Annotated in this window: 81 protein-coding genes and 1 tRNA gene (2 of these 82 cut by a window edge); 47 read left to right on the top strand and 35 right to left on the bottom strand. The window is 73.1% G+C overall.

Annotated elements, in window-relative coordinates:
- Positions 1-422, bottom strand: the 5' portion of a protein-coding gene (locus AMK24_RS06715; protein ID WP_073766052.1) for a biotin transporter BioY. It extends 172 nt beyond the left edge of the window; only the first 422 of its 594 coding nucleotides appear in the window; it begins with the start codon at positions 420-422; its stop codon lies beyond the left edge, outside the window.
- A gap of 367 nt (positions 423-789) precedes the next feature.
- On the opposite strand from AMK24_RS06715, the gene AMK24_RS06720 reads away from it, so the two are divergent.
- The 3 genes from AMK24_RS06720 (at position 790) to AMK24_RS06730 (ending at position 5,271) form a co-directional block, all read left to right on the top strand.
- Positions 790-2,241 carry an amino acid permease gene (locus AMK24_RS06720; RefSeq protein ID WP_073766054.1) on the top strand — a complete coding sequence of 484 codons (1,452 nt, stop codon included), beginning with the start codon at positions 790-792 and terminating at the stop codon, positions 2,239-2,241.
- Positions 2,242-2,513: 272 nt separating this feature from the next.
- On the top strand, positions 2,514-3,980 hold the full coding sequence (locus AMK24_RS06725) for an amino acid permease (protein WP_073766056.1): 1,467 nt from the start codon (positions 2,514-2,516) through the stop codon (positions 3,978-3,980).
- 211 nt (positions 3,981-4,191) lie between these two features.
- Positions 4,192-5,271, top strand: a complete 1,080-nt coding sequence (locus AMK24_RS06730; protein WP_073766058.1) for a glycerophosphodiester phosphodiesterase family protein — start codon at positions 4,192-4,194, stop codon at positions 5,269-5,271.
- A 273-nt stretch (positions 5,272-5,544) separates the two neighbouring features.
- Here AMK24_RS06730 and AMK24_RS06735 read toward each other — a convergent pair whose 3' ends face one another.
- Positions 5,545-6,216, bottom strand: coding sequence for a Dps family protein (locus AMK24_RS06735; RefSeq protein WP_073766060.1), 672 nt, complete (start codon positions 6,214-6,216; stop codon positions 5,545-5,547).
- A gap of 97 nt (positions 6,217-6,313) precedes the next feature.
- The gene (gene tkt, locus AMK24_RS06740) at positions 6,314-8,578 is read right to left on the bottom strand and encodes a transketolase (RefSeq protein WP_073766062.1); all 2,265 of its coding nucleotides are present in this window, start codon (positions 8,576-8,578) and stop codon (positions 6,314-6,316) included.
- A 361-nt stretch (positions 8,579-8,939) separates the two neighbouring features.
- Between tkt and AMK24_RS06745 the strand changes: the two genes are divergently transcribed.
- The 4 genes from AMK24_RS06745 to AMK24_RS06760 all read left to right on the top strand — a co-directional run bounded on the left by AMK24_RS06745 (position 8,940) and on the right by AMK24_RS06760 (position 11,845).
- On the top strand, positions 8,940-9,581 hold the full coding sequence (locus tag AMK24_RS06745) for a superoxide dismutase (protein ID WP_073766064.1): 642 nt from the start codon (positions 8,940-8,942) through the stop codon (positions 9,579-9,581).
- A gap of 158 nt (positions 9,582-9,739) precedes the next feature.
- Entirely contained in the window at positions 9,740-10,075 is a 336-nt protein-coding gene (locus AMK24_RS06750; protein ID WP_073766066.1) for a metalloregulator ArsR/SmtB family transcription factor, read from the top strand.
- Positions 10,072-10,818, top strand: a complete 747-nt coding sequence (locus AMK24_RS06755; protein WP_073766068.1) for a DUF2071 domain-containing protein — start codon at positions 10,072-10,074, stop codon at positions 10,816-10,818. The genes AMK24_RS06750 and AMK24_RS06755 overlap by 4 nt, the downstream gene beginning before the upstream one ends.
- Positions 10,819-11,170: 352 nt before the next feature.
- The gene (locus AMK24_RS06760) at positions 11,171-11,845 is read left to right on the top strand and encodes a CatB-related O-acetyltransferase (protein WP_073766070.1); all 675 of its coding nucleotides are present in this window, start codon (positions 11,171-11,173) and stop codon (positions 11,843-11,845) included.
- 52 nt (positions 11,846-11,897) lie between these two features.
- Here AMK24_RS06760 and mycP read toward each other — a convergent pair whose 3' ends face one another.
- The 4 genes from mycP to AMK24_RS06780 form a co-directional block, all read right to left on the bottom strand.
- Positions 11,898-13,118, bottom strand: coding sequence for a type VII secretion-associated serine protease mycosin (gene mycP, locus AMK24_RS06765; RefSeq protein ID WP_073766072.1), 1,221 nt, complete (start codon positions 13,116-13,118; stop codon positions 11,898-11,900).
- A 35-nt stretch (positions 13,119-13,153) separates the two neighbouring features.
- Positions 13,154-14,674: a hypothetical protein gene (locus tag AMK24_RS06770; protein WP_073766074.1), complete on the bottom strand. Its 1,521-nt coding sequence runs from the start codon at positions 14,672-14,674 to the stop codon at positions 13,154-13,156.
- Positions 14,674-15,159, bottom strand: a complete 486-nt coding sequence (locus AMK24_RS06775; protein ID WP_073766076.1) for a hypothetical protein — start codon at positions 15,157-15,159, stop codon at positions 14,674-14,676. Before AMK24_RS06775 ends, AMK24_RS06770 begins: the two co-directional genes overlap by 1 nt.
- A 256-nt stretch (positions 15,160-15,415) precedes the next feature.
- A complete protein-coding gene (locus AMK24_RS06780) occupies positions 15,416-16,036 on the bottom strand; it encodes a transcriptional regulator (RefSeq protein WP_079190445.1) in 621 nt (206 codons plus the stop codon).
- Between the two features lie 336 nt (positions 16,037-16,372).
- Between AMK24_RS06780 and AMK24_RS06785 the strand changes: the two genes are divergently transcribed.
- Positions 16,373-17,842: an NCS2 family permease gene (locus AMK24_RS06785; protein WP_073766080.1), complete on the top strand. Its 1,470-nt coding sequence runs from the start codon at positions 16,373-16,375 to the stop codon at positions 17,840-17,842.
- A gap of 59 nt (positions 17,843-17,901) precedes the next feature.
- Here AMK24_RS06785 and AMK24_RS06790 read toward each other — a convergent pair whose 3' ends face one another.
- Together AMK24_RS06790 and AMK24_RS06795 are read right to left on the bottom strand one after the other, a co-directional pair.
- On the bottom strand, positions 17,902-18,249 hold the full coding sequence (locus tag AMK24_RS06790; RefSeq protein ID WP_073766082.1) for a VOC family protein: 348 nt from the start codon (positions 18,247-18,249) through the stop codon (positions 17,902-17,904).
- 103 nt (positions 18,250-18,352) lie between these two features.
- A complete protein-coding gene (locus tag AMK24_RS06795; RefSeq protein WP_073766084.1) occupies positions 18,353-19,003 on the bottom strand; it encodes a mycothiol-dependent nitroreductase Rv2466c family protein in 651 nt (216 codons plus the stop codon).
- Positions 19,004-19,148: 145 nt separating this feature from the next.
- Between AMK24_RS06795 and pepN (AMK24_RS06800) the strand changes: the two genes are divergently transcribed.
- From pepN (AMK24_RS06800) to AMK24_RS06815, 4 genes are all read left to right on the top strand, one after another.
- The gene (gene pepN / locus AMK24_RS06800) at positions 19,149-21,749 is read left to right on the top strand and encodes an aminopeptidase N (protein WP_073766086.1); all 2,601 of its coding nucleotides are present in this window, start codon (positions 19,149-19,151) and stop codon (positions 21,747-21,749) included.
- Between the two features lie 329 nt (positions 21,750-22,078).
- Positions 22,079-23,140, top strand: coding sequence for a hypothetical protein (locus AMK24_RS06805; RefSeq protein ID WP_073766087.1), 1,062 nt, complete (start codon positions 22,079-22,081; stop codon positions 23,138-23,140).
- A 338-nt stretch (positions 23,141-23,478) separates the two neighbouring features.
- Positions 23,479-26,787, top strand: a complete 3,309-nt coding sequence (locus tag AMK24_RS06810) for a S8 family serine peptidase (RefSeq protein WP_199876382.1) — start codon at positions 23,479-23,481, stop codon at positions 26,785-26,787.
- Between the two features lie 324 nt (positions 26,788-27,111).
- Positions 27,112-28,140, top strand: a complete 1,029-nt coding sequence (locus AMK24_RS06815) for an aspartate-semialdehyde dehydrogenase (RefSeq protein ID WP_073766089.1) — start codon at positions 27,112-27,114, stop codon at positions 28,138-28,140.
- Positions 28,141-28,355: 215 nt separating this feature from the next.
- Here AMK24_RS06815 and AMK24_RS06820 read toward each other — a convergent pair whose 3' ends face one another.
- Positions 28,356-28,853 (bottom strand): DUF1203 domain-containing protein, encoded by a 498-nt coding sequence (locus AMK24_RS06820; protein ID WP_073766091.1) that lies wholly within the window; start codon positions 28,851-28,853, stop codon positions 28,356-28,358.
- Positions 28,854-28,978: 125 nt separating this feature from the next.
- Here AMK24_RS06820 and pepN (AMK24_RS06825) point away from each other — a divergent pair, with 125 nt between their 5' ends.
- Entirely contained in the window at positions 28,979-31,555 is a 2,577-nt protein-coding gene (gene pepN / locus AMK24_RS06825; RefSeq protein WP_073766093.1) for an aminopeptidase N, read from the top strand.
- Positions 31,556-31,645: 90 nt separating this feature from the next.
- On the opposite strand, the gene AMK24_RS06830 is transcribed toward pepN (AMK24_RS06825), so the two are convergent.
- From AMK24_RS06830 to AMK24_RS06855, 6 genes are all read right to left on the bottom strand, one after another.
- Positions 31,646-32,107 (bottom strand): hypothetical protein, encoded by a 462-nt coding sequence (locus AMK24_RS06830; protein ID WP_073766095.1) that lies wholly within the window; start codon positions 32,105-32,107, stop codon positions 31,646-31,648.
- Between the two features lie 264 nt (positions 32,108-32,371).
- Entirely contained in the window at positions 32,372-33,526 is a 1,155-nt protein-coding gene (gene alc, locus AMK24_RS06835) for an allantoicase (RefSeq protein ID WP_073766096.1), read from the bottom strand.
- Positions 33,527-33,590: 64 nt separating this feature from the next.
- The gene (locus AMK24_RS06840) at positions 33,591-34,499 is read right to left on the bottom strand and encodes a LysR family transcriptional regulator (protein WP_073766097.1); all 909 of its coding nucleotides are present in this window, start codon (positions 34,497-34,499) and stop codon (positions 33,591-33,593) included.
- Positions 34,500-34,648: 149 nt separating this feature from the next.
- Positions 34,649-34,879 (bottom strand): hypothetical protein, encoded by a 231-nt coding sequence (locus AMK24_RS06845; protein WP_073766098.1) that lies wholly within the window; start codon positions 34,877-34,879, stop codon positions 34,649-34,651.
- Positions 34,880-34,899: 20 nt separating this feature from the next.
- The gene (gene malQ / locus AMK24_RS06850; protein ID WP_073766099.1) at positions 34,900-37,209 is read right to left on the bottom strand and encodes a 4-alpha-glucanotransferase; all 2,310 of its coding nucleotides are present in this window, start codon (positions 37,207-37,209) and stop codon (positions 34,900-34,902) included.
- Positions 37,210-37,521 carry a hypothetical protein gene (locus AMK24_RS06855; protein ID WP_073766100.1) on the bottom strand — a complete coding sequence of 104 codons (312 nt, stop codon included), beginning with the start codon at positions 37,519-37,521 and terminating at the stop codon, positions 37,210-37,212.
- 344 nt (positions 37,522-37,865) lie between these two features.
- On the opposite strand from AMK24_RS06855, the gene AMK24_RS06860 reads away from it, so the two are divergent.
- The gene (locus tag AMK24_RS06860; RefSeq protein WP_073766102.1) at positions 37,866-40,865 is read left to right on the top strand and encodes a beta-N-acetylglucosaminidase domain-containing protein; all 3,000 of its coding nucleotides are present in this window, start codon (positions 37,866-37,868) and stop codon (positions 40,863-40,865) included.
- Between the two features lie 88 nt (positions 40,866-40,953).
- Here AMK24_RS06860 and AMK24_RS06865 read toward each other — a convergent pair whose 3' ends face one another.
- Positions 40,954-41,490 carry an HNH endonuclease gene (locus tag AMK24_RS06865; RefSeq protein WP_073766104.1) on the bottom strand — a complete coding sequence of 179 codons (537 nt, stop codon included), beginning with the start codon at positions 41,488-41,490 and terminating at the stop codon, positions 40,954-40,956.
- A gap of 314 nt (positions 41,491-41,804) precedes the next feature.
- On the opposite strand from AMK24_RS06865, the gene AMK24_RS06870 reads away from it, so the two are divergent.
- From AMK24_RS06870 to AMK24_RS06935, 14 genes are all read left to right on the top strand, one after another.
- Positions 41,805-42,872 (top strand): mechanosensitive ion channel family protein, encoded by a 1,068-nt coding sequence (locus AMK24_RS06870; protein ID WP_073766106.1) that lies wholly within the window; start codon positions 41,805-41,807, stop codon positions 42,870-42,872.
- A 222-nt stretch (positions 42,873-43,094) separates the two neighbouring features.
- The gene (locus AMK24_RS06875; protein WP_073766108.1) at positions 43,095-44,318 is read left to right on the top strand and encodes an ROK family transcriptional regulator; all 1,224 of its coding nucleotides are present in this window, start codon (positions 43,095-43,097) and stop codon (positions 44,316-44,318) included.
- 59 nt (positions 44,319-44,377) lie between these two features.
- Entirely contained in the window at positions 44,378-45,709 is a 1,332-nt protein-coding gene (locus AMK24_RS06880) for an ABC transporter substrate-binding protein (protein ID WP_073766110.1), read from the top strand.
- Between the two features lie 6 nt (positions 45,710-45,715).
- A complete protein-coding gene (locus tag AMK24_RS06885; protein ID WP_073766112.1) occupies positions 45,716-46,657 on the top strand; it encodes a carbohydrate ABC transporter permease in 942 nt (313 codons plus the stop codon).
- Positions 46,658-46,660: 3 nt separating this feature from the next.
- On the top strand, positions 46,661-47,569 hold the full coding sequence (locus AMK24_RS06890; protein WP_073766114.1) for a carbohydrate ABC transporter permease: 909 nt from the start codon (positions 46,661-46,663) through the stop codon (positions 47,567-47,569).
- A 1-nt stretch (position 47,570) separates the two neighbouring features.
- Complete coding sequence (locus tag AMK24_RS06895; protein ID WP_073766116.1) at positions 47,571-48,836, top strand: 6-phospho-beta-glucosidase; 1,266 nt, start codon at positions 47,571-47,573, stop codon at positions 48,834-48,836.
- Positions 48,827-49,828, top strand: a complete 1,002-nt coding sequence (locus AMK24_RS06900; protein ID WP_073766118.1) for an N-acetylglucosamine kinase — start codon at positions 48,827-48,829, stop codon at positions 49,826-49,828. The genes AMK24_RS06895 and AMK24_RS06900 overlap by 10 nt, the downstream gene beginning before the upstream one ends.
- A 302-nt stretch (positions 49,829-50,130) precedes the next feature.
- Entirely contained in the window at positions 50,131-51,519 is a 1,389-nt protein-coding gene (locus AMK24_RS06905) for a hypothetical protein (RefSeq protein ID WP_073766120.1), read from the top strand.
- An 11-nt stretch (positions 51,520-51,530) separates the two neighbouring features.
- Complete coding sequence (locus AMK24_RS06910) at positions 51,531-52,565, top strand: glutamate ABC transporter substrate-binding protein (RefSeq protein WP_079190447.1); 1,035 nt, start codon at positions 51,531-51,533, stop codon at positions 52,563-52,565.
- A 106-nt stretch (positions 52,566-52,671) separates the two neighbouring features.
- Entirely contained in the window at positions 52,672-54,024 is a 1,353-nt protein-coding gene (locus AMK24_RS06915) for a hypothetical protein (protein WP_073766124.1), read from the top strand.
- The gene (locus AMK24_RS06920) at positions 54,021-56,846 is read left to right on the top strand and encodes a serine/threonine-protein kinase (RefSeq protein ID WP_073766126.1); all 2,826 of its coding nucleotides are present in this window, start codon (positions 54,021-54,023) and stop codon (positions 56,844-56,846) included. Before AMK24_RS06915 ends, AMK24_RS06920 begins: the two co-directional genes overlap by 4 nt.
- Positions 56,847-56,848: 2 nt before the next feature.
- Positions 56,849-58,198 (top strand): PP2C family serine/threonine-protein phosphatase, encoded by a 1,350-nt coding sequence (locus tag AMK24_RS06925; RefSeq protein ID WP_199876383.1) that lies wholly within the window; start codon positions 56,849-56,851, stop codon positions 58,196-58,198.
- A gap of 434 nt (positions 58,199-58,632) precedes the next feature.
- Positions 58,633-60,003 (top strand): vWA domain-containing protein, encoded by a 1,371-nt coding sequence (locus AMK24_RS06930; RefSeq protein ID WP_073766130.1) that lies wholly within the window; start codon positions 58,633-58,635, stop codon positions 60,001-60,003.
- 109 nt (positions 60,004-60,112) lie between these two features.
- Entirely contained in the window at positions 60,113-61,690 is a 1,578-nt protein-coding gene (locus tag AMK24_RS06935) for an FHA domain-containing protein (RefSeq protein WP_073766132.1), read from the top strand.
- Between the two features lie 70 nt (positions 61,691-61,760).
- On the opposite strand, the gene AMK24_RS06940 is transcribed toward AMK24_RS06935, so the two are convergent.
- Complete coding sequence (locus AMK24_RS06940; protein ID WP_073766134.1) at positions 61,761-62,765, bottom strand: methyltransferase domain-containing protein; 1,005 nt, start codon at positions 62,763-62,765, stop codon at positions 61,761-61,763.
- A gap of 175 nt (positions 62,766-62,940) precedes the next feature.
- Between AMK24_RS06940 and AMK24_RS06945 the strand changes: the two genes are divergently transcribed.
- The 4 genes from AMK24_RS06945 to AMK24_RS06960 all read left to right on the top strand — a co-directional run bounded on the left by AMK24_RS06945 (position 62,941) and on the right by AMK24_RS06960 (position 70,979).
- Positions 62,941-63,345, top strand: a complete 405-nt coding sequence (locus tag AMK24_RS06945) for a globin (protein ID WP_073766136.1) — start codon at positions 62,941-62,943, stop codon at positions 63,343-63,345.
- 383 nt (positions 63,346-63,728) lie between these two features.
- Positions 63,729-67,016 carry an ABC transporter permease gene (locus AMK24_RS06950; protein ID WP_073766138.1) on the top strand — a complete coding sequence of 1,096 codons (3,288 nt, stop codon included), beginning with the start codon at positions 63,729-63,731 and terminating at the stop codon, positions 67,014-67,016.
- A 1-nt stretch (position 67,017) separates the two neighbouring features.
- Positions 67,018-69,903: a hypothetical protein gene (locus AMK24_RS06955; protein WP_073766140.1), complete on the top strand. Its 2,886-nt coding sequence runs from the start codon at positions 67,018-67,020 to the stop codon at positions 69,901-69,903.
- Complete coding sequence (locus tag AMK24_RS06960) at positions 69,900-70,979, top strand: ABC transporter ATP-binding protein (RefSeq protein WP_242434999.1); 1,080 nt, start codon at positions 69,900-69,902, stop codon at positions 70,977-70,979. The genes AMK24_RS06955 and AMK24_RS06960 overlap by 4 nt, the downstream gene beginning before the upstream one ends.
- 101 nt (positions 70,980-71,080) lie before the next feature.
- Here AMK24_RS06960 and AMK24_RS06965 read toward each other — a convergent pair whose 3' ends face one another.
- The 7 genes from AMK24_RS06965 to AMK24_RS06995 form a co-directional block, all read right to left on the bottom strand.
- Positions 71,081-71,800 (bottom strand): hypothetical protein, encoded by a 720-nt coding sequence (locus AMK24_RS06965; protein WP_073766142.1) that lies wholly within the window; start codon positions 71,798-71,800, stop codon positions 71,081-71,083.
- Positions 71,797-72,219: an acyl-CoA thioesterase gene (locus AMK24_RS06970; protein ID WP_073766144.1), complete on the bottom strand. Its 423-nt coding sequence runs from the start codon at positions 72,217-72,219 to the stop codon at positions 71,797-71,799. The genes AMK24_RS06965 and AMK24_RS06970 overlap by 4 nt, the downstream gene beginning before the upstream one ends.
- Before the next feature lie 5 nt (positions 72,220-72,224).
- A complete protein-coding gene (gene ettA / locus AMK24_RS06975; protein ID WP_073766146.1) occupies positions 72,225-73,889 on the bottom strand; it encodes an energy-dependent translational throttle protein EttA in 1,665 nt (554 codons plus the stop codon).
- Positions 73,890-74,014: 125 nt separating this feature from the next.
- The gene (locus tag AMK24_RS06980) at positions 74,015-75,508 is read right to left on the bottom strand and encodes a Cys-Gln thioester bond-forming surface protein (RefSeq protein WP_073766148.1); all 1,494 of its coding nucleotides are present in this window, start codon (positions 75,506-75,508) and stop codon (positions 74,015-74,017) included.
- A gap of 187 nt (positions 75,509-75,695) precedes the next feature.
- On the bottom strand, positions 75,696-76,157 hold the full coding sequence (locus AMK24_RS06985; protein WP_073766150.1) for a single-stranded DNA-binding protein: 462 nt from the start codon (positions 76,155-76,157) through the stop codon (positions 75,696-75,698).
- Between the two features lie 130 nt (positions 76,158-76,287).
- Positions 76,288-78,138 (bottom strand): YfjP family GTPase, encoded by a 1,851-nt coding sequence (locus AMK24_RS06990; protein ID WP_073766152.1) that lies wholly within the window; start codon positions 78,136-78,138, stop codon positions 76,288-76,290.
- A complete protein-coding gene (locus tag AMK24_RS06995; protein ID WP_073766155.1) occupies positions 78,135-79,778 on the bottom strand; it encodes an ATP-binding protein in 1,644 nt (547 codons plus the stop codon). The genes AMK24_RS06990 and AMK24_RS06995 overlap by 4 nt, the downstream gene beginning before the upstream one ends.
- Positions 79,779-80,084: 306 nt before the next feature.
- Here AMK24_RS06995 and AMK24_RS07000 point away from each other — a divergent pair.
- Positions 80,085-80,160: transfer RNA gene (locus AMK24_RS07000), tRNA-Arg, on the top strand.
- A 297-nt stretch (positions 80,161-80,457) separates the two neighbouring features.
- Here AMK24_RS07000 and AMK24_RS07005 read toward each other — a convergent pair.
- Positions 80,458-80,922 carry a MarR family transcriptional regulator gene (locus AMK24_RS07005; protein ID WP_199876384.1) on the bottom strand — a complete coding sequence of 155 codons (465 nt, stop codon included), beginning with the start codon at positions 80,920-80,922 and terminating at the stop codon, positions 80,458-80,460.
- Between the two features lie 290 nt (positions 80,923-81,212).
- On the opposite strand from AMK24_RS07005, the gene AMK24_RS07010 reads away from it, so the two are divergent.
- Both AMK24_RS07010 and AMK24_RS07015 read left to right on the top strand, forming a co-directional pair.
- Entirely contained in the window at positions 81,213-83,705 is a 2,493-nt protein-coding gene (locus tag AMK24_RS07010; protein ID WP_073766157.1) for a penicillin acylase family protein, read from the top strand.
- A 46-nt stretch (positions 83,706-83,751) separates the two neighbouring features.
- Positions 83,752-84,840: an alpha/beta hydrolase gene (locus tag AMK24_RS07015; protein WP_073766159.1), complete on the top strand. Its 1,089-nt coding sequence runs from the start codon at positions 83,752-83,754 to the stop codon at positions 84,838-84,840.
- A gap of 135 nt (positions 84,841-84,975) precedes the next feature.
- Here AMK24_RS07015 and AMK24_RS07020 read toward each other — a convergent pair whose 3' ends face one another.
- The 7 genes from AMK24_RS07020 to AMK24_RS07050 form a co-directional block, all read right to left on the bottom strand.
- Positions 84,976-86,016, bottom strand: coding sequence for a BTAD domain-containing putative transcriptional regulator (locus AMK24_RS07020; protein ID WP_073766161.1), 1,041 nt, complete (start codon positions 86,014-86,016; stop codon positions 84,976-84,978).
- 48 nt (positions 86,017-86,064) lie between these two features.
- Positions 86,065-87,528 carry a serine/threonine-protein kinase gene (locus AMK24_RS07025; RefSeq protein WP_079190462.1) on the bottom strand — a complete coding sequence of 488 codons (1,464 nt, stop codon included), beginning with the start codon at positions 87,526-87,528 and terminating at the stop codon, positions 86,065-86,067.
- Positions 87,529-87,603: 75 nt separating this feature from the next.
- Entirely contained in the window at positions 87,604-88,374 is a 771-nt protein-coding gene (locus AMK24_RS07030; RefSeq protein ID WP_199876385.1) for a serine/threonine protein kinase, read from the bottom strand.
- 125 nt (positions 88,375-88,499) lie between these two features.
- Positions 88,500-90,584, bottom strand: coding sequence for a family 43 glycosylhydrolase (locus tag AMK24_RS07035; RefSeq protein ID WP_242435005.1), 2,085 nt, complete (start codon positions 90,582-90,584; stop codon positions 88,500-88,502).
- Between the two features lie 28 nt (positions 90,585-90,612).
- Positions 90,613-92,082, bottom strand: coding sequence for a transglycosylase SLT domain-containing protein (locus AMK24_RS07040; protein WP_199876386.1), 1,470 nt, complete (start codon positions 92,080-92,082; stop codon positions 90,613-90,615).
- A gap of 11 nt (positions 92,083-92,093) precedes the next feature.
- Positions 92,094-93,653: a peptidoglycan DD-metalloendopeptidase family protein gene (locus AMK24_RS07045; protein WP_384578400.1), complete on the bottom strand. Its 1,560-nt coding sequence runs from the start codon at positions 93,651-93,653 to the stop codon at positions 92,094-92,096.
- Between the two features lie 13 nt (positions 93,654-93,666).
- Positions 93,667-94,653 (bottom strand): alpha/beta hydrolase, encoded by a 987-nt coding sequence (locus tag AMK24_RS07050; RefSeq protein WP_073766167.1) that lies wholly within the window; start codon positions 94,651-94,653, stop codon positions 93,667-93,669.
- A 588-nt stretch (positions 94,654-95,241) separates the two neighbouring features.
- Here AMK24_RS07050 and AMK24_RS34610 point away from each other — a divergent pair.
- Positions 95,242-96,828 (top strand): hypothetical protein, encoded by a 1,587-nt coding sequence (locus AMK24_RS34610; protein WP_242435013.1) that lies wholly within the window; start codon positions 95,242-95,244, stop codon positions 96,826-96,828.
- Between the two features lie 63 nt (positions 96,829-96,891).
- Here the strand turns inward: AMK24_RS34610 and AMK24_RS07060 are convergent, their stop codons facing one another.
- Entirely contained in the window at positions 96,892-100,200 is a 3,309-nt protein-coding gene (locus tag AMK24_RS07060) for a right-handed parallel beta-helix repeat-containing protein (RefSeq protein ID WP_384578402.1), read from the bottom strand.
- A gap of 199 nt (positions 100,201-100,399) precedes the next feature.
- Here AMK24_RS07060 and AMK24_RS07065 point away from each other — a divergent pair, with 199 nt between their 5' ends.
- Positions 100,400-101,728, top strand: coding sequence for a S8 family serine peptidase (locus AMK24_RS07065; RefSeq protein WP_073766171.1), 1,329 nt, complete (start codon positions 100,400-100,402; stop codon positions 101,726-101,728).
- Between the two features lie 79 nt (positions 101,729-101,807).
- On the opposite strand, the gene eccCa is transcribed toward AMK24_RS07065, so the two are convergent.
- A complete protein-coding gene (eccCa, locus tag AMK24_RS07070; protein ID WP_073766173.1) occupies positions 101,808-105,740 on the bottom strand; it encodes a type VII secretion protein EccCa in 3,933 nt (1,310 codons plus the stop codon).
- A 265-nt stretch (positions 105,741-106,005) separates the two neighbouring features.
- On the opposite strand from eccCa, the gene eccD reads away from it, so the two are divergent.
- From eccD to AMK24_RS07120, 10 genes are all read left to right on the top strand, one after another.
- The gene (gene eccD / locus AMK24_RS07075) at positions 106,006-107,388 is read left to right on the top strand and encodes a type VII secretion integral membrane protein EccD (RefSeq protein ID WP_073766175.1); all 1,383 of its coding nucleotides are present in this window, start codon (positions 106,006-106,008) and stop codon (positions 107,386-107,388) included.
- A gap of 72 nt (positions 107,389-107,460) precedes the next feature.
- Positions 107,461-108,930, top strand: coding sequence for a type VII secretion protein EccB (eccB, locus tag AMK24_RS07080; protein WP_079190449.1), 1,470 nt, complete (start codon positions 107,461-107,463; stop codon positions 108,928-108,930).
- A 232-nt stretch (positions 108,931-109,162) separates the two neighbouring features.
- Positions 109,163-109,510 carry a hypothetical protein gene (locus AMK24_RS07085; protein ID WP_073766179.1) on the top strand — a complete coding sequence of 116 codons (348 nt, stop codon included), beginning with the start codon at positions 109,163-109,165 and terminating at the stop codon, positions 109,508-109,510.
- A 53-nt stretch (positions 109,511-109,563) separates the two neighbouring features.
- Entirely contained in the window at positions 109,564-109,863 is a 300-nt protein-coding gene (locus AMK24_RS07090) for a hypothetical protein (RefSeq protein WP_073766181.1), read from the top strand.
- A gap of 32 nt (positions 109,864-109,895) precedes the next feature.
- Positions 109,896-110,273 carry a hypothetical protein gene (locus AMK24_RS07095; protein ID WP_073766183.1) on the top strand — a complete coding sequence of 126 codons (378 nt, stop codon included), beginning with the start codon at positions 109,896-109,898 and terminating at the stop codon, positions 110,271-110,273.
- A gap of 4 nt (positions 110,274-110,277) precedes the next feature.
- Positions 110,278-112,488 carry a hypothetical protein gene (locus tag AMK24_RS07100; protein ID WP_073766185.1) on the top strand — a complete coding sequence of 737 codons (2,211 nt, stop codon included), beginning with the start codon at positions 110,278-110,280 and terminating at the stop codon, positions 112,486-112,488.
- Positions 112,485-113,165 carry a type VII secretion system-associated protein gene (locus tag AMK24_RS07105; protein ID WP_079190450.1) on the top strand — a complete coding sequence of 227 codons (681 nt, stop codon included), beginning with the start codon at positions 112,485-112,487 and terminating at the stop codon, positions 113,163-113,165. Before AMK24_RS07100 ends, AMK24_RS07105 begins: the two co-directional genes overlap by 4 nt.
- Positions 113,165-113,623 carry a YbaB/EbfC family nucleoid-associated protein gene (locus tag AMK24_RS07110; protein ID WP_073766187.1) on the top strand — a complete coding sequence of 153 codons (459 nt, stop codon included), beginning with the start codon at positions 113,165-113,167 and terminating at the stop codon, positions 113,621-113,623. The genes AMK24_RS07105 and AMK24_RS07110 overlap by 1 nt, the downstream gene beginning before the upstream one ends.
- Positions 113,616-113,927, top strand: a complete 312-nt coding sequence (locus tag AMK24_RS07115; protein ID WP_073766189.1) for a hypothetical protein — start codon at positions 113,616-113,618, stop codon at positions 113,925-113,927. The genes AMK24_RS07110 and AMK24_RS07115 overlap by 8 nt, the downstream gene beginning before the upstream one ends.
- A gap of 33 nt (positions 113,928-113,960) precedes the next feature.
- Positions 113,961-115,343: the beginning of a glycosyltransferase gene (locus AMK24_RS07120; protein WP_073766191.1), read on the top strand. Its footprint extends 17,859 nt past the window's final position; 1,383 of the gene's 19,242 nt are visible here — the first part of the coding sequence; the start codon lies at positions 113,961-113,963; its stop codon lies off the right edge, out of view.

The following is a 115,343-nucleotide window of genomic DNA, read 5'->3' on the forward strand; positions in this document are numbered from 1 at the left end:
GAGCCGAGGACCATCGTGCCCGCCGTGCGCGGCACCGAGCGGTCGCCGCCGCGCCGGGCGAGGGCGCCGACGACGGTGGCGGCCAGGAGCATGCCGAAGACGTAGCCGAGGGACGGCATGCTCCAGCCGGAGGACGCCTCGGCGAACCACGGCACGCCGGCCATGCCCACGAGGGCGTACAGGGCGAGCGAGAGGAAGCCCCGGCGGGCGCCGAGGGCGGTGCCGATGAGGAGCGCGGCGAAGGTCTGGCCGGTGACCGGGACCGGGGAGCCGGGGACCGGCACGGCGATCTGGGCGGCGATGCCGGTCAGGGCGGCGCCGCCGAGGACCAGGGCCGCGTCCACGGCGTAGCGGTGGCGGGCCGCGGGCAGCAGGTCGGCGAGGACCGCTCCGGAGCGGACGGGGGCGGCAGCAGTGCTCATCGGGACTCCGCGGGTGAGGGCGGTCGGGCCTGGGCGGCCCCCGCCGTGCAGGGTGGGGTCGGGCTCCCGCCGACGTTAGCCCACGGGCCCACGCTCGATCACCATCAGCCGCCCACAAAGCGGCGGTTGATGGCTTGGTGGGATTCACACAAAGACCGCGCCGCAATCCCGTTCGCGCGTGACACGCGTCACGGAGGTGAGGGCGTTGTCGGCGCGTTTTGGCGAGGAGGGCGCCGGAAGGCGAGACTGTAGCTTCCCCATAAACGATCAGTTCGCTCTGATCGCCCCCGAACGACGGCCGCGCGGCCCCGGCCCACCGGCCGGCCGCCCTCGCACGACCCGCTGATCCGAGAGTGATCCCTCCCCCATGCCCGAGGTTCCTCCCTCCCCCACCCCTCCTCCCGTCCCGACGGCCGCCCCGCCGCCCGAGCCGCTGGCGCACGGGCTCAAGCAGCGCCATCTGACGATGCTGGGGCTCGGCGGGGTGATCGGAGCCGGCCTCTTCGTCGGCTCGGGCGCCGGCATCGCGGTGGCGGGGCCCGCGATCGTCGTGTCCTATCTGATCGCGGGGGCGCTCGCGATGCTGGTGATGCGGATGCTGGGCGAGATGTCCGCGGCGATGCCCGCCTCCGGTTCGTTCTCCGTGCACGCCGAGCGGGCGCTGGGACGGTGGGCCGGGTTCAGCGTCGGGTGGCTGTACTGGTTCCTGCTGGTGGTGGTCCTCGCGGTGGAGGCGACGGCCGCCGCGCAGATCGCCCACGGCTGGGTTCCGGCCGTCGAACCCTGGGCGTGGGTCCTGCTGTTCATGGTGGTCTTCACCGCGGCGAACCTGACGGCGGTGAAGAACTTCGGGGAGTTCGAGTTCTGGTTCGCCGCCTTGAAGGTCGGCGCGATCGTCGTCTTCCTGGTGCTCGGGCTGCTGGCGGTCCTCGGCCTGCTCCCGGACACCGATCCGGTCGGGACGGCCAACCTGACCGGCCGGGGCGGCTTCCTGCCGAACGGCTGGAGCGGGGTCGTCTCCGGCGTGCTGACCGTGGTCTTCGCCTTCGGCGGCTTGGAGGTCGTCACGATCGCCGCCGCCGAGACGGACGACCCGGCGCGCGCGGTGGGGCGTGCGGTGCGCAGCGCGGTGGTGCGCATCCTCTTCTTCTACGTCGGATCGATGCTGGTGATCGTCACCGTGCTGCCGTGGACCGCGCAGCGGGCCGGGCTGAGCCCGTACGTGAAGGTGCTGGACGCGATCGGGGTGCCGTCGGCGGGGCAGATCATGAACATCGTGGTGTTCGTGGCGCTGCTCTCCGCGCTCAACGCCAATCTGTACGGCTCCTCCCGCATGATCTTCTCCCTGGCGGAGCGCGGGGAGGCCCCGCGCGGGCTGCTGAAGGTCTCGGGCGGGAAGCGCGCGGCGGGAGGGCGTTCCCCGGGGCGGGCGGGCGGGGTGCCCCGGCGGGCGGTGCTGGCCTCGGTGGCCTTCGGTTTCGTCTCCGTCCTGCTCAACCTGCTGTGGCCGGACACGGTCTTCCTCTACCTGCTCAACTCGGTCGGTGCGGTGCTGCTGTTCGTCTGGGCGCTGATCGCCGCCTCGCAACTGCGGCTGCGCGCCCGGCTGGAGCGGGAGGCCCCCGAGGCGCTGTCCCTGCGCATGTGGTGCTTCCCCTTTCTGACCTGGCTGACGCTGGCGGGGCTGCTCGGAGTACTGGTGCTGATGCTGACCGACGACGCGGCGCGTCCGCAGGTGCTGTGGTCCACCGGGGCGACGGCGCTGGTCCTGCTGGTGGCGTTGGGGCGCGGGCGGCGGGAGCGCGGGAAGAGGGCCTGACGGCGCCGATCGGGGCGAGCACGCGAACGGCCCGCCCGCGGGCGGGCCGGGGCGGGCGGACGGGTACGGAAGGGGGAACGGCCGGGCGGATGCGGGAGGGCGGGCGGGCGCGGGGCGCGGAACGGCGTCCGCGCCGTGTTCACCGACCGGTAGGCGGGTGTGCACCTTGTGTGAGCCTGGTGACCGTATAGCGGACACTCTTTCCGTGTGAGCGGTGCGGATGCCCAGACTGTGGTTCCACTCCCGTCTCGCCTACCGAACAGAGCTTGTCCATGCCTCGGACTCCCGCGTCTCCCCCCACCGCTGACGCCGCGGCCCCCGCCGCCCCCTCGGCGGACTCCGCGCTCACCCACGGCCTCAAACAGCGGCACCTGTCGATGATCGCCCTCGGCGGGGTGATCGGCGCCGGCCTCTTCGTCGGCTCGGGGGCGGGCATCGCCGCCGCGGGGCCCTCGATCATCGTCGCGTACGCCATCTCCGGCCTGCTCGTCATGATGGTGATGCGCATGCTCGGCGAGATGTCGGCCGCCAACCCGGCGTCCGGCTCCTTCTCCGTGCACGCCGAGCGGGCGATCGGCCCCTGGGCCGGGTTCACCGCGGGCTGGTCCTTCTGGTTCCTGCTCTGCGTCGCCGTGGGCCTGGAGGGCATCGGGGCCGCGCAGATCGTCAGCGGCTGGCTGCCGGGGACCCCGGAGTGGGCCTGGGTCGCCCTCTTCATGGTGGTCTTCCTGGGGACGAACCTGGCGGCGGTCAAGAACTTCGGCGAGTTCGAGTTCTGGTTCGCCGCGCTCAAGGTCGGCGCGATCACGCTGTTCCTGGTCCTCGGCCTGCTGGCGATCCTCGGCCTGCTGCCCGACACGGACGCGCCCGGCCTGACCAACCTCTCGGGGGACGGCGGCTTCCTGCCCAAGGGGATGGACGGCTTCATCATCGGGCTCCTCGCCTCCGTCTTCGCCTACGGCGGGCTGGAGACGGTCACCATCGCGGCGGCCGAGTCCGAGAACCCGGTACGGGGCGTCGCCAAGGCGGTCCGTACGGCGATGTGGCGCATCGCCGTCTTCTACATCGGCTCCATGGCGGTCATCGTCACGCTGGTCCCCTGGGACGACCCGAAGGTCGCCGACGTCGGCCCGTTCTACGCGATGCTCGACCACCTGGGCATCGGGAGCGCCGCGCAGATCATGAACGTGGTCATCCTCATCGCCCTGCTCTCCGCGATGAACGCCAACATCTACGGCGCGTCCCGCATGGCCCGCTCGCTGGTCGCCCGCGGCCAGGGCCCGTCCGTGCTCGGCAGGATCTCCTCCGGGGTGCCGCGCAACGCCGTGATGTTCTCCTCGGTCTTCGGCTTCCTGTGCGTGCTGCTCAGCTACTGGCGGCCGGACGACGTCTTCCCCTGGCTGCTGAACATGATCGGCGCGGTGATCCTGGTCGTGTGGATCTTCATCGCCGTCTCCCAGCTGATCCTGCGCAAGCGCACCGAGCGGGAGGCGCCCGGGACGCTGGTCGTGCGGATGTGGTTCTTCCCCGTCGGCACGATCCTCGCCCTGGCGGCCATGGCGGGCATCTTCCTGCTGATGCTGCGCCAGCCGGACACCCGTGACCAGCTGCTCGCCACGGGGGCGCTGACCGTGGTGCTGATCGGCGTCGGACTCGTACGCCAGCGCCGGCGGGGTGCCGACGACGCCGACGGCACCGACGACGGGACCGGCGCCGCGGCCCCGGCGCGGCAGCGGTAGCCCGCCCCCTTCCCGCACGGCCTCCACGGACGCCGGGCTCCTCCTCGTACGATCGGGGCGGGGCCCGGCGTTTCGGCGTCCGGGGCCCCGGCGGCCGGTGGCGGCGCCGCGCGCATCCGTGGCCGACAGGACATCGCGGGGCCGGTCGCCGTACCCCGGGCCGTCACCCGTACTCGCTTCCGTGATGGCTCACCCCACCCGAGGAGCCGTCATGCCCGTTGCCCCCAGGCGCCGTTCGATCCTCCTGGCCACGGCCGCCGTGACCGCCGCGGCCACCGCCCCGGCGGTCGCCGCCCCCGCCGCGGGCCGGCGACCCCACCGCCCTTCCGGTCCCCTGGTCATCGGCCATCGCGGGGCGGCGGGCTGGCGGCCCGAGCACACCGCCGACGCGTACACCTACGCCGTCCGGGCCGGGGCCGACTGGATCGAGCCGGACCTCGTCCCGACGAAGGACCACGTCCTGGTCGTCCGGCACGAGAACGAGATCGGCGGGACGACGGACGTCGCCGACCACCCCGGGTTCACGGACCGCCGCACCACGAAGACGGTCGACGGCAAGGCGGTGACCGGCTGGTTCACCGAGGACTTCACACTGCGCGAGCTGCGGACGCTGCGCACGGTGGAGCGGCTTCCGCTGGTCCGCGACCGCAACACGGTCTTCGACGGGCGGGGCCGGGTGATGACGTTCCAGGAGGTCGTGGACCTGGCCCGGCGGCTGTCGCGGGAGTCGGGCCGGCGGATCGCGGTCTTCCCGGAGACCAAGCACCCGACGTACTTCCGTTCGATCGGGCTGCCGCTGGAGGAGGAGCTGATCCGGGTGATCCGCCGGAACCGGCTGACCGCCCGCGACTGCGTCGTCCAGTCCTTCGAGCCCACCAGCCTGCGCCGGGTGGCCGCCGCCCGCCTCGGCCTCCCGCTGTGGCAGGCGCTGGGCACGAGCGGCGGCCCGTACGGCCACGGGATCACCTACCGCGAGATGACGACCCCGGCCGGGCTGCGCGAGATCGCCTCGTACGCGGACTGGATCGGCCCGGACAAGTCCTCGCTGGTCCCGCCGAGCACGCTGCTGGCGGACGCCCACGCGGCGGGCCTGAAGGTCGGCGCGTACACCTTCCGGGCGGAGAACCAGTACCTCCCGGCCGCGTACCGCCGGGGCTCCGACCCCCACGCCTTCGGCGACGCGTTCGGGGAGTACGCCTTCCACTACGGGCAGGGCGTGGACGCGGTGGTGACGGACTTCCCGGACATCGCGGCGCAGGCCAGGGACGATCTGCGGGGGCAGGGCCTCTAGGTGTATTGATCGCGAGCGTGGTCGACGCCGGCCGGTCCTGATCACGGCGAAGGCCTCCGTGCGCGGCGGAGGCCGTCGTCGACGCGCGGGAGCACGGCCGGGAGGGGTGGAGGGCGGCCCTGCCCGGGTTCGGCTTCCCCGGCCGGCCCACCGGCTTGCCGGACGTCGGCTCCGGGAAGGCCGCCGGCCTCCGGCACGCTCCGGCGGCCCCGCTCCGTGCCTTCCGGCCGCGGGCCCCGGGCGGGTGGCCCGGGGCCCGCGGCCGGAAGTCGCTCAGCGGGTGGTGCGGCGGCTCGCCGTGGTCTTCTTGACCGCCTTCTTCGCGGTCTTCTTCGCCGGAGCGGGCAGTGCCGTCTTCTTGGCCGGGGTGCGCTTGGCGGCGGCCGCCTTCGGGGACGCGGCCTCGGCCGCCGCCTCCTCGGTGTCGGCGCCGGTGGTCGACAGCGCACCGGAGCCGGACTCCAGGTGGGCGCGGACGAACCACTGGAACTGCTCCAGGCCGCGCAGGTGCTCGATGAGCAGGTCCTCGGTGACGGGGTCGATATCGGCGGCCTTCTCGGCCGCCGCGCGGTGGTCCTCGATGATCCCGGTGTAGACGAGGTCCAGGGCGCCGAGGTGGGCGATGGCGTCGGCGCGCCCGACGCTGTAGTCGTCCCAGGTCCGTTCCCTGACCAGGGCGCCCGGGGTGCCGTTCGGCTCGCCGCCGAGGGCGGAGATGCGCTCGGCGGCGGTGTCCGCCATGTCCCGTACGGCGGCGGTCTGGGGGTCCAGCATCTCGTGGACGGCGATGAAGTGGGGGCCGACCACGTTCCAGTGGATGTGCTTGAGGGTGAGCGCGAGGTCGTTGAGGGCGTGCAGACGCGGGGTCAGCAGGTCGATGACCTGGCGGCCCTCGTCGACGCCGAGGCCGGGGACGGTGTAGCGGGGGGTGCGTGCGCGGGACATGGGGCTCCTCTTCATGGAGACGGTCGGTTCTTCGGGTGACGGCCGGTTCTTCACGGCGCCGGCCGGGCAGGGGTGGCTTCTCCGAGGGGCGGGCCGCTCAGCCGGCGTCCCCGGTGCCGCCCTCGGTGGGGGCCGATCCGGGGCGCTCGCCGCCGGGCCGGACGGGTCCGGCCGCCGCGCGGATGCTCTCCCGTGCGGCCTCGGCGACCGCGGCGGGCGTGATGCCGAACTCCTCGTACAGCCGCTCGTAGGGGGCGGACGCGCCGAAGTGCTCCAGGCTGACCATGCGGCCCGCGTCCCCCACCACGTCGCGCCAGCCCTGGGCGACGGCGGCCTCGACGCTGACCCGGGCCCGGACCCCGGGCGGCAGCACCTCGTCCTGGTACGCGTACGGCTGCTCGGCGAACCACTCGCGGCACGGCAGCGAGACCACCCGGGCGTCGTGCCCGTCGGCGGCCAGCAACTCCCGTGCTTCCAGCGCGATGTGTACCTCCGAACCGGTCGCGACGAGGATGACGTCGGGTGTGTCGCCCCGGCTGTCGGCGAGGACGTACCCGCCGCGCGCGGCTCCTTCGGCCGAGGCGTAGGCGCCGTCGCCGTCACCCCGCTCCAGGACGGGCAGCGGCTGCCGGGTCAGGGCGAGTCCGGCGGGCCGGTCGTGGTGCTCCAGGACGGTGCGCCAGCAGACGGCGGTCTCGTTCGCGTCGGCGGGCCGTACGACGTCGAGTCCGGGGATCGCGCGGAGCGCGGCCAGCTGCTCGACCGGCTGGTGGGTGGGGCCGTCCTCGCCCAGGCCGATCGAGTCGTGGGTCCAGACGTAGGCGACCGGCAGCTTCATCAGGGCGGCGAGCCGGACGGCCGGACGCATGTAGTCGCTGAAGATCAGGAACGTACCGCCGTAGGGGCGGGTGAGGCTCTGGAGGGCGATGCCGTTGAGGATCGCGCCCATGGCGTGCTCGCGGATGCCGAAGTGGAGCGTGCGGCCGTACGGGTTGCCGGGGAACTCGCCGGTCTGCCTGGACTCCGGCACGAAGGACGGCTCGCCCTCCATGGTGGTGTTGTTGCTCCCCGCCAGGTCGGCCGATCCGCCCCACAGTTCGGGCAGCACGGGGGCCAGCGCGGTGAGCACGTCGCCGGACGCCTTGCGGGTGGCGATGCCCTTGGGGTCGGGGGCGAAGACGGGGAGGCTGTCGGTCCAGCCGTCGGGAAGCCGCTGTTCCCGCAGCCGGTCGAGGAGTTCGGCGCGTTCGGGGTGGGCTGAGCGCCATTCCCGGTAGCCGGGCTCCCAGGCGCGGTGGGCCTCGGCGCCGCGCTCGCGGACCGCGCGGGCGTGCTCCAGTACGTCGTCCTCGACGGCGAAGTCGGCCTCCGGGTCGAAGCCGAGCAGCTTCTTGGTGGCGGCGACCTCGTCGTCGCCGAGCGCGGAGCCGTGGGCCTTGCCGGTGTTCTGCTTGGTGGGCGCGGGCCAGCCGATGATCGTGCGCAGCAGGATCAGGGAGGGCCGGCCGGTCTCGTCCTTGGCGGCCTCGACGGCGGCGAGCAGGGCGTCGACGTCCTCGACGTAGTCACCGGTCCGGGTGAAGTCGACCGTCTGGACGTGCCAGCCGTACGACGCGTAGCGGGCGGCGACGTCCTCGCTGAAGGAGATGTCGGTGTCGTCCTCGATGGAGATGTGGTTGGAGTCGTAGAAGACGATCAGGTTGCCCAGCTCCTGATGCCCCGCCAGGGAACTGGCCTCGGACGTCACGCCCTCCATCAGGTCGCCGTCGGAGGCGATGACGTACACGTGGTGGTCGAAGGGGCTCGTGCCGGTGGGCGCGTCCGGGTCGAGGAGGCCGCGCTCGCGCCGCCCGGCCATGGCCATGCCCACGGCGGAGGCGAGGCCCTGGCCCAGCGGTCCGGTGGTGATCTCGACGCCCCGGGTGTGGCGGTACTCGGGGTGGCCGGGGGTGGCCGACCCCCAGGTGCGCAGCGCTTCCAGGTCCGCCAGTTCCATGCCGTACCCGCTGAGGTACAGCTGGATGTAGAGGGTGAGGCTGGAGTGGCCGCAGGAGAGCACGAAGCGGTCGCGGCCGATCCACTGGTCGTCGGCCGGGTCGTGCCGCATCACCTGCTGGAACAGCAGGTACGCCAGCGGGGCCAGGCTCATCGCGGTGCCGGGGTGGCCGTGGCCCGCCTTCTGCACGGCGTCGGCGGCGAGCACCCGCGCGGTGTCGACGGCGCGGACGTCGAGCTCCCCCCACCCCGCCGCGTCCGCACGGGGCGGGGCCAGGCGCGGATCGCGGCCCCGGGCGCCGGGGTTGCTCGCTCCAGGGCCGCCCGAGGCGGCGTTCGGGCCGTTGGGCGTTTCGGGGGGTGCCATCGAGTCCTCCTGATCAGCGGGGTGGGCGGGCCGCGGGCGGCGCGCACGCGGTCCCGCCGCCGGCCGCCCGGCTGCTTGGCCGAGTCCCCCGGAACGACGGGACCAAACGCGCGCCGGCATACGCAGCACGCGAGAAGGAGCAAACCACCTTTGCACGACAAAACGGAGAAGAGGGGAAGCGACGTCGCCGGTTCCCGGGCCTGTTGTCACCCTGCCGCCCGCCGGGCGATGACGGCGGCGCGACGACGGGTCCTAGGCCGAAGGGCTGATCACCCCGGAGCACTCCTGCTGTTAGCCTGCTCCTGCATATAGGTTGCAATAACAACTGGACGGCATTCCCAGCAGTCGGAGGGCACGCATCATGGCCACGTACACGCTCCCGGAACTTCCGTACGATTACGCGGCGCTCGAACCGGTCATCAACCCGCAGATCATCGAGCTGCACCACGACAAGCACCACGCCGCGTACGTCAAGGGGGCGAACGACACCCTGGAGCAGCTGGAGGAGGCCCGGGACAAGGAGGCGTGGGGCGCGATCAACGGCCTCCAGAAGAACCTCGCGTTCCACCTCTCGGGCCACATCCTGCACTCGATCTACTGGCACAACATGACCGGCGACGGCGGCGGCGAGCCCCTGGCCGCGGACGGCGTGGGCGACCTCGCCGACGCGATCACCGAGTCCTTCGGCTCCTTCGCGGGCTTCAAGTCCCAGCTGACGAAGGCGTCGGCCACCACCCAGGGTTCCGGCTGGGGCGTGCTCGCGTACGAGCCCCTGAGCGGCAGGCTGATCGTCGAGCAGGTCTACGACCACCAGGGCAACGTCGGCCAGGGATCGGTTCCGATCCTGGTCTTCGACGCCTGGGAGCACGCCTTCTACCTGCAGTACAAGAACCAGAAGGTGGACTTCATCGAGGCGATGTGGCAGGTCGTCAACTGGCAGGACGTGGCGAAGCGCTACGCCGCCGCCAAGGAGCGGCAGGACGTGCTGCTGCTCGCCCCCTGAGGCGACGCCGGCACACCACGAACGCCCTGCCCCGTGATCGTCTTCTCAACCTTCACCCCGGCAGGCGGAACACCGGAGAGCCCCCGCGAGGACGTGACTCGCGGGGGCTCCCCCATGGGGGCTGTTTAGCTATTTAGCTCATGTGCTAAACATGCGTCATGGAATCACCCGCCGCAGACGAGGCGAGCGCCTTCCGCGCGCTCGCCGATCCCACCCGCCGCCAGATCCTGGAGGACCTGCGGGGCGGTGAGCTGGCCGCCGGGGAGATCGCGAGCCGGTTCTCGATCAGTGCCCCGTCCATCTCGCGCCACCTGGGCGTGCTCAAGGGGGCCGGGCTCGTCACCGAGCGCCGGGACGCCAACCGCATCCTCTACTCCCTCGCCGAGGAGCGGCTCGCCATGTGCGTGGGGCGCTTCCTGAGCGCCGTGTGCCCCGAACAGATCGTGCTCCGCCACACGAAGTGGCGCCCTGCCCCGGAAGGCGAAGCCTCGTGATCGGATCCCGGCTCACCAGCGTCATCGAACGCCGACTGCTGGTGAACTACCGCGTCGACCCGCACATCGCGGCGGCCCTGCTGCCGACGCCGCTGCGGCCCCACCTCGTGCGCGGCCGGGCGGTGGCGGGCATCTGCCTGTTGCGGATCGGCGGCGTCCGGCCCGGCTGGGCGCCGGCGGCGGCCGGGCTGACCAGTGAGAACGCGGCGCACCGGATCTCGGTCGAGTGGGACGGGCCGGCCGGCGTCGAACACGGCGTGTACATCCCGCGCCGCGACACCGCCTCCCGTCTGAACGCCTTCGCGGGCGGTCGGCTCTACCCGGGCGAGCACGGCCGCGCGGACTTCACGGTGCGCGAGGACGCCGACGCCGTGCGAGTGGCCTTCGCGACCCGGGACGGGGAGGTGGAGGTGGACGCCACGGTGGAGCCCGCCGACGAACTGCGCGGCAGCGAGTTGTTCACGGACCTGGCGGAGGCGTCGGAGTTCTTCCGCCTCGGCAACCGGGGGCTTTCCCCGCGCGCCGGGGGCACGCACCTGGACGTCCTCGAACTCTCCACGGACGCCTGGAAGGTGGCGGCGGGCCGGCCCCGTTCCGTACGCTCCACGTTCTTCGAGGACCTGGACCGCTTCCCGCCGGGCAGCGCGGTGCTGGACAGCGCGCTGGTGATGCGGGGCGTGCCGGCGGACTGGTCGCAGCGCGAGCCGTTCCGGCTGGGGTGCGGGGCGGGGGTGGCGGCGTAGAAGGGCGCGGCGGGCGCAGGGACGTTACGAGGAGGTGGCACGGCCGGGCTCGTACAGGGCGGGCGGGGCGTGACGGCCGCTGCGGGGAACGGGGCGGGGGAGGCGTGACGATCGTCGCGGGTGGAGGAGCGGGCGGGACGTGACGACCGTTGCGGGTGGGGGGCGGACGGGTCGGCCAGGTCACAGAGGTCGGCGGGGCGCGGCACCCGGCTCCCGTCGCCTGCTTCGATCCCGTCCGGCGCCACCGCCGCCTCGGCGTACCCCGGCGGAGCCGAAAATATCCGCGCCCCACCGCCCCCGGCTGTCACGATGGCCACCCCACGCCCCCTGCCCCCGCTCCGGAAGTGCTGCCATGACTTCTCCCTCCGCTCCCGCCCCTGCGGACCCCACCGTCCTGCACCCGATGCCCGGCCAGCCGCGCGTGGTGCAGCTGAAGCCCCTGGTCACCTCGGAGCTGGTGGAGGTGGGGGACTACTCGTACTACGACGACCCCGAGCACGCCACGGAGTTCGAGACCCGCAACGTGCTCTACCACTACGGCCCGGAACGCCTGGTCATCGGCAAGTTCTGCGCGCTCGGCACGGGGGTGCGGTTCATCATGAACGGCGCCAACCACCGGATGGACGGGCCGTCCACGTTCCCCTTCCCGACCCTCGGCGGTTCCTGGGCCGACCACTTCGACCTGTTGACGGGCCTCCCGAACCGGGGCGACACCGTGATCGGCAACGACGTCTGGATCGGGTACGAGGCGGTGATCATGCCAGGGGTCCGCATCGGGCACGGCGCGATCATCAGCTCCCAGTCCGTGGTGGTCTCGGACGTCCCGGACTACGGCATCGTCGGCGGCAACCCGGCCCGCCTGATCCGCACCCGGTACGAGGAGCCGGAGGTCGCCCGTCTGCTGGCGGTGGCCTGGTGGGACTGGCCGGCCGAGCACCTGACGCGCCATATCCGTACGGTCATGTCGGGCACGGTGGCGGAGCTGGAGGCGGCGGCGCCGGGGGCGGAGGCGGAGCGACCGGCCTGAGCCCACCGCTCCTCCTGCGACCGCTCCGGGCCCTCCCGGCCCCGGGGCGCTCTCAGGGCGTCCGGCTGCGACGCCTGCGGACCGCCCACACCGCGACGCCCGCACCGAGCAGGACGGCGGCGCCGGCCCCGATGGCGATTCCCACGGTGGCCGTGTCGCCGTCGTCGTCGCCGGACGCGGCCGGACCGGCGGCCGGCTCGGCAGAGTCCTTCGCAGCCTTCGAGGGCTGCGAAGACGAGGGCGCGGGGGCCTTCGCGGCCAGGTCGGGCAGCGGGTACTCGTCGGCCGGGCCCGGATCACCCGGTTCCGTGAGCGCGATCCGGGGGCGGACGACGCCGTAGCCGATGACGTCGTCGCGGCTCAGCCCCTTGTCGTTGCCACTGGCCGTCTGGAGCAGAACCCGGAGCACCTGGTAGTTGGTCCAGTCGGGGTGCTGCGACCAGAGGAGCGCGGCAGAGGCGGAGGCTAGGGCGGTGGCCATACTCGTACCGTCTCCCCCGCAGATCTGGCTGCTGTTCGGGCAGGCGCTGACCACATCCACGGCGGGGGCTGCCAAGTCGACCTGGGGGCCCCATTGAGAGTCCTTGTACGGCTTGGCGTGCCGGTCCACTCCGGCCACACCAACGACACCTGGGGTTGCTGCCGGATACCGTGTTTCGTTCCTGAGGTCGCCGCTGTTTCCGACTGCCGCGAAAATCAACTTCCCCTTGCCCAAAGCATAATTCACAGCAGCGGTCAGCTTTGGGTTACTCATGGGCCCGCTCATGGAAATATTGATGATCTTCGCGTCAGAGTCGGCAGCGAAACGAATGGCCAGAGCCATTTTTTCAGTGAACCCCCCCTCCTTCCCCGCACCCCTTTCCCATTCATACGGCAATCTGATGGGAAGGATCTTGGCATCTGGCGCCAGGCCGTAAGTTCCGGAGTCCTTGCCGCTCGCTCCCGTTGCAGCGATCAAAGCGGCCATCTGAGTGCCATGTTCCACCAGATCGGTGTGTTCGTCACCTTTCTGCTCGGAGTAGTCGATTCCGTCAAGGACCTGACCACGCAGATCTACCGCGTTCTTGTCGACTCCGGAGTCGAGCACGGCAACCGTGATGCCCTCTCCGGTGCTCGTCCTCCACATCTTCTCGGCATGCATCGCATCGAGATGCCACTGCTGCTCCCGAGCGGTTTCGGCGTGCGCAGGGGCCGTCGCAACACCCGTCAGCACCAGCCCCATGACGGTTGTCAGGGCAAATCGCTGCCCGGCGTACAGCCTGCTGATACGCATCTCGTTTCTACCTCTTACGGATTCGGGGGCGGACGTCACTCGACGACCGGGGGGACGATACGGCGTCCGTTCTTCCAGTTTTCCTCGTCCTCAATGAGGTAGTCGGGGCGGTCGGAGCCTCGTTTTTCACCGCGACCGGGGGGCGTGGTCGAGACCGGCCTCGCCATCGCTCCGCCTCCCACAACCGGGGGGACTCCTGGGCGGCTTGTCTGCCGTGGATTACCTGCGCCGATTCCTCCGGTCTCGTAGGCGTAGCGGCGACCCCCGCCAGACGCTCCCGGTCGCGCTCCCCCGTTTCCTGGCCCCATCGCGGGGGTATGCCCGATCGGGCCCCGGCCCCCTGCGGTTCCCTCACCGCCGACGACCAGACCACGCGGCATCCCTTTCCCCGCCCCCGTCGCGTTCGGGGGCATCGGACGACCGCCGACGATTCCGCTGTCGTGCGGCAGGCGTCCGGCGGCCCCCGGCCCCACCGGCCCTTGGACCGGCAGGGCCGGTGGCCGTCCACCGATCTGGCCGGGTCGCCCCGTGACGGGCGGCGCAGACTGCCAGGACGCCTTCGCACCGCCCGAACCCGCCACGGGAAGCGTCGGTGTGGGCTGCATGTCCAATGGAGCAGTGGCACCGACAGGGGGCGGGCTCGCCGGGGACGGACCCGAAGACGGCGGTGTGGCAGTCGGCAGCGCGGCGAGACCGTCGATCTCCATCCGCGTCAGAGGCTCCACGGGCGAGGGCTGCTCCGACGGGCCGCCGATCTCGGATCGCGGCAGGTCCGCCACCGAGCCAGAACGCACGGGACGGGTCGCGCCGGTCACGGATTCCTCACCGGTCATCGGCCTCGCGGATGCAGCCGGGCCTTCGCCGATCGCCGAACTTCCGTCCGCCGCTCTGCTCCCGCCCGGGGGCCGCCGGTACGCCTCGTTGTCATTCCACCCCGGCCCGAACGCCGCCGGCGGCGGAAACGTCGGCGGCGTCTCCGCGTTCACCTGATGGGCGGTGAACTCATACGTCTGCGCCAACTTCCGCAACCGCAGCGCCGCCTCGCCCCGCAGCGCGTCGATCCGGGCCTCCGCCGCGGCGGCGTCCGATTGAGCGGTGCGGGCCAGGCCTCGCGCGTCCGGGTCGTTGCGGTTGGCCGGGTCGGTCGCGGTGTCGTACGCCCCGTCGGCCTTCGTCAGCGCGTTCCGCGCCTGTGTGGTCTCGGAAACCGGCGGCATCGCGGCCTTCGCCTCACCGATCGCCAGGGCCACCTCTTCCATCCACCGCGACGCGCCTTTGCTGTACTCCCCCAGGCGGAGCGTCGCGCTCGCCGTCTGCCCGCCCCAGGCGCGGAACGCGTCCCCGCCCTCTCCGTGCCACGGCAGAGCCGCCACATACGCCTTCAGGTCCTCACCGATCTTCGTGATCGTGGAGGACGCCTGGGACAGCCTCGACGCCAGGTTCGACGCACCGGCCGGGTTCGCCGAGGCGATCAGGGCGGCCAGCTGTTGGTGCGTCATCGACTCGAAGTCGGTGCGTCGCGGCTGCGGCTTCCCGCCGCTTGCTCCCTCCGCCATCAGAAGCCCGCCTCCTTCTCCGCCTTCTTCTCCTTCGACGCGTCCTCGACGAACGGGTCGCGTTCCCGGTGGTAGTGCGATGTGACTTCCGCGTTGATCGCCCTCATCCGCTCCCGGATGTCCTGGTCGATGTTGGCGTATCCCACGCGGGAGGAGTGGACCGCCAGCCCCATGCCCTCGATCTGCGCCCCCAGCACCTTCGACAGCTTCTCCAGCTCGTCGTGGACGACCGTGTACGACTCGTACAGGTACTGCGCCTCACCGAACTCCGCAGCGCCCAACTGCGCGCGGGTCACCCGGCCGTCGCCCATGCGGTCCGGGGACGCCTCGGAACCGCCCAGGGCGGTGAGCAGATCGTCGACCCTCTTCTTGAAGGCCTTCATCTTCTGGGCCTCGATCGCCAGAGCCTGCTGCGGATTCACCGCGTACAGGCTGTCGAACGACTTCCCCGTGTCCGGAACAGCCCCGTCTTCCCCCTGCGCCACAGCGCCCTCCCCCGTACAGCAAAAGCTCAAAGGGCGATCCTGGCAGATCCTCGACGGGGATTCACAGGAGCAATGGAGCCAGAACGTGGTCACATTGAGTCATTTCTCCTGGGAAAAGCTCACTTCCTCCCTCCCTCCTGGACCCTGCCGGGCGCCGGAGTCGAAGAAACTTCACCGTCGCGCACGGCACGGCACGGCACGGCCCGGCCCCACACACACGACGCCATACGGGAAGGCCACGTCCCGCCCGGTCCTCTCACGAACCGCCCGGCAGCCGGGACCAGAAGTGGTCCACGATGTGCTCGATGTAGCGGCGGCCGTCCTCGCCCGACGCCGTGGTGCCGCCCGCCCGGCTCAGGGTGGCCGCCATGAGGGCCTGGTACTCCTGCTGCATGGCGGACAACGGGGCCTTCAGGTCCCGGCGGTCCATCGAGACGAGCTTGGCGATGGCGCGCACGTGGGCCTGCCAGCGGGTGGTGACGGCCTCGGCGAGGAGGCCGGACAGTTCCTCCTCCAGGCCGGTGATGGCGATGAAGTCGCGTGCGGGCAGGGCGAGGACCTCGCCGAGCCTGACCGACTGCCCTTTGTCGCCGGTCCACCGCCCGGCCTCCTCCATGACCAGGTACGCCTCGAAGGGGAGGCCGGTGGCGCGCGCGACCTCCTCGGCCGGGACGCCGCGCGCGATGCGGTGTTCGAGCAAGGTACGGGGACGCCCCATGAGTTCACTGGGCCGGCACCACAACGCCGCCGCCAGGGCGGTGAGTTCGGTCGGGTCCGGCACATGGGTTCCGCGCTCCCACGCGATCACGTGCTCGGGGCTGACGTGGGTCGTACCGAAGGACGCGCGCATGCCGTACGCCACATGCCCGGGTTCCATCCCGAGCTTCTCGCGCAAGGCACGCGCCGCCCGCGCGTTGAAGGGGAGTGGTGGGTGCACATACGGAGCGTAGGAGCGTTGTCACCGAAACTTCCATGCCCCTTGTCGGCTGCCTGCCGGTTTGGCGGCAAAGGTCGCCGTCGATTCCGTAGGAAGCCACAGGGCCGAAAAGGCATCAACTACGCGCTCTACGCGGGTAGTTGCACTCCTGCCGGTGCCGCGTATGATCCGCTCGCAAGGTGCCGCATGTGCGTTCGCACAGGGGCCTGCCACGCACATCGGGCAGCACCGGCGCCCTCCTTTCCCTTCCTCGTCCGCAGGTCCAGGAGATCAGCCATGCACTCCAGCACGACCGGTCCGCCGCCCGACGTCAAGCCCACCGGATCAGGGGGCGCCGCCGCCGGGTCAGGGGGCGCCGTCGACCGGTTCTTCCGCATCAGCGAACGCGGTTCGACCTACATACGGGAGATACGCGGCGGATTCGCCACGTTCTTCACGATGGCATACATCCTCGTGCTCAACCCGATCATCCTCGGCGGGGCCGAGGACAAGTTCGGGGAGCAGCTGGACAGCGTGCAGTTGGTCACCGCCACCGCCCTGGTCGCCGCGGTGATGACGCTGATCATGGGGGTGGGCGGCAATCTGCCGCTGGCCCTGGCGGCGGGTCTGGGGATCAACGCCGTCGTCGCCTTCCAGATCGCTCCGCTGATGAGCTGGGAAGACGCGATGGGCCTCATCGTGCTGGAGGGCCTGCTGATCTGCGTCCTGGTGGTGACGGGGCTGCGCGAGGCGATCATGCACGCCATCCCTCAGCCCCTCAAGCAGGCCATCAGCGTGGGCATCGGCCTGTTCATCGCCTTCATCGGCTTCGTGGACGCCGGGTTCGTCACCCGTATCCCCGATGCCGCGAACTCCACCGTGCCCGTCCAGCTCGGCACCGGCACCCTCACGGGCTGGCCGATGCTCGTCTTCTGCCTCGGCGTGCTCCTGACGATCGTCCTGCTCGCCCGGAAGGCGAAGGGCGCGATCCTCATCAGCATCGTCCTGATGACCGTCGTCGCGATCGTCGTCAACGAGCTCGCCGACATCAAGACCTGGGGCCTGACCTCGCCCTCGATCCCCGGCAACCCCGTCGCCGCGCCCGACTTCGGGCTGCTGGGCCGGTTCGACCTGTTCGGTTCGTTCGGTCAGGTCAGCGTGCTGACGGTCGTGCTGCTCATCTTCACCCTCATCCTCTCCGACTTCTTCGACACGATGGGCACCGTCGTGGGCGTCACGGCGGAGGCCGGCCTCCTCGACGAGCGGGGCCAGGTGCCCGGTCTCGGCCGCGTCCTGCTCATCGACGGCGCGGCGGCCGTCGCCGGTGGCGCCACGTCCGCGTCGTCGGCCACCACCTACATCGAGTCCGCCGCCGGTGTCGGCGAGGGCGCCCGTACCGGCTTCGCCAACATGGTCACCGGCGGCCTGTTCGCGCTCGCGCTCTTCCTCACGCCCGTCCTGACGATCGTGCCGATGCAGGCGGCGGCCCCGGCCCTCGTCGCGGTCGGGTTCCTGATGATGACCCAGGTCAAGCACATCGACTGGGACCGCTACGAGGTCGCCGTCCCGGCCTTCCTCACCATCGTCGTCATGCCGTTCACCTACTCCATCACCAACGGCATCGGCGCCGGCTTCGTCGCCTACGTGGTCATCAAGGCGTGCCTCGGCAAGGCGCGCGAGGTCCACTGGCTGCTGTGGGGCACCGCGGCGCTCTTCCTCGTGTACTTCCTCATCGACCCGCTGGAGCAGGTCCTCGGCCTCAAGTAGGCCGTTCCCGGTGCGGGTGGGCCCCGGGGCGACCGCCCCGGGGCCCACGGCCGCCCTCGTCAGTGGGCGCCCGCGTCGGCGAGGCAGAACTCGTTGCCCTCCGGGTCCTTGAGGACGGTCCAGGACATCCCCTGCATCGACTGCTCGCCGACGACGGCCGCCCCCAGCTTCGCCAGGCGCTCCACGTCGGCCGGGCGGTCCGGCGAGGAGAAGTCGATGTGCACCCGGTTCTTGCCGGGCCTGGGCTCGGGCACCCGCTGGAAGCCGAGGACCAGCGGGGTGGCCGCGAGGACGACGAAGGCCCCGTAGTCCTGGACGTCGTCGACTCCCAGCGCCTCCGCCCACCAGGCGGCCAGGGTCTGGGGGTCGGCGCAGTCGATCGTGATCATCTCCGGTGAGATTCGCATGCTCCTCACCGTACGATCCGCCACTGACAACGGCCCCCGGACGGCGTCCGGGGGCCGGGGGCGGCTCGCGGGGCGGTGACGCGTACGCGGTCACCCGCCGGCGTCAGTCGAAGACCGGGCCCTGCGTCCGGGTCCGCTTGATCTCGTAGAAGCCCGGGACGGAGGCGACGAGCAGCGTGCCGTCCCAGAGCTTCGCGGCCTCCTCGCCCTTGGGCGCGGGGGTGACGACCGGGCCGAAGAAGGCGATCTGCTCCCCGTCCGGGCCGGGAACGGCGATGACCGGGGTGCCGACGTCCTGGCCCACCTTCTCGATGCCCTCCCGGTGGGAGGCGCGCAGTTCGGTGTCGTACCGGTCGGAGTCGGCGTACTCCGCGAGCTCGGCGGGCAGGCCGACGTCCTTCAGCGCGGCGGCCACGGCCTCCGGGGTGGGGCCCTCGCCGTTGTTGTGGAAGCGGGTGCCGAGCGCGGTGTAGAGGGGGCCGACGACGGCGTCCCCGTGGAGCTGCTGGGCGGCGATGACGACCCGGACCGGGCCCCACGCCTGGTTCTCCAGCATGTCGCGGTACTCCTCCGGCAGCTCGTCCAGCCTGTCCTCGTTCAGGACGGCCAGGCTCATCACGTGCCAGCGGACCTCGACGTCGCGGACCTTCTCCACCTCCAGCATCCAGCGCGAGGTCATCCACGCCCAGGGGCAGAGGGGGTCGAACCAGAAGTCGACCGGGGTCGTGCCGTTCGCCGGAGTGTTCTCGGGCATGTCTCTCCTCAGAAGAACGCGGTACACCTGCGGGCGAGAACGCCTCCGGGGGGCGGGCCATTCCCCGCATGCCGCCGCTCGGGGACGCATGCAAGGATCAATGGGTTCGAACACGACACATGACGCGCGTCACGAAGGAGTGCCCGTGCCCGGTGAAAACCTGTCCCGCGACGAGGCCCGGAAGAGAGCCGAACTGCTCACCGTCGACGGATACGAGGTCGAGCTCGACCTGCGGTCCGCCGTCGGCGAGCCCGGGGGGACCGACGGGGGCGAGGAGGAGGCCGGTCCGCGGACCTTCCGCTCGCTGACCACGATCCGGTTCCGCTCGGCCCGCGCGGGCGCCTCCACCTTCGCCGACCTGGTGGCCCCGGCCGTGGACGCGGTGACCCTGAACGGGACGGCCCTCGACCCGGCCGTCGTGTTCGACGGGACGCGGGTGGCGCTGGACGGGCTCGTCGAGGGCGAGAACGTGCTCGTGGTCGACGCCCGCTGCGCGTACAGCCGGACCGGCGAGGGCATGCACCGCTTCGTCGACCCGGAGGACGGCGAGGTCTACCTCTACACGCAGTACGAGCCGGCCGACGCCCGCCGCGTCTTCGCCAATTTCGAACAGCCCGACCTCAAGGCGCCCTTCCGGTTCCAGGTCACCGCTCCCGAGGGCTGGCACGTGTGGTCCAACGGGGCCGAGGAGTCGCGCGAGGGCGAGGTCTGGCGGTTCGCCGAGACGAAACCGATCTCCACGTACATCACGGCCGTCGTCGCCGGCCCGTACCACTACGTGCGGGACTACTACAGCCGTACGTTCGACGACGGCACCACGCTGGAGATCCCGCTCGGCGCGATGTGCCGCAAGGGGCTCGCCAAGTACTTCGACGCGGACGACGTCTTCCTGGTCACCAAGCAGGGCCTGGACTTCTTCCACGACCACTTCGACTACCCGTACCCCTTCGGCAAGTACGACCAGGCGTTCGTGCCCGAGTACAACCTCGGCGCCATGGAGAACCCGGGCATGGTCACCTTCCGCGAGGAGTACATCTACCGCGGCAAGGTCACCTCGGCGGCCTACGAGCGGCGGGCCAACGTCATCCTGCACGAGATGGCGCACATGTGGTTCGGCGACCTGGTCACCATGGAGTGGTGGGACGACCTGTGGCTGAAGGAGTCCTTCGCGGACTTCATGGGCTCCTTCTCGATGGTCGAGGCGACCCGCTTCACCAACGGGTGGATCACCTTCGCCAACAACCGCAAGGCGTGGGCCTACCGCGCCGACCAGCTGCCCTCCACGCACCCGATCACGGCCGACATCCGTGACCTGGAGGACGCCAAGCTGAACTTCGACGGGATCACGTACGCCAAGGGCGCCTCGGTGCTGAAGCAGCTGGTGGCGTACGTGGGGCGCGACGCGTTCCTGGAGGGCGCCCGGCGCTACTTCAAGCAGCACGCGTACGGCAACACGCGCCTGGGCGATCTGCTGTCGGTGCTCGCCGAGACGTCGGGCCGGGACATGACCGCCTGGTCGCGCTCCTGGCTCCAGACGGCGGGCGTCAACGTGCTCACCCCCGTGCCGGCGTACGACGCGGACGGCGTGCTCACCGAGCTGGCCGTCGTCCAGGAGGCCGCCCCCTCCCACCCGGAGCTGCGCCCGCACCGGGTCGCGGTCGGCCTGTACCGGCGTACGCCGGAGGGCGAGCTGACGCGGTACGCGCGCGCCGAGGTGGACGTGGCCGGCGAGCGGACCGTGGTGGAGGAGCTGGCCGGTTCCGAGCGGCCCGACCTGATCCTGGTCAACGACGACGACCTGACGTACTGCAAGGTCCGCTTCGACGAGGGGTCGCTGGCCACGCTCCGGGACCACCTGGGTGACATCACCGACCCGCTGGCCCGCGCCCTGTGCTGGTCGGCCCTGTGGAACCTGACCCGGGACGCGGTTCTGCCGGCCCGCGACTTCGTCGCGCTGGTGCTGGCGTTCGCCGGGCGGGAGAGCGACATCGGCGTCCTGCAGATGCTGCACGCCTGGACGCAGTCCGCGCTGGTCCACTACGCGGCGCCGGAGTGGCGCGAGGAGGGCGGCCGGGCCGCTGCCGAGGGTGCGCTGCGCGAGCTGCGGGGTGCCGAGCCGGGCAGCCAGCACCAGCTGACCTGGGCCCGCTTCTTCGCGGCGGTCGCCTCGTCCGAGGAGGACTTCCGGCTGCTGGGCGGGCTGCTGGAGGGCACGGCGAAGATCGGCGGTCTCGACGTCGACCAGGAGCTGCGCTGGGCCTTCCTCTCGCCGCTCGCCTCGCACGGGGTGGCGGACGAGGCGGCGATCGACGCCGAACTGGCCCGCGACGACACGGCGTCCGGCAAGCGCCACCACGTACGGTGCCTGGCCTCGCGTCCCTCGGAGGCGGTCAAGGCGCAGGCGTGGGCGGCCGTGGTGGAGTCGGACAAGCTGTCCAACGCGCTGGTCGAGGCGACGATCAACGGCTTCGAGCAGCCTTCGCAGCGGGAGCTTCTCGCCCCGTACGCGCCGCGCTACTTCGAGGTGATCGAGCGGATCTGGGCGGAGCGGTCCATCCAGATCGGCATGCACGTGGTGAGGGGGCTGTTCCCCGGGCTCCAGGACGGTCCCGGAACGCTCGCGGCGACCGACGCCTGGCTGGAGGAGCACGCGGAGGCGGCCCCGGCGCTGCGGCGGCTGGTGCTGGAGGCCCGTGACGACCTCGCGCGGGCGCTGCGCGGCCAGGAGTGCGACCGCACGGCGTGAGCGGGCGGGGGGCCTGCGCGGGGCGTCGCCGAGGACGTCACCGCGCGGGCCGGGGCCCGCGTCACCACGCGGCGTCACCGCGCGGGGCCGCCGAGCGGCATCACCGTACGGGGGCGTGAACAGCGTGCAGGAGGAGCGCTCGGGCAGGGCGTACGCGCGGCGCGAAAGCAGCGCTCGCACATCCGTCCGTAGCGCCCCACCCCCGATTCCCGGCGCGACGGCGCATTTCGATTGCCGAACGTCCGTGCATGAGGACGGTGTTGTCCGGGATTGTCGACGGGCGTGTAACAGGGGTTAGGACCCCCTCCGGGGGCGGGAAATCAGGGGGCATGACCCAGAACACCCCGCTCTCCTCCCGCCTCCCCCTCCACCCCGAGGACGTCACGCTCCGTGTCCTGTCCGCCGCCCAGCTGCGGGCGCGCGGGGTGTCCGCCGCACAGACGTCCGCCCAGTGCCTGCCCGGCGGTCCCTGGCAGCAGATCCTGCCGGGGGTCTACCTGCTGCACCCGGGGCCGCCCACCGGCCGGGAGCGGCTGCACGGGGCGCTGCTGTACGCGGGACGCCCGCCGGCCTCCGCGCGGCGCGCGCCCGCCGGCCCGTCGGAGACGGGGTGCGGGTACGGCGAGGCGATGGTCACCGGAGTCGCCGCCCTGGCGCTGCACGGCTTCGCCGGGGCGGGGCCCCTCGGGGCGCTGCACCGGATCGACGTGCTGGTCCCGCGCACCCGGCGGCTGCGGTCCACCCGGTTCGTGGAGGTGCTGCGCACCGCCGTGATGCCGCGCGCGGTGCGGGTGGGCGAGGTGCCCGTCGCACCGGTGGAGCGGGCCCTGGCGGACGCGGTGGCGGCCACGGCGGAGGCGGCCGACGTCCGGCGGCTGCTGGTCGGGGCGGTGCGCGAGGGGCACTGCGAGCCGGGGGCCGTGGTACGGGAGCTGAGCGAGGCGAAGCTGCTGGGGCGGCCCGCCGTGGTGGGCGCGGTGGACGCGCTGCTGGCCGAGGGGCGTGCGGCGGCGGAGGCCCGGCTTTACGCGATGGTGCGGGAGCACGGGCTGCCGGATCCGGTGTGGAACGTGGAGTTGCGCCTGCCGGGCGGGCCCCGGCTCGGCGCGGTCGACGCCTACTGGCCGGATCACGCCGTCGCGGTGGAGCTGGACGCGCGGGCGCCCCGCTACGGCGTGCCGGAGCGGAGGGGCCGGGCGGAGGACGACCCGCAGTGGGCCGCGTATGCCGCGAAGCGGGAGCAACTGGAACGGCTCGGGGTCACGGTCGTCCACCTCACACCGAGGAAGCTGCGCGAGGCGGCGGACCAGCAGGCGACGGTGGTGCGGACGGCGCTGATGGCGGCGGCGGACCGGGAGCCGGCCGCGTACGTGATGGCACTGCCGCGCTGAGCAGGGCGGCGGACCGGGAGGGCGGGTCCGGCGACCGGTCCGGGAGGCGGGGCGCGGAGGGGGCCGGGCGGCGCGCGGCCCCCGGTGCCGGCGCCGCGCGCGGGTCCCGACCGGGAGCCGGCAGGTCCGGACCGAAAAGATAGGGAGCAACGCCCGCCCCGGGGGCCACCCGCGTACCGTTTGACCTCGTTCCTCCCTCGTGGCGCATCACGCACTCTGGCGGATCTCTGCCATGTCCCTGACTCGTCTCCGTCAACTCTCCACAAACCCCTGTCATTTACGACAGGCTGAGCGGTCATCCGGTACCGAATTCCGGACTCTCTCTTTCAAGTACAGGGATGCTGATGACCAAGGAATCCCCCAGCTCCATACCCGGGGCGAGACGAGCAGCTCGTATCGCGGCCGCGGCCGGCCTGGCCGCCGCGCTGGCCGCCTCCGGCGCCGCACCGGTCTTCGCCGCCGACGACCCGGCTCCGGCCCCGGTCAAACCGGCCGCCACGAGCGACCGGGGCGACAAGCTCGGCAAGGCCGACGCCGACGTCCTGGCGAAGGCCGAGGCCAAGGGCGAGAAGAACGTCACCATGATGGTCGCCACCGCCCCCGGGGCGACCGAGCAGGTCAGCAAGCAGCTGGACGCCGTCGAGGGGTCCGTGCTCGGCCAGACCTACGACAAGCTCGGCTACGTGCGCGCGACGGTCCCGACGAAGAGCGCCGAGGCCACCATCAAGGCGGCTTCGAAGCTCTCCTCCGTCCTCGGCATCGACCTCAAGCAGGAGGTCAAGCTGGACGACCCGACGCCCGCGGGCGACCGGGCGGCGGGGGCGAAGCAGCCGAAGGCCACCGGCAGTTACCCGGCGCCGGGCAAGAAGACCCCGGCGAAGAACCCGTACAACCCCTCCTTCGAGACGGGCGCGGTCGACTTCGTCGAGAAGCACCCCGAGGCGGACGGCCGCGGGATCACCATCGGCATCCTGGACTCCGGCGTCGACCTCGGTCACCCGGCCCTGAGGAAGACCACCACCGGCGAGCGCAAGATCGTCGACTGGGTGACCGCCACCGACCCGGTCAGCGACGGCGACGGTACCTGGCTGCGGATGTCCGACACCGTCACCGGCCCGACGTTCACCTCCGGCGGGAAGACCTACTCGGCCCCGGCGGGCGGCTACCGGTTCGCCACCTTCGCCGAGTCGGCCACCACCGGCGGCGACATGGCGGGCGACCTCAACCGCGACGGTGACACCACCGACACCTGGGGCGTGCTGTACGACCCGGTCACCGGCACCACGCGGGTCGACCTGAACGGCAACGCGGACTTCTCCGACGACACGGTCCTCAAGCCGTACAAGGACAAGTTCCAGGTCTCCTACTTCGGCGAGGACGACCCGCGCACGCCGGTCGTCGAGCGCATCCCGTTCGTCGTCGAGACCCGTAAGAACGTGGTCTACAACGCGGCCGGCGCGAAGGCCGACTTCGTCAACATCGGCGTCATCGAGGGCTCGCACGGCACGCACGTCGCGGGCATCACCGCGGCCAACGGGCTGTTCGGCGGCGAGATGAACGGCGCCGCCCCCGGCGCCAAGATCGTCTCCTCGCGCGCCTGCACCTGGTCCGGCGGCTGCACCAACATCGCGCTGACCGAGGGCATGATCGACCTCGTCGTCAACCGCGGCGTCGACATCGTCAACATGTCGATCGGCGGCCTGCCGCCGCTGAACGACGGCAACAACGCCCGCGCCGAGCTGTACAAGCGCCTGGTCGACATCTACGGCGTGCAGCTGGTCATCTCGGCCGGCAACAGCGGGCCGGGGCTCAACACCATCGGCGACCCGGCGCTCGCCGACCACGTGATCTCGGTCGGCGCCTCGATCTCCAAGGAGACGTGGGCGGCCAACTACGGCTCCAACGTCACCAAGAAGTACGACATGCTGCCCTTCTCCTCGCGCGGTCCGCGTGAGGACGGCGGCTTCACCCCGATCCTCTCGGCGCCGGGTGCGGCCATCAACACCACCCAGACGTGGGCTCCGGGCGGCCCGGTCAAGGAGGCGGGTTACGACCTGCCGGCCGGCTACTCCATGCTCCAGGGCACCTCGATGGCCTCCCCGCAGGCCGCGGGCGCCGCGGCGCTGCTGCTGTCGGCGGCGAAGCAGAAGGGCATCGAGCTTCCCCCGGCCGACCTGCGCACGGCGCTGACCAGCACCGCCGGCCACATCGAGGACGTGCCCGCGCACGTCCAGGGCTCCGGTCTGATCGACATCGTCAAGGCGTGGAAGCAGATCGCCAAGCAGGGCAAGCCCGCGCACGAGTTCTCGGTGAAGGCCCCGGTCGACACCGCGATCGACTTCGCGCTCAAGGACCCGGGCTTCGGCACCGGCCTCTACGACCGCGAGGGCGGCCTGAAGGCCGGCCAGAGCAAGGTCTACGACGTCGTCGTCACCCGCACCACGGGGCCGGACCGCGACGTCCAGCACAAGCTGTCGTGGAAGAACAACGACGGAACCTTCGAGCTGAGCAGCCCGCAGTACGTCTCGCTGCCGCTCGACACGCCGGTCAAGCTCAAGGTCAGGGCCAAGGCGAAGACCGCCGGGGTGCACAGCGCCATCCTCCAGGTCGACGACAAGAAGACCTCCGGCGTCGACCACCAGATCATGACCACGGTCGTCGTCGCCCAGGAGCTGCAGGCGCCCGGTTACGCCTACAAGGCGTCCGGCTCGGTCCAGCGCAACGGCACCACGTCGTACTTCGTCAACGTGCCGGAGGGCGCGAAGACCCTGGAGGTCGCCCTCAGCGCGCTGCGCTCGGGCAGCCAGACCCGGTTCGTCGCCCTGCACCCGTACGGGACGCCGGTCGACCCGACCTCCACGGTCAACTGCTACCCGAACTACGAGAACCCGGCCAACACCTGCCGTCCGGACGCGCGCTCCTACAAGGACCCGCAGCCCGGCGTCTGGGAGATCGAGGTCGAGTCGCGCCGTACGTCGCCGCTGCTGGACAACCCGTACAAGCTGGACGTCTCGCTGCTCGGCGTGGAGTTCGACCCGGCGGTGCGCACCCTCGCCGAGGCGAAGATCGGCGCGCCGGCCGCGGTCGACTGGAAGGTCACCAACAAGGCCGCCGCCCTCCAGGGCAAGCTCCAGGGCGGTTCGCTGGGCTCGGCCAAGGTGGCCAAGCCGTCGATCTCCACGGGCCAGACCCGAGAGACCACGGTGACCATCGGCGCGGGCGTCGAGAAGCTCGACTTCGCCATCGGCGGCACGTCGGACGCCAACGCCGACCTCGACCTGTACGTCTTCCGGGGCGCCACCCAGGTCGGCAGCGCCACCACCGCCGGCTCCGAGGAGGCGGTCAGCCTGGTGAAGCCCGCCGCGGGCACGTACACCGTCGTCGTCGACGGTTACTCGGTCCCGGCCGGGTCGACCACGTACGACTACCGCGACGTGTACTACGCGGCGTCGCTCGGCACGATCAAGGTCGACGCCTCCAAGGCGGTGAACCTGGCCAACGGCGCGTCCGCCCAGGTCGGCGCCGAGGTCGTGGTCGCCGGGGCGGCCCCCGAGGGCCGTCAGTTCTTCGGTGAGGTCCGGCTGGTGAACGCGCGCGGCACCGCCGCGGGCACCGGCAGCGTCGTGATCGAGAAGGTCACGCCGTAACGGACCACCGCTGTACGGCGGCGGGGCGGGCGCTCATCGCGAGCACCCGCCCCGCCGTGCGTGTTCCCGGTCACAGCACGGGTCGGCCGCCGTAAATGTTCCCCCGCGCACGCGCGGCGGACGCGGAATGTGCGGTCCTCGCGCGAAGAGTCCGCAGGTCGGACAATGGATTGGACAAGGCGGGGCAGGACATACGCATCATGGTGCGGTGAACGGGCCGTACAGCAGCACGGCCGGGTGGCCGTCCGCGGCCGGGCCGCACCGCGGCACGGGCCGGGCAGCCGCCCTCCGCGCAGAACATCCGTGCAGAACAGAGGAGTCCTCGTGAAGGTCGGAATCGTCGGCGCCACCGGTCAGGTCGGCACAGTCATGCTCAGGATCCTGGCCGACCGGGACTTCCCGGTCGACGAGCTGCGGCTGTTCGCCTCCGCCCGGTCCGCGGGTTCCACGATCGACTTCCGGGGTTCCCCCGTCACCGTCGAGGACGCCTCCGCGGCCGACTACACGGGCCTGGACATCGTGCTGTTCTCCGCCGGGGGCGCGACCTCGAAGGCGCTGGCCGAGAAGGTCGCGTCCCAGGGCGCCGTGGTGATCGACAACTCCTCCGCCTGGCGCAAGGACCCCGACGTCCCCCTCGTCGTCTCCGAGGTCAACCCGCACGCGGCCAAGGTCCGTCCCAAGGGCATCATCGCCAACCCGAACTGCACCACGATGGCCGCGATGCCCGTGCTGCGCCCGCTGCACGAGGAGGCCGGTCTCGAAGCGCTGACCGTCGCCACCTACCAGGCCGTCTCCGGCTCCGGGCTCGCCGGGGTCGCCGAGCTGCACGGCCAGGCGGCCAAGGTCGTCGCCGACGCGGAGAAGCTGGTCCACGACGGCGAGGCGGTGGACTTCCCCGAGCCCGAGGTCTACAAGCGTCCGATCGCCTTCAACGTGCTGCCGCTGGCCGGTTCGATCGTGGACGACGGGTCGTTCGAGACGGACGAAGAGCAGAAGCTCCGCAACGAGTCCCGCAAGATCCTGGAGATCCCCGGGCTGAAGGTCTCGGGCACCTGCGTCCGGGTTCCGGTCTTCTCCGGCCACTCGCTCCAGATCAACGCCCGCTTCGCCCGCCCGATCGGCGTGGAGCGCGCCTACGAGCTGCTGAAGGACGCCGAGGGCGTCGAGCTCTCCGAGATCCCGACGCCGCTCCAGGCCGCCGGGAAGGACGCCAGTTACGTCGGCCGCATCCGGGTCGACGAGACGGTGGACCACGGCCTCGCCCTGTTCGTCTCCAACGACAACCTCCGCAAGGGCGCCGCGCTGAACGCCGTGCAGATCGCGGAGCTGGTGGCGGCCGAGCTGAAGGGCTGACCGCAGCCGTATACGTACGCCGGAGGGGCGGCTGCCGGAGGGTACCGGCGGCCGCCCCTCGGGCGTCGGCCGGAGGACGGGGTCGCGGCGAGGGGCCCTGGCCGGCCCGGACTCACGTGGCCGGGGAGCCGCACCGACGCGTTGCGGCGCCCGCTGCGGTGGGCTCCCGCCCCCGACCTGCTCGCACGGGGCCGTGGAGTCCTGCGGGAGGCCGCTCACCGCCGCACCTCGAAGTGGAAGCACCCGTACTCCACGGCCCGCACGTGCGCCAGCACCACCTCCGGGTCCGCGAAAGCCTCGTCCAGGGCCGCGTCGAAGCCCTTCTCCGGGTCGGCCGGGAGCTCCAGGAGCCGGCCGCCGACGATGTGGCCGCGCGCGTCGTAGCGGCGGACCGTGCGCAGCGCGCCCGCCCGGGCGAAGGGGTACCCGGGGCGCCGCGCGTCGGGGCCCGCGCACGGCTCGGCGTGGATGAAGACGGGGCCCTGCTCGTCGTACGCCCCCGGACTCGCCCCGGTCGCGGCGGCCCAGCGGCGCAGCGGGGCGTAGGAGACCAGGGCGATGCGCTCCCCCGGCTCGTTGCCCCGCAGACAGCAGCGCAGGGGGTGGCCGCCTTCGGACGCCGTGTAGAGGCGGCAGGGGCGGCCCGCGTCGTCGGTGGCGCGGAGCTCGGCGAGGGCGGCGGGGCCGATGGGGCGGGGCTGGTGTCCGGTCATGGTCTGAGCGTGCCTGCCGAGGCCGTCCGCGTCCGGCGGAAAACGGACATCGCGCTGAGGGTGCGGTACGTGGAAGGATGGCCGGAAACGCCGCTTATCAAGTCGCACACCTAGGAGATGACCGCGTGCCTGGCACGAATCTGACCCGCGAAGAGGCACAGGAGCGGGCGCGCCTGCTGACCGTGGACGCGTACGAGATCGATCTCGACCTCTCCGGAGCACAGGAGGGCGGCACCTACCGGTCCGTGACCACCGTGCGCTTCGACTGCGCCGAGGCGGGTGCGGAGTCCTTCATCGACCTGGTCGCCCCGGCCGTCCACGACGTCGTGCTGAACGGCGAGGCCCTCGACGCGGCCGCCGCCTTCCGCGACTCCCGGATCGCGCTGCCCGGCCTGCGCGAGGGCGCCAACGAGCTGAAGGTCGTCGCGGACTGCGCGTACACCAACACCGGCGAGGGGCTGCACCGCTTCGTCGACCCGGTCGACGAGCAGGCCTACCTGTACACCCAGTTCGAGGTCCCGGACGCCCGCCGGGTGTTCGCCTCGTTCGAGCAGCCGGACCTGAAGGCGACCTTCCGGTTCACCGTGAAGGCCCCCTCCGGCTGGACCGTCATCTCGAACTCGCCGACGCCCAAGCCCGAGGGCGACGTCTGGTCGTTCGAGCCGACGCCGCGCATCTCCACGTACATCACGGCTCTCATCGCCGGCCCGTACCACGCGGTGCACAGCAGCTACGAGAAGGACGGCCAGAGCGTCCCGCTCGGCGTCTACTGCCGCCCCTCCCTCGCGGAGTACCTGGACGCGGACGAGATCTTCGCCGTGACCCGGCAGGGCTTCGAGTGGTTCCAGGAGAAGTTCGACTACGCGTACCCGTTCGCCAAGTACGACCAGCTCTTCGTCCCGGAGTTCAACGCGGGTGCGATGGAGAACGCGGGCGCGGTCACCATCCGCGACCAGTACGTCTTCCGCTCCAAGGTGACGGACGCGGCGTACGAGGTGCGGGCCGAGACGATCCTGCACGAGCTGGCCCACATGTGGTTCGGCGACCTCGTGACGATGGAGTGGTGGAACGACCTCTGGCTGAACGAGTCGTTCGCCACCTACACCTCGATCGCCTGCCAGGCCGACGCGGCGGGCTCGAAGTGGCCGCACTCGTGGACCACGTTCGCCAACTCCATGAAGACCTGGGCGTACCGGCAGGACCAGCTGCCCTCCACGCACCCGATCATGGCGGACATCAGCGACCTGGACGACGTCCTCGTCAACTTCGACGGGATCACGTACGCCAAGGGCGCCTCGGTGCTCAAGCAGCTCGTGGCGTACGTCGGCAAGGACGCCTTCTTCCAGGGCGTGCAGGCCTACTTCAAGGCGCACGCCTTCGGCAACACCCGCCTGTCCGACCTGCTGGGCGCGCTGGAGAAGACCTCCGGCCGCGACCTGAGGACCTGGTCGAAGGCGTGGCTGGAGACGGCCGGCATCAACGTCCTGCGCCCGGAGATCGAGACCGACGCGGAGGGGCGGATCACCTCCTTCACCGTGCTCCAGGAAGCCCCCGCGCTGCCCGCCGGGGCGAAGGGCGAGCCGACGCTGCGCCCGCACCGCATCGCCATCGGGGCCTACGACCTCGGCGCGGACGGCAAGCTCGTGCGCACCGACCGGATCGAGCTGGACGTCGACGGCGAGCGCACCGACGTGCCGGCCCTGGTGGGCCGGGCCCGCCCGGCCGTCCTCCTGCTCAACGACGACGACCTCTCGTACGCGAAGGTCCGCCTCGACGAGGAGTCGCTGCGGGTCGTCACCGAGCACCTGGGCGACTTCACCGAGTCGCTGCCGCGCGCCCTGTGCTGGGCCTCGGCCTGGGACATGACGCGCGACGGCGAGCTGGCGACCCGCGACTACCTCTCCCTGGTGCTCTCCGGCATCGGCAAGGAGTCGGACATCGGCGTGGTGCAGTCGCTGCACCGCCAGGTGAAGACGGCGCTCGACCTGTACGCGGCCCCGGAGACCCGTGAGGGCGCGCTCAACCAGTGGACCGACGCCACGCTGGCGCACCTGCGCGCCTCGGAGCCGGGCAGCGACCACCAGCTCGCCTGGGCCCGCGCCTTCGCGGCCACCGCCCGCAACCCGCAGCAGCTGGACCTGCTCCAGTCGCTGCTGGACGGCACCGAGTCGATCGAGGGCCTGACCGTCGACACCGAGCTGCGGTGGGCGTTCGTGCAGCGGCTGGCGGCGGCCGGGCTGCTGGACGAGGAGGAGATCGCCGCCGAGTACGAGCGGGACAGGACGGCGGCGGGCGAACGCCACGCGGCCTCCGCGCGGGCGGCGCAGCCGTCGGAGGAGGCCAAGGCGGAGGCGTGGGCCTCGGTCGTGGAGTCCGACAAGCTGCCGAACTCGCTCCAGGAAGCGGTCATCGGCGGCTTCGTCCAGACGGACCAGCGCGAGCTGCTGGCCCCGTACACGGAGAAGTTCTTCGCCGCGGTGAAGGACGTCTGGGACTCGCGCAGCCACGAGATGGCCCAGCAGATCGCGGTGGGCCTCTACCCGGCCCTCCAGGTCTCGCAGGAGACGCTGGACGCCACGGACGCCTGGCTGGCCTCGGCGGAGCCGAGCGCGGCCCTGCGCCGGCTGGTGTCGGAGTCGCGCTCCGGTGTGGAGCGCGCGCTGAAGGCCCAGGCGGCGGACGCTGCGGCGGCAACCGCGTAGCGGTCCGTACGGCCCCGGGGCGCCCTCTCCGCATCGGCGGAGGGGGCGCCCCTCGCGTGGTGCGGGGGCCGGGGCCGGGCGAGGACGGGATCAGCCGCCCGGCGGAGCCAGGACGAGCGGCCATTCCTCCCCGGAGCGGACCAGCGCCACGGCTTCCTCGGCGGAGGCGCCGGCCGGCACCGTGAGGAGCAGGGTCTCCTCCGGGGCCCGCGCGTACGCGGCGGGGTCGACCCGGGCCTCCACCCGCAACAGTCGCAGCACATGGGGGGCGTACGAGGAGCGGGCGGTGAACTTCGCCCGGTCCACCTCCAGCCCCCTGAGCAGCGCGGGGTGGGCGACGATGTCCACGGTCAGCAGGTCGCCGTCCAGCCGTCGTTCGGCCCAGCCGTCCGTCTGCACCAGGTAGAAGCACCCATCGCCCTCGTAGCCGCACGTCGCCAGGCGGGCCGCGGCGCGCTCGTGGTGGTCCGGCGCCTCCGCGACGACCACGACGACCGTCTCGGCGTCCGGGTCATCGGGGTCCAGGCCGGTGCACAGCAGAATCCCTGCCATCCGGTGCCTCCCGGGGCGTGGTAGCGGGTCCGAGGGTCCGCAGACTAGTGGACGGTCCGCGGCCCTTCGGCTCCGCCCTCTCCCGTCCGGTCGGCCGACCGGGCTCGGATGCCCGGCACCGCCGCCGTCCCGGTCGCGGCGCCTCTGTGCGCGGGTCCGCCGGCGGGCCGGTTGGAAGCCGCCCGGCGGACGGGCGGCTTCCGCGCAGCCGTCCGCCGGGCGGAGTCGGGGACCGTCGGGGCTGACCCGAGGGCGGTACGGGGTCTACGCGCCGGACTCCTCGTAGCGGCGGGCCAGCTCGGCCGCGCCGGACTCGGTGAGCGAGCCGTGCAGCCGCATCCGGGCCACGCCGCCGTCGGGGAAGGCGTCGAGGCGGACGTGGGTGACGACGGCCTGGGCGCGCAGCACGAAGCGGTGGAGGGTGTCGGGCTGGAGGCGGGTGCGCGGGATGATCTCGAACCACTCGCCGGTGTCGCCGTTGCGGCCGTGGAGAGCGATCCAGCCGGCGGAATTGCCCTTGAGGTAGGCGGTGTCGATCTCGACCGCGCGGACCGCGCCCTGGGCGGCGAGGCGGAAGCGGACCCAGTCGTTGGTGTCGCGGACCCGGCGGCGGCGGTTCTCCCAGCCGTCGTCCATCTTGCGGGAGGTGCCCGGCAGGATGATCTGGGTGGGCGAGGAGTAGAAGCGGTCGGAAGCGTCCTCGTAACGGCCTCCGTTGAGGACCGAGACCAGGTCGACGGTGCCGAGCACGGCGAGCCAGGCCGGGTCCGGGACGACCTCGCCGTGCACGCGGAGGCGGGCGATGCCGCCGTCGGGGTGCTGGCAGAGGCGCAGGTGGGTGTAGCGGCGGCCGCCGGTGATCTCGAAGGCGTTGGCGGCGTGACCGCGCACGGGCGTGGGGGGCAGGATCTCCTCCCACTTCACGTCGTCGGCGAGCAGTTGCTCGGGGCTCGGGGCGCCTTCGACGGAGGTGGCCTGCACCGATACGCGCTGCGGGTAGTTGCCGCGGAAATGGGCGGTGTCCACGATCAGACCGCGGACGATGCCGGGGGCGCCGAGGCGGACGATGGCCCAGTCGTGGTCCTCGGGGGCCGGGAAGGGGTGGCCCGCGTCCGCGCCGCGACGGCGGCGGGTCTCCCAGCCGTCCATGACCTTGCCCTTGTGTCCGAAGCGCTCGGGGTCGAAGACGGCCCGTTCGCGGATCAGCAGGTTCTCGCGCTCGGCGAAGAACTCGTCGTTGGCGGCGATCACGCCCGCCCCGAGGCGGCGGTCCGCGAGGTCGACCAGGTCGGTGAAGGGGAGGTCACCGGCCTCCCGGTAGTCGGCGTAGGGGTCGCCGCCGCCGTAGGGCGCGGCGTCGTTGGCGTGGGGGTCGGCGTCGGGTTCCTGGTAGGCGGTCTCGCTCGCGTCGAAGGTCATGGCCCTACCCTGACGTCCTGTGACTCATCGGGTCCATCGAAAGTTTCCGCACGTACTGTTCAGTTCAGCTGAACGATCGGGCGGTCTCGGTGAGCGCCGTGAGGACGCGGGCCACGGCGGGACCGCTCTCCGCCCCGTGGCGTACGGCCGCGACCACGTGGCGGCGCGGCCGGTCCGCCTCCAGCACCCGCATCACGACGTCCTCGCGGCGCTCGCGGGCGGCCATCCGGGGCACCAGCGCGACCCCCATGCCGGCCTCGACGAGGGCGAGGATCGCGGTCCACCCGGCGGCGCTGTGGGCCTGCTCGGGGACGAAGCCCGCCGCCTCGCAGGCAGCGGTGGTGATCTCGGACCAGGGGCCCGAACCGCCGAAGATCCAGCGGTCGGCGGCCAGGTCCGCCAGGCGCAGCGCGGGCGCGCCGGCCAGCGGGTGGCCGACGGGGAGCGCCACGTCCAGCGGGTCCGCGAGCAGGGGGAAGAGGCTGAAGCGGGGGTCGCGGGCGGTCGGCGCGTGGGCCGCCAGCGACAGCGCCACGTCCACCTCGCCCGCCGTGAGCAGGTCGTACGCCTGGGCGGCCTCGGCCTCCCGGACGCGGACGTCGGGCCCCGGGCGGCCTTGGGCGCGCAGCAGCCGGACGGCGGGAACGAGGAGGGCGGGCACGGCGGTGGAGAACGCGGCGACCCTGACCTCGCCCGCCTCGCCGCGCAGATAGCCGGTCAGCTCGGCGTCCGCCCGCTCCAGCTGGGCGAAGACCGCTTCGGCGTGGCGCAGGACGAGGTGGGCGGCGTCGGTGAGGCGGACCCGGCGGCCCTGCGCTTCCAGGAGGTCCACGCCGAGCTGTCTGGCCAGGTTGGTGAGCTGCTGGGAGACGGCGGAGGGGGTCATCAGCAGCGCTTCGGCGGTGGCCGTCACCGTGCCCCGGTCGCGCAGGGTGCGCAGGATGCGGAGCTTCTTGACGTCCCACTCGGTCATGGGCGGCAACCTACCGGCCCCCGCCTCGCGGGGGCGTGCGCGGACCGGGCGCGGACCTCCGGGGCGTGCGCGTGGGGCCGCACGCGCGGGTGCGCCGCCGGTGGTCCCCACCGGCGGCGCACCCTACGGGCATGTCGTGCCGGTGCGGGTCAGACCTGCTTCTTGGACTTGTCCAGGACCATGACCAGGGCCGTGATCACCACGAACAGGCCGATGGGCGCGACCACGTAGAGACCGAGGGTCTCCATCACGCTCAGGCGCGGAGCCGGGTCGTCACCGTCGTCGGGCGTGAGCGCGAGCGCCGGGTTCGACATGAGCAGCATCATCAGCGTCGTCCCGGCCGCAACGACGCCGGCGCGCATAGCGTTCTTCTTGTCCACGGTGCCAACGTAGCGAACGCCTAGGGGCGACGCTCGCCCGGGGGTGCCGTATGAGGCTTTCGGGGCCCCATGACCTCCATCAGCGCGTGCAGCCGGGGGGAGGCGGTGATCTCCTCCAGGGTGGCCGGGCGCCCCTCGGCGTCCGCGATCGGGAGCCGCCAGTTCGGGTACTGGTCCCAGGTGCCGGGCAGGTTCTGCGGGCGGCGGTCGCCCACGGTGTCGGGGAGCCAGACGCCGGTCATCAGCGCGGGGGTGCGCAGCAGGAAGCGGTGGACGGCCCGGACGGCGGCCTCCTCGTCCCCGTCGCCCTCGGGGAGCATCCGCAGCCGGGCGAGGAGGCCCAGCCACTCGGCGGTGTCGGTGACGTCCTCGGTCAGCTCCTCCTCCAGGGAGCGGGTGAGCAGGCCGAGGCGGTGGCGCAGCGTCACGTGGTCGCCGGTCAGCCGGGCGGCGGTGGAGGGCAGATCGTGGGTGGTCGCGGTGGCCAGGCAGGCGCGACGCCACTTCTCCGGCGCGATCGGCCGCCCGTCGCCCTCCCAGTCCCGCTCGAACCAGAGCACCGAGGTGCCGAGCACCCCGCGCCGGGCCAGGGCCTCGCGGACCCCTGGCTCGACGGTGCCCAGGTCTTCCCCGACGACGGCGGCGCCGGCCCGGTGGGCCTCCAGGACGAGGACGGCGAGCATCGCCTCGGCGTCGTACGCGACATAGGCGCCGTCCGTGGGCGGGCGGCCTTCGGGCACCCACCAGAGCCGGAAGAGGCCCATGACGTGGTCGATGCGCAGGGCCCCGGCGTGGGCGAGCTGCGCGCGGAGCAGGCCCCGGTAGGCGGCGTAGCCGGTGGCGGCGAGGGTGTCGGGCCGCCAGGGCGGCAGCCCCCAGTCCTGGCCGCGCGCGTTGAAGGCGTCGGGCGGTGCGCCCACGGACATGCCGCGGGCGAAGGCGTCCTGCTGGGCCCAGGTGTCGGCGCCGGACGGGTGCACGCCGACGGCCAGGTCGTGGATGACGCCGACGTCCATTCCGGCGTCCTCGGCGGCCCGTTGGGCGTCGGCGAGCTGGCCGGCGGTCAGCCAGGCGAGGCGGCAGTGGAAGTCGACCCGGTCCAGCAGGCCGGTCCGGGCCCGGGCGGCGCCCGGGGACCGGGGGTCGCGCAGCTCCTCGGGCCATGTGCGCCAGTCGGGGCCGTGCACCTCCGCGAGGGCGCACCACAGGGCGTGGTCCTCCAGCGCCTGCCCCTGCTCGGCCAAAAAGTCGCAGTAGTCGGCCCGGCGGCCGGGGCTCAGGGGCACCTGGACGACCAGCTCCAGGGCCTGGCGTTTCAGCTCCCAGACGGCATCCCGGTCGATCAGCGCGCCCTTGTTCAGCACGGCTTCGCCGAGGGCGGCGGCGTCCTGCCGGAGGTCGTCCAGGGTGGCCCGGTCGCGGACGTGCCCGTACTCCGGGATCGACTCGACGCGCAGGTGCACCGGGTCGGGGAAGCGGCGGGAGGAGGGGCGGTACGGGGAGGGGTCGGTGGGGCGGCCCGGAACGGCCGCGTGCAAGGGGTTGACCTGGATGAACCCGCAGCCCAGGGTGCGCCCCGCCCAGGCGGCGAGGTCCGCCAGGTCGCCGAGGTCGCCCATACCCCAGGAGCGGGCGGAGAGCAGGGAGTAGAGCTGGACGAGAAAGCCGTGGGTGCGCTCGGCCGGCTGGGGGACGCGGGCGGGCGCGGCGATGAGGGTGGCGGAGCCCCGGCGGTGGTCCGGCGTACGGACGTGGATGCGGTGGACGCCGTACGGCGGCGGGATCCACCAGGCGGGGGTGGCGCCTCCCGCCGGTGCGGAGCCATTCGCCGCCGCTCTCTCTGCCGCGGGCGCGGGAGCGTCCGGCCCGTCCGGCGGGGGCGCCACGGGATGGGCTCGCGCCGCCGCGGCGGGGGCCGGGGGCGTGGTGGAGGGGTCCGGCGCCGCCGGTGCCGGGGGCGTCGTGGAGGCAGCCGGGGCGGGGGCCGCCACCCGGGAGCGCATGTTCAGCGGGGCGGGCCGACGAGCCGGGGGGCGCCCCGGGGGGCCGACCGCCTCCGGCTCGACCGTGACGGTCGAGCCGGGGGGCAGGCCGGCCAGAGCGGCCGGCAGGGGCTCGCCGGCCCACGCCACCAGGGTCGGCGGCAGCAGGCGCGGGTCGGACTCCGCGGCGGCGAGGCTCCTCCGTACGTCCTCCGGAGTGCCGGCGTCGACGCCCAGCGCGGCGAGCACGGCGATGACCGTGTCGTCGGGGACGGACACCGTGACATCCGGCGACGGGGAGTAGGAGGTGGCGACACCGTGCAGTGCGGCGAGCCGGGACAAGCCCATTCAGACTCCTGGGAACTCCAAGCCCCCTGCGGTGCCGGGTGCGGTCGGCTCGCTGGTCAGAGGGGCGACGGCGGCGAGCGGAGGCTCGCTCGTGAGAGGGGTGGCGTCGGCGAGCGGGGGCTCGCTGGTCAGGGGCGCGGAATCGGAGAACGAGGGTGCGCCGAGCAGGAGGGAGACGTCGGCGAGCGGCGGGCCGCTGATCAGGTGCCGGACGTCGGACAGGGGGAGTTCACTGGTCAGCGGGGCGGGATCGGACGGGGCGGGTACCTGTTTGGAGAGGGCGGAGAGCAGGAGCTGCGCGGCGGCGGGCATGGTGGCCTCCTGGCCATGGAGAACAGGACACAGCAAGCCCTACCCAAGCCACGCCGTGGCAGACGTGGACGTGATGTAGGCGTTACGACCAACGAGCCCAACGTGCTCCAGGTCACATTCCGTTCCCCTGGACGGCAGGTATGGGCCGTTTTCAGCCAGTCCCGCCCGCCTCTTCCGCCCCGGGAGACCCGAAGTCACCGCCATTCCCGGCAAAAAACGCAGAACGGCCATGCTCATTGACACCCTCGCGCCCGGGTGGTGGGCTCGGAGCCCTCCCGGCGTCGATCGGCGGGGGCACCTACGAACGTCGACCGGCAGTGGATACGTACGAAGGGGAGCGCGACGTGCGGTTCGGGCGCAGAAGGCAGGCGACGGCTGTCGCCGCCGCCGTGATCGGCGGCCTCCTCGGTTCCGTCTCGATCGCCCCGGCCGCGACGGCGGCGCCCGCCGCCCCGGCGGAGCCGGCCAGGTCCTCCGCCGACGGGGCCGGCCGCGCCGACCACGCCCCGCCGCCGGCCGTGTGGCCCCGCCCGCAGAGCATGAGGACCACCGGACCCGCCGTGAGGCTGGGCTCCGAGGCCACCCTCGTCGCCGCACCCGACGCCGACCCGTACGCCGTGGAGCAGGCCCGCACGCTGCTGCGCGGGGCGGGGGCGCGGACCCTGCACGAGAGCCTGCCGGGCGGCGGCCCCGTCGTCCGGCTCGGCGGCGCGGGGGCCGGTGCGGCGTTGCGGGCGCTGCGCGCCCCCGACCGGGGCGACCTGCCCTCCGGCGGCTACCGGATCGCGGTCGGCGAGATCGCCGGGCGGGCCACCGTGGCACTGGACGGGCACGGCGCGGACGGCCTCTTCCACGCCGTCCAGACCCTGCGTCAACTGGTCTCCGGGGGCGCGGTGGCGGGCGTGACGGTCCGGGACTGGCCGGGAACCGCCGTACGCGGCATGGCCGAGGGCTTCTACGGGCAGCCGTGGACGCGTGAGGAGCGGCTCGACCAGATCTCCTTCATGGGGCGCACCAAGCAGAACCGCTACCTCTACGCGGCGGGCGACGACCCCTACCGGCTGGCGCGCTGGCGCGAGCCCTACCCGGCCCGCGAGCGGGCCGGTTTCCGGGCGCTGGCGGAGCGGGCGCGCGCCGAGCACGTCACGCTGGGCTGGGCCGTCTCCCCCGGTCAGGCGATGTGCATGGCCTCCGACCGGGACATGGGGGCCCTGACGGAGAAGATCGACGCGATGTGGGCGCTGGGCGTCCGGGTCTTCCAGCTCCAGTTCCAGGACGTCAGCTACAGCGAGTGGCACTGCGACCGGGACGCGGAGACCTTCGGCGACGGCCCGAAGGCCGCCGCCCGCGCGCAGGCCCGGGTCGCGGGGGCCCTCTCCCGGCATCTGGAGGAGCGGTACCCGGGGGCGGCCCCGCTGTCGGTGCTGCCGACGGAGTTCTACCAGGACGGGACCACGGACTACCGCACCGCGCTGGCGGCCGAGCTGGACGACCGGGTCCAGGTGGCCTGGACCGGGGTCGGGGTGGTGCCCGAGAAGATCACCGGGAGCGAGCTGGCCGGGGCCCGCGCCGCGTTCCGCCACCCGCTGGTGACGATGGACAACTACCCGGTCAACGACTACGCCCAGGACCGCGTCTTCCTCGGCCCGTACACCGGCCGGGAACCGGCGGTGGCGAGCGGTTCGGCGGCGCTGCTGGCCAACGCGATGGAGCAGGCGGCCGCCTCCCGGATCCCTCTGTTCACGGCCGCCGACTTCGCCTGGAACCCGAGGGCGTACGACCCCGACGCTTCCTGGCGGGCGGCCGTCGACGACCTGGCGGGCGGGGACGCCGCCGCCCGGGACGCGCTGCTGGCCCTGGCCGGGAACAGCGCGGGCTCGGTGCTCGGCGCGCAGGAGTCCGCCTACCTCCGGCCCCTGTTCGACGCGTTCTGGGGCTCCCGCGCCGCCGCCTCCCGCCGCGACCGGGCGGCGGCGGACCTGCGTGCGGCGTTCTCCGTGATGCGAGGGGCCCCGGGTCGGCTGAAGGCCCCCGCCGAGGGCCGGCTCGCCGACGAGGTGCGCCCCTGGACGGAGCAGTTGGCCCGTTACGGCCGGGCGGGCGAGCTGGCCGTCGACCTCCTCCAGGCGCAGGCCGCCGGGGACGGGGCCGCCGCCTGGCGCCTCCAGCTGGCCCTGGAACCGCTGCGCGAGGAGATCGAGGCGGCCCGGGCCACGGTCGGCAAGGGCGTGCTGGACCCGTTCCTGGACCGGGTGGCGAAGGCGGCCGCCGGGTGGAACGGCGCCGACCGCGCCTCGGGCCGGGTCGTCGAGGACGCCCACAGCCATACGGTCCTGCTGGACGCCCCCCGCCCGGTGGAGGCCGTCACGGCGCTCGCCGAGCCCGGGGCCTCCCTGGCGGACGCCGTCGTGGAGGCCCGGGTGCCCGGCGAGGGGTGGCGGACCCTCGGGAAGCTCTCGCCCAGCGGCTTCACCCAGACCGCCGCGAAGGGGTTGCGGGCGGACGCCGTACGGGTGTCGGCGCCCCGGGCCCCCCGCGCCGCCCGGCCTCCGTACCTGAGCCCGGACCTGCCCGCCGCCCCCGCCGTCGTCCCGGACACCCCGCGGGTGCGCGCCCTGGTGCCGTGGTTCGGGGACGAACCGGCCGCCACTCTCGACCTGAAGCACGGCGAGACGGATGCGGAGATCGGCGGCGGCCCCCAGCGGGTGGCGGCGCGGCTGGCCGGCCGGCGCCCGGCCGAGGTCAAGGGCAAACTCACCGCGAAGGCGCCGAAGGGCATCGAGGTGCGGGTTCCGAAGCAGACGACCGTGCCGCGCGGCTCCCGTACGGAGGTGCCCGTGGACATCACCGTCCCGGCGGACACCCCGGTGGGCGAGTACGAGGTGCCGCTGGCCTTCGGCGGGCAGCGGTCCACGCTGACCGTGCGGGCCTTCCCCCGTACGGGCGGCCCGGATCTGGTGCGTACCGCCAAGGCGTCCTCGTCCGGCGACGAGACCCCGGACTTCCCCGCGTCGGCGGCCGCCGACGGCGACCCGGAGACCCGGTGGTCCTCGCCGGTGGAGGACGGCGCGTGGTGGCAGGCGGAGCTGCCGGAGCCGGTGCGCCTGGGCCAGGTGGTGCTGGGCTGGCAGGACGCGTACGCGGCGCGCTACCGCGTCCAGGTCTCCGCCGACGGCCGTACCTGGCGCACCGCGGCGACCGTGGCGGAGGGCGGGGGCGGGCGCGAAGCGGTCCGGATGGACGAGAAGGACACCCGGTACATCCGGGTGCGGGGCGAGAGCCGGGCGACGCGGTACGGCTACTCGCTCTGGTCGGTGGAGGCGTACGCCGTCGCGGACGACTGAGCCGCAGGACGCGCGCCGGGCCGGGGCAGCACGCCGGACGGCGGGAGCCCGGGACCGGCGGGGCCCCGGGAGCGGGAGAGGCCCGGTCTCAGGCGGAAACGCCGTCGATCCGGGCCACCGCGTCGTCCGCGCCGAACGGTTGCAGGTACGGCAGCCAGCGCGGGTCGCGGTGTCCGGTCCCGATGATCCGCCAGGCCAGGCCGGTCGGCGGGGCGGGCTGATGGCGCAGTCGCCAGCCCAGCTCGGGCAGGTGGCGGTCGGCCTTGACGTGGTTGCAGCGGCGGCAGGCCGCCACCACGTTGTCCCAGGCGTGCTGTCCGCCCCGGCTGCGCGGGATGACGTGGTCGACGCTGGTGGCGGCGGCCCCGCAGTACATGCAGCGTCCGCCGTCCCGGGCGAACAGCGCCCGCCGCGTCAGGGGCACCGGACCCCGGTAGGGGATGCGGACGAAGCGCTTGAGGCGGACCACGCTGGGGGCGGGCACGGCCCGGGTGGCACTGTGCAGGAAGGAGCCGGACTCCTCCAGGCAGATGGCCTTGTTCTCCAGGACGAGGACGAGTGCGCGGCGGAGCGGTACGACGCCGAGGGGCTCGTACGACGCGTTGAGAACCAGGACGTGCGGCACGGTGGATGCCTCCTTGTACGCCGGCGGCGCGTGGCTCGCGCCGGGACGATCCGATCTCAGTCTCTCCTCATGCCTGGTCGGAGCGCCACCACGTACGGGTAACGGGCCGGGAGGATTTTTCTCACTCCGGGCCCCGCGCACCGTCCGTCGGCGCCGAGCAGGTGCTTCACCTGGGCGGCCGTCCGCGATGTGCGATCGGCCACAGCGGGGGTGTTCCCGGTGAGACCCGTCTCTCCTCTCCGTACGGCAACGATCCACTCCCCCGGCTTCGTTACTGTTACTGACCAGCCGTCTTCCCCCTGGAGGTCCCCGTCGTGTCCTTGTCCGCCCTCTTGGCCGCAGCCCCGTCTCCCGAGCCGGTCGGCTCGTTGGGCGAAGCCGCCGAACAGGCCGGGAACGCCGCGGGCTGGGTCGAGGAGAACTGGTCCACCTGGCTGAGCACCGGTCTGCGCATCCTGCTGATCGTCGCGGTCGCGATCACGCTGCGCTATCTGATCCGCCGCGCCCTGACCAACCTCATCGACCGGATGAACCGCAGCGCCCAGGCCGTGGAGGGCACGGCGCTCGGCGGGCTGCTGGTGAACGCGGAACGCAGACGCCAGCGCTCGGAGGCCATCGGCTCCGTCCTGCGCTCGGTGGCCTCGTTCCTGATCATGGGCACGGCCGCCCTGATGGTCCTGGGCGCCTTCAAGATCAACCTGGCTCCGCTGCTCGCCTCGGCCGGCGTCGCCGGTGTGGCCCTCGGCTTCGGCGCCCGCAACCTGGTCACCGACTTCCTCTCCGGCGTCTTCATGATCCTGGAGGACCAGTACGGGGTGGGCGACACGGTCGACGCGGGGGTGGCCTCCGGCGAGGTCATCGAGGTGGGGCTGCGCGTCACCAAGCTGCGCGGCGACAACGGCGAGATCTGGTACGTCCGCAACGGCGAGGTGAAGCGGATCGGCAACCTCAGCCAGGGCTGGTCCACGGCCGGGGTCGACGTCACGGTGCGCCCGACCGAGGACCTGGAGCGGGTCCGCGAGGCGATCACCACCGCCGCCGACGCGATGTCCAAGGAAGAGCCCTGGTCGGAGCGGCTGTGGGGCCCGGTGGAGGTGCTGGGTCTGGACGCGGTCCTGCTGGACTCGATGACGGTCCGGGTGACCGCGAAGACGATGCCGGGCAAGTCGGTCGGCGTGGAGCGCGAGCTGCGCTGGCGGATCAAGCGGGCGCTGGACGAGGCGGGCATCCGGATGATCGGCCCGGCCCCGCTCCCCGTGGACGGCGAGTCCACGGCGGACCCGACGGCGGCGATGGCGGCCCCCTCCGCGTACGCCTCGGCGACCTCCCCGCAGTCCCTGGCGACCACCCCGATACCGCCGTCGACGAACCTGAACAAGTAGCGGCCGGCGTCGAAGGGGCGCTCCACCGGGTCCGGTGGAGCGCCCCTTCGACGTCGGGGCGCGACGGTCGCCCCTGCTCGCCCTCAGTAACACTTTGGTGGTCCGACAGCCGTCCCCATTGACGCCCCGGTGGCCTGCGCTCTAACGTCCTCTCAACCAAACAGGAAACTTTCCTAACAGAGTCGCGGGCGTACCTGCCCGGCAGAGGGCGGTGCATCCACGATGGCGGGAAACCTTCCCGGCCCACCCCACACCCCGGGCACCCCCCGGGTGCTGCGGGCCATGAACGACCGCGCCGCCCTCGACCTGCTGCTGGAGCACGGTCCGCTCTCCCGGACCCGGATCGGGAAGCTGACCGGGCTCTCCAAGCCCACCGCCTCCCAGCTGCTGGCCCGGCTGGAGGCGGCCGGGCTCGTCGTCGCCACCGGGACCAGCGAGGGGCGCCCCGGGCCCAACGCCCAGCTCTACACGGTGAACGCGCGGGCCGCCCACGTCGCCGGGCTCGATGTGAACGGACGGCGCATCGCCGCCGCCGTCGCGGACGTGACCGGGCGGACGGTCGGAGAGTTCGAGCTGGCCACCCCGGGGCGGCGCGCCGACAGCGTGGTGCGCCAGGTCGCCGAAGCGCTGGACGGGGCGGTGAAGGACGCGGGGCTCACCCGCGCGGACGTCCACCGGATCGTCATCGGCACCCCGGGGGCGTTCGACCCGGGCACCGGGCGGCTGCGGTACGCCTCGCACCTGCCCGGCTGGCACTCCCCCACCCTGCTGGACGAACTGGCCGCGTCCCTGCCGATGCCGGTGGAGTACGAGAACGACGTCAACCTGGTCGCCGTCGCCGAGCAGCGCCTCGGCGCGGCCCGCGGCCACGAGGACTTCGTCCTGCTGTGGAACGAGGAGGGCCTGGGCGCCGCCCTCGTCATCAACGGCCGGCTGCACCGGGGCTTCACCGGCGGGGCGGGCGAGGTCGGTTTCCTGCCGGTGCCGGGCACCCCGCTCGTACGCCAGGTCGTCAAAGCCAACAGCGGCGGCTTCCAGGAGCTGGCGGGCGCCCAGTCGGTGCCCCGGCTCGCCAGGTCGCTGGGCATCGACACCCCGCAGCAGCCGTACGCGCGGGTCGCCGCCGGCCTGCTGGCGCGGGCGGCCGCGGCGCACGAGGAGGACGAGGCGCTCGCCGAGCTGCTGCACCAGTACGCCCAGCGGCTGGCCACCGGGCTCGCCTCCGTCACCGCCGTCCTGGACCCCGGGCTGATCGTGCTCGCCGGCGGGGCGGTCGCGGCGGGCGGCGAGGTCCTGCGCTCCCTGATCCAGTCCGAGCTGGCCGAACTCGCCGCCTCCCGGCCCCGCCTGGTGGTCGGCGAGATCGACCGCACCCCCGTCCTGCGCGGCGCCCTGGAGAGGGCGCTCGCCGACACCCGCGACGAAGTGTTCGACACCTCGCGCTGAACCACGCCCCTTCCCCGTCCCGCCGTCTGATTCTCTTCCCCGTCCCTGGGAGTTCCGTCATGCGCACCAGCCGTCTCACCACCACCGCCGTCGCCGTGGCCGCGATATCGGTGCTCGCCACCGCGTGCACCGGCCAGTCCGAGGCCGGCGCCTCCGACGACCCGAACGCGAAGACCACGATCAACTTCTGGCACGGCTGGAGCGCGCCCGCCGAGGTGAAGGCGGTCCAGGACAACATCGACCGGTTCGAGAAGGCCCACCCGAACATCACGGTGAAGGTCTCCGGCAACATCAACGACGACAAGCTGAACCAGGCGCTGCGCGCGGGCGGTTCGAACGGACCCGACGTGGTCTCCTCGTTCACCACCTCCAACGTCGGCAAGTTCTGCTCGTCCGGCGCCTTCGCGGACCTGAAGCCGTTCATCGAGAAGTCGAAGCTCGACCTGGAGAAGACCTTCCCGAAGGTCCTCCTGGACTACACCCAGTTCGAGGGCAAGCGCTGCGCCCTGCCGCTGCTCACCGACGCCTACGGCCTCTACTACAACAAGGACGCCTTCGAGAAGGCCGGGATCACCGCCCCGCCGAAGACGATGTCGGAGCTGGCGAGCGTCGCGAAGAAGCTCACGGTCGAGAAGGGCGACAGCTACCAGCAGCTCGGGTTCATGCCGACCTTCCACGGCTACGAGACCGTCGCCGACCACTACATGTCCTCGTGGGACCACGCGTACTTCGACGAGAACGGCAAGTCCAACGTCGCCAAGGACCCGGCGTTCGCGGAGATGTTCACCTACCAGAAGAAGCTCGTCGAGGACCTCGGCGGCTACGCCAAACTGGAGAAGTACCGGGGCACCTTCGGTGACGAGTGGGGCGCCAAGCACCCGTTCCACACCGGGCAGGTCGCCATGCAGCTGGACGGCGAGTGGCGGCTCGGGATGGCCGAGGACGCCGGGGTCGGCTTCGAGATCGGCGTGGCGCCGATGCCGGTCGCCGACGACGAGGCCGACAGCTACGGCAAGGGCTTCCTCTCCGGCACGATCGTGGGCATCGCCCCGGCCAGCAAGAAGCAGAACGCGGCCTGGGAGCTGGTCAAGTACATGACCAGTGACACCAAGGCGGTGGTGGAGTTCGCCAACGGCATCCGCAACGTGCCCTCCACGTTCGAGGCGCTGAAGTCGCCGGACCTGAAGTTCGACCCGCGCTTCAAGACCTTCCTGGACATCGCCCAGCACCCGAAGTCCAACACGCCCGACGGGGCCGTCAACGGCTCCACGTACCAGCTGACCCTCCAGGACTTCGGCTACCAGTACGAGAAGGGCGCGGTGAAGGACCTCCAGGCCGGTCTGGAGAGGACCGCGAAGCAGATCGACACCGACATCGCCAAGGCCAAGTAGCCCCCGATGACGACGCACACGCTCCGCTCGAAGCGCCGCAGGTCGGCGCTGCGCACGGCGGCCTTCATGTCGCCGTGGCTGATCGGGTTCTCGGTCTTCTTCGCGTATCCGATGGTCTCGACGATCTACTTCTCGTTCATGGAGTACGACGGGTTCGGGGCGCCGGTCTTCAACGGACTGGCGAACTGGACGTACGTCTTCCAGGACTACCCGATGTTCTGGCCCTCGCTGCGCAACACCCTGTGGCTGGTACTCGTCATGGTCACCTGCCGGGTCGTCTTCGGCCTCGGCATCGGGATGCTGATCACGAGGATCAAGACGGGGACCGGGGTCTTCCGGACCCTGTTCTACCTGCCCTACCTGGCCCCGCCGGTCGCCGCGACGCTCGCCTTCGTCTTCCTGCTGAACCCGGGCACCGGTCCGGTCAACTCGGTCCTCGGGGAACTGGGGCTGCCGACGCCCGGCTGGTTCAACGACGCCTCCTGGTCCAAGCCGGCGCTCACCATGCTCGCGGTGTGGGGCATCGGGGACCTGATGGTGATCTTCATGGCCGCGCTGCTGGACGTACCCACCGAGCAGTACGAGGCAGCGGAGCTGGACGGCGCGTCCGCCTGGCAGAAGTTCCGCTTCGTGACCCTGCCGAACATCTCGCCCATCGTGCTGTTCGCGGTGGTGACGGGCGTCATCCAGGCGATGCAGTACTACACGCAGCCCCTGGTCGCCGGGAAGGTCGCCTCCGGCGTCATCGGCGGCTCCGGACAGTCCTTCGAACCCGGCTATCCCGACAAGTCGACACTGACGCTCCCGCAGCTCGTCTACAACCTGGGCTTCCAGCGCTTCGACTACGGCGCCGCCTGTGCCGTCGCCCTCGTCCTGTTCGCCCTGGCCATGGCCTTCACCGCACTGCTGATGCGGGGCCGCAACAACCTGATCTCGGCCGGTGACTGAGCCATGACCCATCTCGTCGAAAAGACCGCGGCCCCCGCCTCCGCCCCGGCCCCCGCGCCCCGGACGCCGGCCTCCCGCACCGCCCGCCGCAAGGCGCTGCTGCACTGGATCGCCGTGCACTCCCTCGGGGTCGCCGCCGCGCTCTTCTTCGTGCTGCCGTTCGTCTTCGTGGTGCTGACCTCGCTGATGAGCGACCAGCAGGCGCTCACCCGCGACCTCACCCCGAACACCTGGGAGTGGGACAACTACACGCGGGTCTTCCACACCGACGGCTTCCTGGTCTGGTGGCGCAACACCCTGCTGTACGCGGGCGTGGGCACCGTCCTCACCGTGGTGTCGTCGATCCCGGTGGCGTACGCGCTGGCGAAGTTCCGCTTCCGGGGCCGCAGGCTGTCGCTGATGCTCGTCATCTCGATGATGATGCTGCCGCCGCAGGTCGTCATCATCCCGATGTACCTGTTCTGGGCCAAGCAGATGGACCTCTCCGGCACCCTGTGGCCGCTGATCATCCCGATGGCCTTCGGCGACGCGTTCTCCATCTTCCTGCTGCGGCAGTTCCTGCTGACCATCCCGAACGAGTACCTGGACGCGGCGAAGGTCGACGGCTGCGGCGAGTTCCGCACGCTGGTCAAGGTCGTCCTCCCGATGGCCAGGCCGGGCATCGCGGCCATCGCCCTCTTCCAGTTCTTCGCCGCCTGGAACGACTACTTCGGACCACAGATCTACGCCTCGGAGAACCCGGCCGCCTGGACGCTCAGTTACGGCCTGGAATCCTTCAAGGGCGCGCACCACACCGACTGGAACCTGACCATGGCCGCGACCGTCCTGGTCATGGCCCCCGTGATCGCCGTCTTCTTCTTCGCCCAGAAGGCATTCGTCGAGGGCGTCACACTGACCGGAGTAAAGGGCTGACATGAAGCTCGCAGTAGTGGGTGGCGGGTCCACCTACACCCCTGAACTGATCGACGGATTCGCCCGGCTGCGGGACACGCTGCCGATCGAGGAGCTGGTGCTCGTCGATCCGGCGGCCGACCGCCTGGAGCTCGTCGGCGGCCTCGCCCGGCGGATCTTCGCCAAGCAGGACCACGCGGGGAGGATCACGACCACGACCGACGTGGACGCGGGCGTGGCCGACGCCGACGCGGTCCTGCTCCAACTGCGCGTCGGCGGGCAGGCCGCGCGCGAACGGGACGAGACCTGGCCGCTGGAGTGCGGCTGCGTCGGCCAGGAGACCACCGGCGCCGGCGGCCTCGCCAAGGCGCTGCGCACCGTGCCCGTCGTCCTGGACATCGCCGAGCGGGTCCGCCGCGCCAACCCGGACGCCTGGATCATCGACTTCACCAACCCGGTCGGCATCGTCACCCGCGCCCTCCTGCAGGCCGGGCACAAGGCGGTCGGCCTGTGCAACGTGGCGATCGGCTTCCAGCGCAAGTTCGCCCGGCTGCTGGACGTGAACCCCTCCGAGGTGCACCTCGACCACGTCGGCCTCAACCACCTGACGTGGGAGCTGGGGGTGCGGCTCGGCGGCCCGGACGGCGAGGACGTCCTGCCCCGGCTGCTCGCGGAGCACGGCGACGCCGTCGCCGCCGACCTCCGCATGGACCGGCGGATCGTGGACCGGCTCGGCGTCGTCCCCTCGTACTACCTGCGCTACTTCTACGCCCACGACGAGGTGGTGAAGGAGTTGGGCTCCAAGCCGTCGCGGGCCGCCGAGGTCGCGGCGATGGAGAAGGAACTCCTCGCGATGTACGGCGACCCGTCGCTGGACGAGAAGCCCGAACTGCTGGCCAAGCGGGGCGGCGCGTTCTACTCCGAGGCGGCCGTGGACCTGGCGGCCTCCCTCCTGGGCGACGGCGGATCGCCGGTCCAGGTGGTCAACACGTACAACCGGGGCACCCTGCCGTTCCTCCCGGACGACGCGGTGATCGAGGTCCAGGCCCGGGTCGGGCGCGACGGCGCGGTCCCCCTGGCAGTCCCGGCACTGGACCCGCTGTACGCCGGTCTCATCGCCAACGTGACGGCGTACGAGGACCTCGCCCTGGACGCCGCGCTGCGCGGTGGCCGGGACCGGGTCTTCAAGGCGCTGCTCGCCCACCCGCTGATCGGCCAGTTCGATCACGCCGAGGGCCTCACCGACCGCCTGATCGCCCACAACCGGGAGCACCTGGCGTGGGCGTGAACGTGTCGGTCGTCGCCATCGACGCGGGCAACAGCAAGACCGACGTGGCACTGATCGGTGAGGACGGCACGGTGCTGTCCACGGCGCGCGGCGGCGGTTTCCAGCCGCCCGTGGTCGGGGTGGAGACCGCGATCGACGTGCTGGCCGAGACGCTGGGGCGAGCGGTCGCGGAGCTGCCGGGAGGCGGCGGGCCGCACGCCCCGCTCGCCCCGCCGGGCTCCTCGGTACACGTCTCCGCGTGCCTGGCCAACGCCGATCTGCCGGTCGAGGAGGCCGAGTTGGCGGCGGCCCTGGAGGCCCGCGGCTGGGGCTCCTCGGTGGAGGTGCGCAACGACACCTTCGCGATCCTGCGCGCCGGGGTGGACGAGCCCCGGGGCGTCGCGGTGGTGTGCGGGGCCGGGATCAACTGCGTGGGCATGACCCCGGACGGGCGGTCCGCCCGCTTCCCCGCCATCGGACGGATATCCGGTGACTGGGGCGGCGGTTCGGGGCTCGCCGAGGAGGCGCTGTGGTTCGCCGCGCGCGCCGAGGACGGGCGCGGCGAGGCGTCCGAGCTGGCCCGGGCGCTGCCGGCCCACTTCGGGCTCGACTCGATGTACGCGCTGATCGAGGCGCTGCACCGGGGCTCCGTTCCGATGGTGCGGCGGCACGAGTTGACGCCGGTGCTGTTCGCCACGGCCGCGGCCGGGGACGCGGTGGCCCTGGCGCTGGTGGAGCGGCTGGCCGACGAGGTGGTGGCGATGGCCTCGGTCGCGCTGTCCCGGCTCGACCTGCTGGAGGAGGAGGTCCCGGTGCTGCTGGGCGGCAGCGTGCTGGCCGCCCGTCACCCGCAGCTCGACGACCGCATCGCCGTGCTCCTGGCGGCCCGCGCCCCGAAGGCGGAGGTGCGCGTGGTCTCCGAACCGCCGGTGCTGGGCGCGGCGTTGCTGGGCCTGGACCGCACGGGGGCGGGGCCGGAGGTCCACCGGCGGCTGCGCGGGCAGTACGTCTGAGGTTCCGGGCCGGGCGGGGCCCGGCGGGACGTCCCCCCACGCGGTGCGCGTGGGGGGACGCTCCGTGTGCGCTCCCCGTACGGGTGAACGCCCGGCGTACGGGGGGGCGGGAGGGAACCGATCGGGCCCGTGGAACGTGTACCTGATGGGAAGTCCGTTCGCTTATGGGGATGTATCCGGGCGCGTTGCGCCGCTTGCCTTGATCGGCTGCGCCCGCCCTGGTCGAATGCGGGGACGGGCGACGGGGAGCGGACAACGGGACGGGGACGGCGCCCGTCGTCGGCGACCGAGGGGGAGGGCGAGTGACACACCCGCCGAGCGGCGGCTCGCAGACGTTGCGCGCACCGGACCCGGTGCCCGCGCCCACCGCCGTGCCCGCCCGGCCCCGCGCCGCTCGGACCGTCCAGGTGGAACGGCTGCGCGCGGCGGCGACGACCGAGCCCGGCCGGCTCCGGATCATCGGGGCCGTCCTGGCGCTGCTGGTCGTGGCGTTCGGCGCGGTGACCACCCTGGAGATCTCGCAGCGGGCCGCCGCCGCGGACGACGTGGCCGGCCGCAGCCAGCCGCTCAGCGCCGACGCGGCGGACGTCTACCGCTCCCTGGCGGACGCCGACACCACGGCGGCCGGCGGGTTCCTCGCCGGAGCGCAGGAGCCCGAAGCCGTGCGGGAGCGGTACCGCGAGGACATCGAGGAGGCGGCCCGGCTGCTGGTGAAGGCATCGGGGAACACCGAGCCGGGCAGCGCCTCCAGCCGTGAGATAGCCGCCCTCAACAAGCTGCTGCCGGTCTACACGGGCCTGATCGAGCGTGCCCGCGCCAACAACCGCCAGGGCCTGCCGCTGGGCGGCGCCTATCTCCGGTACGCGAACCGGAAGATGGCCGGCGAGATGCTGCCGGCCGCCGAGCGGCTGTACGCGGCGGAGACGGGCCGACTGGAGGCGGACTCCGCCGACGCCCGGCGCCTGCCCCTGCTGTCGGTCGGCGCGGGGATCGTGGTGCTCGGCGCCCTGGTGTGGATGCAGCGGCGCACCTACCGCCGGACCAACCGGGTGCTGAACCGCGGGCTGCTGGCGGCGACGGCCGCCGCCTCGGTGGTGGTGCTCTGGGCGGTCGCGGGGCACACGGTGGCCCGTGCGGAGCTGCGCGCGGCGATGGTGCACGGCCAGGCGTCCCTGGACGTGCTCAACGACGCCCGGATCAGCTCCCTCAAGGCGCGTGCCAACGAGAACCTCACCCTGGTGGCGCGCGGCGCGGTGCTGACCCCCGACGGCTCCGCCGACCAGTACGAGGCGGACTACGGCACGGGGATGAGGACGCTGGAGGACCGGCTGGGGAAAGCCGGGCGGCTCGCGGACGACGCGGGCGGGAAGGCCCCCGTGGCCGACGCGGCCGAGGCCGTGGCCCAGTGGCAAACCCGCCACCGCGAGGCCCGTGCCACGGACGACCGGGGCGACTACGACGGCGCTCTGGAGCGGGTCATCGGGACCGGGAAGTCCACCGGGCAGTCCTTCCGGCAGGTGGACACCGCGTTGGAGAAGGCGCTGGCCCATGAGGAGGGCGAGTTCGCGTCGGCGGCGAAGGACGGGCGCGGGGCTCTGCGGGGTCTGCCCACGGGGGCCGTCGTGCTGGCGGTCCTGGGGGCCGCCGCGGTGATCGCCGGGGTCAACCGCAGGCTCGCGGAGTACCGGTGAGAGGGGCAGCGATGAGCAGGTCGAAGGGCCGGCCCGCGCGCCGTCTGCGCGGCTGGGGCGGCGTGACGGGGATGGCGGCGGCGTGCGCGTTCACCGCCGCGGTCACCTTGCTGCCGCTGGCGAACCACGGCGGCGGGGCGGCCGGGGCGGGCCTCCCGGGCGGCGGGGTGGTGACCGCCGAGGGGGCGCGCGCGCAGGCGTGCACCGAGCCGGAGGCGAGCCTGCGCCCGTCCGGCGGCGACGGGCCGAACATCGACCGGATCAAGCGGCGCGGCAAGCTGATCGCGGGCGTCGACCAGAACAGCTTCCGCTGGGGTTACCGCAACCCGGAGAGCCGGCAGCTCGAAGGGTTCGACATCGATCTGGTGCGGGCCATCGCCGGGGACGTGCTGGGCGATCCGGACGCGGTGGTCTTCCGCGCGATCCCCACCAACCAGCGCATCGCCGCCCTGGAGCACGGCCGGGTCGACGTGGTGGTGCGGACGATGACGATCAACTGCAAGCGGCTCGAACAGGTCTCCTTCTCCACCGCCTACTTCCGGACCGGGCAGCAGGTGCTCGCCCCGAAGGAGTCGGCGATCACCGGGTACGACGCCTCGCTCCAGGGCAAGCGGGTCTGTTCGGCGGAGGGCTCCACGGCGTACGAGGCGTTGGAGAAGCAGTCGTTCGGGGCGCTCTACAAGGACGCCTACGACGGCACCGAGCGCGATCCGGACCTGCTGACCGTGCCCAACCAGCTGGACTGCCTGGTGCGGCTCCAGCTGGGCGAGGTCGACGCGGTGGTCACGGACAACGCCCTGGCGGCCGGTCAGGCGGCGCAGGACCCGGCGGTGGAGCTCAAGGGGAAGGCCCCGTTCACCACCGAGTACTACGGCGTCGCGGTGAAGAAGGGCGCCGACGACCTGGTGGCCCGGGTGAACAAGGTCCTCGTCGACTTCCGGGCGGGCGGCGACGACAGCGCGTGGATGACGTCCTACCGGCGGTGGCTGGCGGCCGGGCTGCCCGGGATATCCGGGCCGCCCGCCCCCGCGTACCGCGGCGACTGACCCGGAGCTCCTCCGGGCGGGCCGGGGCGAGCGGGCCGGAGCCGGACCCAAGCAGACCGATCCCGCCGGGCCCACCGGCCCGGCGGGGAGAGCGGAGAGGTGATCGATGGGCGTCGCGGGATCCTTCCCCGGCTTCACGGGGAGTCCCCCCGGACCGGTCCTGGACCGGGAGGAGGCGGACCGTGCGCTGGCCCGGCTCGGCGCGGAGCACGAGGCGATCGAGACCTCGCTCCTCGCGCTCCAGGACCATGCCGGCCGCCGGCTGCTGGAGGGGGCCGAGCTGACCGGCGTCACCCGGGAGCGCTGGGCCACGACCGAGCGGTCGATCACCCTGCTGTGGGCGTACTTCGACGCGTACGCGGGGGCGCTGGCCGAGGCCCGGGAGATCCGTGCGCGCCGCCGGCACCCGAACCGGGAGGACCTTCTGGCGTTGACGGAGTTGCTGCGCGGCGAGGCGGTCACCGTCGCCAACGCGGGCGCGGTGCCGCCGCCCCCGGCCGCGGGCCCGGCCCGGCTCTCCGAGCGGTTCTCGCTCCAGGAGCTGGTGGCCCGGATGAACGAGCTGTACGCCAGGTCGCTGGACATGGTCGTCGCCTCCGACGCGGTCTGGTCGGCGCTGCCCGCCCGGATCGACCTGCTCGCGGCCGAACTGCACCGGACGCGTTCGCTGGCGCACTCGGTGGGGGTGCGGCCCGGTGAGCATCCGGCCGGGGACGACCTGGTGGCGATCACCGAGGAGCTGACCACGCTGCGGGCGCAGGTGGTCTCCGACCCCCTGGCGTTCTGGCTGCCGGGCCCCGGCAGCGCCGCGCCGGGCGGCGGCCGCCCCGACACCTCGCGCTACGACCGGGCGGCCCGCGCCCTGGAGGACGTACGGCGGGAGATCGAGGCGGTCCTCTCGGTGCGCCAGGACGCGGAGGCGCGCCTGGCGCGGTTGCGGGACGTGCTCTCGCGGGCCGACCGGACCCTGAGCGAGGCGCGGGCGGCGCGGGGCGAGGTGCTGGCCAAGATCGCCGCCTCCGAGGTGCCGGCGGTCAGCGGGCCGCCGACCGCCCTCCAGGAGCGGCTGGCGGCGGCGTCGGACCACCGCAGGCGTGCCCGGTGGCACCGGTTGTCGCCGCTGCTGGAGGCGCTGGAGCAGGAGGCCGAGGAGGAACTGCTGCGTGCCCGCGAGTCGTTGACGTCGGTGACCGCTCCGCTGGCGGTCCGTGCGGAGTTGCGCGGCCGGCTGGACGCGTACAAGGCGAAGGCGGCCCGGCACGGTCTGGCGGAGGACCTGGTGCTGATCGAGCGGTACGACGCGGCCCGCCGCATGCTGTGGAGCGCTCCGTGCGATCTGCGCGCCGCCGAGCAGGCCGTCCTGCGCTACCAGCACGCGGTCGCGGACGCGCTGACGCCCCACCGGTCCGAGGAGCCCGAGGACCGGTGGGGCGCGGGCGGACAGGGGGAGAGACGATGAGTACGCGGTGCCAGCGGCCCTCCTGCGAGGGGGCCTACGAGGACATGGGCGGCGGTGAGCTGTACTGCGACACCTGCGGTCTGGCGCCGGTCGTCTCGCCGACGGGCATGGTCTCCTCGCCGCCCACCGGGATCGCCGGGGGCGGGCGGCCCGGCGGGCCGGACAGTTCCTCGCAGCGGTCGGGCTCCCGCGCCTCCGCCCGGTCCTCGTCCCGTTCGTCGTCCTCGCGCCGTTCGGTCTCCGGCCGGCTGTCGCGCTCGCTGCCCGGGGCGTCCGCCTCCCGGTCGGTCTCGGTGCGCTCCTCCGGCTCGACCTCGGCCGCCTCGGCGCGGGGGCGGCTGGGCGCCGGACTGGTCCAGGTGCCGGACGTGCCCCGGCACGATCCGCGCACGGCGGTGATGGAGCACGCGGAGGTGCCGGAGCGGAAGCGGTTCTGCTCCCGTTCGGACTGCGGCGCTCCGGTGGGGCGGGCGCGCGGTGGGCGGCCGGGGCGCACCGAGGGGTTCTGCACCAAGTGCGGGCACCCCTACTCCTTCGTGCCGAAGCTGAACAGCGGTGACGTCGTGCACGGCCAGTACGAGGTCGTGGGCTGCCTGGCGCACGGCGGGCTCGGCTGGGTGTATCTGGCGGTGGACCGGGCCGTGTCGGACCGCTGGGTGGTCCTCAAGGGCCTGCTGGACACCGGCGACCAGGACGCGATGGCCGCCGCGATCTCCGAGCGCCGCTTCCTCGCCGAGATCGAGCACGCCAACATCGTGCGGATCTACAACTTCGTCGAGCACCTGGACCAGCGGACGGGTTCGCTGGACGGCTACATCGTGATGGAGTACGTCGGCGGCAAGTCGCTCAAGGAGATCGCCAACGAGCGCCGCACCCCGGCCGGGAAGCGCGACCCGCTGCCGGTGGAGCAGGCGTGCGCGTACGGGATCGAGGCGCTGGAGGCGCTGGGCCACCTGCACAGCCGCAACCTCCTGTACTGCGACTTCAAGGTCGACAACGCGATCCAGACCGAAGACCAGCTCAAGCTGATCGACATGGGCGCGGTGCGCCGGATGGACGACGACGAGTCGGCGATCTACGGCACGGTGGGCTACCAGGCCCCGGAGGTCGCGGAGCTGGGCCCCTCGGTCGCCTCCGACCTGTACACGGTGGCCCGGACGCTGGCGGTCCTCACCTTCGACTTCCAGGGGTACACGAACGTCTACATCGACGCCCTCCCCGACCCGGACACGATCGAGGTGTTCCGCGCCTACGAGTCGTTCTACCGGCTGCTGGTGCGGGCCACCGATCCGGACCCGGGCCGCCGTTTCGCCTCGGCGGCGGAGATGGCCGAGCAGTTGACGGGGGTGCTGCGGGAGGTGGTGGCGCTGCAGACCGGCCGGCCGCGTCCGGCGCTGTCGACGCTGTTCGGCGCGGAACTGCGCGTGGTCGACACGGAGCTGTTCGCCCCGCAGACCGACGACGTCTCGCTGCTGGGCGGCCGGGACACCGGCGCGGCGCGCGGGCCGGGGGGCCGGCGCGGGGGCCGCGGGCGTCCGGTCCCCGGCGTTCCGGCGCGGGGCTCCGCCGGGCAGGCGCAGCCGGTCGCTCCGGGGGCCGTGGCCTCGGCGGTGGCCGGGGCGATGCCGGTGGGCGCGCAGCCGCACGGCCCGGCGGGGGGCGGCGCGCCCGGGCCGGGGGCCGCTCCGCTGGCCGTGGAGCCGACCCACGTCCGGGGTTCCGCGCCGGGCGGCGGGGCTCCGCTCCCGTACCCCCCCTCGGCGCACGCCCCTGTACCGGGGCCCCGGGCGGCCGAGCCCGTCCCGGACCCGCCCGCCGGACCGTACGTCGTGCCGGCCGGCCCGTACGGTTCCTCCGGGGGCGCCCGGCTCGCCCCGTTCGACACCCGGGGCGCCTCGTTGGCGCTGCCGGTCCCCCGGGTCGACGCGACGGACCCGAACGCCGGTTTCCTGGCCGGGCTCATGGCCTCCGCCCCGGCCGAGCTGATCACCGCCCTGCACACGGTTCCGGCCCCTTCGCTGGAGACCCGGCTGCGGGAGCTGCGGGCCCGTCTGGAGATGCGGGACCTGGACTCGGCCGCCCGCGCGCTGTCCACTCTGGAGGGTGAACACCCCGACGACTGGCGGGTGGTCTGGTACCGCGGGATCGCCTCGCTGGTGACCGGCGACCACGAGTCGGCGGCGCTCTCCTTCGACGCGGTCTACGACGCGTTCCCCGGTGAGACCGCGCCCAAGCTGGCGCTGGGGATCTGTGCGGAGGTGCTGGGCCAGCTGGACAACGCCGCCGAGTACTACCGCCTGGTGTGGGCGACCGACCCGGGGTTCGTCAGCGCCGCGTTCGGCCTGGCCCGGGTGCGGATGGCGGCCGGTGAGCGGGGGGCGGCGGTGGCCGCCCTGGAGTCGGTGCCGGAGGCGTCGATCCACTACACGGCGGCGCGGGTGGCCGCCGTCCGGGCGCGGTTGCGCGAGCGCTCGCACCACGAGCCGCTGCGGGCCGATCTGACGGCCGCCGGGGACCAGGTGACGGCGCTGGCGGCCTTCGGTCTGGACCCGGTGCGCCACGAGCAGTTGTCGACCGAGGTACTGGGCAAGGCGCTGGACTGGGTACTCTCCGGTAGTCCCGGTGTCCAGGGGTCGGGCGGACCGGCCGCCGGTGCGCCGGGCGGTGCACGGAAGCTGCTCGGCGCCGAACTGGACGAACGGGGACTGCGGTTCGGGCTCGAACGCTCGTACCGCATGCTCGCCCGGCTCGCGCAGCGGGGCGACGAGAGGATCGAACTGGTGGAGCGGGCCAACCGTTTCCGCCCCCGGACGTGGGTGTGAAGATGTCACAGAGCCACCAGCAGCCCGCCCTGGCGAGGTGCCCCGGCTGCGAGGAGCCGCTGGATACGGGCGACCGCTTCTGCGGAGCGTGCGGCTACGACCTCTCGGCCGTGCCGACGCGCCCCGGCGACCGGCCCACGATGGCCCTCACCGTGCCCCCGGCCGGGCCGGACGGGGCGCCGGACCACGAGGCCGAGGCCGTCCGCGTACGCCACGACCACCGAGGGGCCCCGGGCGGAGCGGCGGCTGCGGACGCTGCGGCGGCCGCGGGGGGCGTCGCGCCCCCGGCCGGTGCGGCCGACCCGCACGGTGCGGCCGACCCGCACGGTGCGGCGGACTCCGGTGACTTCCCGTTGGCCGCGCCCGACCCCCGTACGGCGGAACACGCCCCGGCCGCCCCCGCCGTCCCCGCCTCCGGGGCGAAGGTCTGTGTGGCGTGCCGCTCCGGCCGGGTGGACCCCGACGGCTACTGCGAGAACTGCGGGCACGCCCAGCCCCGCGAGCGCGACCACATGGAGCAGGAGCTCGACGCGGTGGCCGCCGTCAGCGACCGGGGGCTGCGCCACCACCGCAACGAGGACTCCTTCGCGGTCTCCTCGACCGCGTTGCCGGACGGTTCGCCGGCCATCGTCGCGATCGTCTGCGACGGAGTCTCCTCGGCGAGCCGCCCGGACGAGGCGTCGGCCGCCGCCGCGAGCGCCGCCAACGAGGCGCTGCTGGAGTCCCTGCCGCGCGGTACGCACCCGCAGCAGGCGATGCACGAGGCGATCGTCGCCGCGTCCGAAGCGGTCAACGCCCTGGCACAGGAGCCGGCCGGGGCGATGGAGCACGACACGCACCGCCATCAGAACGCCCCGGCCTGCACCCTGGTCGGCGCGGTCGTGGCGGATGACCTGCTGATCATCGGCTGGGTCGGCGACAGCCGCGCCTACTGGGTGCCTCAGGACCGGTCCCGGCCCACCGCCCGGCTCACCGAGGACGACTCCTGGGCCGCGCAGATGGTGGCGGCGGGCCTGATGAACGAGGCGGAGGCCTACGCGGACGACCGCGCCCACGCCATCACCGGCTGGCTCGGCGCCGACGCGTACGAACTGGAGCCGCACACCGCCGCGTTCAAACCGGACCGGCCGGGCCTGGTGGTGGTGTGCACGGACGGCCTGTGGAACTACGCGGAGTCCGCCGAGGAGATGGCCGCCGTCGTCCCGGACGACGCCCAGGAGCGTCCGCTGCACGCCGCCCGGGTGCTCGTGGGACACGCGCTCGACGGCGGGGGCCACGACAACGTAACAGTGGCGCTGCTGCCGTTCGCCGTACGCCCGCAAGGGGCAGGATCGGCCCGCGAAGCCGTTTGAGCCCCACCGGCCCTCCGCTCGGATCGGGCCGGACCCGGGGCGGGGCCCGGAGCGTGCGGGTGCGAGACGGAGGAGGGGCCCGGCCGGGGCCTCCCCGCTGGAACGGGATCGAGGGGCCGGGGAAGGGAGCACGGGCGACTGACGACAACGCCGCAGGGGCCCTCCCCCTGCTCGCGCGAAGCCGAGAAGCCCGGGGAGCGCGTGCCGGCCCCCCGCGAGCCCGGCCCGATCCGAACGAGAGGCCCTAGGACGTGTTTCGAAAGTCCCGCCTGTTCGGCGACGCCCGGCACGCACGCTCGCCGCGTTGTCGGGACCGCCCCGATACATCCGGTATCGGGGCGGCTCTCCGCCTTGCGATCGCACGCACCGGACGCCGCCGAACCCGCCCTCCGGGCGGACGGCGCTACTTCCGAAACACGCCCTAGGAGCCGACCATGGCCAACTTCTCCAAGTCGAACGTGCCGCAGTTCTCCGTCGAGGTCTACCAGAACGCGTTCCTGCCCGAGGGCGGACGCGAGGTCAACGCCGTCGTGACCGTCACATCGACCGGCGGGGGCACCACCGGCGGGATACCCCTGGCGGGCTCGGGGCCCGCGCACGGGGCGAGGCGGGGGCCGGGCGCCGCCGTCGTGCTGATGGTCGACTGCTCGGGCTCGATGGACTACCCGCCGACGAAGATGCGCCACGCGCGCGACGCGACGGCCGCGGCCGTCGACACCCTGCGCGATGGCACCCTGTTCGCGGTGGTCGCCGGGACGCACGTGGCCAAGGACGTCTACCCGGGCGACGGCCGGCTCGCGGTCGCCGACGCGCACACGAAGGCCGCGGCCAAGGAGGCTCTGCGCAGGCTCCGCGCGGGCGGCGGCACCGCCATCGGCACCTGGCTGCAGCTGGCCGACCGGCTGCTGGGCTCGGCCGACGCGGACATCCGGCACGGCATCCTGCTGACCGACGGCCGCAACGAGCACGAGGCGCCCGAGGACCTGCGGGCGGCTCTGGAAACCTGTGCGGGCCGGTTCACCTGCGACGCCCGCGGGGTGGGCACCGACTGGGAGGTGAAGGAGGTCGCCGGCGTCGCCGCCGCCCTCCTCGGCACGGCCGACATCGTCGCCGACCCCTCGGGCCTGGCCGCGGACTTCAGGCGGATGATGGAGAACGCCATGGGCAAGGAGGTCGCGGACGTGGCGCTGCGGCTCTGGACGCCCGTGGGGGTGGAGATCCGATTCGTGAAGCAGGTCGCGCCGACCGTGGCGGACCTGACCGGGCGGCGCACCGGGACGGGCCCCCGGACCGGGGACTACCCGACCGGTTCGTGGGGGGACGAGTCACGGGACTACCACGTGTGCGTGCGGGTTCCGGAGGCCGGGATCGGCCAGGAGATGCTGGCGGCCCGGGTCTCGCTGGTCCTGCCCGACCCCGCGGGCGCTCCGCGGCCCCTGGCTCAGGGGCTCGTACGGGCCGTGTGGACGGACGACATGGCGGCGTCCACCTCGATCAATCCGCAGGTCGCGCACTACACGGGCCAGGCGGAGCTGGCCCAGGTCATCCAGCAGGGCCTGGAAGCACGCAAGTCGGGTGATTTCGACGGCGCGACGGCCCAGCTGGGGCGTGCGGTGCAGCTGGCGTCGGCCTCCGGGAACCAGGAGACCGCACGGCTGCTCTCGAAGGTGGTCGACGTCGTCGATGCCGCGACCGGTACTGTGCGACTGAAGGCGAAGGTCGCGGAAGCGGACGAGATGACTCTCGAAACGCGCTCGACCAAGACCGTTCGCGTCAAGAAGCAACACGGCCCGGTCATCCGATGACCACAGGCCGTGAGAACCGAACAGCCCGACGTATTCGCTGAGCGACGATGCCGCGATCGACAGCAAGGACGGCCCCCGGGGCCGGAAGAGGAGAGGGGGAAGCGCCGACATGCCGACCTGCCCGAACGGACACCAGTCGGGTTCCGAGGACTGGTGCGAGGTCTGCGGACACCGCATGACCCCGGGCGGTGCGCCCGCGGGCGCCGTGCCCCCGCCGCCCCCTCCGCCGCCCGCGCCCGGTTACGGCTACCCGCAGCCGGATTCCGGTACCGGTGGCGGCCCGCCCACGATGCAGGCGGAGCTGTGTCCGCAGTGCCGCACGCCGCGTGAGGCGATGGCGCCGTTCTGCGAGGAGTGCCGCTGGAACTTCCTCACCAACAAGGCGACCTCCTACACCCCGCTCGCCCCGCAGCACGGCACGCCCGACGGCCCGCCGCCCGGCCTCCATCTGCCGCCCGGCTTCCAGGCGCAGAGTCAGGGCGGACAGGGCGGACAGCACGGGCCCGGTGGGCACGGTGGCCCCGGTGGGCAGCCCGGCCCCGGCGCACAGGGCGGCCCCGGCGCGCCCCAGGCGCACGATCCGTTCGACTACCAGGGCTCGCGCCCTTCGCAGATGAACCGTCCCGCCGAGCCGCTCGCCCCCGAGCGGAACGGCCCGCACGGGGACGGGACCCCCGGGGGGAACGGCGGACCGCACGGGAACGGCGGCCAGGGCGGTCCTCCTCCGCAGGCGTTCCGGCAGGGCCCCCCGCCCCCCTCGTTCCAGCAGCAGGGCAGCCCTCCGCGGCAGCAGCCGGCCCCCGCGCCGTTCGAGCCGCAGCAGCAGTCGGCTCCCTCGCCGTTCGAGCCGCAGCAGCGGTCCGCGCCCCCGGCCCCCTCGCCGTTCGAGCCCCAGCAGTCCTCGCCCTTCGCCCCGCCGCAGCAGCACTCGGGACCGCCCGCGCCGCCGCGCTCCTCGGGGCGCCCGGCCGGTGAGGACGACTGGATGCTGCCGCCGCCCTCCCAGGCGCAGCCTCCGCAGCCGCCCCAGCACTTCCAGCAGCCGGGTTCCCACCAGGGCCCGGACCAGGGCGTGGGACAGGACCAGAGCCCTCGGGGCCCCGGTGGCCAGGACCAGGGGTATGCGGGTCACGGCCGGAGCGGCCAGGACCAGGGATACGAACAGGGATACGACCAGGGCGGTCAGGGTCAGGGGTACGACCAAGGCGGCCAGGACCAGGGGTACGACCAGGGCGGCCGGCAGCACACCGGGGAGCCCGGCCGGGGCGGCCCGCAGCAGCCCGCCTCCTGGACGGCCGTGATCGCTCCGGACCGCGAGTACTTCCTGGCGATGATGCAGCGCAGCGGCCCCGAGGCCAGCGGGCTCAACCTGCCCGCGTACTCCCCGGAGCAGCGCCTTCCGCTCACCGGCGGCCAGATCACCATCGGGCGTCGGCGGCAGAGCACCGGCGAGTCCCCCGACGTCGACCTCTCGGTGCCTCCGGAGGACCCGGGCGTCTCGCACCAGCACGCGGTGCTGGTGCAGCAGCCGGACGGCGGCTGGGCGGTCGTCGACCAGAACTCCACCAACGGCACCACGCTGAACGGCTCCGAGGACCCGATCCAGCCCTACGTCCCCGTACCGCTCCAGGACGGCGACCGGGTGCACGTCGGGGCGTGGACGACGATCACGGTCCGCCGGGACTGAGCGGCGCCCCCGCTCCGCCGGGACCGACGACGGCGCCCGTCCTGCCCTCCGGGGCCGGGCGGGCGCCGTCTCATGCGGCGGGGAGCGGCCAGGTGTACGGGCCCTGCGGGTCGTCGAGCCACGCCCACTGCCGCCCCCGGGCGACCGTGATGCCGTACCTCTCCCGCTGCGGGCGCCCCTCGCGTTCCCAGAGGGAGAGGACCTCGTGCGGATCGAGCGCGCCCGCCGTCAGGGTCAGCAGGAACCGGAACAGGTCGTCCCCCGCCACCCGGCCCGGCAGCCCGCCGGGGCGCGGAAGGGGACCGGCGTCCGGGTGCGCCCCGCGCAGGGGCACGAAATACGCCGGGGTGTGAAGGAAGTGCCCCTCCGCGAGCGGGCCGTGCGCCGTCGCGCGGACCCGGAGCGAGACCAGCCCCGTGGCGAGCGGTGCGATGATCCGCGCCCCCGGACGGCACTGTTCCGGCCAGCTCGACGGCAGGGACGGCAGGGTGCAGGTCGCGATGATCCGGTCGTACGGAGCGTGTGCCGGGCAGCCCCGCGCGCCGTCGCCGGTGACCACTGCGGGGTGGAAGCCGGCCGCGGCGAGGTGGCCGCGTGCCGCGTCCGTGATCTCCGGGTCCAGATCGACGGTGGTCACCGCCTGTTCGCCGAGCCGGTGGGAGAGCAGGCCCGCGTTGTAGCCGGGGCCGGTTCCGATCTCCAGGACGGTGTGTCCGTCCGCCACGTCGAGGGCGTCGAGCATCAGGGCCATCAGGGACGGCTGGCTGGAGGACGAGACGAGTTCGCCGTCCTTGAGGCGGGTGGCCAGCGCCCCGTCCGCGTACACCCCGCGCAGCCAGCGGGAGCGGCGTTCGGGGTCGGGGTCCTCGCCCCAGAGGCGTTCGTAACCCCGGATCCCGTGCACGTAGAAGAACGGCACGAACAGATGGCGGGGGACCTCCGCGAAGGCGGTGCGCCAGGCGGGGTCGGTGAACGCGCCCTGTGCGGCGATCTCCCGTACCAGGGCCGCCCGCGCCGCGTCGGCCTCGGCGTCGCCGGAGGGGGGCGGGGTGGATCCGTACCGGTGTGCGCCCATACCTCCACTGTCCTGCGCCGGAGCCGTGCGGGCGAGCGGTGCGCGGCGGACGGCGAACAGCGCGGCGAGCGCGGACCGGACCGGTGTCCGCGGACCGGGCCGGTGCCCGCCCGGTCCGCCCGCCCTTGGTCCTAGGACCCCCGTCCTCGGCCGGGACGTCTGCGACCATGGACGGGTGACTGAGATTCCGCGCGACACGCTTCAGGAGCAGACCTTCTACGAGCAGGTCGGCGGCGAGGCGACCTTCCGGCGCCTGGTCCACCGCTTCTACCAGGGCGTGGCGGGCGACGAGCTGCTGCGGCCGATGTACCCGGAGGAGGACCTGGGCCCGGCCGAGGAGCGGTTCGCGCTGTTCCTGATGCAGTACTGGGGCGGTCCGCGCACCTACAGCGACCACCGGGGCCACCCCCGGCTGCGGATGCGACACGCGCCGTTCCGGGTGGACCGGGCGGCCCATGACGCCTGGCTCACCCACATGCGGGCGGCGCTGGACGAGTTGGAGCTCGCGCCGGAGCACGAGCGGCAGTTGTGGGACTACATGACGTACGCCGCCGCCTCGATGATCAACACTGCCGACTGAGCGGCGCCGCCGACCGCCCGCCGGCCCCTCGGCACCGCTGACCGGCCGCCGCCGACGGATGCGCCGCGCCCCGATCGACCGGACCGGACGGCGCCGCCCTGCGGCCGCCCGGACCGGGCGACGGTGCGCCGCGGTCAGTCCGTCCCGGCGTCGATGCCGGCCGATCACGCTCCGGCCCCTCCGCCCCACCTGAGCGTGACGGGAGAACGATCCGTGACCGGGCGGCTCCGGGCGGCTGCGGAATCCGGCGTTCCGTCTCCGCATAACGATCACGATCGCATCAAGGTGTACCGGCAAGCGGTTACCGAACCCCGGTCGCCTCTGAAAGCATCACCGGTACGCCGGGGGGCGTGCGCATGCGGTGTTTCGGGGCTGGGGGGCAAGTGACGGGTTTCGTCCTTCTGCGGGTGCGGGCTCATCGCCTGCTGCTCTCCGCGGCCCTCCTCGCCGTCCTGCTGACCACGTCCGTCCTGGCCGCGCTCACCGCGTTCTCCGGTTCCGTGGGCGACGCGGCCCTGCGCCACACGCTCACCCACGGCTCGGCCGCCTCCGCCTCCCTCGTGGTGACCGCCTCCGTGGGCCACGAGCGGCGCGCCGAGGCCGACGAGACCGTCCGCGCGGTCTCCCGGAACGCCTTCGACGGACTGCCCGTGACGGTGGGGAAGCTGGAGAGTTCGGGGTCGTACGCCCTGCCGCGCACCCTCCAGGACCCGGCCGCCCGGCGCGGCGAGCCGGACCTGACCCAGTTCGCCGCCCTCGACCGCACCCGGGTGCGGATCACCGAGGGCAGGGCTCCCGAGGCCGCCCCCGGAGACGGCGGGCCCGTCCGGGTCGCCCTGCCCGTCGTCGCCGCCGAGGCGCTGAAGCTGAAGCCGGGCGAGCGGTTCACCGTCACCGACCGGCTGCGCGACGAGAAGCGGCAGGTCCTGGTCACCGGCGTCTACGAGGCCGCCGACCAGTCCGATCCGTACTGGCAGCTCGATCCGCTCGGCGGACGCGGGGTGCGGAAGCTGGCGTTCACCACGTACGGCCCGCTGCTCACCGACCCCTCGGTCCTCGCCTCCGGCGCCCTCAGCGGCGGGAACACGGCGTGGCTGGCCACCGCCGACTTCGCCGGGCTGACCACCGGCTCCATGGAGGGGCTGCGCGAGGCGTCGGCCGCCGCCCCCGGGGCGCTGACCGCCGCACCGGTCTTCTCCTCCGGCGTCACCGCGCGTACGGCGCTGCCGACCGTGCTCGACCAGCTCGACCGGGCCCTGCTGGTCTCCCGTTCCACCTTGATGATCGTGGCGGTGCAGTTGGTGCTGCTCGCCGCGTACGCCCTGCTGCTGGTGGCACGGCTGCTGAACAGCGAGCGCGACGGCGAACGCGAACTGCTGCGGGCCCGGGGCGGTTCCCGCGGCCGGATCACCTCGTTCGCCGCGCTGGAGGCGCTGCTGCTCGCCGTGCCCGCCGCCGTGGTCGCGCCGCTGCTGGCGGGGCCGTTGACCGGGCTGCTGGCCGACCGCAGCGCCCTGTCCCGGATCGGACTGCGGGTCGGCGAGTCCTCGGCCTCCACCGTCTGGCTGGTCTCCGCGGGCGTCGCGCTGGCCTGCGCGCTGGCCGTGGTGGCCCCGTCGCTGGCGGCCGGGGCGGGCGGGCGCAGGACCCGGGCCGCTTCGCTGCCCGGCCCGGTGCGGGCGGGCGCGGACGTCGGGCTCCTCCTGATCGCGGCGGTTGCGTACTGGCAGCTCGACCGGCAGGCCGGCGGCGGGGCGCTCACCGGCGACCGGGACGGCGACCTCGGGGTGGACCCCCTGCTGGTGGCCGCCCCGGCCCTGGCGCTGCTCGCCGGAACGGTCCTGACCCTGCGTCTGCTGCCGCCCGCCGCGAAGCTCGCCGAGCGGTGGGCGGCCAGGGGCCGGGGGCTGCCGGCGGCCCTGGCGGGCTGGCAGTTCAGCCGCCGCCCGCTGCGCGGCGCGGGCCCGGTGCTGCTGCTGGTCCTGTCGGTGGCGATGGGCATGCTGGCGATCGGGCAGAGCGCCTCGTGGAACCGTTCGCAGTCCGACCAGGCCGACTTCGCCTCCGGCGCCTCGGTGCGGATGGTGAGCGGGCCCGGGGGCGGACCGGCGACGGCCGGCGCCTACACCGCCCTGCCCGGGGTGCGGCAGGCCGCTCCCGCCTTCCGGACCGACGTGGAGGTCTCCGGCGGGCGCACGGCCGAGGTCCTCGCCCTGGACACGGCCCACGCGGACGAGCGGATGCTGATGCGCTCCGACCTCTCCGAGGAGAGCCCCCGCCGGCTGTTCGAGACCATCGCCCCCGGGCCCGCCCCGCGCCCCGGGCTCGTCCTGCCCAAGGACGGCACCCGGCTGAAGCTGGACCTGCGGATCACCGCGGTGGCGCCGAAGGGGGCCGCGCCGGGACCGGACGAGGAGCCGCCGGTGGCCACCCTGCTCCTGGAGGACCGCTACGGCCTCCCCTACCGCGCCCTCGCCGGTCCGGTGCCCGTGGACGGCGGTCCGGTCGCGGTGTCCGTACCGGTGTCGGCGGCGGGCGGCCTGGCCCTGACCGGCGTCGAGGTGGACGGACAGCCGCCGGGGGACCGCGCACGGCGGCAGCGGGTCTCCCTGAGCGACGTGCGGGTGGTCACCGCGTCCGGCACCGAACGCCCGGTCACCGCGTCCGCTCCGGTGCGCTGGGAGGGGTCCATGGCGTTCACCGAGGGGGGCGAGGTCCGGCGCGGCGAAGCGCCGGTGCGCAACGGGGCGTCGGACCTGCCGGACTTCACGTACGGCACCGGGGCGGGCGACGAGGAGTCCTGGGAGCCGGTCACCAGCACCCTGCGGATCACCGCCGCCCGGCCGAAGGCCACGTCCGTCAAGGCGGTGGCGACGGACGCCTACCTGAAGAGCACCAACGCGAAGCTGGGCGACGGGATCGACGTCACCCTGGCCGGGAACACCGTCCGGGTGGAGCTGGCCGCCTCCGTGCGGCGGCTGCCCACCACGGAGGCGGTGGAGCCGTCCGGGGCCGAGGACCCGGTGAGCGGCGGCGGTGCGCTGCTGATGGACCTCAAGGCCGTCACCCAGGTCCTGGCCCTCCGGCCGACCGCGACGATCGAGGCGTCCGAGTGGTGGCTGAGCGCCGCCCCCGGCGGCGCCGCGAAGACGGCCGCCGCCCTGCGCGCCCTGCCGGACACCGACCCGGCGCAGGTCCTGGTCCGCGCGGAGGCCGCCCAGCGGCTGGTGGACGACCCGCTGGGGGCCGGGCCGCAGTCGGCGCTGTCGGCCGTCGCGGTGGTCGCCGCCGCGCTGGCGGCGGTCGGCTTCGCGGTCAGCGCCTCGGGCTCCCGACGCGAACGGTCGGCCGAGCTGGGCGTGTTGCGGGCACTGGGCGCCCCGCGCCGCCGGCTGGCCCGCATGGTCGCCGCCGAGCAGGGTGTGCTGATCGTCCTCGCCCTGCTGATCGGGCTCGGCATCGGCACGGTGCTGACCCGGGCCGTCGTCCCGCTCATCGTGTTGACCGGACAGGCCGGGCGGCCCGTTCCACCGGTGCTGGTCGAGCTGCCCGCCGGGCAGATCGCGGCACTGCTGGCGGGGGTCGCCGCCCTGCCGCTCGTGATCGTCGCGGCGATGGCGCTGCGCCGCGGGAACCCGGCGGTCACGCTGCGCCACCAGGGGGACCACTGATATGAGCGACGACAAGCGGGCCGCCGAGGCCCCCTGGATCCGTACCCGGCTGCGGACCGCGCCCGGTGCGGCGTCGGCCCTGGCGGTGCTGGTGCTGGTGACGGCGTTCCTCGCCGCGGCGTTCCCGCGCGCCGTGGACGCGTACGAGACGGAGGGGCTGCGCCACGACATCCTGACGGCCGCCGCGAGCCGCAGCGTCGTGGAGGTGTCCCGTCCGCAGCCCGGTCTCGAACTGCCGCAGGGGCAGCGGGAAGCCGAGACGCGGAGCCCCGTGCTGGCGCGGATCGGGGCGGGGCTCCTGAAGGCGCTGCCGGCGCCGCTGCGCGCCGACACCGCGTCGGTCGCGTACGGGGTGCGCACCACGAAGCCGACCGTCGCGGACGAGCCCTGGCTGCCCAGGCCGGAGGCGTTGCCGCCGCGGCTCATGTACGCGGCGCAGTCGGGTCTGAAGGAGCACGCCACCCTGACCTCGGGCGCCTGGCCGACGACTCCCCGGCAGGTGACCTCGGCCACCCGTGCGGTGCAGGGCGCGGTCACCGAGGAGACGGCGGCCGAGCTGAAGGTGAAGGTCGGCGCGACCGTCACGCTGCTCACCGCGGCCCAGGAACCCATCACCGTGACGATCACCGGCATCGTGGCTCCGCGCGACCCGCGGGGAAGCTACTGGTCCGCCGATCCGCTGCTGCGCACCCCGTCCCTGGTCATGGACCCCGCGAGCCCCTTCCCGCAGCACTACTGGACCGGCGCCGTCCTGCTGGCCGAGGACGCCGGTCCCGCGCTCCTGAGCACGGCCGCCGAGCCCGTCCTCTACTGGCGCATCCCGCCCGACCCGGCCGGGCTGACCGGCCCCGACGGCGCGCGGCTGACGTCCGCCATCGCCTCGCTGGAGAGCGGCCCCGGGCTGCTGAAGGTGCGCGAGATCGCCGGCGGCACCGCGGTGGTCTCCACCGGCCTCGGCCACATCGTGGAGGCCAACGGGCGGATGCGCGACGCGATCAGCCCCGTCATCGCGGTCGCCGCCCTCGGGATCGGCTCGGTGGCCGCCGTCGTCCTGCTGATGACGGGCGCCCTGATCGCCGGCCGCCGCCGCGCCGAACTGGCGCTGATGCGCTCGCGCGGCGGCTCGCTGCGCGGCATCGGCGGCCGGCTGCTCGCGGAGACCGCGGTGACCGTCCTGCCCGCGAGCGCGCTCGGTCTGCTGCTCGCGACGCTGCTCGTGGGCGAGGGCCGGTGGTGGCCGGGGGCGCTGGCCGCGGCCGGGGTCGGGCTGCTGGTGTGCGTCGCCCTGCCGCTGCGCACGACGCTCCAGCACATCCGGCCCGTCCTGGGCACACCGCGCGAGGACATGGTGAGTGCGCGGCCGTCGCGCCGCCGCACCGTCGTCGAACTGACCCTGGTCGTGCTGGCCGCCGGCGCGGTGACGGCGCTGCGCCGACGGGGTACGGCCGCCGAGGGCGGCGCCGACCTGCTGGTCAGCGCCGCGCCCGTGCTGGTCGCGCTGATCGCGGCGCTGGTGCTGGTGCGGCTCCACCCGCTGCCCCTGCGGCTCGCCGCCCGCCCCGTGGCCCGGCTGCGGGGGGCGATCGGCTTCCTCTCGCTGGCCCGCGCCGGGCGGTCCTCGGCCGGTGGGGCGCTGCCGCTGCTCGCCCTGCTGCTGGCGCTGGCCACGGCGGCGTTCGGCGGTTCGGTGATCGCCGGTATCGGGGACGCGCGGGACGACGCGGCGCTGGCGGCGGTCGGGGCGGACGCCCGGGTCAGCGGCCGGAGCGAGCGCACGACGCTCCCCGACGAGGTGGTCCGCACGGTGAGCCGGCTGGAGGGCGTACGGGACGCGGCGCCGGTACGGATCGAGTACGGCGTGGTCCTGCCCGAGGCGGCTCCCGGCGGGACCGGGGCCGGGGCCACCGACGAGAGCGACGACGACGGTACGGAGGCGGGCGCCGGTGCGGTTTCCGGTACGGACACGGGGGCGGCCACCGACTCCAGGACGGCGACCCTGGTGGGCGTCGATCCCCTCTCGTACGCGCGGGCGGCCCGCGTCGCGGGGCTCCCGGACCTCCCGGCCGACCGGCTGAGGTTCACCGGCGCCACGGCCCGCCCGGTCGAGGAGGGCGAGGGCGGGCCCGAACAGGTCCTGCCGGTCATCGCCTCCCCGGGGGTGGCGGCCCGGCTGGGCAAGGAGCCGCGCGCGATCAGGACGCTGTCCGGCAACTTCGCGGTACGGGTCGTGGGGACCACGCAGCGCGCCGCGGCCGTCCCCTCCACCGACTTCCTGATCGTGAACTCCGCCTCCCTGGAGCAGGGCGCGCCCACCACGCTGCTCCTCGCCGGGACGCCGGAGGCCGGAAAGCTGCGTGCGGCGGTCGCGGAGAGCGGCGAGGAGTACGCCGTGAAGCTGCGTTCCGAGGAGCGCGCCAGGTATGTGGACACCCCGATGCAGGCGGGGGCCGAGCGGATCTACCTCGCGGCCGTCGCGGCGGGCGCCGGGTACGCACTGCTGGCCGTCCTGCTGTCGCTGCTCCAGACCGCGCCGGAGCGCAAGACCCTGCTGGCACGGCTGCGCACGATGGGGCTCACCACCGCGCAGGGGAGGCGGCTGCTGGCCTTCGAGGCGACACCGCAGGCGCTGCTGGCGGCGGGCGGCGGCCTGTTCACCGGCTGGGCGACCATAGCCCTGCTCTCCCCCGGCATCGACCTGGTGCCGCTGGCGCTCGCGGGCGTCGCCGGATCGGAGACGGGCCCCGTCGCACTGCGCGCCGACCTCTGGTCGCTGGGACTGCCCGCCGCCGGGGTGGTGGCGCTCGCCGCGGCGGTCGCGGGTGTGCAGGCCTGGTGGGCGAGCCGCCGCGGATCGATCACCGAACTCAGGGCAGGAGACTCCCGATGACCTCGTCCACCGAGACGGCGGGCACGGCCGGAACGGCCAAAGCAGCCGGAGCAGCCGGAGCAGCCGGAGCAGCCGGAACGACGCTGGCGGAGCTGGAGCGGCGGGCGGCGGCCCGCCGGGACCGCCCCTCCTACGGGCACGACGCGCTGATCGCCTGCGACCGCGTGGTGCGGATCTTCACCACGGACGGCGTGGAGGTGCAGGCGCTCCAGGGCCTCGACCTGCTGGTCCAGGAGGGCGAGTTGATGGCCCTGGTGGGGGCGTCGGGCAGCGGGAAGTCGACGCTGATGAACATCCTGGCGGGCCTGGACGTGCCGACCGCCGGTTCGGCGAAGGTCGCGGGATGCGACCTGCTGTCGATGGGCCCGAAGGAGCGGCTGCGCTACCGCCGGGACGTGGTCGGGTTCGTCTGGCAGCAGACCGCCCGCAACCTGCTCCCCTACCTCACCGCGATCCAGAACATCACCCTGCCCATGCAGTTGCGCGGCGGGATCGGCAAGCGCGAACGGGCGGCCCGCGCCGAGTCGCTGCTCACCATGCTCGACATCGAGCAGTGCCGCGACCGGCGCCCCCAGCAGCTGTCCGGCGGCCAGCAGCAGCGGGTGGCCATCGCGGTGGCGCTGGCCAACACCCCGTCCGTGCTGCTGGCGGACGAGCCGACCGGGGAACTGGACTCGGCCACCGGGGAGCAGGTCTTCGCCGCGTTCCGCCGGGCCAACGAGGAGTTGGGGACCTCGATCGTGATCGTCACCCACGATCAGGCGGTCGCGAACGAGGTGCGGCGTACGGTCGCCATCCGCGACGGCCGTACGTCCTCCGAGGTGCTGCGCCGCACGGAGGTGGACGCGGCGACGGGCCAGGAGTCGCAGGTGGCCCGGGAGTACGCGATGCTCGACCGGGCGGGGCGGCTCCAACTGCCCGCGGACCACACGCGGGCGCTGGGCATGGAGCACCGGGTGCTGCTGGAGCTGGAGCAGGACCACATCGGCGTCTGGCCGGACGCGCACGGAACGCGGGAGAAGACGGACGGGCCCGCACAGGACGGGCCCGCGCAGGAGGCTTCGGCCGAGGAGTGACGGGGCCGACTGCCCCGGGCACGCCCGGCTGCCTCGGCCGCCGCGCCCGACCGCCTCGGCCGGGTCCGCCTCCCGGACGCGCACGGCCGTCCGGTCTGCCCTCAGCCGCGTCCGACCGAGAGGCCGAGCCCGCCGGGACCGCCCAGGCCGCCGACCGGGTCGCGGCGCAGGGCGATCGAGCCGAACGGCGTCCGCAGCCGCAGCCAGCCGCCCGCCGAGAGCAGCGAGACGGGGAAGTCCGGGTCGGGGCGGAGGAAGCCGAGGGACTGCGCGGCGTGCACGGCGCGCAGGGGCAGCCCGGTCGCGCCGACCTGTCGCGACCAGATCTCGCGGCCCATGCGGTCCCGTTCGGCGCGGGTGCGCAGTTCGTCGGGGAGCGCCTCGTCCCGGGTGCGGAATTCGGCGACGGCCAGGCCGAGCGCGGTGCGCAGGGCATCGGGTCCGGGCAGCCCGGCCTCCTCCCGCCAGGGCCCCCGGGGCGGCAGGACGCCGGTCCAGGGCGGCCCGGTGACAGGAGCGGGCAGCGCACCGCCCGTACCGCTGGCGTCCTCCGTACCGGGGGCGGGGGCGTCGAGGGATTCCAGCAGCTCGCCGGCCGACACCGTGACGTCGAGCGTCGCGGGGCCGGCCAGGCGGGCCGTACGGATGGCGAGGACCTCGAAGGAGGGCGGGCGGCCGAACACGGCGAGCGCGTCGCCGCCGCCCGCCTGCAACCGGACCGCCGCGGCCCGGTCGTAGTGGAGCAGCCGGCCGAGGAAGGCGGCGAGATCCGCCGCCTCCCTCGCGTCGGCGAACCGCAGCGACTGCACGGGCACGGTCATGCCGCGGCGGGCTCTTCTGCCAGGTACTGCTGGAGGAAGAACTTCTCCTCCGGGGTGATCCGCCGGGGCCGCCCGGCCGCGAGGTCGTAGGGCACGACGACGGTCGAGGCGCGTACGTACACCTGGTCGGGGTCCTTGACCTCGTAGGCGATCGTCAGCGACGCGGCACCGATCTTGGTGACCCAGGACTCGACGGTCACCGGCTCGTGCCGGTGGACCAGCGGCCGTACGTAGTCGATCTCGTGACGGGCCACGACGGACCCGCCCGAGAACGACGGCGAACCGTCCCCGGGCGCCAGCCGGAACATGAAGTCGATGCGCGCCTCCTCCAGGTAGCGGAGGAAGACCACGTTGTTGACGTGGCCGAAGGCGTCCATGTCCGACCAGCGCAGGGGGCAGCTGTAGAGGTGACGGGCCAAGACGATCAGCCTCGCGTGAGCTTCTTGTACGTGGCGCGGTGCGGACGGGCCGCGTCCGCGCCGAGCCGCTCGACCTTGTTCTTCTCGTACGACTCGAAGTTGCCCTCGAACCAGTACCACTTGGAGTCGCCCTCGTAGGCGAGGATGTGCGTGGCCACCCGGTCCAGGAACCAGCGGTCGTGGGAGATGACCACCGCCGCGCCCGGGAACTCCAGGAGGGCGTTCTCCAGCGAGGACAGGGTCTCGACGTCGAGGTCGTTGGTGGGCTCGTCGAGGAGCAGCAGGTTGCCGCCCTCCTTGAGCGTCAGCGCCAGGTTGAGGCGGTTGCGCTCACCACCGGAGAGGACTCCGGCCGGCTTCTGCTGGTCCGGGCCCTTGAAGCCGAACGCGGAGACGTAGGCGCGGGACGGCATCTCGACCTGGCCGACGTTGATGTAGTCCAGCTCGTCCGAGACGACGGCCCAGAGGGTCTTCTTCGGGTCGATGTTGGCGCGGGACTGGTCGACGTAGGAGATCTTGACCGTGTCGCCGATCTTGACCGAGCCGCTGTCCGGCGTCTCCAGGCCCTGGATCATCTTGAACAGCGTGGTCTTGCCCGCGCCGTTCGGACCGATGACGCCGACGATGCCGTTACGGGGCAGCGTGAACGACAGGTCGTCGATGAGGACCTTGTCGCCGAAGGCCTTCGAGAGGTGCTCGACCTCGACGACGATGGAACCGAGGCGCGGGCCCGGCGGGATCTGGATCTCCTCGAAGTCCAGCTTCCGCATCTTGTCGGCCTCGGCCGCCATCTCCTCGTACCGGGCGAGACGGGCCTTGGACTTGGTCTGGCGCCCCTTGGCGTTCGACCGCACCCACTCCAGCTCCTCCTTGAGGCGCTTCTGGCGCTTCTCGTCCTTGCGGCCCTCGACCTTGAGGCGGGCGGCCTTCTTGTCGAGGTAGGTGGAGTAGTTGCCCTCGTAGGGGATCGCGCGGCCGCGGTCGAGCTCCAGGATCCACTCGGCGACGTTGTTCAGGAAGTACCGGTCGTGGGTGACCGCGACGACGGCGCCCGCGTACTTCGAGAGGTGCTGCTCCAGCCAGTTCACCGACTCGGCGTCGAGGTGGTTGGTGGGCTCGTCGAGGAGGAGCAGGTCCGGGGCCTCGATGAGGAGCTTGCAGAGCGCCACGCGGCGCTTCTCGCCACCGGAGAGGTTGGTGACCGGCCAGTCGCCGGGCGGGCAGCCCAGGGCGTCCATGGCCTGCTCCAGCTGGGCGTCCAGGTCCCACGCGTTCGCGTGGTCCAGGTCCTCCTGGAGCTTGCCCATCTCCTCCATCAGCGCGTCGGAGTAGTCGGTCGCCATCAGCTCGGCGACCTCGTTGAAGCGCTTGAGCTTGCCCATGATCTCGGCGGCGCCGTCCTGGACGTTCTCCAGGACGGTCTTCGACTCGTCGAGCTTCGGCTCCTGCATGAGGATGCCGACGGTGAAGCCGGGCGACAGGAACGCGTCGCCGTTGGACGGCTGCTCCAGGCCCGCCATGATCTTCAGCACCGTGGACTTGCCGGCGCCGTTGGGGCCCACGACACCGATCTTCGCACCGGGCAGGAAGTTCAGATTGACGTCATCGAGAATCACCTTGTCGCCGTGCGCTTTGCGCGTCTTGCGCATGGTGTAGATGTACTCAGCCAAGAGAAACCGTCCGGCAGCAATAGAGGTGTGGGCAGATACATCCATCTTGCCTGACACCGGCCCCCGGACGGAAACCCGTCCGGGGGCCGGTGTCAGGGCGGCGGCGGGCGGCCGGGCCCGGACGCTCACTCACCGTCGGTGTGCGGCTGCTTCCTGCGGAGGAGGAAGACCGCGCCGCCGCCCACGACGAGCAGGCCGATGGCGACGGCCGCGACCATCGAGGTGGCACTGGAACCGCCGGTCGCGGCGAGGTCGCCCTCCAGCCCCGCCGTGCCGGAGCCGGTGGTGGCGGGGACGGACCGCTGGGCGCTTTGAGTACCGACGTCGTTGCCCGCGCCGGCCGTCTCCTCGCCCTCCTCCTCCAGGACGCTGCCGCTGGTGGCGCAGTCCAGCACCCCGGTGAAGGTACGGCTGAACCCGGCGGCCCCGGTGATGGTGACGTCGTACGCCTGGTCCTCGGCGACCGGGACCGTCACCGTGCGGGTCTCCCCGGCGGCGACGGTGTGCTCGGCCCCGGCCAGCTCGAAGGTGAACGGCTCGTCGCCCCGGTTGGCGGCCGTGACGTCCACCCCGCCCTCGGCGCAGTTCTTCCGGGCGGTCAGCGCGGGAGCGGCGCCGGTCTCGGCCCAGGTGGCGGTGGCGCGGGCGGAGACAGTGGATTCGCTGGACCCGGCCAGGATCTGGGTCTGGGTGCGGCCGGCCCCGGCGAAGGCCCGGCCGACCGGCACGGAGGTGGTGGCCTGGACGCCCAGGGAGGCGGTGCCGTCGCCGGCGCCCTTCGGCACGTCGAAGTAGAGGCGGTCCCCGTCCGTCGCGTCGGTGACGGGGGCGCCCTTCTCGTCGGTGATCCGGACTCCGCCGGCCGCCGCGCCGGCGGGGGGCGCCACCGAGACCTGGTCCGCGTCGGTGCGTACGGTCACGGGGCCGAGCCGCTCGCCGGCCCGGCCCGAGACGGCGGCCGGTTCCAGGGTCAGCGAGGGCCGGGGCTCCTTCACCGTGCGCGCGCTGCGGTGCAGCCAGTCGGCGAGCTTCTCCGCCTGCTTGTCCGCCGCGGTGACGTCGGCGCCGTCCGAGTAGCGCCAGATGGCGACCTGGGTCCCGGCGGCGGCGGTCCGCTCGGTCAGCGGACCGGTGCCCGCCGCCTTCGCGAGCGCGGCCAGGTCGTCGACCCGCGGGTAGGAGTGCTGGAGGATCCAGCGGATCTTCCCCGCGTCCCGGTTGCTGTTGAGCGAGGTCTCGGCCCAGGGGGTCTCCAGGTACTTCGCCTGGTCCTGGGTGGGGTTGTGGAGGTCGATGCAGTAGGTCTTGAGCTTGCCGCCGCCGTCCACCGTCATCTCGAAGAGCCCGGCGGGGACCTCCTGGGTCCGGTCGGGTGCGCCGTTCCTCCCCTTGACGCGGAGCACGGCGCTGTCGAAGGTCTTCAGCCCGTCGAGCACCGCGGCCGCGCCGCCGTGGTGGCGGCCCGGGTCGTCCGCCGCCGCCGGCCCCGCGCCCACGAGCACGGTCGCCGCGACGAGGCCGGAGAGCAGCAGCGCGGCGGCCGGGCGGCGGATTCCGCGTCCGGGGGACGCCCCCGTCGTGCCGGACGGCGCAGCGGACCCTGAAGACGCAGAAAACACAGAATTCCCCTCCGGGCGAGGCCCTGGCGCGTGGTGCGCGTGTGGGGAATGCCTCGCCAGCAGACCCAAGTGACCCGTGAGCAGTGGAATCCTAAAGAACGGGCGAAGGTGCGTCCCCCGTACCGCCCTCCACCAACCATTCCGAATCGGAATCGTTATCCCCGGACACCCTCCCGGAACAGCCTTTTCAAGACACCGCGGCCGGGGCGGCGGCGTGTTCCAGCTGTTTCGACGCACCTTTCGCGTCGCCCTCCGTGACTCGCTCCGGACGCACCGTCAGATCGCTTTCCGGTCGGGCCGTCCGGCGGAAGGCGGTCGTGCCCCGGCTCAGGTCGTGGCCGACGGCGATGGCCTCGACGTCGACGAACGTACGCCGCTGACCGGCCTGTTCCTCCTCGCGCACCTTCAACCGGCCGTGCACCAGCAGAGGTTCCCCCACCGAAACGGAAGCGGCGAGATGGGCGGCGAGCGCCCGCCAGGACCAGACGGTGTAGAAGCTGGTGCGACCGTCCGCCCAGAGTTGTTTCTCGCGATCCCAGCGCCGCGGAGTCACCGCGAAACGGAATCGCGCCATTCCTCCGGTGGCCGTCTCCCGGAACTCCACCGCCGTCGCGGCGTTACCCACCAGGGTCACCAAGGTCTCGTTCATTTCCCGCCCCCGCTTTCCTTGTCGCACGGCTTCCCACGGCGTCGTACCGCTTCGCACGGCGTCGGGCGGCGCCGTGCCGCGTGGGACTCCATGGTGGACGCCGGACGGGAATCGCGTCGGAGCCTGTGGACTACCGGCCGGTTGTGGAGAACTCCGTCACCGTCACGTACCGCTCGCGCACTTCCCGGTACCGGGCCAGCTCGGCCGAGACCGGGTCCAGCACCCTGGCCCGGCCGCATCCGGCCGCCGCCTCGCGCAGCCGCCGTTCGGCGTCCTGCCCGTACCGCCTGGCCGGCCCCCGGATCGCGGCGGCGCAGGCCCACTCCACCAGCGGGCCGCCGACGACTCCGGCCAGCATGACGAGGGCGGGGACGACGAGCCCCGGCTCCAGGACCCCGACGATCTGGCCGACCAGCCACAGGCCGCCGAAGATCTGCAGGAGCGTCATCGACGCCTGGGCCAGCACGGCGGCCGGCCACCACGCGGGCCGGGGCGGCTTGGCCGGCCGCCCGCCGGGCAGAGCGCCGCCGGCCGTGTTCCGCCCCGTCTCCGTCCCCCCGCCCCGCTTGCCGGCTCCGGGGGCCCCGGCCTTGACCGCCAGATCGTCCAGCGCCTCGGACAGCCCCTGCGCCCCGGTGAACGCGGCCTCGCGCACCGCCTGCGCCCAGGGGCCGGGCAGCCCGCCCGCCGCGTCGTCCGCGACGATCCGCACCGCCTGCTCGACCCGCTGCCGGGCCGTCGGCTCCTCCTCGGGCGGGGTGAGCGCCTGGCCCATCCGGTCCAGGCTGCCGGGCAGGCCCCGGTTCTCGTACCAGCGCCAGAGCCTCAGCCACGGCGTCCCGCAGGCCCGGCTCGCGTTCCTGCGCCACTCGCGCTCGGCGGCCTGTCCGGCGGCGGTCGCGCCGACCGCCTCGGCCAGCCGGTCGGTGAACTCCTCGCGCGCCGACTCCCCGAGACCGGGACGGCCCTCCGCCACGTACACCGGGCGCAGCCGTCCCGCCGCCGCGTCGATGTCGGCGGAGAGGCGGCGGGCGGCGGCGGTGCGGTCCTGGACGAAGCGGCCGATCAGCTCGCGGAGCTCGGGCACCCCGTCGCCGGTGAGCGCGGACAGGGACATGACGGTGGCGCCGGGTTCGCCGTGCTCGCCGAGGGCGATGCCGTCCTCGTCGAGGAGGCGGCGCAGGTCGTCGAGGACGAGGTCGGCCGCCTCCCCGGGCAGCCGGTCGGTCTGGTTGAGGACGACGAAGGTGACCTCCGCATAGCCGGCGAGCGGGCGCAGGTAGCGCTCGTGGAGCGCCGCGTCGGCGTACTTCTCCGGGTCGACGACCCAGATCACCGCGTCGACCAGGGCCAGGACCCGGTCCACCTGTTCGCGGTGCTCGGTGGCGGCCGAGTCGTGGTCGGGCAGGTCGACCAGGACGAGCCCCTGCAACGCCTCGTCAAAGGCGGCGGGGCCGGGGTGGGGCCGGCGGCGCAGCCGGCCGGGGACGGCCAGGCGGTCCAGCAGCCCGGCGGCCCCGTCGGTCCAACTGCACGCGATGGGCTGGGAGGTGGTGGGGCGGCGCAGCCCGGTGTCGGAGATCGGCGCCCCGGCGAGCGCGTTGAACAGGGTCGACTTTCCGCTGCCGGTGGCGCCCGCGACGGCGATGACCGTGTGCCGGGAGGAGAGCCGCTGCCGGGCGGCGGCCTCGTCGAGCACGCGTCCCGCCTCGGCGAGGGTCTCCCGGTCGAGCCGGGCGCGGGAGAGGCCGACGAGTTCGCGCAGGGCGTCGAGCCGGGTGGGCAGCGGCCCCCCGGCGGGGGCGTACGCCTCGACCTGGAGGTCCGCCTCGTCGTCGTCGGGTGTGCGGGGGGCGGGGTCGGCGGCCCGGCGGGTCCTGGCCGCCGCCGCGCGACGGGCGATGAGCCCGTCGTCCCAGCGCCCGTCGCGCTTGCGCGTGCCGCTGCCCTTGCTCTGGTCCTCGTCCGTGACGGCAGTCATCGCTGCCACCTCTCCTTCTGCAGTACGGAAAGCGCGGCGATCAGTTCGGCCTGGGGCTCGGGGGCGACGTCGAGCGCGTCGAGCGGGGCGAGGCGGCGGTCGCGTTCGCCGCCGAGGACCTGGTCGAGGTAGGTCGTCAGCAGCTCGCCCCCCTTGTCGCGCAGGCGCAGCGCGCCCTGGACGCCGATGCGTTCGGCGAGCTGCTCCCCCGCCGCGCGGGCGCGCCGCCCTCCGAGGAGGGCGGCGGCGAGCAGGGCGGCGACGTTCTCGGGGGCGGGAGCGACGCTGCGGTCGAGCCGGCGCACCTCCTCCTCGGCCAGCTCCTCCAGGACCCGTCGCCACCGGCGTACGGCGACGGCGATCCGCCCTTCGACGTCCTCGGCGGGGCCCCAGCCCCCGGCCTCCCGCCCGGCGTCCTCGAAGCGGAAGCGGCTCCCGGCGGGTTCGCGGCGCCACTGGGTCCGGATCTGTTCGTCGGCGGCGGAGACCGAGCACTGGAGCAGGGCCGCCAGGCTGTCGACCAGGGCGTCGAGGAGTTCCTCGGGCGAGCTGTAGAGCGGGAAGCCGCGCCAGCGGGTCCGCGCGCCGCCGGAGAGGACCGCGCCGTTCTTGAGCCGCCGGCGGATGCGGGCGGCCTCCTTGCCGTACGCCTCCTCGACCACGCCGGTCAGCCGTACGGAGGCGGCGTACTGGGCGGCGACGGCGGAGGCCAGGGCGGGCACCCGCACGGTGAGCGACTCGATGACGCCGGAGGCGGTGCGCCCCACGGCCTGCTGCCGGGCGGCGGGGTCCTGGGCCCGGTGGGCGAGCCAGGCGCGCAGCGGGGCGACGGCGCTGGCGGGGAGGAGCCCGCTGCCGCCGCCGGTGGACTCGGGCAGTTCGGGGATGGTGAACCGGGGCACCTCCCCGAGTCCGGCCCGGGTCAGCAGCGCGGCGTACTGCCGGGAGACCTCGGCGATCACCTGGTGGGGCACCCGGTCGAGGACGGTGACGAGGGCGGCGTCGTACTCCTTCGCGGTACGCAGCAGGTGCCAGGGCACCGCGTCGGCGTAGCGGGAGGCGGTGGTGACCATCACCCAGACGTCGGCGGCGCAGAGGAGTTCGGCGGCGAGGACGCGGTTGCGCACGACGAGGGAGTCGATGTCGGGGGCGTCCAGGAGCGCGAGTCCCCGGGGCAGGCTGACCGCGGTCTCCACCCGCAGGGCGTCCTCCCCGTCCCCGCCCCGCGCGGCGAGGTCGTCCAGCCCGTCCGGGTCGGCCGTCTGCCCCGGGGGCAGCCAGATCCGGGTGAGCTGCGGCAGCACGCGCGCCCCGGCGAACCAGTGGTGGTCGTCCGGGTGGCAGACCAGCACCGGGGTCCGGGTGGTGGGCCGCAGCACCCCGGCCTCGCTGACCCGGCATCCCACCAGGGAATTGACCAGGGTGGACTTCCCGGCCCCGGTGGATCCGCCGATCACGGCGAGCAGCGGCGCCTCGGGGTCCTTGAGGCGCGGCAGGAGGTAGTCGTCGAGCTGGGCGAGGAGTTCGGCCCGGGTCTGCCGGGCGCGTTCGGCCCCCGGCAGGGGCAGGGGGAGGCGCACGGCGGCGACACGGTCGCGCAGGGCGGAAAGTGCGTCGATGAGCTGAGGCCGTACGTCCATGGTCACCACATGTGAAGAATGCCCAATTTTGAAGCCTTTTTGAAGCGTATGGGCCTCTCTGCGCGGCGGTTCCACCCTCTTGACAGAGGCCGGACAGAGGGGGCGGGCGGGGCGGAGGCATAACGAGTGCACAACACCCGGCGCGAGGGGAGCGAAAACCGGTGCAGGAATCGCACCTACCTGCGATTATCGGTTCGCTTCACCGAACCTCCACATCGTGCCACGCAGGTGAAGCAACCGGGTCCAGACGATCGGAGCTCTATCCTTGTCCCGGCACGGCCAGGGAACCACCGATCAGGACACCCGGCCCCCGTAGCTCAGTGGATAGAGCAGGCGCCTTCTAAGCGCTTGGCCGCAGGTTCGAGTCCTGCCGGGGGCGCCACCGACGTCGCACCAGACAGGCGACGTCTTCGCAGGTCGGACTATGCCTGTTCGGCCTTCGAGATGAATCGGGCCTTCGCGCTCCGCCGGCGCGGGAGTCCGGCCGACACCGGCGTAAGCCGGCTTCCCACCGGCGTCCGCCCCTCCATGTGCCCCCCAGAACCAGGCTTTCCGGGGAGCCGCTCCAGCCCCTCCCGAGCACAGGGAAGCGGCCCCGGAACCCCCTCTTCACAGCGTTCCGGGGCCGCCCTTCACGCCTCCGCCTTCGTTCCGCACCGGCGCTGTCGGCGCGGAACGGTCAGGCGGGCAGATCGCCGTCGCCGCCGAGGTTGGCGACCATGCGCCGAAGGACGTTGACCGTGGTCACGAAGTCGGCCGTGTCGACGCCTTCGTGTATCCGCCGGTGCATGTGCGCGTTGCGCTCCGCGGCCCGGATGCGCCCCGCCTCTCCCGCCTCGGTCAGCGTCATGCCTTGTGCGTCCTCGGTCAGCCAGCCACGGTCGGCCAGATCGTCGAAGACGCCGTCGAAGTCGATCCCGAGGTCGTCCCATTCCGCCAGCCGCTCCGTCAGCGCCGCACGGGTCCACCTGCCCGGCTTTCCCGCCACGTGGTTCAGCGTCCACCAATGGGGCTGGGTGAGACCCTCCACCGCCAACTGCTCGCGCAGAGCGCCGACCACCAGCCGACACGCCACGCCCGTCCACGCCCCGATGGGCTGCGCGGCCAACTCCCGCTGCGAGTACTCCTTGAGCACCACGTTCACGTTCCCCTCCTCGTGATCGACGGAACACGAGCAACGTAGAACCTCAAGAACAGTTGAGGTCAAGGCGGACCCGTCGGCTCCTGAGCGGCTCCCGCGGGAACGGGACGGCCCGCCACGCGACGGCGGTGTCCCCCGAGAGCCTCCAGCACCTGCCGCAGCCCCTCGGCGGTGCTCGCGGCCAGGTCGCGGTCCGCGGCGGTGGGCCACGCGCCGATCATCGAGATTTCATCGCTCCTCCTTAGCGTGAATCCGTTCGGAACGACGGGCTGCACCCGAGGGGGAGGACGGCGATGCCGCACAGGAGATACCGGGCGAGACTGCCACGGGTGGTCGTGGCCGCGCTGGTGGTGATGAGCACTCTGGCGGCCACCGCTTCGACGGCGCAGGGGAGGACCGCCGCGGGGACCGGGCCGGAAAAGCCGACCATCCGCTACACCGAGTACGGCATTCCGCACATCATCGCCTCGGACTGGGAGGGACTGGGGACGGGCTACGGGTACGCGTCGGCCAAGGACAACATCTGCACCCTCGCCGACACCTATCTGATGGTCGACGCCCGGCGGTCACGCCACCTGGGCCCCGACGGCAGGGCGAGTCCCGGCCAGAACCAGAACACCACCACCAATCTCCACAGCGACCTGTACTTCCAGCGGCTCAAGGACGACCGCGTGGTGGAGCGGCTCCTCGAACAGCCCGCCCCCGACGGGCCGGCGCCGGAAGTCCGACAAGCCATCCGGGGCTACGTCCAGGGGTACAACAGGTACCTGGCGGAGACCGGTGCGGACGGCATCTCCGACCCCGCCTGCCGCGGCGCGGCCTGGGTGCGGCCGATCACGGAACTGGACGTCTACCGGCACGCGCACGCCGAGATCATCATGGGCACCGCCGACGCGCTCCTGGACGGCATGGTGACCGCCGCGCCTCCGGGAGCCTCGGCGGCCGCCCGGCCCGCCGCGCCCTCGAAGGACGCGGCGAAGGCCGCGAAGAAGTCCGCCGCGAGGACCGCGGAGAAGATCCGCGAGGCGATGGCGGTGAGCCGTCAGCAGAGCATGGGAAGCAACGCGCTGGCCGTCGGTTCGCAGGGGGTCTCGGGCGGTAGGAGCATGCTGCTGGCCAACCCGCACTTCCCGTGGCAGGGCAAGAACCGCATGTGGCAGAGCCAGCTGACGATTCCGGGCGAGGTCAACGTCTCCGGGGCCGGCCTGCTCGGATTCCCGGCGGTGAACATCGGCTACAACGAGAACGTGGCCTGGAGCCACACGGTCGCCACGGTCGCCCCGTTCGGGCTGTTCGACGTGCAGGTGGATCCGCTGAACCCCACCTCGTACCTCGTGGACGGCGTGTGGGAGCGGATGACCTCGCAGCAGGTCGGGGTCGACGTGCTCAAGCCGGACGGCTCGCTCTCCAGGGTCACCCGGACCCTGTGGTCCACCCGCTACGGCCCCATCACCACCTCGGTCCACGGCCAGGCGCTGCCCTGGGTGGTGAGCGCGCACGCGGTACGCGATGTGAACATGCACAACCTGCGGGCGCTGAACACCTGGTTCCGCCTCGACCAGGCCACGGACGTGCACGACGTGGTGGACATCCTGGAGACCACCCAGGGCATCCCGTTCTTCAACACCGTCGCCTCCGACCGCAAGGGCGACGCCCTGTACGCGGACATCCAGGCCACCCCGAACATCACCGACGAGCTGGCGGAGTCGTGCCTCACGCTCACCGGCCGACTGCTGTTCCACCAGACGCTGCGGCTGCCGAACGTGCCGCCGGTCTCCATCCTCGACGGAAAGCGCAGCGCGTGCGACTGGCCCGACGACCCGGACGCGGCCGCTCCCGGACTGCTGGCCCCGCACAGGCAACCCCGCCTGATCCGTTCCGACTTCGCGGGCAACGCCAACGACAGCGCCTGGCTGGCCAACCCCGAGGAGCCGCTCGCCTTCCCCCGCGTGATGGGCGACACCTCGGCGCCGCGGTCGCTGCGCACGCAGGAGCTCATCCTCACCGCGCAGAAGCGGATCAACGGCACCGACGGCCTGTCGGGCAGGGGCTTCACACCGGAGACCATGGGGAAGCTGCTGTTCTCCGACAACAGCAGGGCTGCCGACCTGGCCCTCAACGCGACCGTGACCATGTGCCGGAACGCCCCCTTCGGGCACATCCTGGTGGACGGGGTCCTCGTCAACGTCAGCGAGGCGTGCCCGATCCTGGCCGCCTGGACCAGCCACGACTACTCGGCGGACAGCCGGGGCTCCTGGCTCTTCGCCAACTACTGGGCCTACCTGCTCAACGGGCGGGGCGTGGAGAAACTGCCGTGGCGGGTCCCCTTCGACCCCAAGAACCCGGTCCACACGCCGAATTCGCTGGACGCCGGCCACTCCGACGTCAGCGCCGCGTTCGCCCGGGCGGTGCTCGCCCTGCGCAAGGCGGGCATTCCCCTGGGCGCCCCGCTCTCGGACGTCCAGAAGATCACCCGGAACGGGGAACGGATCCCGATCCACGGTGCGCTCGGCCAGCTGGGCGTGCTCAACGTGATCACCCCCGGCCAGGTCGACGGAAAATTCGACGTCGTCTTCGGATCCAGCTTCGTCCAGCAGGTGCGGTTCACCGCGGAGGGCCCCCCGGAGGCGTACTCCGTCATGGCCTACTCCCAGTCGGCCGATCCGACCTCCGAGCACTACGCCGACCAGACCAGATTGTTCTCGGCCGGAACGTGGGTGACGGAGCGGTTCACGGAGGAACAGATCGCGGCTTCCCCGAAGCTGCGGACCAAGGTCCTGGAATGAGCACGCGGAAGCCTCGGAAGCGGAAGCCTCGAAAAGGGAGAACGCAGTGAAGAGAACAGTTCCTCGGTGGCGGCTCGCACTGGTGTGGACGCTCGCCGCCGTGGCGACCGTGGTCGCACCGGCAAGTCCGGCCGGCGCCTCCGGCCCGGCCACCGCGCCCCCGACGATGCCGGACGGCTTCGGCCTGACCCAGGTCGGCGCGGCGGTCGGCGACGCCCACGACTTCTACCTCACGGTGAACACGCCCCAGGTCAAGGGCGAGCAGCACATCAAGATCATCCTGCCGAGCGGCTACTACGACGATCCGGACCGGCGCTATCCGGTGATGTACTTCCTGCACGGCTCGCCCGACGACCCGGTCGGCCAGACGTATCCGGCCCTGAAGACGTCGGACCGGATGATCACCGTGATCCCGGACGGCGGCCCGCGGGGCTGGTACGCCAACTGGCTGAACCAGAAGACCGCGGCCGGCGCCCAGAACTGGGAGACCTTCCACCTCGACCAGGTGATCCCGTTCATCGACGCCAACCTGCGGACCGTCCCCACCAAGAAGGGCAGGGCCATCGCCGGCGTCTCCATGGGCGGGTTCGGCGCCTTCCACTACGCCCAGGCCCGTCCCGACCTGTTCCGCCACACGGCGTCCCTCTCCGGGGACATCGACCTGTCGGCCCGGTCCATGGACCTCCGGATGGCGGTGGTCGCCACGCTCATCGACGCGCAGGGCGTCGCCTGCGCCTCGGCGTCCGGGGTCTGCGACCCCGCCGACTCCCCCTACAAGCCGGGGGTGGACAGTGACGCCGCGTTCGGTTCCCCCTACCCGGTGTTCAACGCCGACTGGCGGTGGAACCAGGTCGATCCGTCCCAGCACATGGCCAAGCTGGCCAAGGGCGGGGTCGGAGTCTCCATCTACGTGGGCGAGGGCAACGGCACGATCTTCGACCTGGAGTTCTGGGTCGCGGGCGCGGCCAAGAACGTCAAGGCGGCCATGGACGCGCTGGGCATGTCCTACTACTACGTCAACTACGGCGACGGAGCCGGCTGGGGCACCCGGTGCGACGGCGGCCACAACGGCGGCTGCTGGGAGGAGGACCTGCGCGACCTGATCCCCCGGCTGGAGAAGGAGTTCGCCTCCTGAGAACGGCCGCCCTCCGTCGCCCGCCGCCGCGGGCGGCGGAGGGCGCGGTCCGTTCCCGGCCGCCGGGCTCCATCCGGCGTGGAATGCCGGGCGGCTCCACCCGCTCGGGGCAGGGGCGCGCCGTCGTCGGTGCGGTCAGGAGCGGGCGCGCAGTACCGTGCGCTGGGCCCGTCGCAGCACCGGTCCCGGAGCGACCCCCAGATCGTCGGCGAGGCGGCGGCGGGCACGCTCGAACACCGTCAGGGCCTCGGCCTGGCGCCCGTTCCGGTGCAGTGCCCGGATCAGCAGGGCCGCCAGCGGCTCGTGGAGGGGGTACGCCGCCGTGAGCGCGAACAACTCGGCCGTGGCCTCCGCGTGCTGACCGAGCCGCAGCTGTGCCTCCAGCTTCCCCTGCGTGAGGGCGATCCTGCGCTCGGTGAGCCGCAGCCGCTCTCCTTCGGCGAACGGCCCGGGGAGCCCGGCCAGCGGCTCCCCCCGGAAGAGCCCCAGTGCCTGGGCGCACAGGCTCACCACCGCACGGGGTTCGCCCGCCCGCTCCGCCTGTGCGACGGCGGCGGACAGCTGCTCGAACCGTGCCACGTCCACGTCGACCGCCTCGGAGGCCAGCCGGTAGCCGCGGGCGCCGTGCTCGATGACCGGGTCCGGCCCACCGGCGGTGCACAGGGCCTTCCGCAGCCGGTAGACGTAGACGGGCACCACGTTCCCGGTCGGCGGCTCCGCGCCCCACACCCCGTCGAGCAGTTCCCGCCGGCTGAAGGACCGCCCGGCGCCCAGCGCCAGGACCGCCAGGACCGCTTGCTGACGCAGATGCCCCGCGTCCAGTCGCCGCCCTTCCTGCCGGACCCGCAGGGGACCGAGCAGCGAGACCCGGAGCCGGCCGGCCGCCGTCGGCGGAGCCGGGGCCTGCGGGGGCGGCCTGTGGGCGGGGGTGCGGACGCCGCGTCCGGGGACGACCAGTCCGCAGTCGAAGGCGTGCACGATGGCGGCGTCCCGGTCACGGAGACCGAGCTTCACCAGGACGCCCGCGAGGTGCTCGGCGACGCTCTCCTCGGAGAGGGCGAGGGCGGTCGCGATCTCGTCGTCCCGCAGGCCGCAGCCGACCGCCGCGAGCACCCGGCGCTCCGGGGGCGAAAGCCGGGTGGCGGCGGGGTGGCCGGTGACGGCGGTCGTCGGCATCCCTGTACCCCCGGGCTCCGTTCGGACGGCTCTCTTGCGGTGCGGTGGTCAGGCTAGGGAGGGGCCGCCGGGCCGGGTATCCGGAACGATCCGGAGTGACAGGCTTCCGGAGGCCGCACCGGACGCCCCGGGCCCGGCGCCCCGCACCGGGGGCGCCGCCGGCCCGTCCGCCCCGGTGGGCGGGGGCGCCGCCGTTCGGCCGGGGCCTTCCGAGGGGCCGGTGCACCAGGGGAGGGCCGGGTGGTCCTTCGTGCGGACGGCGGGGAGCCAGGCCGTGGAGTGCCCGTGCTCGCCGGGAAGGCGGATCCGGAACCAGAGGGTGGAGTGCAGGTCCGCCTCGTCGATGATGGGCCAGCCGTCGCGCAGCCGGCAGTCCGTTTCGAGGACGTCCCCGTGCCACACCCGCGTCGGCACCACGTTCTCGGCCGTGTAGGGCCGGTGCGGATCGATCGCGAGGCCCAGACTGCACGCCGGGTGGCGGCCCTCGCGGTCCTGGCAGCCCCGCTCGGCGTTGAACACCCGGATGCGCACGGGAGGACGTCCGGCGTCCTCTCCGCCCCACATCCACCAGAGCCCGCCGGTGAGCGTCCCCGCGCACGCGACGAGGGCGGCGAGGACGCCGAACCGGGAGGGGAACCGGGGGCGCGGCGACCGGCGGCCGGGACTCGGCGCGGCGGCCATGATCCGTTCGAGCAGGCTCTCGGCGGTGTGCGCGGCACGGGCCTCGTGCGTGGGGGCGAGGCAGTCGGCTGCCAGAGTGCGCCAGAACTCCGGTACGGCGTGGTCCATCCGCAAGGCCGCCCGGCCCTCGCCGTACTCCTGCACGGCGGCTCCTCGCGTGATGGGGGTGGCGCCGGGAAACGGCGAGACCCCCGCGGCGAACACCTCGTGGATCACGATCCCGAGAGCCCAGATGTCGGCCGTGGGCCGGACCTGGACGCCGCGCTCCCCCAGTGGCTGCCGCCACCGCTCGGGGGGCAGGTAGTCCGGGGTGCCCACGGGGGCCGCGTAGCCGTGGGTTCCGCTGAGTTCGATGGCGAAGCCGAAGTCCGAGAGCCGCACCCCGCCGTCCCGGTGGACGAGGATGTTCTCGGGTTTGAGGTCGGTGTGCACCCAGCCGCTGCGGTGGAGGTGGGCCAGGCCCTCGCAGACGCCGGTGATGATCCGGCCGCCCTCCTCCTCGGTGATCCCGGCGGCGAGCAGTTCGCGCAGGCTGCACCTGGCCCGCTCCATGACCAGGACGATCGCCCCGTCGAGCGCGGGCCGGTCCGGGGCGTCCAGTACGAGGGTGTCGAGGAGCCTGATGAGTCTCGGGTGGGGCGCCCGCCGGCCGAGTTCGACCTCGCGGCTCGCCGCTTCGGCCACGTCGCGGGCCTGGCGGGGCGCCAGTCCGGCGGTGGGCATGACCTTGAGGGCGACTTCGGGGCCGTCCGGCCGGTCCGCCGGCCGTGCGGCGTAGACGGTGGCCCAGCCTCCGGAACCGATCTGCTCGGTGACGGTCCACTCGCCCACGCGGTACCCGGGGGGCAGGATTCCGGACCGGTCGCCGCTTTCGGACGCGGCCCGGTGCTGCGGGGGCACCGCGGCCTACCGCCCGGTCGGGGGCTGGACTCTGCGCGGCAGGAGCGCGAGGTGCTGCTCCCCCACGATGCCGAATCTCAGAGCGATCGCCACCACGGCCTCGCGCTTGCCGTTCCGGCGCTCCGTCCGCCCGGCGCCGTCGGCCGCGGGGACGTCCACCCTCAGCTTCTCGTCCGCCAGGTAGTCGATGTGCGAACTGACCGCACGCGCCGTCAGTCTGGCGCACGCCGGGTGGCCCCGGAGCCGTTCGACGACCTGGGGGGTGGTGGGGACCGCGACGGGCCAGGCGTCCCGCAGCCACGGTTCGCACAGTGCGACGAGCACCAGGAAGTAGGTGGAGGTCTCGTCCAGCGAGTACGCCGTCAGGGTGCGGCTCTCCCCCGATCCGTCCGTGAACCGCGGATCGAGGTAGACGTGGTCGGGGGCGAACACCTGGAAGCTGACCGGGGTGTCGCTGCGGGAGGGCAGCACCACCCGGGAGAACTCGAAGGGGATCGAGGCCCCGAGGCGGCGCGGCGGAACCCGGAGGTACTCCCCCGCCCCTTCCGGGTTCTCCACGAGATAGCTGTGGGTGCTGCTGAGATTGCTCAACTGCCAGTGGTCGTCGGTCGCCCGGATCTCCCCGGCGAGGCGGGACACGGTGGACTCGGCCAGGCGGAGTTCGACCGGCGTGGTGGCCGAGCCGCGGCCGAAGCGCGCGCTCTCTCCGGGGCCGAGCCGGAGCGTCACGGGAGCGCTCTCGGCCCCGCCCGGCAGATGCACGACAATCCCGCTCAACGCTCCCCCGTCCCCCACGGTTTCCCAACGGCATGGGGCACGCTACCGCCTGTGAGCACCGTCCTACCGAGTGGTATCAGTCACGTTTAGGACAGCTGCGGGGAGGCGGACGGGCAGTCGGCCCGTCAGGGGGCGGGGGCTCCCGAACGCAGCGGAGCCACGGCGCGGTCGCCGAAGGGGGCCCAGGGCTGCCAGCCGCCGCCCGGCCGGGCCTGCACGCGGGTACGCACCCGGCCCTCGGTGGAGACCGTGAAGACGTGGATCCGCCCGGTCGCGTCCATGGCGGCGGCGGGGGCGGCGGCGAGGAGGCCGCCGGGCTCGCCGAACTCGCCTCCGGGATCCCAGCCCCCGCCGGGCGCGTACTGCCACCGGTGATCGAGCCGATCGCCCCCCGGTGACAGCGCGAAGGCCTCCAGCCGGCCGTCGGCGCCGGGCAGGAGCAGCGGAGTCCCGGCCGACCAGCCGAACAGGGGCAGCCAGTCGTCCCACCCTCCGCTCGGTGCGGACTGGCGGCGGTGGAACGCCCCCGCACCGGACGGTCCGAGGGCGGAGACGGTGAGCCGCCCGCTGCCGTCGCGCGCCACGCGCGGGGCCGCGCCGGCCGCGGTGCCGAAGCGGGCCCACGAGGACCAGGAGCCGCCCGGCGACAGCTGCCACCGGTGGCGGATCTCCGCGCCTCCGGGCTGGAGGCTGAACACCTCCAACCGCCCGTCGGTATGGGCGGCGACGACGGGCGGGGCTCCCGCCGGGCCGCCGAATCCGGGCTCCCACGCGTCCCACGTGAGGGCCCCGGGCGACCCCTGCCGACGCCGGGAGACCACGGCGCCGCCGGGGCTCAGGGCGAAGACCTCCAAGCGGCCGGCGGCGTCGCGCGCGACGGCGGGGGCGGCGCCGGCCGGTCCGCCGAACTCCTCCCAGTCGTACCAGCCTCCGTCCGGCCGCTGGACCCGGTGGTGCAGGTGGGCGCCGCCGGGGGCGAGGGAGAAGACCTCCAGCCTGCCGTTGGTGTTGCGGCCGAGGGTGGGGACCGCGCCGGCCGGCCCGCCGAACTCCTCCCACGCCGACCAGGTGTCGGTGTCCGGGTCGAGCTGGACGCGCCGCAGCATCGAGCGGTCCGCGTCGTCGAGGGCGAAGACGTTCAGGCGGCCCTGGGCGTCCTGGGCGGCGACCGGATTGTCCGGGCTCTGCCAGAAGGGCGGCGTGTCCTGCCAGTGCAGCGGGGCCAGGTACAGGCCGCGCCCGAACCAGCCGGCGGCGCTCGCGTACCAGCGGTCCCCGTCGGCCACCGGCTCGACGGCGTGCCCGGCCACATGTCCGGCGTAGCCGTCCAGGCCGAAGCGGAAGGGGTCGCGGGAGACGAGGACGTCGGTGCCGGTGTATCCGCCGCGGGGCCCGATGAACAGGTAGTACCAGCCGTCCTTCGCGGTCACGAAGGGCGATTCGGTGACGGAGACCCCGGAGGCGGCGGTGCTGGGGTCGGCGTAGGCGATGCCCGGCTCGCCCCAGTGGAGCAGGTCGTCGGAGCGGCGGTAGCAGACCAGGTGGCGGCCGTCGGAGGCGGCCAGCTCGGTGTAGTACATGACCCACTCGGCGCCGATCCGCACCACCATGGGGTCGCGCGCGGCGCGCCCCCGGAAGAGGGGACCCGAGGGGATGCGGGTCCAGGTGAAGAGGTCCGGGGAGGTGGCGAGGTTGATCGCGGCCCCGGCGGCGCCTCCCGCGGCGTAGAACATCCAGTACCGGCCATCGGCCTCGATGACGTGCGGGGCCCACAGGTGCTGTTCGCCGTGGTAGGCCGGGGCGACGGTCAGCGCGTCGGCATGGCTGGTCCAGGGCCCGTACGGGTGGGGGGCAGAGGCGTGGACGAAGGAGGTCTCGGCGGAGCTGTCCGGTACCTGACCGGGGGCGACGCTGTCCCCGACGATGCCGAAGAGGTGCCATCGGCCGTTCGCCCTGATCAGGGTGTGGTCGTTGAGGTAGCGGCGGCGGCCGGGGGTGGAGGGGTCGTAGACATGGGTGAAGGAGCCGGCGCCCACCCACTGCGCCTGGAGAGCGGTCGCGGCGGTCGCGGCGGTCGCGGCGGTCGCGGCGGTCGCGGCGGTCGCGGCGGTCGCGGCGGTCGCGGCGGTCGCGGCACGGGCCGTGAGCGGAAGCATGAGGGCTCCCGCTCCGGCCGCGCGCAGCAGGCGCCGCCTGCTGATCGATTGCACGGGACACTCCAGGGGGTGCGGCGGGCCGTCAGTCGATTCCGGGTCCGGCGGTGTCCCTGAGCCAGCCCCACTGGGACCAGCTGGAGAACCCGGTCTGCCAGCGGTGGTGGACTCCGGCGGGGCTGGTGCCGAACACTTCGATCCGGCCGTCCGCGTTGGCCACCGCGGTGATCTCCGTGCCCCCGGTGCCGAAGGACTCCCACGGCCCGTAAGCGGCGTTCACCCCGGTCTGCCACATGTGCTGGGCCGCGTCACCGTTGATCGCGAAGACCTCGACCCGGCCGTCCACCGTCCGCTGAGTCGTCAGCTGCGCGTTCGCGAGCCCTCCGGTCTCCTCCCAGCCCGACCAGCCGGAAGGACCCGTCTGATACCGGTGGAACACCCCCACCGGCCCCGAAGCGAACACCTCCAGACGACCGTCCTGGTTCTGGTCCACCGTCAGGTCATGACCGCCCTCGCCGAACTTCTCCCAAGCCGACCAACCGCCGCTGACGGCCTTCTGGTACTGGTGCTCGAAGACCTCGCCGTTCAGCGCGAACACCTCAAGGCGGCCGTCCGGCGCCTTCCCCATCTCGATCCGGCTGCTGCCCGGACCACCACCGGTCCCCTCCCAACCGGACCAACCACCGTTCGGCGCCGTCTGATACCGGTGGAACACATCCTCCGGACCCGACGCGAACACCTCCAAGCGGCCATCCCCGTTGGAGCCCACCGCGAGATCCCGGCCACCCTCACCGAACTTCTCCCAGCCCGACCAACCACCCGACGGCCGACTCTGATACCGGTGCTGCAAAACCTCACCGTTCAACGCGAACACCTCAAGACGACCGTCCGCGTTGGACCCGATCGCCAACTCCGCACCACCCGGCCCCGCGACGGACTCCCACGCCGACCAACCACCGTTGACCGACTCCTGCCACGCGTGATGCACACCGTTCGCACCGGCCGCGAACACCTCGAGACGCCCGTCCGCCGACCGCGCCGACACCACCCGACCCGACTCCGCCGGATACACCAACGGCACGGGACCGGGGCCCGGATGTCCGAGACGGTCCACCGCGGCGCGCGCGGTGTCCCAGTGCCGCCGGTGGTGGCCCTGGTTGTAGGTGGACCAGGGGCTCCAGTCGGTGCCCGCGGAGGAGATCCGGAAGGCTTCGTTCGCGTTGCACTGCGCGTCGTAGGCGCAGGCGTCGCTGACCTCGGCATGCCAGTAGTCGTTGATCTGCCACAGGCCGCGGTCGGTGGACGGGGGCGTGTTGTTCGTGACGTTGTACGCCTGCGGATTGCAGCTGGACTCCGCGAGGGCGACGGCGACGGCGGTCACCAGGCTGTCGCCCCGGAACCCCGCCTTGTATCCGACGTCCGCGCACAGGTCGCTGGCGGCGGCGAAGGCCGGCTGTGCGGTGCCGACGAGGATGCCCGCCGCCACAGACAGGGAGACGAGTACGGACAGAACAATGCGGTACGGCGCTCCACAAGCGCGCTGGACGGCTCTCACCTGCTGTCTCCTCAGTCGATTCCGGGTCCGGCGGTGTCCCTGAGCCAGCCCCACGGGGACCAGCTCGAAAATCCGGTCTGCCAGCGGTGGTGGACTCCGGCGGGGCTGGTGCCGAACACTTCGATCCGGCCGTCCGCGTTGGCCACCGCAGTGATCTCCGTACCACCCGTACCGAAGGACTCCCACGTCCCGTAAGCGGCGTTCACCCCGGTCTGCCACATGTGCTGGGCCGCGTCACCGTTGATCGCGAAGACCTCGACCCGGCCGTCCACCGTCCGCTGGCTGGTCAGCTGCGCGTTCGCCAGGCCTCCGGTCTCCTCCCAGCCCGACCAGCCGGAAGGACCCGTCTGATACCGGTGGAACACCCCCACCGGTCCCGAAGCGAACACCTCCAGGCGCCCGTCGGCGTTGTGGTCCACGGTCAGGTCGTGGCCACCCTCCCCGAAGTGCTCCCAGCCGGCCCAGCCGCCGTTGGGAGAGAGCTGGTACGTGTGCTCGAAGACGGAACCGCTGAGGGCGAACACCTCAAGGCGGCCGTCCGGCGCCTTCCCCATCTCGATCCGGCTGCTGCCCGGACCACCACCGGTCCCCTCCCAACCGGACCAACCACCGTTCGGCGCCGTCTGATACCGGTGGAACACATCCTCCGGACCCGACGCGAACACCTCCAAGCGGCCATCCCCGTTGGAGCCCACCGCGAGATCCCGGCCACCCTCACCGAACTTCTCCCAGCCCGACCAACCACCCGACGGCCGACTCTGATACCGGTGCTGCAAAACCTCACCGTTCAACGCGAACACCTCAAGACGACCGTCCGCGTTGGACCCGATCGCCAACTCCGCACCACCCGGCCCCGCGACGGACTCCCACGCCGACCAACCACCGTTGACCGACTCCTGCCACGCGTGATGCACACCGTTCGCACCGGCCGCGAACACCTCGAGACGCCCGTCCGCCGACCGCGCCGACACCACCCGACCCGACTCCGCCGGATACACCAACAGCGCGGGACCGGGCCCACTGCCGGGTGTGCAGGGCATGTCGACGCCGCGCTCCGCCAGGTAGGGGATCGGATCGACCCGCACGGACGCACCCGCGTTCCCCCAGACCCGGAGGTGGAGATGCGGGCCGCTGGACTGGCCCTCGCTGCCCATCAGCGCGATTTGCTGCCCGGCCCTGACCCGGTCGCTCACCCGGACGTCCCGCTGGTACATGTGGCCGTACTCGGTGATGGTGCCGTCGGGGTGCAGGATGCGGATCCACTGCCCGTAGCCGGGTTCGTACCCCGAGATGGTCACCTCGCCGTCACCCACGGCGTGGATCGGGGTGCCGTAGTCGTTGGCGACGTCGATGCCGTTGTGCTCCCAGCTGTAGTACTGGGAGATGTAGCCGGCGGCCGGGCAGGCGGCGGCGAAGCCGGCGGCCCGGGGCGGGGCGGAAGCGGTCTCCGGCCCGGCCGGTGAGGCGACGGCCGGGCCCGGCGCGAGGAGGAGCACGGCGAGGGCGAGCAGGAGCCCGAGCACCCGTCCGGGCAGGGGCCCGGGTCGGCTTCGGGAAGGGGTGGGTATCACGCGATGCCTTCCGTCATGCCTTGCGCAGGCGGGCGATCACGCCGTTGATGTCGCGCTCCAGCAGGTCCCGGCGGACCCAGTGTCCGCCGTCCACCTCATGCGGTTCGTAGCCGATGCCGGCGCGGTCGAGGTGCCACTTGAACTCCCGCTGGGTGTTGAGCACCGTGACCTCGTTGGCGTATCCCTGGATGTCCTGGGGGCTGGTGCCGGCGACCAGGAAGACCCGCTTGTGCCGGTAGCTCTCGATGCGCTCGCACGGGTTGTCCGCGCTGACCCGCGCCTGGTCCCAGAAGGGCGCGCCGTAGACGGTTCCGCCGTTCAGTTCCACGGCGGCGGAGGAGGCGTTGGCCCAGTGGGTCACCAGGTCGCCGTTGCCTCCGCGCAGGTTGGCCGGGCCGGAGTGGGCGCTGACCGAGGCGAAGTGGCCGTAGTACTTGGCCGCGTACTTCAGGGCGCCGAAGCCGCCCATGGAGAAGCCGGAGACGGCTCGGCCGTCGTACTCGGCGTAGGTACGGAAGTTGGCGTCGATCCACGGGATCAGCTGGGCGATGTGGAAGTGCTCCCAGTTGCGAGCTCCGATGTTGGAGCTCACCGGGTTCGAGTACCAGCCGGCGCGACCGCCGTCGGGCATCACGACGATGAGGTTCTTCCAGGCGGTCAGTCCCCGGATGTCGTGATGCGCGTCGAAGGTGATGAAGTCCTCCAGGCCCCCGTGGAGGAGGTACAGGACGGGGTAGCGGCGCCCGCTGGTGTGGTAGCCGTCGGGGAGCAGCACGTTGACGGCCGGGGTCCAGCCGCCGATGGCGGAGGTCTGGAACCGGTAGTACCACATCCGGTGGTCGTGCTCGCCGCGTTCCGTGATGCGCAGTCCGAAGCCGTCGCCGACCGCCGCGGCCGGGGAGGCCGAGGCGAGAACACCTCCGGCGCCCAGGGCCGCCGCGGCGGTGAGTCCGCCGACGGACTTGAGGATGTTCCTGCGGGTGGGGTTCTGCGCGGTCAAGGCGACCTCCTGTGGGCGAGCGGGCACGGCCGGGGGCCCGGCCTCCGTTCCGGCGGGCCCGGCGGTTCGGAAGGTAGCGACGCCCACCCCGAAGAGGCACCCGGAACCTTACGGACTGACAGTGGGGGGCCGTGTCCTCTAGGGCGGGTTTCGCCAGAGGCCGCGACGGCCCCCGGGGGGATGGGGCCCGGCGATGGCTCCGGCGCGGGCGGCGGGCGGCCGGAACACCGCGGGCGTCGGCGGAAACGGCCGCGGGCGTCAGTCCGTAAGGTTCCGGATTCCACCGCCCCGGCGCCCCGTGTAGACCTGGCGTTCCCCCATCGCCACGGCTGCTCCCCCCTCGGGGCGGCCCGACCGGGCGGCGTCCGCCGGAGGCCGGCCGCAGGATGCCGACCGGCGACGGCCACCGGTCACGCCCGCCGGGGTGCGACCGGACGTACGCGCGCCCCCTCCGGGCGTTCCGCTTGTCCGTACCACCGGACCCGCCGGTCCGGGCCCGGCCCGCCCGCGTCGCCCGACCCCTGGCGCACCGCGCGGCGGGGGCACTTCCCGCAGGCCCGTCGTACCTCTATCCGTCAGGAGCCCGAGTTGCGCGCACAGCATCCGACCCGCAGAGGCGTACTCAAGTCGATCGGCGGGATGTCCGCCGCCGCGGCACTCGCCGGCGCGGGGGTCCTCACGGCGGGTTCCCCGGCCGCCGCCGGACAACGCTCGGTCCAGCGCGTCCAGTCGGACGTGGGCGGCCCGATCACCCGCGACGAGATCCTCCTGCGCGCCCAGCACTGGGTGGATCTGAACGTCTACTACAACCAGAACGACGTGCATCCGGACCTGGGCGGCAAGCTGTACCGCACGGACTGTTCCGGCTTCGTCTCGATGGCACTGCACCTGAGCTACTCCCCCAGCACCGTGTACCTCGGCGACCACCTGGACCGGATCGGCTGGGAGGACCTGCGGCCCGGCGACGCCGTCGGCACCCTCGGTCCGGGCACCGGCGGCGACGCGGGGCACGTCGTGCTGTTCACCGGCTGGGCCAACCACCAGCACACGCGCTTCTTCACCATGGAGGAGATGGGCGGGAGGGGGTCCGTCAGGTACGAGCGGCCCATCAACTACACGACGGACGGGGGCCGGTTCACCGCCGCGCCGTACCGCTACAAGAAGGTCCTCGACGCCCCCGCCCGCCGCGCCGTGCACCCGTCCGAGTCGGGCCGCGTGGTGTCGGCGCGGTCGGCCGACGGGCGGCTGGAGACCTTCGCGGCCGGCGCCGGGGGCGTGTTCCACGCCTGGCAGACGGAGGCGAACGGACGCTGGTCGGCCTGGCAGCCGATGGGCGGCCCGGGGAACGCGCAGATGGCCATCGCGCCCAACGCCGACGGCAGACTGGAGCTCGTCGCCATCAACGGCGACGTCGCCCAGCACATCTACCAGACCGCGCCCTCCGGCGGCTGGTCCGGCTGGGAGGCGTTCGGCACCGGGGGGCGCCATGTCGCCGCCGGAACGAACGCCGACGGCCGGATCGAGGTGTTCGCCTCCGGCCCGAAGGGGATGTTCCACAAGTACCAGACCGCGCCCAACGCCGGCTGGTCGGGCTGGGAGGGCACCGGTGGCGGTCCCGTCGAAGCCCGCCTGGAGATGGAGAAGTCCCCCGACGGCCGCCTTGAGGTGTTCGCCCTCAACGGTTCCGTCTTCGAGCACACGTACCAGCTCTCCCCCAACGGCGGCTGGGCCGGCTGGGAGCACTTCGGGGAGGGCGGCCACGACCTGACCGTGGACCACAACGCCGACGGGCGCCTGGAGGTGTTCGCTTCGGGTCCGGTGGGGGTGTTCCACAAGTACCAGGAGAGCCCGACCTCCTGGTCGGGCTGGGTGGGGACCGGCGGGCCGGCCGACGCGAAGCTCACCAGCGAACGCAACCCGGACGGGCGGGTGGAGATCTTCGCGATCAACGGCGAGACCGCCGCCCACATCTGGCAGACCGGTATCAACGCCCCCTTCGGCGACTGGGCCGCCCTCGGCACCGGCGGCACCGCGATCACCGCGACCGCCAACGCCGACGGCCGCATCGAGGTCTTCGGAACCAGTCACATGGGCGTCTACCACACCTGGCAGACCGGCTTCGCCTCGTGGGCGCCGTGGGAATGGCTCAACGGCTCCGGTCCCGCGATCGACTGACCGGGGCGGGGCGGGCGGCGGGGCCGGAGCCGGTGGGCCGCGCCGCCCGCCCCGGCGGGCCGCTCAGCGCGGGGCGAGGTCCTCCGGGTGGAGGAGGCGCAGGTCGTCCAGGCTCGGTTCCGCGACCGTGCTCAGTCGGCGCGCCTGGTGCGTCATCATCCGCTCCAGCGTCTGGCGGGCCAGGCGGGCGTTGCCGAACGACGCTCCCCGGGGGACGGCGTCGAAGTGGGCCCGCAGCGCTTCCGCCGTGCCGGGGCCGCACTCGTAGCCGTTGTCGGCCGCGTGCGCGGAGACGATCGTGACCAGTTCGTCCGAGGAGTAGTCGGGGAACTCGACCCGGCGCGGGAAGCGGGAGTCCAGGCCCGGGTTGGAGTTCAGGAACCGGTCCATCTCCGCGGTGTACCCGGCCGCGATCACCACCACCTCGTCGCGGTGGTCCTCCATCAGCTTCAGCAGCGTCTCCACCGCCTCCTGGCCGTAGTCCGCGGAGCCGCCGGCCCCCTGCGGCGTCAGGGTGTACGCCTCGTCGACGAACAGGACGCCGCCCAGCGCCCGTTCGAACGCCTCCCGGGTCAACTGCGCGGTGTGCCCGACGTAACGGCCCACCAGGTCGGCGCGGGAGACCTCGACGAGCTGGCCGCGCGGCAGCACGCCCAGGGAGGCCAGCAGTTCGCCGTAGAGCCGGGCCACGGTCGTCTTGCCGGTGCCGGGCGGGCCCGCGAAGATCAGGTGGTTGCTGGTGCGGGGCGCGGGCAGGCCGGCCGCCCTGCGGCGGCTCGCGGCGGCGAGCAGATGGACCAGGTCGCCCACCTCGCGCTTGACGGACGCGAGCCCCACCAGGCTGTTCAGCCGCAGCAGCGGGTCCTCCGCCGCCTCGTCCTCCGGCACGCCGCCCGCCGGGACGTCCACGTCCTCCGCGGTCAGCAGGACGAGCTGCCGCTCGTCCGCGTCCGCCAGCGCGGCCAGCCGGGACGCCTGCCGGTCCACCATCTCCTCGAAGACCTTGCGGGCGGTGCGGCCGTTGCCGAAGCCCGCGTCGCGGGGGATGCGGTCGAAGCGGGTGACGAGAGCGGTGCGCGCCGCCGGGTCCAGCTCGTAGCGGTGGCCGGTGCACATCCGCTCCACGATCGTGACCAGTTCCCGGGAGGTGTAGTCGCTGAACTCGACGTTGCGGGTGAACCGCGAGGCGAGGCCCGGGTTGGACGCCAGGAACTCGGTCATCTCCTTCGGGTAGCCGGCCGCCACGACCACCACGTCGTCGCGGTGGTCCTCCATCAGCTTCACCAGGGTGTCGATCGCCTCGCGCCCGAAGTCGGCGCCGTTGCCGCCGCCGTCGGAGAGCAGGGTGTACGCCTCGTCGATGAACAGCACCCCGCCCAGCGCCCTGGTGAAGGTCTCGGTGGTCTTGATCGCCGTGCCGCCGATGATCTGCGCGACCAGGTCCGCCCGCGAGACCTCCACCAGGTGGCCGGAGCGCAGCACGCCGAGCGAGGCGAGGATCGAGCCGTACAGCCGGGCGACGGTGGTCTTGCCGGTGCCGGGCGGTCCCGCGAAGACCAGGTGGCGGCTCATGGGCGGGGCGGGCATCCCCATGCTGGCCCTGCGCTGCGCCATCCGGTTGAGGTTGATCAGCGTCAGCACCTGCTGCTTGACCTCGTCGAGGCCGATCAGCGACTCCAGCTCCGCCACCGGGCCCGTACCGGGCGGGGGTTCGGCCACCGGGGCGGCGCCACCGGGCAGTCGCCCGTCCCCCGCGGCCCGCGCCTGCTCCGCGGTGCCCCAGGCGTCCGGCGCGCCGTTCTCCGCGCTGACCAGCCCCTCGACGGCGAGGCGGTCGCCGGCCACCGTCTGGCGCACACCGCTGCCCCCGTTGGCACGGACGGTGCAGCCGGTCAGCGTCACGGCGTCGGGGCCCTCCACGCGTACGCCGTCGGCGCCCGAACCCGTCACCTCGCAGCCGTTGAGGGAGGCGCGGGCCCCGGCGGACACCCGGACGCCGCACTCGGCGGCGCCGGTCACCACGGCGCGTACGGCCGCCAGGTCGCCCTCGGCCTCGATGTGGACGCCGGTTCCGCCGGAGTCCTCCACCGCGGTGTCCCGCAGGGTGAGCGTGCCGAGCGGCCCGATGTGGACGCCCGTGCCGGTGGAGGAGCGCAGCCGGCCCTTGCCCACGAACACGTTGCCGTGGCCCGAGACGTGGACCGCCGACTCCCCCGACCGCTCGACGACGCACTCCTCCAGCCGCCCTCGGCCGTCCTTGAGGACCTGGACGCCGTGCGCGCCCGCCCCGGTGACGGTGGCCCGTTGCAGCAGCGGGTTGGCGCCGCTGCGGATCACGATGCCGCTGCCGCCGCTGCCGTGCACTTCGAGGCGGTCGAACTCGGCCGACGAGTCCTCGTCGAGCAGGACGCCGGTCCCCTCGGCGTCCCGGACGACCGTGTCCGACAGCACCGGCGAGGAGAAGCCGGTGATCCGCACGGCGGGTTCCCCGGCGGTCGCGAACGTACAGCCCGTGAAAGTGCCGCGACTGCGCTCGGCCACCAACAGGCCGTGGCCGCCCGTGCGTTCGGTGGCGCAGCGGGTCAGGGAGGGGGAGCTTCCGCCGCCCAGGACGAATCCGTGGCCGGTGGTGTCGCTGACCGCCACGTCCTCCAGGACGACCGCTCCCGTGGTGTTCACGAACACGCCGACGACGGCCTTGCGGACCGTGCCGCGGACCATCCGGACCGAACTCTCCTCCTCGACGGCGACGCCCGGCTTCCCGGTCGCCGACACGGCGCACTCCTCCAGGAGGACGCGGGCCTGCCCGTTGGTGAGGACGCCGTTGCCCCGGGTGTCCCTCAGTTCGCTGGACCGGACGGTGATCCTGCCCCGTTCGCCGGCCACCAGGGCGGAGGTTCCCAGGTGTTCGACGACGCACTTCTCCAGGAAGCTCTCGGCCGTGGAGGTGGAGACCACGCCCGCGCCCGCCGGGTTGCTGATCCGGCACTGCCGCAGCCCCAGCGATCCGCCCTCCCGCGCGTAGAGCGCCGCCCAGGCGGAGCCGTGGACGTCGCACCGGTCCATCGCCAGCTCTCCGCGCGGGGCGTCGACCACGGGGAGTTCGTCGTCGTGTCCGCGCAGCACGAGGTCCCGGACCATCACCGCGTCGCCGGTGAGCGTCAGCGCCGTCCCCCGCCGGGGCGCCAACTCGGCCGTCCCCGGGCCCTCGGAGGCGATCAGGGTGATCGCCGCGGAGACCGTCACGCACTCCTCGTACCGTCCCGGGGCGATGCTGACGACCGCCCCGGCGCGGGCCCTGGCGACGGCGTCCCCGACGGTGCGGTGGTCGCCCGTCCCGTCGGCGGCGACGATGAGCATCTGGCGTGACACGTTCGACCTCCCGGGCCCCCTGCGCCGTGGACACGGGCGGAGACGCGCGACATGTAGGGCGAGGGAAACTGCTGTTCCCATCATGCCTGTCATCGCAGGTCGGCCGCCATCTCGGTCGGGGTCCGGGGGCGCGGAGCACCGGTTCGCCGGTTTCGGAAGCGTGTTCCGGCCATGGGCGGAACGTCGTTACCATCGGCGCATGCGATCTTCGAGGTCCTCGGCGTCCCGCGCACTGGGACCGGCGGTTCTGGCGGCCCTGCTCCTGATACCCGCCGCCGCGGCCCCCGCGGGCGCGGCACCGGGGAAGCCGGGGAGGTCGGGGTACCCGGGGAATCTTGTGAACGAGGACAGCCCCTCGCTGCCGGGCATCCGCGCCACCCTCGCCGACGGCCGCCCGTGCACCGCGAAGTCCGCCAAGAGGTCGGCGCGGACCCCCTGGGCGCAGAGCTTCCTCGGGGTGGACCGGGCCTGGGAGTTGAGCCGGGGCGCCGGGGTGAAGGTCGCCGTCGTCAGCACCGGGGCGGACACGCGCCGGGCGCCCGCGCTGGACGGCCGGGTCGCCGGCGGCCGGGACGTGGTGGCCGGCGGGACCGTGCGGGACGACTGCGTGGGGTACGGGACGTTCCTCGCCGGCCTCGTCGCGGGCGGGCGGCAGGAGGGCATCGCGGCGGCCGGGGTCGCCCCGGAGGCACAGGTCGTCGCGGTCCGGGCCACCGACCGGGAGGGCCTGACCACGCCCGAGGCGCTGGCCGAGGGGATCAGGGCGGCCACCGCCTCCGGGGCGCGGATCATCCACGTGGCGTTGGCCGTTCCCTCCGCGCCACGGAAGTTGAAGGAGGCCGTCGCCGCCGCGCGGAAGGCCGGGGCGGTGGTGGTGGCGCCCGCCTCGGCGCGGGAGTGGGAGAGCGGATCGGGGGCGTCGAGCGCCGGGAGCGGCCCGGTCTATCCGGCGGCGCTGCCCGGCGTGCTGGCGGTCTCCTCGGTGGGGCCCGGCGGCGAGCCGGATGCGCAGGGCGCGGAGGGGGGGCGTACCCGGCCGGGGCTGAGCGCGCCCGGCGTCTCGGTGACGGGCCCGGGGCCGGGCGGGGGCGGGCAGTTCACCGGCGGCGGCGACGCCGTGGCCGGTGCGTTCGTGGCCGGTACGGCGGCCCTGGTCCTCTCCTACCACCCCCGGCTGAGCGGCGAGCAGCTCGCGCACCGGCTGGAGGCCACCGCGTACGGGGCGGGGGCCGGCGCCCCCGGTCCCGGCGCCGGGCCGGGGGTCCTCGATCCGGTCCGGGCGCTCTCCGCCGTGCTCCCCGAGGAGCACGCCTCACCGCCGTCCCCGTCCGACGCGCGGCGCCCCTCGGCCGCCCGGGCCGTTCCGCCGCTCGACCCGCCGACCGCGCGCGACCACGCGCTGGCCGTCGTGGGCGGGGCGGTCGCGGTCATGCTGCTGGTCGCGTTCCTCGCGTTCGTCCTGCCCCGGGGGCGCCGCCGGGGGTGGCGGGCGGGACCGGCCGGCGGGCCGGCCGCGGCGGCGGACTGAGCACCGGCCCCGCCGCGCACCGGCGGCCACCGGGCACCGGCGGGGCCGGCCGGTGGCCGCCTGCGGGGCCCCGCCCCGCCTACTCCCCCTCGCCCGCCGCGTCCGGAAGCAGCGGGGTCTGCACCTGGACCACTCCCCGGCGCGTGATCAGCTGCGCCCGGCCCGCCGGGAGCTGCTTCGGCTTGGTGTCGTTGAACAGGTAGCCCTCCGACGGCGGGCAGGAGAGCAGCGCGGCAGGCGTGTTGACCTCCATCAGCCGGCGCAGCAGCGGGTCGTTCATCGCCCGGGCCGCGCCGTTGGCGCTGCGCGCCACGATCAGGTGCAGACCCAGCTCCGCGCCCTGGGCGAGGTAGTCGAGCAGCGGCCCGAAGTGGTCGCTCATGCTGCCGCTGGAGACCATGTCGTAGTCGTCCACGACCATGAAGACCCGCGGACCGGACCACCAGTCCCGCCGCTTGAGCCGGGCGGGCGAGATGTCCGCGCCGGGCAGGCGCTCCTTCATGGCCCGCGCCAGGCCCTCCACCGCCTGCCTGAGGACGTCGACGGAGACCGCGTACCCGAGCCGGTGCGACTCGGGGACGCTCTCCAGCAGCCCGCGCCGGTAGTCGATCAGCAGGATCCGCGCCTCGTCGGGCGTGTAGCGGTCGGCGACCGCCCGGCAGACCGTGCGCAGCAGGTTGCTCTTGCCGGTCTCCGCGTCGCCCACCACCACCAGGTGCGGGGTCTGGGCGAAGTCGTGCCACATGACGTCCAGTTGACCTCCCTCCAGCCCCAGGGGAAGGCGCAGGTCGCCGTCCGCGCCGATCTCGGCGGGGGGCAGCTCGGAGGGGTCCAGCACGGCGGGCAGGGTACGGACCGGGGGTGCGGCCGGGCCCTGCCAGTGCTCGGCCACCCGGGCCACCGCGTCCGCGACGCCCGCCCCGAGGTCGGTGGCGCTGTCGCCGCCGTCCAGCCGGGGCAGGGCGGTGAGGAAGTGGTGCTTGGTCTCGGTCATGCCGCGGCCGGGCGCCTTCGGGATGGTCGCGGCGGCCCGCATGTTGATCATGGAGTCCATGCTGTCGCCGAGCCGCAGTTCGAAGCGGGTGCCGAGCTGGTCGCGCAGCGCGGTGGGGATCTCGGCCCAGCGGCTCGCCGCCACGACGAGGTGGACCCCGTAGTTGAGGCCCCGGGCCGCCAGCGCCGAGACGGTGTCCATGACCTCCATGAAGTCCTGGCGGATCGTGCCCCACCCGTCGACGACGAGGAACACGTCGCCGTACGGGTCCTCGGGGAACTCCCCGGCGGCCCGGCGGGCGCGCAGGGTGGCCATGGAGTCGATGCCCTCGTCGGCGAACTGCTTCTCGCGCCTGGCCACCAGCCCGTGCACCTCGGCCAGCGTGCGGTGCACCCGCTCCAGGTCGAGTCGGCCCGTGACCCCGCCCACATGCGGCAGATCGCGGAGCGCGCCGAGCGATCCGCCGCCGAAGTCCAGGCAGTAGAACTGGACTTCGCGCGGGGTGTGGGTGAGCGCCAGCGCCATGATGAGGTCGCGTACGAGGGTGGACTTGCCGCTCTGCGGGCCGCCCGCGATGCCGACGTGGCCGCCCGCGCCGGACAGTTCGGCGACCAGGGGTTCGCGGGCCTGGTCGAAGGGGCGGTCGATGATGCCCACCGGCACCGTCAACGCGCCGTGCAGGACCGGGTCGAGGGCGGTCAGGCCCCGCTCGGGGTGCGGCGCCACGCCCATCAGCAGGGTGTCCAGCGACAGCGGCCGGTCCAGCGGCGGCAGCCAGACCTGGTGGGCGGGCCTGCCGCCCTCCCGCATCCGGGAGACGGCCAGCGCCAGCAGGGTCTCCTCGCTCGCCTCCTCCCGCGCCACCGGTTCCGGTTCGGGTTCTGGGGCGGGGAGCCGGGGCGCGGTCCACTCCGTTCGGTACGGGACGACCTGTCCCGCGACGGCCGCGGCGGCGACCCTGCGGACGCCCTGGTAGGGGCCGGAGACGTACGCGGCCTTGAACCGGACCAGGGTGCCGGTGTCCTTCTTCAGGATGGCGCTGCCGGGCACGGAGGGGAGCTGGTAGGCGTCCGGTACGCCCAGGATGCCGCGGCTCTCCATCGAGGAGAACGTGCGCAGGGCGATCCGGTAGGACAGGTGCGATTCCAGCTGGGTCATGCGGCCCTCGTCCAACCGCTGCGAGGCGAGCAGCAGATGGACGCCGAGGCTGCGGCCCAGACGGCCCACCATCACGAACAGGTCCATGAAGTCGCGGTGGGAGGAGAGGAGTTCACTGAACTCGTCGACCACCACGAAGAGCGTCGGCAGCGGTTCCAGTACGGCGCCCGCCGCCCGGGCGGTCTCGTACTCGTACGCCGAGGTGTAGTTCCCCGCGCTGCGCAGCAGTTCCTGACGTCGCATCAACTCGCCGTGCAGGGCGTCCTGCATGCGGTCCACCAGGGCGGACTCGTCGGCGAGGTTGGTGATCACGGCCGAGGTGTGCGGCAGTTCCTCCAGGCCGAGGAAGGTGGCGCCGCCCTTGAAGTCGACGAGGACGAAGTTCAGCTTCTCCGACGAGTGGGTGAGGGCCAGCGCCAGCACCAGGGTGCGCAGCAGCTCGGACTTGCCGGAGCCCGTCGCGCCGATCAGCACGCCGTGCGGGCCCATTCCGCCCTGGGCCGCCTCCTTGATGTCCAGTTCGACCGGGCTGCCGTCGGCGGCGAGACCCAGCGGCACCCGCAGCCTGGCCCGCTCGCTGCGGTCCTCGCGCACGGCGTCCAGGTCGACGGTGTGCAGGTCCGTGATGCCGAGCAGGGTGGTCAGCTGGACGTCGGAGGTGAGCGCCTCGCCGTTGTCCGAGGTGACGCCCATCCGGCGGGGGGACATCAGGGTGGCCAGCGCCCTGGCCCGCCGCGGGCTCAGCGCGTCGGGCCTGCCGAGCGCGGAGGCGGTCTCCCTGCCCGACCGGTCGGTGCCGACCAGCTCCAGCCGCTGCCCGGCGGTGCGCAGCCGCAGCGTGTGGCGGAACGGCTTCCAGGGCAGGGAGCCGGAGACGTCCAACGTCACCGTGTTGCGGTAGCCGTCGGTGGCGAGCCGGGAGTCCTCGGGCGTCCGGGCGCTGTCCAGCACCACGACGCAGTAGGGCTCCTCGGCGCTCGGCACCGCGTCCGGTTCGAAGGGGGGCCGGCCGGTCAGCTCGTCGCCGAGCAGCGATTCGAGGCCGAGGACGGAGTCGGTGACGAGCCGGACGGGGCCGCCGCCGTCGACGTCGGCCGGGTGCTGGTTGTGCGGCAGCCACTTCACCCACTCCCACGCGTCCCGGCGGTCGCGGTCCGCGAGCACCACGATCCGCAGGTCCTGCGGGGCGTGGAAGACGCTGAGCTGGGCCAGCAGGGCGCGCACCATCGCGTGCGCGGCCTCCGTGTCGGACTGCAGCAGGACCCGGGCGTAGGTCCGCAGGTAGACCGCGACGGGCTGGTCGGGCACGGTCCCGTACGCCTTGATGAAGCGGCGCAGGGCGTGCGCGGACAGCGGCTCCAGGTCCTCCACCGGCTTGGTGCTCAAGGGCGTCAGCTTGGTCGCCAACTGCTGTTCGCCGACGCCGATCCGGACCTCGGCGAAGTCCGCGTGCGCGGCCCGCCGCTCCCACAGCCGGGACGTCGGCACCAGGCTCCACAGGGACTCGGGGTCGGGGTGCGACCACGCCTGCGCCTCGCGCTGCCGGTCGATCACCTTGCGGACGCGTCTGCGGCTGATCGCCAGGTAGCGCATGTAGTCGCGCCGCTCGCCGAGCAGCGCCCGCTTGCGGTCCCCGGAGGCCCGCACGATCTGCGAGACCAGCATGCCGACGGCCGACAGCGCCATCAGGCCGATGGCGACGTACATCATGGGGCCGCCGCCGCTGCCGGGGCGCAGGAAGATGAGCACCATGCCGAGCGAGCTGAGCGCCATCGGCATGTACGTGATCATGTTGCCCATCGCGCTCTGCGGCTCCGGCACCGACGGCGGCTCCTGGAGGCTCAGTTCGCCGTGGGGCATCTCGGGGCCAAGACGCCGGGGAGGCCTCTTGAAGAGGACCACGCTCAAAGGGAATCGCCTTCCTGAGGGATGCAGGCGGGTGCCGTGCCGTGCTGCGGGGTGACGGGAGGGTGAACGCCGGTGAGACGTCCGGCGAAACCCGGGAGACGGGCGAAGCGGAACCGTCGATCCCGGGCGGCACCCCACAACCTACAGAGTGCACACACAAGTTAATGTGATCAATCTGACCGCGTCGACCACTGTCCTGGAAGGCGATGAAACGCGCTTGACCGACATATCCGCGGCACTGCTGTGCCGTCTCACGGTGATGACGCCCGACCGCACCGTCGAACTCGCCGTACCGTCCGACATCGTGCTCGCCGACCTCCTGCCGACCATCGTCGACCACGGGGGAACCGACCTGTACGAGCGCGGTGCGCAGGCGGGCGGATGGGTGCTCCAGCGCCTCGGCCAGGAGCCCCTCGACGAGGAGAGGACGCTCGGCGACCTCGGTCTGCGCGACGGCGAGACCGTCCATCTGCGGCCTCGCCGGGACTCCCTCCCCGAGATCCACTACGACGACCTCGTCGACGGGCTCTCCAGCAGGCTGCGGGAGCGCGCCGACTCGTGGCGGCCGGTGTGGTCGCACCACCTCATGACCGGGCTCGCCCTGAGCGCGCTCGCCGCCGGCCTGCTGCTCCTGCTGCTGCCCGGCCCCGCGGGGCTCAGGGCGGTCTGCGCGGCGGCGACCGCGATCGTCCTGCTGGCCGGCGCGGCCGCCGCGTCGCGGGCGGTCGGCGACGTGGGGGCGGGCGGCTCGCTCGGCGCGGCGGCCGTCCCCTACCTCGCGCTGGCCGGGTCGCTGGTGCCGCAGGGGGCCTCGTCCGACGCGGAATGGGGGGCGCGGCTCCTCGCGGGCTGCTCGGCCGCGGCGGGCGCCGCCGTGCTCGCCGTGGCCGCCGTGGGCGCGTGCGCGCCGCTGTTCCTGGCCACCGCGCTGGCCGCGGCCCTCGGGGCGGTCGGCGGGGCCGTGATGCTCCTCGGCGTCCCGGCCCCCGGCACGGCGGCGGCGCTGATCCTCGTGGTCGTCCTGCTGGGGCACTTCCTGCCGTCGCTGGCGTTCCGCCTGTCCGGGCTGAAGGTGCCGCTGCTGCCCACCAACACGGGCCAGCTCCAGGAAGGCATCGACCCCACCCCGGACGAGGTGGTCACCGCGCGCGGCGCCGTCGCCGACCAGTACCTCACGGGCCTCTACGGCGCCACCGGGCTGGTGGCGGCGGGCTGCCTGACGGTGTCGGCGTTCCAGACGTCCTGGGCGCCGCTCACCCTGGCCGCGGTCCTGTGCGCGCTGATGTTCACCCACGCGCGGGCGATCGGGGGGGCCTGGCAGCGGCTCGCCGTCGTCCTGCCGGCCGCCTACGGCTCCGTGCTGCTGACGGTGCTCCTGGTCCTGGGGACCGGCGGGGGAACCCGGCCGCTGCTGCTCGCCGGGCTGCTGGCCGCCGCCGCCGTGCTCGCGATCACGGGCTGGACGCTCCCGGGACGCCGACTGGTGCCGTACTGGGGGCGGGCGGTCGATCTGCTCCACCTGTTCCTCGCCATCGCCCTCGTCCCGCTGGCCCTGCTCGTCACCGGTCTCTACGGATACCTGCGCGGCCTCAACAGTTGACCCCGGCGGCCGGCGGCTCCGGCGCGCCGGGCCCTCGCTCGCCGGGCCGATGCCCGGTCGGAAAGGCAAGGAATGCAGTCCAGGCGGGACCAGGTCCACGCGCACATGTTCGTCATGAGCCGGCTGTCGCTGGGCATGCTCCGGGACGACCCGGACGCCCCCGAGTCGCCGCACCGGCGGACCACGAAGGGGTACGTGATCGGCCTCGTGGTCGCGGCCCTGGCCGCGCTCGTCGTCACGGTGTACGGGCTGGTGGTGCCCGGCGGCTCGAACGCGTGGAAGGCCACCGGCACGCTGGTGCTCGACGAGCGTTCGGGCGCCCGCTACCTCACCGTCGACGGGGTCCTCCACCCGGTCCTCAACGAGACCTCGGCCAAGCTGCTGGCCGGCGAGCGCATGAAGGTGGTGAGCGTCGAGCCCGCCTCCATCGAGGACGCCCCGCGCGGTGCGGTCCTGGGGATCGTCGGAGCGCCGGACCCGCTCCCGCGGGCGGGTGCGCTGAGCCGCGACGCCTGGTCGGTGTGCGCCACCCGGCCCGACGCCGCCGAGGATCCGCTCCTCACGCTGGCCGTGGGCCTGACCGCCGAGGGCCGGCCCGTCACGTCGGGCCGGACCACGCTGGTCCGCACCGTCCCCGGCGACACCGCGTACCTGCTGTGGCACGGCACCCGCATGCGGGTGGACCCCGCGAACTACGCGGTCCAGTCGCTGGGTTACGACGCGGACGCGGCGTACCCGGTCCCGGAGGCGTTCCTCAACGCACTGCCGTCCGGACCGGACCTGGCCGTGCCCGAGGTGGCCGGCCGCGGCACGGCGGGCCCCGCGCTGGCGGGCCGCCCGACCCGGGTGGGGCAGCTCTTCGACGGCCCCGGCGGCCACTACCTGCTGACCCGGCACGGGTTGGCGAAGGTCACCGCCCTGGAGGAGGCGCTGCTGAAGGGCGATCCGCGCACCCAGCGCACCGCCTACGCCGGTGAGGCCGTGACCCTGCGCGGGATCGGCCCGGACGACCTGGCGCGCCATCGGAGCCCGCACACCGAGCGGCTCGTGGGCGTTGGTGGCGGCAAGGTCCCGACCGGTCTGCCCGAGCCCGGTCCGGTGCGCGCGGGCGAAGGCGTCTGCGCCGTCGTCGGCGCCGCGGACGGCAGGCCGACGGTCTCGGTCGTCCTGCCCCGGGCGGAGGCGGTGGCGGGCCGGGCGGTGTCCGACCAGCCGGGTGTCATCGCGGGCCCGGGGGCAGCGGACATGTTCGCCGCGCGCCCGGACGGCGGCGCCCTCGTCAGGGAGCTCTCTTCGGCGGGCGCCGGCACGGCTTACCACCTGGTGACCGCGGCGGGCGTCACGTACCCGATTCCCGGCGGCGAGAAAGGGCTTCAGCGGCTCGGCTACCGCGCCGACCAGTCCGTGCCCGTCCCGTCCGGCGTTCTCGGGATGCTGGCTTCGGGGCCCGCCCTGGACGGAACGGCGCTGCTGGCCGAGGGACTCGTGGAGGCGTCGAAGAGCGGGGCGGCCGATAAGCAGCCGACGGGCTCGGACAATTGAGCTGGATTTGAGCAAAGGGAGGCCGCGCCGGCCTTCGCGACACGACGTTCCCGCAGCTCACGCCCGTATCGAAGGTGAACTCTCAGGTAACCGGAGCCCTTTGGTTCCCACGCGCCCTACCGCGTATTAATCTGATGATCGCCGGCCCCCGGAGGGGGTAATTGCCGATGCGGTCGGCCCCGTCGTGCACCCGTGGTGCCACCGTGATCCCGCAGCGTCCAGGAGGACTCCCATGTTCGATGTCGCCGGTTTCAACATTAATTCGTCGGACGGTCTGTCCAACGACGAGACGGCGATGCTGGAGACGCTGCAGAAGATGGGCCGGCACCTCGACGACATGGAAGCGGCGGGCAAGCTGGTCGGCTCCATCAACAACGAGGTGCTGCAGGCGTACCGGGCCAGGTCCTCGCAGACCCACGCGAACGCCATCGAGGAGTGGATGAAGATCCACGCCCGCGTCACCGAGCGCACCCGGTTCTTCATGGAAGGCACCAGGATGGCCACGAACCTCCTCAAGGACGCCGAGGACGAGTCGAACACCCTGGCACTGGACATCGCCAACACGGTCAACCCCAAGTAGCCCCGGCGCTCGCCCCTTCCTCTCGTTTCCTTCCCTTCCCGAGGAGTTCCCCCATGTCCGTTCAGATCAGTCACTCGGCGCTCCAGGCCGCCATCAGCAAGATGAACATGGCACAGAAGGAGATGGTGGAGGGCCTCACCTGGATGGAGAACAACTTCGTCCGGCTGCGCGACACCCTGAACGGTGAGACCCGCCTCTCCTGGGAGGAGTTCCAGGCTGAGCTGAAGACGCTCAAGACCAACCTCAACACCCAGTACGAGACGGCCACCGCGACGCTCCAGAAGATGCACGCCCGGCAGAGCGAAGGGGACACGTCGGGCAGCCGCGTCGTGCGGAACGCCCAGGGCAGCTGACCCGACCCGCGAACGGACCTGGAGGCGCGAGCATGGCCGCGGATGAGATTCCTGGTGACATCTACCAGTCGACCGAGGGCGTCTACCTCGATTTCGCGAACAACAAGATCCCCACTTTCCGGCGCCATCTCACGGTCAACTCGCACTACGTGAGCATGGGCGCGAAGATCCCGCTCGGCCTCGGGAACCCCGAGAGGTGCACGCAGGCGAAAGCGCTCGACACCCAGTTCGAGACCTACCGCGCCGCCATGCGCGGCCGGTACGACACGGCCATCACCCTGCTGAACACCTTCTCGGCCGGCCTGCGGGACGTGGAGATGACCCACCGGGAAGCCGAGGACGACTCGGAGGGCATCGGCCAGACCCTCCTCGACGAGTTCTCCGAGATTCTGACGCCGAAGGGAAAGTGAAACCATGGTCGAGGTGCCCCCCGGGATGCCCGCCAAGTGGGAGGACATCCTCGCCATGTTTCACGACGGCACCACCAAGCTTCCCGACCGGAACGCGGTGGCGGGCCCCGGCGCCAAGTCCTGGGTCACCCGCACGGTGAACGGCAAATGGTTCGTCAGCGACGACCCGGCGGGAAAGGCCAAGGAGTGGGGCCTGGACGGATGGCACGCGTTCTCCTTCCCGGGTTACACCAGGAAGCTCATGTTCGGGTTCGGCTACGACTGGACGAACTTCGGCAATGACGGCGGGGCGCTGGCCGAATTCACCGGAGCGGCCGAACCGATTCTGACGTCGGTGTCGTCCGGGAAGAACAAGGACGCCAATCCGGTCCTGTCGAGCAATGCGGCCACGATCCTCAACAACATGGACGACTGGACCGATGGCTGGGCGAACCAGTTCAACCTCTGGGCGGAAAGCGTCGGTAACGGCGACGCGCAGCTGAAAGGGGAGACCGCCGAGCTCTTCGAAGCGACCCTCCTGGCGGTGAAGCGCGCGCTGCAGGAAACGTACTCCTATTACATGGACGGTGAGCTGCAGAATCAGCTCACCGCGGTGAGCACCCAGTTGGGGACCACCATCTGGACGCTGCGGAACAACGCCTGGAACTGGTTCAACACGACGCAGTCCATGGGGGGCTCCGGCCAGTCCGAGAGCGGCCCCGTCTCCATGGCCTTCACCCACCTGCAGACGAGCTTCCTGAAATCGGTCACTGCTCTCGTCCCCTTGTCGGACTACGACACGGCGAAGGAACCGGGACTCAACTGGGAGGCCATCCAGGCGGAGGCGAAGACGAATTGGCTCGCCGGGGTCGTGGAAGGGCTCGACAACAAGTCCGCCCAGACGATGTCCGACCTGGCGACCGCCTACGAGACGGCGACCATGAAGTTCTCCGACGCGAACGCCATCGTGAAGCCGAAGTTCACCATCTCCCTGACGGCGGACGAGCAGAAGGAGTTCTACGGCGCCGCGGGCCCGGGCGGTGAGGACGACGCGGGGACGGGCGGCACCGACGACATCCTCAACAAGTTCAAGGAGATGTTCGGCGGAGGCGGCGCCGGCACCGACGGCACCGGCACCGACGGCACCGGCACCGACGGGAGCGGCACCGACACCGACGTGGACGTCCCGCCCCCGGTCACCGGCCCGGGCGGCAGCACCTCCGGGTCCAACGTCCCCTCCGGCGCCAACCTTCCGAACACCAAGAACCTCCTCGCGCAGAACCCGGTCACCGGCCCGGGCGGCAGCACCTCGGGGACAGGCGGCGGCCTCTCGTCCCTGCCCGCCGGATCACGTATCGACCCCAGGACCGGCGCCGTCACCGATGCGCGGGGCAAGCCGGTCACCGGCCCGGACGGCCGGCCCCTGGTCGTACCGCCCGGCTCGACGCTGGGGCCGGGCGGTACGATCATCCCGCCGCCCACGACCAGTGTCCCGAAGGGGCCGACCCTGCCGAACGGCTCCTCCTCCGGGGGCCTGACGCACGGCCTCCGGGTCGACTCCAACGGGAACATCATCGTGCCCAAGGGGGTCAAGGTGGACGCCCAGGGGAATCTGATCGGCGCGGACGGCAAGCCGCTGACCAACGCGTACGGCGGAAAGCTCACCGTTCCGCCGGGCTCCCGCATCAACGCGGACGGGACCATCACCGACCCGCAGGGCAAGCAGATCACCCAGAACAGCAACAGCCTGAGGACCCGCAACCCCATGACGGTGGACGACCTGGTGAACCACCAGCGGCGTCCCTCCACGTCGAGCGGTGACGTCTTCGGCAGCTCGAAGGGGGGCTCCAGCGACCTCTTCGGCGGCTCGAAGGGGCTCGCCGACGGGTTGCGGAGGTCGGTCGACAGCAACGGCAACACGATCCGCGAGGCCGTGTCCGGCCCCTCCGGGCTCAGCAGCCGCGCCCGCGCCGCCCTGGGGCTGCCGGTGGTCCCCGCCGCGCCGACCCAGGGCACGCTGGCCACCCAGTCGGGCAACGTCCTCGGGCGGAGCGGGGCGCTCGGCGCGACGGGGAGCGGGATGCCGTTCATGCCGCCGATGGGCATGGGCGGCGGTGCGCCGGGCGGTGGAGGCGCCGGGAGCGGCAACGACCGCCAGCGCAACGTCTGGCTGTCGGAGGACGAAGAGGTGTGGGGCACGGAGCCCGAGGCCGGAACGGGTGTGATCGGACGATGAGTTCAGCGAGAGCCGCGACGGAGGGCACGCGGGCGCAGGCGGGGACCGGCGAGGCCGGCGCCGCCATGCCGCCGGTGCCGGACGACATCCGGGCGGCGGCGCGCACCGCGCCCGAGCACTGGTTCGGCACGGTCGACCCGGCGTGGCGCGGAGAGGGCGAACCGCCCCTGTGGGCGGTGATCGGCCAGTGGCGTTCCGACGCCCACGGCGAGATCATCGAGTGGCAGCGCAACGATGCCTACCGGCCGTCGCCCGGCATGCTCGGCTGGCCCGAGCCGACCGACGACGTGGACGCCGCCGTGCAGCTCGCGGCGACCGGTTACGGTCCGGTCGAGAACGTCGCCCTGGCCGCGATCGCGGCCGAACTGGCCGTGCTGACCGCTCCGGACGGCGGTGCGGTCAGCGCCTGCACCCCCGAGGGCGACCCGGTGGTCCCGGTGTTCACCTCCCCCGAGCATCTGAGGCGAGCGGGCGCCCTCGCCCACCGGGTGCTGCCCCTCTCCGAGGCGTTCGCCCTCGTCCCCGAGGGCCAGGACCTCTATCTCAACCCGACGGGCCCCGTCGCCCTGCGGCTGTCCGCGGACGACCTGTCCCGGGCGGTCGACGCACTGGAAGCCGCCGCGGAGCCGGAGGCCTCGGAAGCCTCCGCGTCGCCGGTGGCCGAGGAGGAGAACTGATGTCGTTCCAGGAGCAGCTCGCCGAGGCCATGACCCAGCTCGCGGAGCAGACGAAGAAGATCCAGGAGGTCCAGGAGGAGTTGGCCAGGACGTCCGCGTCGGCGACCTCCAAGGACCGGATGGTGACCGCGTCGGTCAACGCCCACGGCGAGATCGTCTCGTTCAAGTTCCACACCGAGGGCTACCGCACGATGCCGGCGGCCCAGCTCGCCGAGGTGCTGAAGATCACCGTCAACACGGCGCGCGCGGAGATGAGCACCAAGGTGAGCGGCACCGTACGGCCCCTGATGGGCGCGCAGGAGGAGTTGGCGAACGGCTTCTTCGGAGGCGGCGGCGAGCTGGACGACCTGCTGGCCCCGCTGCGCGCGATGCGGCCCGAGGGGCTGGCCGAGACGGTGCTGGGCAAGGACCGCAGGCCGTCCGCGAACCGTGGCGAGGAGGACGGTCTCTATGGCTGACGGGACGCTCAGTGTTCCGGGTGATCTCCCCCGGCGGTTCACCCAGTTCGGCGAGATCGCCAGGATCGTCAACGAGCTGGGCACGCTCAACGACCGCATCAATGTGGCCAACCGGACCGCGGGCGGCAAGGACGACGTGTACGCGAAGGAGTACCACAAGTTCGTCGACTCGACGGGCAAGGGGCTCACGTACGGCCTCGAAGGGCTCTCCGAGCTGCTCGACATGGTCGGCATCAACGGCAACACGGCCTCGATCATCCTGAACGACGCCGAAGAAGACGCCAACCACCTCGCCGCCGGCTGAGCCGGCCGTACTCCGAAGGCGCGGCACCACACCATGGCCATCGAGGTCCCCGAAGGCTGGGCGACATTCCTCAAGACCCTGACCGGGATGCCCTTCCCGCAGGCGAACGAGGACTCCTTGCGGCTGGTCAGCGACGACTACCGGCTGATGGCCGAGAAGTTCCAGGAGGTCGAGGAGCTCCTGCGGCAGGTCGTCAGCCGGGTGGACGAGGACTTCGAGGGGCAGACCGCGACGGAGTTCGTGGCGTACGCGCGGCAGTTCGTCGAGAGGACGAACGGCAACCAGAGCATCCTCGACAGGGCGTACGAGGACGCCCTGAAGCTGTCGAAGAACGCTCACAAGACGGCCGCCGACATCGAGTACACCAAATGGATGATCTTCGGCCAACTGGCGCTGCTGGTCGTGCAGATCGCCCTGGCGCAGGCGCTGATGTCGGTGACCGCCGGGCTGTCGGAGATCTGGGCGGCGGCGGCGATCGGCGCGTTCAAGGCCATGGCGCTGCTGATCCTCAAGTTCCTGGTGGCCCAGATCATCATGCAGACCATCACCGGTCTCGTCGGTGGTCTGCTGCTCGACAGCATCCTCCAGCTCACCCAGATGGGCCGGGGCGACCGGACCGAGTGGAACACCGACTTCACCAAGGACGCCGCGAAGTTCGCGGTCATCGGGGGTGTGCTCGGCGGGCCGTTCGCCCTGCTGGGCGGCGCGTTCGGCAAGCTGCTCGGCAACCTGGGCGGCAAGGGGCTGGGCAAGATCCTCGGCAACGACGCGGGGAACGTGCTGGCCAAGGGCCTGGCCGGCGGCGGCAAGGGCGTGGGAGCCGGAGCCGGCAAGGGCGGTGGCGCGCTCGGCAAGGGCGCGGGAGCCGGAGCGGGGCGGGGCGCGGGCGGCGCAGGAGCCGCAGCCGGAAAGGGCGCCGGTGGCGCAGGAGCCGCAGCCGGAAAGGGCACGGGCGGCGCAGGAGCCGCAGCCGGAAAGGGCACGGGCGGCGCAGGAGCCGCAGCCGGAAAGGGCACGGGCGGCGCGGGAGCCGCAGCCGGTAAAGGCGCGGGCGGCCTGGGCGAAGGCGTCGGCAAGGGCGTCAGCGGTGTCGGGGACGGTGTCGGCAAGGGCGTCAGCGGTGTGGGTGACGGGGCGGCCGGGGCCGGCGGGAGGTCCGGGGCGGGCGCCGCGGGCAACACGATCTCGGAGACCTCCGCCCGGGAGCTGGGCGAGCGCCTGGGCAACATCATGGGCCGCACCAACGAGTCCCTGAACCAGCTGGGCGCGGACGGCGTGCGGGGCGCGGCCGCCGGAGCGGTCGGCCGGGAGGTCGTCAAGGACTTCGCCAACGCCTTCGAGAAGCATCTCGGGGGCGCGCTGGGCAACGAGACCGCCAAGAACCTGGGCCGCGAGTACGGCGAGGCGCTGGTCAAG

It is taken from the genome of Streptomyces sp. CB02366 (assembly GCF_001905905.1).
Classification (GTDB): domain Bacteria; phylum Actinomycetota; class Actinomycetes; order Streptomycetales; family Streptomycetaceae; genus Streptomyces.

What these genes read in the sequence shown, in the direction of transcription:
- AMK24_RS07105 (WP_079190450.1), top strand. Translation starts at nt 112,485, where the DNA reads ATGAGTTCAGCGAGAGCCGCGACGGAGGGCACGCGGGCGCAGGCGGGG.
- AMK24_RS06730 (WP_073766058.1), top strand. Translation starts at nt 4,192, where the DNA reads ATGCCCGTTGCCCCCAGGCGCCGTTCGATCCTCCTGGCCACGGCCGCC.
- AMK24_RS06820 (WP_073766091.1), bottom strand. Translation starts at nt 28,853, where the DNA reads ATGACCGGACACCAGCCCCGCCCCATCGGCCCCGCCGCCCTCGCCGAG.
- tkt (WP_073766062.1), bottom strand. Translation starts at nt 8,578, where the DNA reads ATGGCACCCCCCGAAACGCCCAACGGCCCGAACGCCGCCTCGGGCGGC.
- AMK24_RS06955 (WP_073766140.1), top strand. Translation starts at nt 67,018, where the DNA reads ATGAGCGACGACAAGCGGGCCGCCGAGGCCCCCTGGATCCGTACCCGG.
- malQ (WP_073766099.1), bottom strand. Translation starts at nt 37,209, where the DNA reads ATGGGCTTGTCCCGGCTCGCCGCACTGCACGGTGTCGCCACCTCCTAC.
- AMK24_RS06940 (WP_073766134.1), bottom strand. Translation starts at nt 62,765, where the DNA reads ATGGGCGCACACCGGTACGGATCCACCCCGCCCCCCTCCGGCGACGCC.
- AMK24_RS06720 (WP_073766054.1), top strand. Translation starts at nt 790, where the DNA reads ATGCCCGAGGTTCCTCCCTCCCCCACCCCTCCTCCCGTCCCGACGGCC.
- AMK24_RS07090 (WP_073766181.1), top strand. Translation starts at nt 109,564, where the DNA reads ATGTCCGTTCAGATCAGTCACTCGGCGCTCCAGGCCGCCATCAGCAAG.
- AMK24_RS06805 (WP_073766087.1), top strand. Translation starts at nt 22,079, where the DNA reads ATGACCCAGAACACCCCGCTCTCCTCCCGCCTCCCCCTCCACCCCGAG.
- AMK24_RS06885 (WP_073766112.1), top strand. Translation starts at nt 45,716, where the DNA reads ATGACGACGCACACGCTCCGCTCGAAGCGCCGCAGGTCGGCGCTGCGC.
- AMK24_RS07095 (WP_073766183.1), top strand. Translation starts at nt 109,896, where the DNA reads ATGGCCGCGGATGAGATTCCTGGTGACATCTACCAGTCGACCGAGGGC.
- AMK24_RS06925 (WP_199876383.1), top strand. Translation starts at nt 56,849, where the DNA reads ATGTCACAGAGCCACCAGCAGCCCGCCCTGGCGAGGTGCCCCGGCTGC.
- AMK24_RS06735 (WP_073766060.1), bottom strand. Translation starts at nt 6,216, where the DNA reads ATGTCCCGCGCACGCACCCCCCGCTACACCGTCCCCGGCCTCGGCGTC.
- AMK24_RS06785 (WP_073766080.1), top strand. Translation starts at nt 16,373, where the DNA reads ATGCACTCCAGCACGACCGGTCCGCCGCCCGACGTCAAGCCCACCGGA.
- AMK24_RS06920 (WP_073766126.1), top strand. Translation starts at nt 54,021, where the DNA reads ATGAGTACGCGGTGCCAGCGGCCCTCCTGCGAGGGGGCCTACGAGGAC.
- AMK24_RS06790 (WP_073766082.1), bottom strand. Translation starts at nt 18,249, where the DNA reads ATGCGAATCTCACCGGAGATGATCACGATCGACTGCGCCGACCCCCAG.
- alc (WP_073766096.1), bottom strand. Translation starts at nt 33,526, where the DNA reads ATGACCTTCGACGCGAGCGAGACCGCCTACCAGGAACCCGACGCCGAC.
- AMK24_RS06770 (WP_073766074.1), bottom strand. Translation starts at nt 14,674, where the DNA reads ATGGCGGAGGGAGCAAGCGGCGGGAAGCCGCAGCCGCGACGCACCGAC.
- AMK24_RS06935 (WP_073766132.1), top strand. Translation starts at nt 60,113, where the DNA reads ATGCCGACCTGCCCGAACGGACACCAGTCGGGTTCCGAGGACTGGTGC.
- AMK24_RS07010 (WP_073766157.1), top strand. Translation starts at nt 81,213, where the DNA reads ATGCCGCACAGGAGATACCGGGCGAGACTGCCACGGGTGGTCGTGGCC.
- AMK24_RS07100 (WP_073766185.1), top strand. Translation starts at nt 110,278, where the DNA reads ATGGTCGAGGTGCCCCCCGGGATGCCCGCCAAGTGGGAGGACATCCTC.
- AMK24_RS07065 (WP_073766171.1), top strand. Translation starts at nt 100,400, where the DNA reads ATGCGATCTTCGAGGTCCTCGGCGTCCCGCGCACTGGGACCGGCGGTT.
- AMK24_RS06895 (WP_073766116.1), top strand. Translation starts at nt 47,571, where the DNA reads ATGAAGCTCGCAGTAGTGGGTGGCGGGTCCACCTACACCCCTGAACTG.
- mycP (WP_073766072.1), bottom strand. Translation starts at nt 13,118, where the DNA reads ATGCGTATCAGCAGGCTGTACGCCGGGCAGCGATTTGCCCTGACAACC.
- AMK24_RS06725 (WP_073766056.1), top strand. Translation starts at nt 2,514, where the DNA reads ATGCCTCGGACTCCCGCGTCTCCCCCCACCGCTGACGCCGCGGCCCCC.
- AMK24_RS06760 (WP_073766070.1), top strand. Translation starts at nt 11,171, where the DNA reads ATGACTTCTCCCTCCGCTCCCGCCCCTGCGGACCCCACCGTCCTGCAC.
- AMK24_RS06910 (WP_079190447.1), top strand. Translation starts at nt 51,531, where the DNA reads ATGAGCAGGTCGAAGGGCCGGCCCGCGCGCCGTCTGCGCGGCTGGGGC.
- AMK24_RS06930 (WP_073766130.1), top strand. Translation starts at nt 58,633, where the DNA reads ATGGCCAACTTCTCCAAGTCGAACGTGCCGCAGTTCTCCGTCGAGGTC.
- AMK24_RS06995 (WP_073766155.1), bottom strand. Translation starts at nt 79,778, where the DNA reads ATGGACGTACGGCCTCAGCTCATCGACGCACTTTCCGCCCTGCGCGAC.
- AMK24_RS06985 (WP_073766150.1), bottom strand. Translation starts at nt 76,157, where the DNA reads ATGAACGAGACCTTGGTGACCCTGGTGGGTAACGCCGCGACGGCGGTG.
- AMK24_RS06795 (WP_073766084.1), bottom strand. Translation starts at nt 19,003, where the DNA reads ATGCCCGAGAACACTCCGGCGAACGGCACGACCCCGGTCGACTTCTGG.
- AMK24_RS06780 (WP_079190445.1), bottom strand. Translation starts at nt 16,036, where the DNA reads ATGGAACCCGGGCATGTGGCGTACGGCATGCGCGCGTCCTTCGGTACG.
- eccCa (WP_073766173.1), bottom strand. Translation starts at nt 105,740, where the DNA reads ATGCCCCACGGCGAACTGAGCCTCCAGGAGCCGCCGTCGGTGCCGGAG.
- AMK24_RS06840 (WP_073766097.1), bottom strand. Translation starts at nt 34,499, where the DNA reads ATGACCGAGTGGGACGTCAAGAAGCTCCGCATCCTGCGCACCCTGCGC.
- AMK24_RS06750 (WP_073766066.1), top strand. Translation starts at nt 9,740, where the DNA reads ATGGAATCACCCGCCGCAGACGAGGCGAGCGCCTTCCGCGCGCTCGCC.
- AMK24_RS06990 (WP_073766152.1), bottom strand. Translation starts at nt 78,138, where the DNA reads ATGACTGCCGTCACGGACGAGGACCAGAGCAAGGGCAGCGGCACGCGC.
- AMK24_RS07085 (WP_073766179.1), top strand. Translation starts at nt 109,163, where the DNA reads ATGTTCGATGTCGCCGGTTTCAACATTAATTCGTCGGACGGTCTGTCC.
- AMK24_RS07115 (WP_073766189.1), top strand. Translation starts at nt 113,616, where the DNA reads ATGGCTGACGGGACGCTCAGTGTTCCGGGTGATCTCCCCCGGCGGTTC.
- eccB (WP_079190449.1), top strand. Translation starts at nt 107,461, where the DNA reads ATGCAGTCCAGGCGGGACCAGGTCCACGCGCACATGTTCGTCATGAGC.
- AMK24_RS06875 (WP_073766108.1), top strand. Translation starts at nt 43,095, where the DNA reads ATGGCGGGAAACCTTCCCGGCCCACCCCACACCCCGGGCACCCCCCGG.
- AMK24_RS06960 (WP_242434999.1), top strand. Translation starts at nt 69,900, where the DNA reads ATGACCTCGTCCACCGAGACGGCGGGCACGGCCGGAACGGCCAAAGCA.
- AMK24_RS06810 (WP_199876382.1), top strand. Translation starts at nt 23,479, where the DNA reads ATGCTGATGACCAAGGAATCCCCCAGCTCCATACCCGGGGCGAGACGA.
- AMK24_RS06830 (WP_073766095.1), bottom strand. Translation starts at nt 32,107, where the DNA reads ATGGCAGGGATTCTGCTGTGCACCGGCCTGGACCCCGATGACCCGGAC.
- AMK24_RS07110 (WP_073766187.1), top strand. Translation starts at nt 113,165, where the DNA reads ATGTCGTTCCAGGAGCAGCTCGCCGAGGCCATGACCCAGCTCGCGGAG.
- AMK24_RS06890 (WP_073766114.1), top strand. Translation starts at nt 46,661, where the DNA reads ATGACCCATCTCGTCGAAAAGACCGCGGCCCCCGCCTCCGCCCCGGCC.
- AMK24_RS07020 (WP_073766161.1), bottom strand. Translation starts at nt 86,016, where the DNA reads ATGCCGACGACCGCCGTCACCGGCCACCCCGCCGCCACCCGGCTTTCG.
- AMK24_RS06880 (WP_073766110.1), top strand. Translation starts at nt 44,378, where the DNA reads ATGCGCACCAGCCGTCTCACCACCACCGCCGTCGCCGTGGCCGCGATA.
- AMK24_RS06965 (WP_073766142.1), bottom strand. Translation starts at nt 71,800, where the DNA reads ATGACCGTGCCCGTGCAGTCGCTGCGGTTCGCCGACGCGAGGGAGGCG.
- AMK24_RS06745 (WP_073766064.1), top strand. Translation starts at nt 8,940, where the DNA reads ATGGCCACGTACACGCTCCCGGAACTTCCGTACGATTACGCGGCGCTC.
- AMK24_RS06915 (WP_073766124.1), top strand. Translation starts at nt 52,672, where the DNA reads ATGGGCGTCGCGGGATCCTTCCCCGGCTTCACGGGGAGTCCCCCCGGA.
- AMK24_RS06855 (WP_073766100.1), bottom strand. Translation starts at nt 37,521, where the DNA reads ATGCCCGCCGCCGCGCAGCTCCTGCTCTCCGCCCTCTCCAAACAGGTA.